General features: G+C 64.8%; 121 protein-coding genes and 4 pseudogenes (2 of these 125 cut by a window edge). 75 read left to right on the forward strand and 50 right to left on the reverse strand.

What is annotated here, in order from left to right; genetic code table 11:
* Both KRR38_RS29115 and KRR38_RS29120 read right to left on the reverse strand, forming a co-directional pair.
* Positions 1–28 carry the start of a phosphotriesterase gene (locus KRR38_RS29115; protein WP_217406883.1) on the reverse strand. It extends 962 nt beyond the left edge of the window, so 28 of the gene's 990 nt are visible here — the first part of the coding sequence; the start codon lies at positions 26–28; its stop codon lies off the left edge, out of view.
* Positions 21–1034, reverse strand: coding sequence for an AraC family transcriptional regulator (locus KRR38_RS29120; protein WP_309141169.1), 1014 nt, complete (start codon positions 1032–1034; stop codon positions 21–23). Before KRR38_RS29120 ends, KRR38_RS29115 begins: the two co-directional genes overlap by 8 nt.
* A 131-nt stretch (positions 1035–1165) precedes the next feature.
* Here KRR38_RS29120 and KRR38_RS29125 point away from each other — a divergent pair, with 131 nt between their 5' ends.
* From KRR38_RS29125 to KRR38_RS29140, 4 genes are read left to right on the forward strand one after another with little or no spacing between them, the layout of a single operon-like run.
* On the forward strand, positions 1166–1705 hold the full coding sequence (locus KRR38_RS29125; RefSeq protein ID WP_254515026.1) for a nuclear transport factor 2 family protein: 540 nt from the start codon (positions 1166–1168) through the stop codon (positions 1703–1705).
* Positions 1705–2604, forward strand: a complete 900-nt coding sequence (locus KRR38_RS29130; protein ID WP_217406885.1) for an SDR family NAD(P)-dependent oxidoreductase — start codon at positions 1705–1707, stop codon at positions 2602–2604. Before KRR38_RS29125 ends, KRR38_RS29130 begins: the two co-directional genes overlap by 1 nt.
* Positions 2594–3127, forward strand: a complete 534-nt coding sequence (locus KRR38_RS29135; RefSeq protein ID WP_254515027.1) for a nuclear transport factor 2 family protein — start codon at positions 2594–2596, stop codon at positions 3125–3127. The genes KRR38_RS29130 and KRR38_RS29135 overlap by 11 nt, the downstream gene beginning before the upstream one ends.
* Positions 3124–4032 (forward strand): SDR family NAD(P)-dependent oxidoreductase, encoded by a 909-nt coding sequence (locus KRR38_RS29140; RefSeq protein WP_217406887.1) that lies wholly within the window; start codon positions 3124–3126, stop codon positions 4030–4032. Before KRR38_RS29135 ends, KRR38_RS29140 begins: the two co-directional genes overlap by 4 nt.
* 75 nt (positions 4033–4107) lie before the next feature.
* Here KRR38_RS29140 and KRR38_RS29145 read toward each other — a convergent pair whose 3' ends face one another.
* Both KRR38_RS29145 and KRR38_RS29150 read right to left on the reverse strand, forming a co-directional pair.
* A complete protein-coding gene (locus KRR38_RS29145) occupies positions 4108–4272 on the reverse strand; it encodes a Flp family type IVb pilin (protein WP_217406888.1) in 165 nt (54 codons plus the stop codon).
* Positions 4273–4408: 136 nt separating this feature from the next.
* Positions 4409–5353 carry an LLM class F420-dependent oxidoreductase gene (locus KRR38_RS29150; RefSeq protein ID WP_217406889.1) on the reverse strand — a complete coding sequence of 315 codons (945 nt, stop codon included), beginning with the start codon at positions 5351–5353 and terminating at the stop codon, positions 4409–4411.
* Positions 5354–5437: 84 nt separating this feature from the next.
* Between KRR38_RS29150 and KRR38_RS29155 the strand changes: the two genes are divergently transcribed.
* The 6 genes from KRR38_RS29155 (at position 5438) to KRR38_RS29180 (ending at position 10809) form a co-directional block, all read left to right on the forward strand.
* Complete coding sequence (locus KRR38_RS29155) at positions 5438–6115, forward strand: TetR/AcrR family transcriptional regulator (RefSeq protein WP_217406890.1); 678 nt, start codon at positions 5438–5440, stop codon at positions 6113–6115.
* A gap of 82 nt (positions 6116–6197) precedes the next feature.
* Positions 6198–6959 (forward strand): SDR family NAD(P)-dependent oxidoreductase, encoded by a 762-nt coding sequence (locus tag KRR38_RS29160; protein WP_217406891.1) that lies wholly within the window; start codon positions 6198–6200, stop codon positions 6957–6959.
* Positions 6960–6985: 26 nt separating this feature from the next.
* Complete coding sequence (locus tag KRR38_RS29165) at positions 6986–7804, forward strand: SDR family NAD(P)-dependent oxidoreductase (RefSeq protein WP_217406892.1); 819 nt, start codon at positions 6986–6988, stop codon at positions 7802–7804.
* A gap of 4 nt (positions 7805–7808) precedes the next feature.
* Positions 7809–9095 carry a hypothetical protein gene (locus KRR38_RS29170; protein WP_217406893.1) on the forward strand — a complete coding sequence of 429 codons (1287 nt, stop codon included), beginning with the start codon at positions 7809–7811 and terminating at the stop codon, positions 9093–9095.
* A 15-nt stretch (positions 9096–9110) separates the two neighbouring features.
* Positions 9111–10289 carry a sulfotransferase gene (locus KRR38_RS29175; protein WP_217406894.1) on the forward strand — a complete coding sequence of 393 codons (1179 nt, stop codon included), beginning with the start codon at positions 9111–9113 and terminating at the stop codon, positions 10287–10289.
* Positions 10290–10299: 10 nt separating this feature from the next.
* Positions 10300–10809 carry a VOC family protein gene (locus tag KRR38_RS29180; protein WP_217406895.1) on the forward strand — a complete coding sequence of 170 codons (510 nt, stop codon included), beginning with the start codon at positions 10300–10302 and terminating at the stop codon, positions 10807–10809.
* Positions 10810–10895: 86 nt separating this feature from the next.
* Here the strand turns inward: KRR38_RS29180 and KRR38_RS29185 are convergent, their stop codons facing one another.
* Entirely contained in the window at positions 10896–11387 is a 492-nt protein-coding gene (locus tag KRR38_RS29185; protein WP_217406896.1) for a VOC family protein, read from the reverse strand.
* A gap of 226 nt (positions 11388–11613) precedes the next feature.
* Between KRR38_RS29185 and KRR38_RS29190 the strand changes: the two genes are divergently transcribed.
* The 3 genes from KRR38_RS29190 to KRR38_RS29200 all read left to right on the forward strand — a co-directional run bounded on the left by KRR38_RS29190 (position 11614) and on the right by KRR38_RS29200 (position 15327).
* The gene (locus KRR38_RS29190; RefSeq protein WP_217406897.1) at positions 11614–14199 is read left to right on the forward strand and encodes a bifunctional diguanylate cyclase/phosphodiesterase; all 2586 of its coding nucleotides are present in this window, start codon (positions 11614–11616) and stop codon (positions 14197–14199) included.
* 76 nt (positions 14200–14275) lie between these two features.
* A complete protein-coding gene (locus KRR38_RS29195) occupies positions 14276–14545 on the forward strand; it encodes a GlsB/YeaQ/YmgE family stress response membrane protein (protein ID WP_217406898.1) in 270 nt (89 codons plus the stop codon).
* A 131-nt stretch (positions 14546–14676) separates the two neighbouring features.
* Complete coding sequence (locus tag KRR38_RS29200; RefSeq protein ID WP_217406899.1) at positions 14677–15327, forward strand: superoxide dismutase; 651 nt, start codon at positions 14677–14679, stop codon at positions 15325–15327.
* A 31-nt stretch (positions 15328–15358) separates the two neighbouring features.
* On the opposite strand, the gene KRR38_RS29205 is transcribed toward KRR38_RS29200, so the two are convergent.
* Together KRR38_RS29205 and KRR38_RS29210 are read right to left on the reverse strand one after the other, a co-directional pair.
* Complete coding sequence (locus KRR38_RS29205; protein WP_217406900.1) at positions 15359–15898, reverse strand: sigma-70 family RNA polymerase sigma factor; 540 nt, start codon at positions 15896–15898, stop codon at positions 15359–15361.
* Positions 15891–16094, reverse strand: a complete 204-nt coding sequence (locus KRR38_RS29210; RefSeq protein ID WP_254515029.1) for a NepR family anti-sigma factor — start codon at positions 16092–16094, stop codon at positions 15891–15893. The genes KRR38_RS29205 and KRR38_RS29210 overlap by 8 nt, the downstream gene beginning before the upstream one ends.
* Before the next feature lie 179 nt (positions 16095–16273).
* On the opposite strand from KRR38_RS29210, the gene KRR38_RS29215 reads away from it, so the two are divergent.
* Positions 16274–17935: a CHASE domain-containing protein gene (locus KRR38_RS29215; protein ID WP_217406901.1), complete on the forward strand. Its 1662-nt coding sequence runs from the start codon at positions 16274–16276 to the stop codon at positions 17933–17935.
* Between the two features lie 49 nt (positions 17936–17984).
* On the opposite strand, the gene KRR38_RS29220 is transcribed toward KRR38_RS29215, so the two are convergent.
* Positions 17985–18791 (reverse strand): response regulator, encoded by an 807-nt coding sequence (locus KRR38_RS29220; RefSeq protein WP_217406902.1) that lies wholly within the window; start codon positions 18789–18791, stop codon positions 17985–17987.
* Positions 18792–19323: 532 nt separating this feature from the next.
* Positions 19324–19626 carry a hypothetical protein gene (locus KRR38_RS29225; RefSeq protein ID WP_217406903.1) on the reverse strand — a complete coding sequence of 101 codons (303 nt, stop codon included), beginning with the start codon at positions 19624–19626 and terminating at the stop codon, positions 19324–19326.
* Positions 19627–19799: 173 nt separating this feature from the next.
* On the opposite strand from KRR38_RS29225, the pseudogene KRR38_RS29230 reads away from it, so the two are divergent.
* The 3 genes and pseudogenes from KRR38_RS29230 (at position 19800) to KRR38_RS29240 (ending at position 21223) form a co-directional block, all read left to right on the forward strand.
* Positions 19800–20439: pseudogene (locus KRR38_RS29230) on the forward strand (sigma-70 family RNA polymerase sigma factor).
* Between the two features lie 42 nt (positions 20440–20481).
* Positions 20482–20880 carry a response regulator gene (locus KRR38_RS29235; protein ID WP_217406904.1) on the forward strand — a complete coding sequence of 133 codons (399 nt, stop codon included), beginning with the start codon at positions 20482–20484 and terminating at the stop codon, positions 20878–20880.
* A 34-nt stretch (positions 20881–20914) separates the two neighbouring features.
* Positions 20915–21223, forward strand: coding sequence for a hypothetical protein (locus KRR38_RS29240; protein WP_217406905.1), 309 nt, complete (start codon positions 20915–20917; stop codon positions 21221–21223).
* Here the strand turns inward: KRR38_RS29240 and KRR38_RS37145 are convergent.
* Positions 21220–21345 carry a hypothetical protein gene (locus KRR38_RS37145; protein ID WP_256449534.1) on the reverse strand — a complete coding sequence of 42 codons (126 nt, stop codon included), beginning with the start codon at positions 21343–21345 and terminating at the stop codon, positions 21220–21222. The two genes, KRR38_RS29240 and KRR38_RS37145, sit on opposite strands and share 4 nt — an antisense overlap.
* A 74-nt stretch (positions 21346–21419) precedes the next feature.
* Entirely contained in the window at positions 21420–21605 is a 186-nt protein-coding gene (locus KRR38_RS29245; protein WP_217406906.1) for a hypothetical protein, read from the reverse strand.
* 283 nt (positions 21606–21888) lie between these two features.
* Here KRR38_RS29245 and KRR38_RS29250 point away from each other — a divergent pair, with 283 nt between their 5' ends.
* On the forward strand, positions 21889–24195 hold the full coding sequence (locus tag KRR38_RS29250; RefSeq protein ID WP_217406907.1) for a glycosyltransferase family 4 protein: 2307 nt from the start codon (positions 21889–21891) through the stop codon (positions 24193–24195).
* The gene (locus tag KRR38_RS29255) at positions 24170–25513 is read left to right on the forward strand and encodes a glycoside hydrolase family 130 protein (RefSeq protein WP_217406908.1); all 1344 of its coding nucleotides are present in this window, start codon (positions 24170–24172) and stop codon (positions 25511–25513) included. The genes KRR38_RS29250 and KRR38_RS29255 overlap by 26 nt, the downstream gene beginning before the upstream one ends.
* Before the next feature lie 6 nt (positions 25514–25519).
* On the opposite strand, the gene KRR38_RS29260 is transcribed toward KRR38_RS29255, so the two are convergent.
* The 6 genes from KRR38_RS29260 to KRR38_RS29285 form a co-directional block, all read right to left on the reverse strand.
* Positions 25520–26248 (reverse strand): SDR family oxidoreductase, encoded by a 729-nt coding sequence (locus tag KRR38_RS29260; protein WP_217406909.1) that lies wholly within the window; start codon positions 26246–26248, stop codon positions 25520–25522.
* A 78-nt stretch (positions 26249–26326) separates the two neighbouring features.
* Complete coding sequence (locus tag KRR38_RS29265; RefSeq protein ID WP_217406910.1) at positions 26327–27847, reverse strand: sensor histidine kinase; 1521 nt, start codon at positions 27845–27847, stop codon at positions 26327–26329.
* 37 nt (positions 27848–27884) lie between these two features.
* Positions 27885–28361 (reverse strand): pyridoxamine 5'-phosphate oxidase family protein, encoded by a 477-nt coding sequence (locus tag KRR38_RS29270; protein ID WP_217406911.1) that lies wholly within the window; start codon positions 28359–28361, stop codon positions 27885–27887.
* Between the two features lie 95 nt (positions 28362–28456).
* The gene (locus KRR38_RS29275) at positions 28457–29860 is read right to left on the reverse strand and encodes a UdgX family uracil-DNA binding protein (RefSeq protein WP_217406912.1); all 1404 of its coding nucleotides are present in this window, start codon (positions 29858–29860) and stop codon (positions 28457–28459) included.
* Positions 29844–30326, reverse strand: coding sequence for a hemerythrin domain-containing protein (locus KRR38_RS29280; protein WP_217406913.1), 483 nt, complete (start codon positions 30324–30326; stop codon positions 29844–29846). The genes KRR38_RS29275 and KRR38_RS29280 overlap by 17 nt, the downstream gene beginning before the upstream one ends.
* Positions 30327–30359: 33 nt before the next feature.
* Positions 30360–31589, reverse strand: a complete 1230-nt coding sequence (locus tag KRR38_RS29285) for a putative DNA modification/repair radical SAM protein (protein ID WP_375293444.1) — start codon at positions 31587–31589, stop codon at positions 30360–30362.
* Between the two features lie 185 nt (positions 31590–31774).
* On the opposite strand from KRR38_RS29285, the gene KRR38_RS29290 reads away from it, so the two are divergent.
* A complete protein-coding gene (locus KRR38_RS29290) occupies positions 31775–32767 on the forward strand; it encodes a DNA topoisomerase IB (protein ID WP_217406915.1) in 993 nt (330 codons plus the stop codon).
* Here KRR38_RS29290 and KRR38_RS29295 read toward each other — a convergent pair.
* Complete coding sequence (locus tag KRR38_RS29295) at positions 32764–33123, reverse strand: response regulator (RefSeq protein ID WP_217406916.1); 360 nt, start codon at positions 33121–33123, stop codon at positions 32764–32766. The genes KRR38_RS29290 and KRR38_RS29295 overlap by 4 nt on opposite strands.
* Before the next feature lie 374 nt (positions 33124–33497).
* Between KRR38_RS29295 and KRR38_RS29300 the strand changes: the two genes are divergently transcribed.
* Positions 33498–34211: a Crp/Fnr family transcriptional regulator gene (locus KRR38_RS29300; protein ID WP_217406917.1), complete on the forward strand. Its 714-nt coding sequence runs from the start codon at positions 33498–33500 to the stop codon at positions 34209–34211.
* Here KRR38_RS29300 and KRR38_RS29305 read toward each other — a convergent pair.
* From KRR38_RS29305 to KRR38_RS29320, 4 genes are read right to left on the reverse strand one after another with little or no spacing between them, the layout of a single operon-like run.
* Complete coding sequence (locus tag KRR38_RS29305; protein ID WP_217406918.1) at positions 34208–35356, reverse strand: alpha-hydroxy acid oxidase; 1149 nt, start codon at positions 35354–35356, stop codon at positions 34208–34210. The two genes, KRR38_RS29300 and KRR38_RS29305, sit on opposite strands and share 4 nt — an antisense overlap.
* Positions 35357–35382: 26 nt before the next feature.
* Complete coding sequence (locus KRR38_RS29310) at positions 35383–36105, reverse strand: 4-carboxy-4-hydroxy-2-oxoadipate aldolase/oxaloacetate decarboxylase (RefSeq protein ID WP_309141170.1); 723 nt, start codon at positions 36103–36105, stop codon at positions 35383–35385.
* Positions 36102–37055, reverse strand: a complete 954-nt coding sequence (locus KRR38_RS29315; RefSeq protein ID WP_217406919.1) for a hydroxyacid dehydrogenase — start codon at positions 37053–37055, stop codon at positions 36102–36104. The genes KRR38_RS29310 and KRR38_RS29315 overlap by 4 nt, the downstream gene beginning before the upstream one ends.
* On the reverse strand, positions 37052–38362 hold the full coding sequence (locus tag KRR38_RS29320) for an NtaA/DmoA family FMN-dependent monooxygenase (protein ID WP_217406920.1): 1311 nt from the start codon (positions 38360–38362) through the stop codon (positions 37052–37054). The genes KRR38_RS29315 and KRR38_RS29320 overlap by 4 nt, the downstream gene beginning before the upstream one ends.
* Before the next feature lie 183 nt (positions 38363–38545).
* Here KRR38_RS29320 and KRR38_RS29325 point away from each other — a divergent pair, with 183 nt between their 5' ends.
* Complete coding sequence (locus KRR38_RS29325; RefSeq protein ID WP_217406921.1) at positions 38546–39454, forward strand: SMP-30/gluconolactonase/LRE family protein; 909 nt, start codon at positions 38546–38548, stop codon at positions 39452–39454.
* Between the two features lie 121 nt (positions 39455–39575).
* A complete protein-coding gene (locus tag KRR38_RS29330; RefSeq protein WP_217406922.1) occupies positions 39576–41432 on the forward strand; it encodes an NAD(P)/FAD-dependent oxidoreductase in 1857 nt (618 codons plus the stop codon).
* A gap of 153 nt (positions 41433–41585) precedes the next feature.
* Here KRR38_RS29330 and KRR38_RS29335 read toward each other — a convergent pair whose 3' ends face one another.
* On the reverse strand, positions 41586–42128 hold the full coding sequence (locus KRR38_RS29335) for a TetR/AcrR family transcriptional regulator (protein ID WP_217406923.1): 543 nt from the start codon (positions 42126–42128) through the stop codon (positions 41586–41588).
* Between the two features lie 337 nt (positions 42129–42465).
* Between KRR38_RS29335 and KRR38_RS29340 the strand changes: the two genes are divergently transcribed.
* The 3 genes from KRR38_RS29340 to KRR38_RS29350 all read left to right on the forward strand — a co-directional run bounded on the left by KRR38_RS29340 (position 42466) and on the right by KRR38_RS29350 (position 45357).
* The gene (locus KRR38_RS29340; RefSeq protein ID WP_309141171.1) at positions 42466–43914 is read left to right on the forward strand and encodes an aromatic ring-hydroxylating dioxygenase subunit alpha; all 1449 of its coding nucleotides are present in this window, start codon (positions 42466–42468) and stop codon (positions 43912–43914) included.
* Positions 43911–44504 carry a DNA-3-methyladenine glycosylase I gene (locus tag KRR38_RS29345; RefSeq protein ID WP_217406924.1) on the forward strand — a complete coding sequence of 198 codons (594 nt, stop codon included), beginning with the start codon at positions 43911–43913 and terminating at the stop codon, positions 44502–44504. The genes KRR38_RS29340 and KRR38_RS29345 overlap by 4 nt, the downstream gene beginning before the upstream one ends.
* Before the next feature lie 61 nt (positions 44505–44565).
* On the forward strand, positions 44566–45357 hold the full coding sequence (locus KRR38_RS29350) for a TSUP family transporter (RefSeq protein ID WP_217406925.1): 792 nt from the start codon (positions 44566–44568) through the stop codon (positions 45355–45357).
* Here KRR38_RS29350 and KRR38_RS29355 read toward each other — a convergent pair.
* Positions 45354–46103 (reverse strand): SDR family oxidoreductase, encoded by a 750-nt coding sequence (locus KRR38_RS29355; protein ID WP_217406926.1) that lies wholly within the window; start codon positions 46101–46103, stop codon positions 45354–45356. The two genes, KRR38_RS29350 and KRR38_RS29355, sit on opposite strands and share 4 nt — an antisense overlap.
* Before the next feature lie 218 nt (positions 46104–46321).
* Here KRR38_RS29355 and KRR38_RS29360 point away from each other — a divergent pair, with 218 nt between their 5' ends.
* From KRR38_RS29360 to KRR38_RS29385, 6 genes and pseudogenes are all read left to right on the forward strand, one after another.
* Complete coding sequence (locus tag KRR38_RS29360) at positions 46322–48715, forward strand: TonB-dependent receptor (RefSeq protein ID WP_217406927.1); 2394 nt, start codon at positions 46322–46324, stop codon at positions 48713–48715.
* Between the two features lie 90 nt (positions 48716–48805).
* On the forward strand, positions 48806–49744 hold the full coding sequence (locus tag KRR38_RS29365) for an IS1595 family transposase (protein WP_217406928.1): 939 nt from the start codon (positions 48806–48808) through the stop codon (positions 49742–49744).
* 319 nt (positions 49745–50063) lie between these two features.
* The gene (locus KRR38_RS37935) at positions 50064–50363 is read left to right on the forward strand and encodes a type II toxin-antitoxin system RelE/ParE family toxin (protein ID WP_375293476.1); all 300 of its coding nucleotides are present in this window, start codon (positions 50064–50066) and stop codon (positions 50361–50363) included.
* 73 nt (positions 50364–50436) lie between these two features.
* Positions 50437–50589 (forward strand): annotated as a pseudogene (locus KRR38_RS37940) (helix-turn-helix domain-containing protein); the annotation flags it as partial.
* Between the two features lie 178 nt (positions 50590–50767).
* Positions 50768–51427 (forward strand): hypothetical protein, encoded by a 660-nt coding sequence (locus KRR38_RS29380; protein ID WP_254515030.1) that lies wholly within the window; start codon positions 50768–50770, stop codon positions 51425–51427.
* Positions 51424–51564: a hypothetical protein gene (locus KRR38_RS29385; RefSeq protein WP_217406932.1), complete on the forward strand. Its 141-nt coding sequence runs from the start codon at positions 51424–51426 to the stop codon at positions 51562–51564. Before KRR38_RS29380 ends, KRR38_RS29385 begins: the two co-directional genes overlap by 4 nt.
* Positions 51565–51853: 289 nt before the next feature.
* On the opposite strand, the gene KRR38_RS29390 is transcribed toward KRR38_RS29385, so the two are convergent.
* The 3 genes from KRR38_RS29390 to KRR38_RS29400 are packed head-to-tail and all read right to left on the reverse strand — an operon-like array spanning position 51854 to position 53654.
* Positions 51854–52741 carry a TauD/TfdA family dioxygenase gene (locus KRR38_RS29390; RefSeq protein WP_217406933.1) on the reverse strand — a complete coding sequence of 296 codons (888 nt, stop codon included), beginning with the start codon at positions 52739–52741 and terminating at the stop codon, positions 51854–51856.
* Positions 52741–53205 carry a nuclear transport factor 2 family protein gene (locus tag KRR38_RS29395; RefSeq protein WP_217406934.1) on the reverse strand — a complete coding sequence of 155 codons (465 nt, stop codon included), beginning with the start codon at positions 53203–53205 and terminating at the stop codon, positions 52741–52743. Before KRR38_RS29395 ends, KRR38_RS29390 begins: the two co-directional genes overlap by 1 nt.
* Positions 53205–53654 carry a nuclear transport factor 2 family protein gene (locus tag KRR38_RS29400; RefSeq protein ID WP_217406935.1) on the reverse strand — a complete coding sequence of 150 codons (450 nt, stop codon included), beginning with the start codon at positions 53652–53654 and terminating at the stop codon, positions 53205–53207. Before KRR38_RS29400 ends, KRR38_RS29395 begins: the two co-directional genes overlap by 1 nt.
* An 85-nt stretch (positions 53655–53739) precedes the next feature.
* Between KRR38_RS29400 and KRR38_RS29405 the strand changes: the two genes are divergently transcribed.
* Positions 53740–54639, forward strand: coding sequence for a TIGR03620 family F420-dependent LLM class oxidoreductase (locus KRR38_RS29405; protein ID WP_217406936.1), 900 nt, complete (start codon positions 53740–53742; stop codon positions 54637–54639).
* 57 nt (positions 54640–54696) lie between these two features.
* Here KRR38_RS29405 and KRR38_RS29410 read toward each other — a convergent pair whose 3' ends face one another.
* From KRR38_RS29410 to sthA, 6 genes are all read right to left on the reverse strand, one after another.
* Entirely contained in the window at positions 54697–55023 is a 327-nt protein-coding gene (locus KRR38_RS29410) for a hypothetical protein (RefSeq protein WP_217406937.1), read from the reverse strand.
* A gap of 119 nt (positions 55024–55142) precedes the next feature.
* On the reverse strand, positions 55143–56270 hold the full coding sequence (locus tag KRR38_RS29415) for a lipase family protein (protein ID WP_217406938.1): 1128 nt from the start codon (positions 56268–56270) through the stop codon (positions 55143–55145).
* A gap of 25 nt (positions 56271–56295) precedes the next feature.
* Positions 56296–58812 carry a DNA ligase D gene (gene ligD / locus KRR38_RS29420; RefSeq protein ID WP_217406939.1) on the reverse strand — a complete coding sequence of 839 codons (2517 nt, stop codon included), beginning with the start codon at positions 58810–58812 and terminating at the stop codon, positions 56296–56298.
* 2 nt (positions 58813–58814) lie between these two features.
* On the reverse strand, positions 58815–59708 hold the full coding sequence (locus KRR38_RS29425; RefSeq protein ID WP_217406940.1) for a Ku protein: 894 nt from the start codon (positions 59706–59708) through the stop codon (positions 58815–58817).
* Between the two features lie 105 nt (positions 59709–59813).
* Positions 59814–60866 (reverse strand): hypothetical protein, encoded by a 1053-nt coding sequence (locus KRR38_RS29430; protein ID WP_217406941.1) that lies wholly within the window; start codon positions 60864–60866, stop codon positions 59814–59816.
* Positions 60867–61051: 185 nt separating this feature from the next.
* Positions 61052–62527, reverse strand: a complete 1476-nt coding sequence (gene sthA / locus KRR38_RS29435; protein WP_254515031.1) for a Si-specific NAD(P)(+) transhydrogenase — start codon at positions 62525–62527, stop codon at positions 61052–61054.
* A 153-nt stretch (positions 62528–62680) separates the two neighbouring features.
* Between sthA and KRR38_RS29440 the strand changes: the two genes are divergently transcribed.
* Positions 62681–63061 (forward strand): winged helix-turn-helix domain-containing protein, encoded by a 381-nt coding sequence (locus tag KRR38_RS29440; protein ID WP_217406942.1) that lies wholly within the window; start codon positions 62681–62683, stop codon positions 63059–63061.
* A 16-nt stretch (positions 63062–63077) separates the two neighbouring features.
* On the opposite strand, the gene KRR38_RS29445 is transcribed toward KRR38_RS29440, so the two are convergent.
* On the reverse strand, positions 63078–63266 hold the full coding sequence (locus KRR38_RS29445) for a hypothetical protein (RefSeq protein ID WP_217406943.1): 189 nt from the start codon (positions 63264–63266) through the stop codon (positions 63078–63080).
* A gap of 159 nt (positions 63267–63425) precedes the next feature.
* Between KRR38_RS29445 and KRR38_RS29450 the strand changes: the two genes are divergently transcribed.
* From KRR38_RS29450 to tuf, 5 genes are all read left to right on the forward strand, one after another.
* Positions 63426–63569 (forward strand): entericidin A/B family lipoprotein, encoded by a 144-nt coding sequence (locus KRR38_RS29450; protein ID WP_217406944.1) that lies wholly within the window; start codon positions 63426–63428, stop codon positions 63567–63569.
* A gap of 338 nt (positions 63570–63907) precedes the next feature.
* Positions 63908–64279 (forward strand): 30S ribosomal protein S12, encoded by a 372-nt coding sequence (gene rpsL / locus KRR38_RS29455; RefSeq protein ID WP_022675067.1) that lies wholly within the window; start codon positions 63908–63910, stop codon positions 64277–64279.
* Positions 64280–64344: 65 nt separating this feature from the next.
* The gene (rpsG, locus tag KRR38_RS29460) at positions 64345–64815 is read left to right on the forward strand and encodes a 30S ribosomal protein S7 (RefSeq protein WP_217406945.1); all 471 of its coding nucleotides are present in this window, start codon (positions 64345–64347) and stop codon (positions 64813–64815) included.
* A 115-nt stretch (positions 64816–64930) separates the two neighbouring features.
* Positions 64931–67024: an elongation factor G gene (gene fusA, locus KRR38_RS29465; protein WP_217406946.1), complete on the forward strand. Its 2094-nt coding sequence runs from the start codon at positions 64931–64933 to the stop codon at positions 67022–67024.
* 91 nt (positions 67025–67115) lie between these two features.
* A complete protein-coding gene (gene tuf / locus KRR38_RS29470; RefSeq protein ID WP_217406947.1) occupies positions 67116–68306 on the forward strand; it encodes an elongation factor Tu in 1191 nt (396 codons plus the stop codon).
* 204 nt (positions 68307–68510) lie between these two features.
* Here the strand turns inward: tuf and KRR38_RS29475 are convergent, their stop codons facing one another.
* Positions 68511–69185: a hypothetical protein gene (locus KRR38_RS29475; RefSeq protein WP_309141172.1), complete on the reverse strand. Its 675-nt coding sequence runs from the start codon at positions 69183–69185 to the stop codon at positions 68511–68513.
* 15 nt (positions 69186–69200) lie between these two features.
* On the reverse strand, positions 69201–69962 hold the full coding sequence (locus KRR38_RS29480) for an SDR family oxidoreductase (protein ID WP_217406948.1): 762 nt from the start codon (positions 69960–69962) through the stop codon (positions 69201–69203).
* A gap of 383 nt (positions 69963–70345) precedes the next feature.
* On the opposite strand from KRR38_RS29480, the gene rpsJ reads away from it, so the two are divergent.
* The 31 genes and pseudogenes from rpsJ (at position 70346) to KRR38_RS29635 (ending at position 89798) form a co-directional block, all read left to right on the forward strand.
* A complete protein-coding gene (rpsJ, locus tag KRR38_RS29485; RefSeq protein WP_091146544.1) occupies positions 70346–70657 on the forward strand; it encodes a 30S ribosomal protein S10 in 312 nt (103 codons plus the stop codon).
* A gap of 237 nt (positions 70658–70894) precedes the next feature.
* The gene (gene rplC / locus KRR38_RS29490; RefSeq protein ID WP_217406949.1) at positions 70895–71653 is read left to right on the forward strand and encodes a 50S ribosomal protein L3; all 759 of its coding nucleotides are present in this window, start codon (positions 70895–70897) and stop codon (positions 71651–71653) included.
* A 3-nt stretch (positions 71654–71656) separates the two neighbouring features.
* Entirely contained in the window at positions 71657–72283 is a 627-nt protein-coding gene (rplD, locus tag KRR38_RS29495) for a 50S ribosomal protein L4 (protein WP_217406950.1), read from the forward strand.
* Entirely contained in the window at positions 72276–72581 is a 306-nt protein-coding gene (locus tag KRR38_RS29500) for a 50S ribosomal protein L23 (RefSeq protein ID WP_217406951.1), read from the forward strand. The genes rplD and KRR38_RS29500 overlap by 8 nt, the downstream gene beginning before the upstream one ends.
* Positions 72582–72591: 10 nt before the next feature.
* The gene (gene rplB, locus KRR38_RS29505; protein WP_217406952.1) at positions 72592–73428 is read left to right on the forward strand and encodes a 50S ribosomal protein L2; all 837 of its coding nucleotides are present in this window, start codon (positions 72592–72594) and stop codon (positions 73426–73428) included.
* Between the two features lie 5 nt (positions 73429–73433).
* Complete coding sequence (gene rpsS / locus KRR38_RS29510; protein ID WP_217406953.1) at positions 73434–73712, forward strand: 30S ribosomal protein S19; 279 nt, start codon at positions 73434–73436, stop codon at positions 73710–73712.
* On the forward strand, positions 73712–74089 hold the full coding sequence (gene rplV, locus KRR38_RS29515; RefSeq protein ID WP_217406954.1) for a 50S ribosomal protein L22: 378 nt from the start codon (positions 73712–73714) through the stop codon (positions 74087–74089). The genes rpsS and rplV overlap by 1 nt, the downstream gene beginning before the upstream one ends.
* Positions 74090–74092: 3 nt before the next feature.
* Positions 74093–74803, forward strand: coding sequence for a 30S ribosomal protein S3 (gene rpsC / locus KRR38_RS29520; protein WP_217406955.1), 711 nt, complete (start codon positions 74093–74095; stop codon positions 74801–74803).
* A 3-nt stretch (positions 74804–74806) separates the two neighbouring features.
* Positions 74807–75241, forward strand: coding sequence for a 50S ribosomal protein L16 (rplP, locus tag KRR38_RS29525; RefSeq protein ID WP_217406956.1), 435 nt, complete (start codon positions 74807–74809; stop codon positions 75239–75241).
* Complete coding sequence (gene rpmC / locus KRR38_RS29530) at positions 75241–75459, forward strand: 50S ribosomal protein L29 (protein WP_375293445.1); 219 nt, start codon at positions 75241–75243, stop codon at positions 75457–75459. The genes rplP and rpmC overlap by 1 nt, the downstream gene beginning before the upstream one ends.
* Positions 75460–75469: 10 nt before the next feature.
* Positions 75470–75739, forward strand: coding sequence for a 30S ribosomal protein S17 (gene rpsQ, locus KRR38_RS29535; RefSeq protein WP_217406958.1), 270 nt, complete (start codon positions 75470–75472; stop codon positions 75737–75739).
* A 60-nt stretch (positions 75740–75799) separates the two neighbouring features.
* Positions 75800–76168: a 50S ribosomal protein L14 gene (gene rplN / locus KRR38_RS29540; RefSeq protein WP_217406959.1), complete on the forward strand. Its 369-nt coding sequence runs from the start codon at positions 75800–75802 to the stop codon at positions 76166–76168.
* A complete protein-coding gene (gene rplX, locus KRR38_RS29545; protein WP_217406960.1) occupies positions 76168–76488 on the forward strand; it encodes a 50S ribosomal protein L24 in 321 nt (106 codons plus the stop codon). The genes rplN and rplX overlap by 1 nt, the downstream gene beginning before the upstream one ends.
* A complete protein-coding gene (gene rplE, locus KRR38_RS29550; protein WP_217406961.1) occupies positions 76481–77062 on the forward strand; it encodes a 50S ribosomal protein L5 in 582 nt (193 codons plus the stop codon). Before rplX ends, rplE begins: the two co-directional genes overlap by 8 nt.
* Positions 77063–77092: 30 nt before the next feature.
* The gene (gene rpsN / locus KRR38_RS29555; protein ID WP_217406962.1) at positions 77093–77398 is read left to right on the forward strand and encodes a 30S ribosomal protein S14; all 306 of its coding nucleotides are present in this window, start codon (positions 77093–77095) and stop codon (positions 77396–77398) included.
* Positions 77399–77407: 9 nt separating this feature from the next.
* Positions 77408–77803 (forward strand): 30S ribosomal protein S8, encoded by a 396-nt coding sequence (rpsH, locus tag KRR38_RS29560; RefSeq protein WP_217406963.1) that lies wholly within the window; start codon positions 77408–77410, stop codon positions 77801–77803.
* On the forward strand, positions 77803–78336 hold the full coding sequence (gene rplF, locus KRR38_RS29565) for a 50S ribosomal protein L6 (protein ID WP_217406964.1): 534 nt from the start codon (positions 77803–77805) through the stop codon (positions 78334–78336). The genes rpsH and rplF overlap by 1 nt, the downstream gene beginning before the upstream one ends.
* A complete protein-coding gene (gene rplR, locus KRR38_RS29570; protein WP_217406965.1) occupies positions 78336–78686 on the forward strand; it encodes a 50S ribosomal protein L18 in 351 nt (116 codons plus the stop codon). The genes rplF and rplR overlap by 1 nt, the downstream gene beginning before the upstream one ends.
* A 2-nt stretch (positions 78687–78688) precedes the next feature.
* Positions 78689–79441 (forward strand): 30S ribosomal protein S5, encoded by a 753-nt coding sequence (gene rpsE, locus KRR38_RS29575; RefSeq protein ID WP_254515033.1) that lies wholly within the window; start codon positions 78689–78691, stop codon positions 79439–79441.
* Between the two features lie 5 nt (positions 79442–79446).
* Positions 79447–79623 carry a 50S ribosomal protein L30 gene (gene rpmD / locus KRR38_RS29580; protein WP_217406966.1) on the forward strand — a complete coding sequence of 59 codons (177 nt, stop codon included), beginning with the start codon at positions 79447–79449 and terminating at the stop codon, positions 79621–79623.
* Between the two features lie 230 nt (positions 79624–79853).
* Positions 79854–80084, forward strand: coding sequence for a hypothetical protein (locus KRR38_RS29585; protein ID WP_217406967.1), 231 nt, complete (start codon positions 79854–79856; stop codon positions 80082–80084).
* Positions 80085–80125: 41 nt separating this feature from the next.
* Positions 80126–81265, forward strand: coding sequence for an acyltransferase (locus KRR38_RS29590; protein ID WP_217406968.1), 1140 nt, complete (start codon positions 80126–80128; stop codon positions 81263–81265).
* 51 nt (positions 81266–81316) lie between these two features.
* Positions 81317–81850 (forward strand): 50S ribosomal protein L15, encoded by a 534-nt coding sequence (gene rplO, locus KRR38_RS29595; protein ID WP_217406969.1) that lies wholly within the window; start codon positions 81317–81319, stop codon positions 81848–81850.
* A gap of 165 nt (positions 81851–82015) precedes the next feature.
* Positions 82016–83365 (forward strand): preprotein translocase subunit SecY, encoded by a 1350-nt coding sequence (secY, locus tag KRR38_RS29600; protein WP_217406970.1) that lies wholly within the window; start codon positions 82016–82018, stop codon positions 83363–83365.
* 47 nt (positions 83366–83412) lie between these two features.
* The gene (locus KRR38_RS29605; RefSeq protein WP_217406971.1) at positions 83413–84057 is read left to right on the forward strand and encodes an adenylate kinase; all 645 of its coding nucleotides are present in this window, start codon (positions 83413–83415) and stop codon (positions 84055–84057) included.
* Between the two features lie 23 nt (positions 84058–84080).
* A complete protein-coding gene (locus KRR38_RS29610) occupies positions 84081–84701 on the forward strand; it encodes an SRPBCC family protein (protein ID WP_217406972.1) in 621 nt (206 codons plus the stop codon).
* 317 nt (positions 84702–85018) lie between these two features.
* Complete coding sequence (rpsM, locus tag KRR38_RS29615; RefSeq protein ID WP_217406973.1) at positions 85019–85387, forward strand: 30S ribosomal protein S13; 369 nt, start codon at positions 85019–85021, stop codon at positions 85385–85387.
* A 54-nt stretch (positions 85388–85441) separates the two neighbouring features.
* On the forward strand, positions 85442–85831 hold the full coding sequence (rpsK, locus tag KRR38_RS29620) for a 30S ribosomal protein S11 (protein ID WP_217406974.1): 390 nt from the start codon (positions 85442–85444) through the stop codon (positions 85829–85831).
* 121 nt (positions 85832–85952) lie between these two features.
* Positions 85953–87014, forward strand: coding sequence for a DNA-directed RNA polymerase subunit alpha (locus KRR38_RS29625; RefSeq protein WP_217406975.1), 1062 nt, complete (start codon positions 85953–85955; stop codon positions 87012–87014).
* A gap of 122 nt (positions 87015–87136) precedes the next feature.
* A complete protein-coding gene (rplQ, locus tag KRR38_RS29630; RefSeq protein ID WP_217406976.1) occupies positions 87137–87559 on the forward strand; it encodes a 50S ribosomal protein L17 in 423 nt (140 codons plus the stop codon).
* Positions 87560–87649: 90 nt separating this feature from the next.
* Positions 87650–89798, forward strand: a pseudogene (locus KRR38_RS29635) (prolyl oligopeptidase family protein).
* On the opposite strand, the gene KRR38_RS29640 reads toward KRR38_RS29635, so the two are convergent.
* Positions 89788–90540: a sterol desaturase family protein gene (locus tag KRR38_RS29640; protein ID WP_217406977.1), complete on the reverse strand. Its 753-nt coding sequence runs from the start codon at positions 90538–90540 to the stop codon at positions 89788–89790. The pseudogene KRR38_RS29635 and the gene KRR38_RS29640 sit on opposite strands and share 11 nt — an antisense overlap.
* A gap of 122 nt (positions 90541–90662) precedes the next feature.
* On the opposite strand from KRR38_RS29640, the gene KRR38_RS29645 reads away from it, so the two are divergent.
* A complete protein-coding gene (locus tag KRR38_RS29645; protein ID WP_217406978.1) occupies positions 90663–91196 on the forward strand; it encodes a hypothetical protein in 534 nt (177 codons plus the stop codon).
* Here KRR38_RS29645 and KRR38_RS29650 read toward each other — a convergent pair.
* The 9 genes and pseudogenes from KRR38_RS29650 to KRR38_RS29690 all read right to left on the reverse strand — a co-directional run bounded on the left by KRR38_RS29650 (position 91193) and on the right by KRR38_RS29690 (position 102495).
* Positions 91193–91828 (reverse strand): trimeric intracellular cation channel family protein, encoded by a 636-nt coding sequence (locus KRR38_RS29650; RefSeq protein WP_217406979.1) that lies wholly within the window; start codon positions 91826–91828, stop codon positions 91193–91195. The two genes, KRR38_RS29645 and KRR38_RS29650, sit on opposite strands and share 4 nt — an antisense overlap.
* 269 nt (positions 91829–92097) lie before the next feature.
* Positions 92098–93513, reverse strand: coding sequence for a dihydrolipoyl dehydrogenase (gene lpdA, locus KRR38_RS29655; protein ID WP_217406980.1), 1416 nt, complete (start codon positions 93511–93513; stop codon positions 92098–92100).
* A gap of 24 nt (positions 93514–93537) precedes the next feature.
* Positions 93538–93879: a hypothetical protein gene (locus tag KRR38_RS29660; protein ID WP_217406981.1), complete on the reverse strand. Its 342-nt coding sequence runs from the start codon at positions 93877–93879 to the stop codon at positions 93538–93540.
* Between the two features lie 10 nt (positions 93880–93889).
* The gene (locus tag KRR38_RS29665) at positions 93890–94192 is read right to left on the reverse strand and encodes a hypothetical protein (RefSeq protein ID WP_217406982.1); all 303 of its coding nucleotides are present in this window, start codon (positions 94190–94192) and stop codon (positions 93890–93892) included.
* A gap of 25 nt (positions 94193–94217) precedes the next feature.
* Positions 94218–95498, reverse strand: coding sequence for a 2-oxoglutarate dehydrogenase complex dihydrolipoyllysine-residue succinyltransferase (gene odhB, locus KRR38_RS29670; RefSeq protein WP_217406983.1), 1281 nt, complete (start codon positions 95496–95498; stop codon positions 94218–94220).
* Positions 95499–95545: 47 nt separating this feature from the next.
* Positions 95546–98369: pseudogene (locus tag KRR38_RS29675) on the reverse strand (2-oxoglutarate dehydrogenase E1 component).
* A gap of 104 nt (positions 98370–98473) precedes the next feature.
* Positions 98474–99364, reverse strand: a complete 891-nt coding sequence (sucD, locus tag KRR38_RS29680; protein ID WP_217406984.1) for a succinate--CoA ligase subunit alpha — start codon at positions 99362–99364, stop codon at positions 98474–98476.
* A gap of 75 nt (positions 99365–99439) precedes the next feature.
* A complete protein-coding gene (mdh, locus tag KRR38_RS29685; RefSeq protein ID WP_217406985.1) occupies positions 99440–100399 on the reverse strand; it encodes a malate dehydrogenase in 960 nt (319 codons plus the stop codon).
* A gap of 260 nt (positions 100400–100659) precedes the next feature.
* Positions 100660–102495 (reverse strand): bifunctional diguanylate cyclase/phosphodiesterase, encoded by a 1836-nt coding sequence (locus KRR38_RS29690; protein WP_254515034.1) that lies wholly within the window; start codon positions 102493–102495, stop codon positions 100660–100662.
* 278 nt (positions 102496–102773) lie between these two features.
* Here KRR38_RS29690 and KRR38_RS29695 point away from each other — a divergent pair, with 278 nt between their 5' ends.
* Positions 102774–103688, forward strand: a complete 915-nt coding sequence (locus KRR38_RS29695) for a metal-dependent hydrolase (protein WP_217406987.1) — start codon at positions 102774–102776, stop codon at positions 103686–103688.
* A 65-nt stretch (positions 103689–103753) separates the two neighbouring features.
* Here KRR38_RS29695 and KRR38_RS29700 read toward each other — a convergent pair whose 3' ends face one another.
* The 3 genes from KRR38_RS29700 to KRR38_RS29710 all read right to left on the reverse strand — a co-directional run bounded on the left by KRR38_RS29700 (position 103754) and on the right by KRR38_RS29710 (position 105728).
* Positions 103754–104065 carry a hypothetical protein gene (locus tag KRR38_RS29700; RefSeq protein ID WP_217406988.1) on the reverse strand — a complete coding sequence of 104 codons (312 nt, stop codon included), beginning with the start codon at positions 104063–104065 and terminating at the stop codon, positions 103754–103756.
* A gap of 140 nt (positions 104066–104205) precedes the next feature.
* Positions 104206–105354, reverse strand: a complete 1149-nt coding sequence (locus KRR38_RS29705; protein ID WP_254515036.1) for a cell wall hydrolase — start codon at positions 105352–105354, stop codon at positions 104206–104208.
* Between the two features lie 212 nt (positions 105355–105566).
* A complete protein-coding gene (locus tag KRR38_RS29710; protein ID WP_217406989.1) occupies positions 105567–105728 on the reverse strand; it encodes a hypothetical protein in 162 nt (53 codons plus the stop codon).
* A gap of 206 nt (positions 105729–105934) precedes the next feature.
* On the opposite strand from KRR38_RS29710, the gene KRR38_RS29715 reads away from it, so the two are divergent.
* From KRR38_RS29715 to KRR38_RS29725, 3 genes are all read left to right on the forward strand, one after another.
* Positions 105935–107317 carry a surface lipoprotein assembly modifier gene (locus tag KRR38_RS29715; RefSeq protein ID WP_217406990.1) on the forward strand — a complete coding sequence of 461 codons (1383 nt, stop codon included), beginning with the start codon at positions 105935–105937 and terminating at the stop codon, positions 107315–107317.
* Positions 107318–107369: 52 nt separating this feature from the next.
* Positions 107370–108296 (forward strand): transferrin-binding protein-like solute binding protein, encoded by a 927-nt coding sequence (locus tag KRR38_RS29720; RefSeq protein WP_217406991.1) that lies wholly within the window; start codon positions 107370–107372, stop codon positions 108294–108296.
* Positions 108297–108566: 270 nt separating this feature from the next.
* A complete protein-coding gene (locus tag KRR38_RS29725) occupies positions 108567–109349 on the forward strand; it encodes a transferrin-binding protein-like solute binding protein (protein ID WP_217406992.1) in 783 nt (260 codons plus the stop codon).
* Here KRR38_RS29725 and KRR38_RS36560 read toward each other — a convergent pair.
* Positions 109346–109394 carry the 3' portion of a hypothetical protein gene (locus KRR38_RS36560; RefSeq protein ID WP_309141173.1) on the reverse strand. The gene runs 251 nt beyond the window's last position, so 49 of the gene's 300 nt are visible here — the last part of the coding sequence; its start codon lies beyond the right edge, outside the window; its stop codon occupies positions 109346–109348. The two genes, KRR38_RS29725 and KRR38_RS36560, sit on opposite strands and share 4 nt — an antisense overlap.

Here is a 109394-nt window from a genome sequence, read left to right on the forward strand (position 1 = left end):
CCCCTCGCAGGGTCTGGACTTCAGACATGGTGAGAAGCTCCCTTGAGCCGTACCCGGCTGGGCGGCGCGGCGAACCAGCGGTTGCAGATGCGCGTCATCACCGATTGCTCGGCGAAGCCCAGCCGTTCGGAGATACGCGTGAAGTCGAGCCGGGTCTGCTGCAGGTAATAAAGCATCGCGTCGCGGCGCACCTCGTCCTTGATCTTCTGGAACGAGGTTCCTTCGCTGCGCAGCTTGCGGTGCAGCGTGCGTGGATGCAAATGGAGCTCGGCGGCGACATGGTCGTTGGTGCAGAGCTCCGAGCCGAGATGCTGGGTGATCACCCCGCGCACCTGGGCATGGAGCGGCGGCAGTTGCCGTGAGAAGGCGTTGTCGATGAAGGCGGCGACTTCGGCGAAGGCGGCTGCATCCGGATTGATCACCGGGCTCGCGAGATCGGCGGCGGAGAACAGCACGCCGTCCTCGTTCTGGCCGAAGCGCACCTCACAGCCGAAATAGCGGCGATAGGTCTTGAGCGGCGAGACCGGCTGATGGCGGAAATGGACGCGGCGCACGCGGGTATGGCCGCCTGTGATTTCCAGTGCCGCGAGATGGCCGATGAGGATGATCTGCTCGATCAGCTGCGCCTTTACCGGCACGCCGTCGAGCAGGATGTCGTGCGCCGAAAAGGCGCCGCCATCGGGCAGCCGCGTCAGACGGATGCGCGCGGCGAGGCTGTGGGCATAGGTGTGCTCGCTGACATAGGTCAGTGCCTCGCCGAAGGTGCGCGAATTCTTCATGGCGAGGCCGAGCGGGCCGAACATGCTGCCGCCGCCCTGCCTTTCGGCGAGCTGCAGGCCGAAGTCGGGGCATTGCAGCTCGGCGGCCGCCAGTTCCAGCAGGTGGATTGCCTGGCGATAGCTCGCTTCCTCGGTGCGGCGCGGCTCGATCCCGGCGCGCAGCAGCAGGTCGCGTGCGTCGCCGCCCAGCTCTTCCACCAGCTCGGGGAAGAACCGCAGCATCTGCGCATGGACGGTATCGAAAACCTCGGTCACGTTCGGACATCCTCGCTCGCCTGTCGAGCCGATTTGTCCGAAATGGTCAAGCGCTGGTTCTGCCGCAGGCTGTAGGGTCTGATGATACGCTGGCCCCCGGAGTCGGGGACGAAGCCGCTTGGGAGAGAATGATGGACACCGAAGCCGACGACCTTCGCGCGCTGCTCGACCGTGACCGCATCCGGCAATGCCTCGAACGCATGGCGCGCGGCGAGGACCGCCGCAACGGCGAGATGATCAAGGCCTCTTGCTGGCCCGATTCGGTGACTGACTACGGCGTCTTCAAGGGTGATTTCGACGCCTACTACGCCTGGGTCATCCCCGGCGCCGACGCGATCACCAATACCCAGCATGTGCTCGGCCAGAGCTACATCGAGCTCGACGGGACGCGCGCCCGCGTCGAGACGCACGTCGTATCCTACCACCGCGTCGACATGGGCGCCGAGGAACGCGATACCTGTATCGGCGGGCGCTATCTCGACGTCCTGGAAAAGCGCGGGTCCGAGTGGCGCATCGCCGAACGCACGATGCTCTACGACTGGTACCAGGACTGGGGCGTGTCGATCGACTGGTCGCAAGGCGTCATGGGACTGCCGCTGAGCCAGGAATGGTTCTCCGGCCGCGCCAATGGCGATTACAGCGCCACTTTCTTCGCGAAGGGAGCGAAGTAATGGGAGCACTGACCGGCAAGGTCGCGATCGTCACCGGCGCCAGCCGCGGCATCGGCAAGGGTATCGCTCTGGTGCTCGCCGAGCAGGGCGCGACGGTCTACGTCACCGGCCGCACGGTGACCCCGGGTGAGTTCTACCTGCCCGGCACGGTCGGCGAGACAGCGGCCGAATGCACCAAGCGCGGCGAGGCCGAGGGCGGCAAGGGTATTGCGGTCGCCTGCGACCACGGGAACGATGAGCAGGTCGCGGCGCTTTTCGCCCAGGTTCAGGCCGAGCAGGGCCGGCTCGACCTGCTGGTCAACAACGCGTTTCAGCTTTCGGACGACCTCATCGTGCCCAAGCCCTTCTGGGAAAAGCCGCTCTCCAACCTCGAGATGTGGCAGGTCGGCGTCCGGTCGAGCTTCGTCGCGGCCTGGCACGCGGCGCAGATCATGGTGCCGCAGGGTTCCGGGCTGATCGTGGCGATCTCAGGCTATGTCGGGGTGACCTACACCTTCGGCGTGGTCTTCGGCTCGGCCAAGTCGGCGGTCGACCGTATGGCGCGCGACATGGCGATCGAGCTGGAGCCGCACAACATCGCCTCGGTCTCGCTCTGGCAGGGACTGACCTTTACCGAGAAGGCGCATTACAACATCAATGCCAATCCCGATATGAAGGGGCAGACCGTGACCAACCCCGACGTCGGCAGTTCGGTCGAGCATCCGGGCCGTGTGATCGCGGCGATGGCGGCGGACGACAAGATCATGCGGCTCTCGGGCGGGACTTTCATCACCGCCGAAGCAGCGCAGCTTTACGGCGTCACCGACACCGATGGGCGTGTGATCCGCTCGCTCCGCGCCGAGCGCGGCTCGCCGATCTGGCAGCCGATCCGTGCGCATGGATATGGCAATGGACGCTAAGCTGGCCGCGCTGCTCGACAAGCAGGAGATCCTGGAGGCGCTATCGCGCTTCAGCCGCGGCATGGATCGGCTCGACCGCGAGCTCTACCTGTCGGCTTATCATGCCGATGCGGAGATGGCGGCGGGCCCCTTCGTCGGGCTGGCGTCCGAATGCGCCGACTGGTCCTTTCCGATGCACGAGGAAGGGCAGATTTTGACCCACCACGCGCTGCTGAACACGACGATCGACCTCGACGGCGACACCGCGCATACCGAGACCTACTATCTCTTCGTCGCCCGCAACAAGGACGAGAGCCTCGTTCAGGCAGGCGGGCGCTACATCAATCGGTTCGAGCGGCGCGCCGGCGAATGGAAGATCGCGCTTCAGACGAACGTGATCGAATGGGCCGGGCTGCTCCCCGCCATACCGATCCCGTTCTCCGACGTGCCCGACGTCTACGGCAACGGCGCGCCGGCGCGCGACAGGACCGACCCCTCCTACCGCCGCCCACTGACCAATTTGCGTGAAAGGAAGATTCCTTGACCGAAAAGCGCTTCGACGGCCGTGTCGCCGTCATCACCGGCGCGGGCAGGGGCCTGGGCCGGGCCTATGCGGAGTTGCTCGCCAGCAAGGGCGCCAAGGTCGTGGTCAACGACAACGGTGCGGCACTCGCCGGCACCGGGTCCGATGCCGGTCCCGCCCGCGAAGTCGTCCAGGCGATCAAGGCCGCGGGCGGCGAGGCCGTTGCCTGCACCGAAAGCGTCACCACGCGCGAAGGCGGCCAGGCGATCGTCGACGCGGCGATGGACAGCTTCGGCAGGATCGACGTGCTGATCCACAATGCCGGCAATTCGCTTTTCGCGCCGCTGGGCGAGATCAGCTACGAGGATTTCCGCAACAGCCTCGACATCCATCTGCTCGGCGGCTTTCACGTCGTGCAGCCCGCATTCCGGCACATGCTGAAGGCGAACTATGGCCGGATCGTGCTCACCGGCTCGATCGGGGGTCTCTACACGATGCCCAACACCGTGCAGTACGCGGTCTCGAAATCGGGCCTGATCGGGCTCAGCAACGCCGTGTCGATCGAGGGCGCCGAGCACAATATCCGCTCGAACATCATCCTCCCCGGCGCGGTCACGCGCATGGGCGAGGGGATCGACACGACGGGGTTCCCGCCGATGGGGCCGGAAATGGTCGCGCCGGTGGTCGGCTGGCTGGCGCATGAGGACTGTGATGTCTCGGGCGAGCTTTACATCTCGGTCGCGGGGCGCGTGGCCCGTGCTTACTTCGCCGAGAGCGAAGGCATTTATCTGCCAGACTGGACGATCGACGCTGTCGCCGAGAACATCGACGCGATCCGCAAGGGCGGTCCCCAGTGGATACTGCCGCAACAGACGGGCTTCGCCGATCATCTGGCGCGCAGCTTCGAGATGACGAAAAAGGGCTGACTTTCACCAGCCCTTATGTTCGCAGATATGAAGGCCAAGGCGCCTCGCCCCCGGTAGGGCGAGGCGCCGAAGTTTTTAGGCTGCCATCGACGACGACGTGGACGTGAACGTCGCGCCGAGCTGAGTGCCCAGGCCCTGCATCGCGCTGATGGCGGCGACGGCGATGAGCGCCGCGATCAGGCCATATTCGATAGCCGTCGCGCCGGCATTGTCGCGCACCAGTTTACGGAAAAAACGCATAATCAACTCCCCTGAAAGACCCGTGTTTCCCAGGGCAGGAAGCTAGGAGTTGTGTGTTGTTTTGAACTGTAGAAACTTGGTTAAGCCGCCGGTGCCTCGGAAGGGTGGCCCCCCCTCCGGCCGGACCGGTAAGCTGTTATAATTCCCCGATTGGCCCGACGAGCCTCTCGCCGAACTCGGCAAATATCGCATTAATTCCTCCGATATGGAGGGGAATCTCACCGCTGGAAGCTACATTGAATTCGGTAACGCCCGCGTCGCGATAGCGCTTGAGGTCGTCGAGTGCGGCATTGCCGTAGACGATCTTGACGATGCGCAGCGCATCAGGGTCGCGGCCCTCGGCGCGGGTCATGGCCTTGAGTTCGCCGATCACCCGTGGCGCGTCCTCGACCGGCAGGTTGTAGGGCAGCCAGCCGTTGCCGCTCCTGGCGACGCGTCGCATTGCCGGCTTGCTCTCGCCGCCGATCAGGATCGGAATGCCGCCGGGCCGCACCGGCTTGGGATAGCAATAGGCCGCGTTGAACGCGAAGAACTCGCCTTCGAACGAAGCGGCGTCCGCCTCCCAGAGCCGGCGCATGGCCGCGACCATCTCGTCGGTGCGCCGACCGCGGGTGCGGAAATCGACGCCCATCGCGTCGAAGTCTTCCTTGGCCCAGCCGGCGCCGATGCCGAGGATCACGCGGCCTTGGCTGAACTCGTCGAGCGTGGACAACTCTTTCGCCAGCAGCACTGGATTGCGCTGCGGCAGGACGAGGATGTTGGTGCCGATCTCCATTGTGGTCGTCGCCGCGGCAAGCCAGGTCATCGCCACGACCGGCTCGACGAAGGCGTCACGCGGATTGACCAGGGCGAACTCCTCGTCGTCGAACTGCAGCGGCGCGTCGGCGCTCTGCTCGGGCGCTTCCTGGCCCGAGCCGCCGGCATAGGGATAGGTCGACTCGGGATAGTCGGCGAAGAGCACGACGTGGTCCGGTATCCAGTAGTGCGCGAAACCCGCGGCTTCTGCCGCGCGGGCCGAATCTCGGAGATACTCGCCGCTGGCATAGGGGCCGATGCCGCCGCAGGTGATCCCGACCTTCATCGCGTCCTCTCCTCATGACGCTTGGCAATGGACCTTGGGTGCCCTAATCCTTGGGAATTATCAAGCAATCCGAGCGGGCTATACGTGACCGAGAAGGCAAAGCGAATTTCCGAAACTGCAAGCGGCGGTGAAACCGCGCTGATCCTGGCGGCCGAACGGCTTTTCGCCGAGCGCGGGATCGAGGCCGTGGCGCTGCGGCATGTCAACCAGGCGGCGAACCAGCGCAACATGTCGGCCGCGCACTATCACTTCGGTTCGCGCGAGGGGCTGGTCCATGCGGTGCTGATGTATCGCTGGCCCGACCTCGACCGCCGCCGCGGTGAAATGCTCGAGGGACGATCGGGTCGGCGGGACCTGCGCTTCTATCTGGAGGCCTTCGTCCAGCCGCTGATTGAGGAACTGCAGCCGCGCGACGAGGGTAACTTCTATATCCGCTTTATGCAGCAATATGAGCGCTTTAGGCAGGACTACTCGGTGGCTCGCGAACTTACACCGGTCAGCGTCGAGATCTACGATCGCATTGAGAGCCTGATCGCCTACGTGCCCGCCGAGGTCCGCCGGCTGCGCATCGGCTACCTGATCAACATGATCCATTCGGTCCTGGCCATTGCCGAGGAACGGCTCGGCAAGGGCGAGGTCGCGGCGAGCGAGATCGCGCTGATCGGCGCCAATCTGATCGACATGTGCGTCAGTGCTCTGACGGCGCCGCTGTCGCTCGATACCCAGGCGCTGCTTCCCGGGGAGCCAAGCGCGGTGCACTGAAGGTCAAGTCGCGGCGATCGGGGCTGCTTGACTCTGCTATTAATTCCATAAGATTATTTGATACGAGAGGAGAGAGTCGGTCATGGCTATGCTGGAGGGCAAGGTTGCCCTGATCACCGGGGCGGGCACGGGCATCGGCAAGGGCACGGCGCTGATGTTTGCCGCACAGGGCGCGCATGTCGTCATCGCCGCGCGCCGCGAGGGGCCGCTGCAGGAGACCTCCGCCCTGGCACCCGGGCGCATCTCCTATGTCCAGATGGACCTCAACAGCCACGACGACCGGGCGCGGGCGCTCCAGACCGTGATCGACCGCCACGGCAGGCTCGACGTGCTCGTCAGCAACGCCGGCGCGCAGCTCTGGAAGAGCTTCGAGGATACCAGCGACGAAGAGATCGAGGACATCTATCAGACCAACCTCGCCTCAACCGTGCGCTTCATAAAGCAGGCGGTGCCCTATCTCGAAGCGAGCAAGGGCAATATCGTCATCGTCTCATCGACCGCGGGGCGCTACACGCTGAGTCCTTCGCAGTGGCTGTCGGTCTACGGCGCCTCGAAGGCCGGGCTCAACCAGTTCACTCGGTCGGTGGCGCCCGAGCTCGGGCCCAAGGGCATTCGCATCAACGCCGTCGCGCCGGGCCTGACCCGCGGCGAATATGCCGACGGCAGCCGCTCGTTCGACGAGCCGGAAACCAAGGCCTGGGTCCAGTCGGTGACCCCACTCGGCCGCATGGGCGAGCCAGAGGACATCGCCAAGGTCATAACCTTCATGGCTAGCGACATGGCCTCCTGGGTCACGGGGCAAGTGCTCGACGCCAGCGGCGGCTGGCAGATTTCAGCAGGTTGAGCGGATCGGGTTTGAGGAGAGCCGAGATGAGCGAAGGCAAGGCAGTTCTGGTCACCGGCGCGGCCGGCGGCATCGGCCGCGCTACTTGTGAGCGGCTGGCGGCCAATGGCTGGCAGGTGCTCGCGGCCGACTATGATGCTGGCAAGCTGGCCTGGGCCGAAGGCAAGGCGAACATATCCGCAATCGCCGTGGATGTGTCGTCCGAAGCCGACAACGCCCGCATGGCCGCCGAAGCGCAGGCCCGGTTCGGCGGGCTCGACGCAGCCGCGCTAAATGCGGGCATCGGCGGCGGCGGGTCGATCGACGATCTGCCCTTTGCCGAGTTCCAGCGGATCCTCGGCGTCAATCTGGTCGGCCCCGTGCTCGGCGTACGCGCGGCTCTGCCGTTGCTGCGTAAGCGCGGCAACGGTGCCATCGCGATCACCTCTTCGACGATGGGCGTGGCCGGCGATTCCGAGAACTGGGCCTATTCGATGACCAAGCATGCGCTGATCGGGCTCGTCCGCAGCCTGGCGCGCGAGATCGGCTGGGAGGGCATCCGCATCAACGCGCTCTGCCCCGGGCCGACCAAGACGGCCATCGCCGGCATGGAAGGCATGGACGGCGTGGTCGAAGACAATCTGCCGCCGCACTACCATGTGCTCAAGCGGCAGGTCCCGCTGCAGCGCTGGGCCGATCCCGACGAAATGGCGAGCGTGATCGAGTTCCTGATCTCGCCGGCTGCTTCCTACGTCAACGGCCACGCGCTTGTTGCCGATGGCGGGGCCGTGACGGGCAGCGGCCTGATGGCGCCCAAGGCGAGCGCCGCACCGACCTATCCCGCAGATCTCAAGGAACAGGCATAACGCGATGAGCGACGACACCACTGCCATGTCCCAGGACAATTTCGTTCCTGTGGCCGAGACGGCCAAACGCGCGCCGGCCGACTTCTCCTCCGACGAGACTGCGCTGGCCTATGCCAATGGCGAGCTCGACAAGCTCGTAGAGTCGATGCGTTACTCATTGAAAAAGCAGATAGTCGGCTGGCCTGACGACGACCGCGAGCTCAACACTTACGAAGCCCTGCGCCATCTCCTGCGCAACATGAGCTTCGGCCATGCCGCCCATGTCGAGGGCGACTACGGCAACCCGACCTTGACCAAGATGGGCGGCACCAACCGGATCCAGTTCCAGCTCCAGTCGACCGACTGCAACTATCACTCGGCGATCCTGCACGGCGCCTATAGCTATCGCCTCAAGGGCTATCGCGGGACCTGCAGGGTGTTCCAGATGAGCACTTTCAACAGCCATTCGTGCGACTTCGTTGGCGGCTGGAAGATGATCGGCAACATGAACAACGTCGACACGCCGAAGCTTGCCGCGGGCAAGGAGATCGACGTCGTGCTGAGCCACAAGAAGCCAGCCGATCTCGGCGATGCGCTTTGGCTGGAGCTGCCCGAGGGCCGTTGCGAGCTGCATCTTCGCCAGTACTATGCCGACTGGTTCGGCGAGGAGCCGGCGAGCCTGACGCTGACCTGCGAGAACCAGATCTTCCCGCCGCCGCTGCTTGACCGGGAAAGCTCGGAAACGCGGTTCAAGCGGCTTGTCGACCTACTGCGCGTCCATGCCGATTTCTGCGAGGCGGGAGTCCGGCAGCACCTCAACTCGCCGGCCGATCGGATCGGTCGCATGATCGTGCCCGGCGCCTTCGCCGGCACCGACTATTTCTCGGGCTATTTCCGCTGCAAGTCCGACGAGGCGGTGATCATCGAGATCGACAAGCCCGACTGCGAATACTGGAATGTCGAGCTCGCCCAGCTGCAGTGGGAGCCGGGCGACTACTGGGCTCGGCTGGTCAACTACAACCTGGCGCAGGTCCACTACGAGGCCGACGGCAAAGTGCGCTTCATCGCCAGCTGGAGCGATCCCGGCCTGCCGAACTGGTTCGATTGCTCGGGCCGCAACCTCCACCTGATCGGCTTCCGCTTCTTCGAGGCCAGGTCCGAGCACGGCGAACCCCGCGTGAAGACGGTGCCGCTTGCCGAGCTATCCAATCACATCTCAAGCGACATGCCGCGGGTCACGCGCGGCCAGCGGCAGGCGCAGATGGAGCAGCGGCTCCTCTCGGTCTACCGACGCCGTTTCAACGACTTCTGATAGGGACCGCCGACAATGGATGAGCTGGCACGGGCCAAGCAGGCCTTTACCTTCGAGCCTCTGCTCGACGCGGCCTTTGCCGAGGCGGACACGGGCGCAAAAGCGTTTCGAGACGAGGGCTTCTTTCCCAACCTGCGCAAGGTTCTGGAGATTCCGCACAACATCGACATCTCGCTGCGCGGCGTGCAGATCATGCAGGCGAATTCGCTGCGCTTTTTGGTCAACCGGCTGCGCTGGGAAGCCGATGTCGCGAAGCATCCCGAGATCCTAGACGAGGACGTCGACGATCCGATCGTCGTCCTTGGCCTGCCGCGCAGCGGCACGACCAAGATGCAGCGCTTCCTGTCGGCCGATCCCAGCCTGCAGGCGACGCCGGCCTGGGCGATGTGGAATCCGGCACCCTTTCCCGGCGAGCAGCGCGGCGAGGCTCATTTGCGGCGCGACTGGGCCAACCGCATGATGAATGCAGTGACCAACACGGGCGAGACCTACCAGAAGATGCACGAATTCGCTGCCGACGAGGCCGAGGAATCGAGCTTCATCCCGATCATGAACTTCGACTCGATCGGCCAGTTCATCACCGCGCCCGACTACAAGTACCTCGAATGGTTCCGCTCGCGCAGCCGCGTGCCCTCGCAGGCCTATCTCAAGGAGATGCTCAAGTATCTCCAGTGGCAGCAGGGCGGCAAGAAAGGCCCCTGCCTACTCAAGAATCCCTGCAATACCGGGGAGTTCCTGGAAGTCCTTGAGGTCTTCCCCAAGGCCACTTTCGTGATGTCGCGGCGCGACATCTACAAGACCATGGGCTCGTCGATGCGGATGGGCACCGAGATATTGCAGAACACCTTCGATCCGCTCGACCCCAAGTTCGTCGGCCAGTACACGGTCGACAACTGGGCCTACGAGACCAAGCGTTACCTGCAGCAGCTCAAGGACAAGGGGCCTGAGGTGCGGCTGCTCGAATGCGACTACAAGACCAGCATCGCCGACGGCATCAGCGTCGCGCGTGATCTCTACGACCTGGCCGGCTTGCCCTGGACCAGAGAAGGCGAGGCGGCGATGCGCCAGTGGGACATCGACAACCCGCGGCACAAACTGGGTTCCTACGGCTACGACCTCGAGGATTACGGCTGGTCCGAGGAAAAGATCGCCGAAGCCTTCGGCCCGGTCGCCGAGGAATGGCGCGGCAAATAGGAGAGATACGATGATGTTCCTGCGCGGGCACATGCAGAATGCCTATGTCACCCACGATCTCGACAAGGCCATCGAGATCATCGGCAACCAGTACGGCATGGAGCCGTTCCAGCGGATCGATCCCGTGCTGACGATCAAGACGCCGAAGGGCAACCAGCCGATGTCGAACCGGGTGGCGTCCTACTGGGCGGGCGGCCTCAATATCGAGATAATCCAGCCGGTGTCGGGCTATGTCGACGACTACCTGAACATGCTGCCGGCCGACAAGACCGACTGCGTGCCGCGCTTTCACCACATCTCGCTGCGCCGCGACGACGAGGCCGAGATGCGCAAGGAGATCGCCGCACTTGGCCTGCCGCTCGCCTTCGAAGGCCCGCTGACCAGTGAGGCGGACATTCCGCCGCTGATCTTCGTCTATCTCGATGGCCGGGCCTCGCTGGGTCACTATGTCGAGTTTACCTGGAAGAGCCCCGAGGCCTGGCAGTTCGTCGGCTGGCCCGAGGGACGCCCGGTCTGGTGATCCCCCGCCCAGGCGGGGGTCTCAGGCCGTTTCAGTGCGAGTCCTTGTCCGCCTGAGGTCCCCGTGTTCGCGGGGACACTGTGCCCTCAGGCCTGGACCGGCTTGTCCTTCGGCCAGCCCTGCATGTCCCAGCCTTCGGGCGTGGCATAGATATATTCGTAGGCGTGCCCCAACGTCTCGCGGCCGTCGAGGTAGATGAAGACGAGCCCGGGCACCGAGCTTTCGAACAGGACCGGGAAGCCCAGTTCCGCGATCTCCTTGCGCATCGCCGCCTCGTCGTCGCGGCGCACCGCGATGTGGTGGAACTGCGGCGTGAAGTCAGACTTGTCGGCGGGCAGGGCGGGCAGATAGTGGTCGACGAAGCCCTTGACCGGCTCGATCAGTTCGATCTGCAGGCCGTCCTTCCAGCCGAGCGCTGCCTTCACGCTCGATTCCTTCGGCCCTTCGGGGGTTTGCAGCACCATGTCGGGTTCGAACACGATCCAGTCGGTCTTGCCGAAGCGGTCGTCGATCAGGTCCATCGCCTTGTAGAGATCGTGCGTCACATAGGCGTTCTGGAAATGGTTCTTCAGGAACATGCGCCGGTCCTCTGCCCGTTGATTGTCGTTGGGGTTTCGCCTGTGGTGCTGTGCTCTCTGGTGGCGGTCAAGCCATCCGGCCGCCCGGTCAATTGCGGTTACCTTACCGGGCCATATGTGGCGGGGCCGCGAGGCGGTTAGAGATATATCAACCATGCGCGGGCATCAGGGCACGGTCCCGACAGCTGCAAAGGCCGGGGGCAGGGCGCCTAGGAAAAGAGCAACGATGCATCGAGCCGAGTCCCTGATTGCCCGCCTGTGGGACTCGCGGCGCCGTCATGCAACGGATACGGCCATCTTCGCCTGCGCTTGCACTGCGATCGCGCTCGGCCTGCTGGGAGCGTCGGGCTGGCTTTTCGATAGCGACTGGCTACACGGATCCCTGATCGTCTTCACCACGATCAACCCGGCGACTTCGACTGCGCTCGTGATGGGCGGCACGTCGGTTGCCCTCGCCGGCGCCGGAAGGCCCCGTCTCGCTGCCTTGGCGGCCGTGGTGCTCATGGCCATCGCTCAGGCGAAACTGGTCGATCTGGCCTGTGGCTGTGTCCCAGTCGACAGGCTGCTTTTCACCGACCGGCTCGATACCATGCTCTACACGCCGAGCAGGATGGCGCCGAACACGGCCATCGCGATGCTGTTCAGCGGCATCGCGCTGGCCTTGATCCATGTCCCCAGCCGGCGGGCCAAGCTGCTGGCGCAGCTGTTCACCTCCTGGGTGATGCTGACGGCGATGTTCGTGCTCGTCGGCTATGCTTTCGACCTGCTCTATTTCAGCAAGATTGGCACCTATCTGCCGATGGCGAAGCCGACGGCACTCGGGCTCATCGCCATAGGAATCGGCAGCTTCCTGCTGACGCGCGAGATCGGTCTGGTGATGATCTGGCGTGACCGCGGACCGGCGGGAACGATGTTCCGCAAGACCTTGCCGCTTCTTGTGATGCTTCCGCTGGTCGCGGGCGTCCTGCGCATCTGGGGCCTGCAGAAGGGCCTCTACAGCGAGGAAGCCGGCATAGCGCTGCAGATCATCACCAACATCATCATCACCACGACGCTGCTGATGGTCGGCACGCTGGCGCTTTTCCGCAGCGATCTCGCCCGGCGCGAGCGGGAAATCGAACTGCGCAACAGCGAGCAGTTCAACCGGCTCGTCGCCTCGGCCAATCCTGACTGCATCTCGCTGCTCGACGAGGATCACACCACGCTCTTCGCCAATGAGGCGCTGCTGCAGGCGCACGGGCTGACCGATCTCGCCGACCTGCTGGGCAAGCCCTACGGCTATCGGCTCGATCCCGCGGCCAAGGTCGAACGCGATGCCGCGCTGCTCGCAGCGCGCGACGGCGGCGTCGGCCGGTTTACGCTGTGCTACCCCGACGGCGACGGCTGCGAGCGCTGGTTCGATACGATCATCTCGAAGCTTCCGCCCGATCACGACTGGCCGTTCCGCTACCTGGCCATTTCGCGCGATATTTCCGAGAAACGCGAGATCGAGGACCAGGTGCGGTGGAAGGCGTCGCACGACGATCTGACTCATTTGCCCAACCGCGCGCAGTTCCAGCTACATCTCGACGGCTATGTCCGGCAGGCCAGGCAGGAAGGCTTCGCCCTGCTGCTGCTCGACATCGACAATTTCAAGATGGTCAACGACACGCTGGGCCACGACGCCGGCGACCGACTGCTGATCACCGTCGCCGAGCGTCTCGCCAAGGCCGTGCGCCAGGGCGACATCGTCGCGCGCCTCGCCGGCGACGAATTCGCCGTGATCGCGCGCGACATTCGCACTGAGCCCGGCGCGGTCGCCGTGGCCGAGCGGATATTCGAAAGCCTGCGCGAGCCCTGGCTCTACAAGGGACGGCTGGGGGAATGCCGCGTCAGCATCGGCGCCTCGCTTGCCCCGCGGCATGGCGATACCGCCGAGGAACTGTTCAAGCACGCCGACATCGCGCTCTATGACGCCAAGTCGCGCGGCAAGGGCCAGATCGCGGTGTTCCGTCCGAGCATGAAATCCGCGGTCGAGAAGCGCAACCGTCAAATCTCGCTGGCACGCCATGCGCTCAGCCGCGATTTCGTCATCCCCTATTACCAGCCCAAGGTCGAGCTGTCCTCGGGGCGGGTGGCGGGCTTCGAGGCGCTGCTGCGCTGGCGTCACCCGACTCAGGGCGTGCAGATGCCGGCGACGATCCAGGCCGCCTTCGAGGATCTCGAACTCGCGGGAGAAATCACCGAGCGGATGCTCAGCCACGTCCTGCTCGACATGCGGCGCTGGCTCGATCGCGGCCTGTCGTTCGGCCACGTCGCGATCAACGTGACGGCAGCCGACCTCAAGCAGGACGATTTCGCCGACCGCTTGCTCGAAAGCCTTCGCCGCCACGGACTGCCGCACGATTGCCTGCAGGTCGAGATAACCGAGACTGTGTTCATGGGCCGCGGCGCCGAATATGTCGAACGCGCGCTGCGCCTGCTGCACGATTCCGGTATCCGCGTGGCGCTCGACGATTTCGGCACCGGCTATGCCTCGCTGTCGCACCTCAAGCAGTTCCCGGTCGACATCGTGAAGATCGACCGGTCGTTCCTGCACGATTTCGCGCTCGATCCGCAGAACCAGGCGATCATCAATACGGTGATCAGCCTTGGCCACAGCCTCGACATCGCCATCGTCGCTGAGGGTATTGAGACGCCCGAGCAGGAGAGCCACCTGCTCGCCCGCGGCTGCACTTATGGCCAGGGCTACCTCTACGGCAAGGCCGTGCCCGCGCTGCGCGTGCCGCGGCTGCTGGCCGCGCCGCTTGGCGAGTGGCGTAGCGCTGCCTAGTGGCTATCCCCCGGTATCGGGAACGAAACCCATAGCCTATCGTTATGCCGTACATCACAACAGGAGTGTGCGTGCCATGACCCTTATTCTCGTTCTCGTCGTCGGCGGCATCATCGGCTGGCTGGCCAGCATCGTGATGCGGACCGACGCCCAGCAGGGTGTCCTGCTCAACGTCGTCGTCGGTATCGTCGGCGCGCTGATCGCCGGTGTGCTGATCACCCCGCTGATCGGCGGTGCGCCGATCACCAGCGGCACTTTCGACTTCATGTCGCTGCTGGCATCGTTCCTCGGCGCGGTCGTCCTGCTGGCGATCATCAACCTCTTCCGCCGCGGCTCGGTTCGCTAAGCCTAAGCAATTGCAGCAAGAAGGATGGCGGGCCGCGTGCCCGTCATCTTTTTTGCACATCCGGTCGGTAGGTCGGCAACTCGATAGGGGAGTGGGGCTTTTCCAAGGCACGCAATACAGGAAACCCACCCATGACCATTTCGCTTACGCCGCTGCCCTATCCCGCCGACGCGCTCGAACCGCACATTTCAAGCCGCACGCTCGAGCTGCACCACGGGGCCCATCACAAGGCCTACGTCGACAAGACCAATGAGGCGATCAAGGGCACCTACCTGGCCGACGCCGATCTCAACGCCATCGTTCTGGCCGCCAGGGGTGAAGCCAAGCTGTTCAACAACGCCTCGCAGGTGTGGAACCACGGCTTCTACTGGAACAGCCTGACGCCTAGCGCGGGCAAGCCCAGCGACAAATTGCAGCAGGCGATCGACCGCGACTTCGGTTCGATTGACGCGCTGAAGACGCAGCTTGCCGAGAAGGCTACCGGCCATTTCGCCTCGGGCTGGGCCTGGCTCGTCGCCGACGATGGCAAGCTCAGCGTGGTCGACACGCACGATGCCGCCTCGCCGTTCAGCGAAGGCAAGGGCAATCCGCTGCTGACGATCGACGTGTGGGAGCACGCCTACTACCTCGACGTGCAGAACAAGCGTCCCGACTATGTGAAAGCGGTGCTCGACAAGCTGTTGAACTGGAGCTTCGCTTCGGAAAACTTCGAGCGCGGCAGCGCCTGGCACTATCCGGCGGCAGCGCAACAGTCGGCTTTCAATCTCGAATCCGCCAAGTAACCCTTTCGCGTGATCCTCCCGACTGGGAGGATCACGCCTTCTCGTGTTCGACGGTGATCGTGTCGCGGTCGGGATCGAGCAGCCGGGCGAGCTGGTCGCGCGCACGGGCGACACGGCTTTTCATCGTGCCGATCGCGCAGTCGCTGATGTTTGCGGCTTCCTCGTAAGTGAAACCGCCGGCGCCCACGAGCAGCAGCGCCTCACGCCGTTCGGGCGAGAGCTTGAGCAAAGCGGTTTCCATGTCTGACAAGTGCAAAGGTGCTTCCTGATCGGCTTCCATCGTCAGCAGCCGCTCTGCCGCATCGGGGTCGTAGTCGGCCTGGTGGCGGTTGCGGCGTAGTTCGCTCAGGAAATGGTTGCGCAGGATTGCGAAAGTCCAGGCACGCATATTGGTGCCGGGGGTGAAGCGATCGCGTGCGACCCAGGCCTTGATCGCGGTTTCCTGGACGAGATCGTCGGCGAAGTCGGGCCGGCCGCAGAGGCCACGAGCGAAGGCACGCAGATGCGGCAGGACCGCCAGCAGATCGCGCTTGAATCCGTCGTCGCCTTCGGCTGCGGTTGGTTCAGTCACGCTCGTTCTTCGCCCGGTCGAGCTTCTTGAGCAAATCGTCAAAGCTGTCGGGCAGGGGCTCGTGCACGACGGAGTTGTAGAGCTGCCTCAAGCCATCTGCCCAGCCGGGTTCCTTGGCGTCCCCAGCCTTTGACGGGCGGCGAGGGGCGCGCTTCCGGTCATCCATTCCCGGTGGCTGACTCAAAACGAACTCCATCTTGCAACGTCCTATTTCCTTCCAATCAGCGGGTGCGTCAAGCACGCTGCTGAGAACGACTATCAGGATTGGAACTTTCAACCGGACACATGGTTCCATTGCCGTGAAAAGCTTGCCAAGAGGGGGGAGGGCACGCGCGCTGACCTGGGACAGCCGGTTTCCCGATATGATCGAGGTCTATGGACAGAGCGCTGCTAGCCCGTGTTGAAAAGCAGGCGTGGTTTCACCGCTATCCCCGCGGTTGGCCACTGCTGCTGTTCGTGCTCGTCGCGCTCGGAACCGTGCTCAGTGTGATCGCGATTGAGCGCGCCGAGGCCGAGCGGCGGCAACTGGAGCTCGATCGCAACGTCACCGAACTGGCATCGGGCCTGCAGCGCCGCGCTTCGGAGAATATCGCCATCCTGCGGGCTGGTGCGGCGCTGTTCACCGCCAACGACCGGGTCACGCCGCAGGCCTTCGCCGGCATTGCGCAGGGCCTTTATACCGGCGGTGACTATCACGGCGCGATGGGCCTTGCCTGGGCGCGCTGGATGCCGGTGGGCGAGGTTGCGCAGTTCGAAACGGCAGTGCGTGGCGGGGTGGATCCGGACTACAAGGTACATCCACCTGCCGAGGACGGGCGCGAGATTGCGGTGCCCATTCTCTATGTCGCGCCGGAGAGCCCGGCCAACCGCGCTGCCATCGGCTTCGACATGTATTCGGAAGCTACGCGCCGCGAGGCCATGGAACTGGCCGCGGGATTGGGGCAGCCAGTGGCTTCGGGCAAGGTCCACCTGGTCCAGGACGCTGACCAGCCCGGGGCTTCCGGCTTCCTGATCTACATGCCGGTGTTCCAGGGCGAAGGCTCTGCGCGCCGCGTCCGCGGCTTCGTCTATAGTCCGTTCCGGGCGCGCGAATTCCTCGATTCCGCCGTCGAACTGGTGCGGGACCGGGGTGTCGAAATTTCCATCTACGACGGCATCCGCCGTCCCGACCGCCTGCTCGTCTCGCGCGCGGTTTCCGGCGAGAACGCGATGTCGATGGACCGCCGCATCGTCGTCGCCAACCGGCCGTGGATCGTCAGCGTCAGCTTCAAGCGAGCACGAACGCTGTCGGCCCTGTCGCGCGCGACCTTGGTGTTCGGTGCGGTGCTCGGTGTCCTGGTCCTGTTCATCGCCCGGCTCATCACCAAGCGTTCGGCCGAGGACCGCGTGGTTCTCGAATGGCTGAGCGACCAGTCGGCGATCCGTACCTCGCTGACCCGCGAGCTCAACCACCGGGTCAAGAATACTCTGGCCAACGTGCTGTCGATCGTCGCGCTAACCCGGCGGCGCTCGGTCGACATCGACGATTTCGCGGAAAGCCTGACCGGGCGCATCCGTGCACTATCGGCGACGCACGACCTGCTCTCGCAGAGCGACTGGACCGACGCACCGATCGCCGAGATCGTTCGCAGCGAACTGGCGCCCTACATGGGGACCGGCGACGCGCATGTGGAACTGACCGGCCCGGCGATAAACCTCGCACCCAACGATGCCATGTCGCTGGGCCTCGCTATCCACGAGCTCGCGACCAATGCCGCCAAGTACGGCGCGCTGAGCACGGCTGCCGGGCGCGTGTTCATCGAATGGCGGCTGGTATCGCCTGAGGTCGCCGAGCTGCATTGGCGCGAGGCCGGCGGCCCGCCAGTCCAGGCGCCGAGCAAGCGCGGTTTCGGCCGCGACCTGCTAGAGAAGATCGTCGCGCACGAGCTGCAATCGAAGGTCGACCTGCGCTTCGATCCCTCGGGCGTCGAATGCACGCTGCGCGTCCCTGTGCGCAAGCTGACGAGCTTCGCCCTGCGCAGCGGCAAACGGACCTAGCGCCCCTCCCAAGTAGGGGAAGGACGCCTGTTCTCTCAGTCTTTGATGATCAGTTAAGCGGCCTTCCGGTGCCGAAGAACAGCGCCTGGCTGATCGCGGTACGCACGGTCGATTCCTGGAACGGCTTGGTCACGAGGTAGGTCGGCTCGGGCCGCTCGCCGGTCAGCAGCTTCTCGGGATAGGCGGTTATGAAGATCACCGGCAGGTCGCCGAACTTGAGTAGGTCCTCGACCGCGTCGATGCCCGAACTGCCGTCGGCGAGCTGGATGTCGGCGAGGACGAGGCCGGCCGGGTTTTGGGCGAAGATCTCGAGTGCCTGGCTGCGCGTCGCCGCCGTGCCGATGACCCGGTGGCCGAGATCGCTGACCAGGCCTTCGAGCTGCATCGAGATCAGCGGCTCATCCTCGATGATCAGCACGTCGGTCGTGGTCTCGCTCTCGATTTCCTCGATCGCCTGGGCGACCATGGCATCGACATTGCCGGGCGAGGTGTCGAGGATCGTCGCCGCCTCCTCGTAGGAGAAATCCTCGAGCGTCGTCAGCAGTAGCGCCTGGCGGTGGGTCGGCGTGACATGCGCCAGCCGCGTCTGCGCCGCCTGTTCCTGCGATCCGCCGCCGATATCGCCGCCGGCATCGGCCGTGACTGGTTCGACGTGGCCGGTCGACCAGATGCGGTTGAACGCGGCATAGAGCGCGACCCGGCCTTTGCCGATCTGGTCGAGCAGTTCGCTGTCGGCCAACGCCGCTTCGAGCGTGGCGCGGACGTAAGTGTCGCCCGACGTTTGCGAGCCGGTCAGCGCGCGAGCATAGCGGCGCAGGTAGGGAAGCTGGACGGCAATCTGATCAGCCATCGACATGACGTACCTCGAGAAATCTATCAGGATTTGAATGGTGTAATCGAACGCAGCAACTTGTCGACCGCTCAGGGCGGAGCCTTGCGCCGATCGCACCGGATGCAGCGCGTTTCTATCACCTTGCGGGTTTCCGGGCGCCAAAAATATTTTTTCGGGTCGCGGGAACCAAGCGCAAGAGATGGTGTTTTTCCGATATCACCACTGGCCCTCCCGTACCCACCCCCGCAAACCGGTGGTGACCCGATCCCGAGACCTCCGCTCCCTTCACCGAGTGCGGAGGTCTCATGGTTTCTGGGGTCCGAGAATTCCGCCCGGTGGGGATGGCTGCGATCAGCATTTTCGAAGCCGGTGAAAACATCTCGCAGCATCCCGCCCTATCTTGCGTGCTCGCGGAGCGTCGACGACGCAACCGAACACGCCGCAGAACGCGCGGCGTGGCGATGGGTTCCAGGTTCCTATGCGCTTTTTTGCACGTAAAGCGGCGGCCGATCGCTGACCGGCCGCCGCAAGGTTTCGTTGCGAGCTCGGTGAGGGCTTACTGCCGTTCGGCGACGAGCTCCTCGAGCGCCTTGCTGACGCGGCGGTGCTCGCTGGCGAGGCGCGATTCCTGTTCCTGCGAAATCGGATCGGAAGCGCTCATTCCTTCGGATTCGGCTTCGAGCCTCTGATCCAGGTCCTTCTTCCACTGTCGCAGCAGCTCTTCACGCGTCGCGACATCGAGATCGATGTCCTCGCGCAGGTCTTCGGGGCTCGAATAGTGCCGGCGCGGATCGGGGGGCCTTGTCCGCTGCGGCGTCGTTGTTGACCGCATGCGCTGGCGCTGTGTCGGTGACATCACCCATTACGATCTCCTGTGTGTCGCGGCCAAGACGGCCGGGCAGAACAGGAACGCGGGCGCCGCGGAGCAGTTCCGGATTTGGAACGAAATCGGACCGGCGGGAACCATTGTGACACAACCGGCGTTTGTCGGTGGAGAATAAACAACCTGGAGGAGTTCGTATGGCGGCGGAGATGACTACGACGGCGGAGCCCAGCGAGCGCGAATTCAGCCCCTTGAGCGATAGGGAATTCAAGCACGCCCTGACCGAAGTCGCCCCTCATCTACGTGCCTTCGCCCGCGGCCTCTGCGGCTGCCGCGACCGCGCCGACGATCTCGCCCAGGAAGCCCTGATGCGGGCCTGGGCCGCGCGCGACCGCTATCGCGCCGGGACCAATTTCAAGGCCTGGACTTTCACCATCCTGCGCAACCACTTCTACAGCGAGGCCCGCCGCGCTCGATTCCCACGGCGACTACGACGAGGGCGTGGCCGAGCGCGTGCTGCGGGCGCCTGCCTCGCAGGAAAGCGCGGTCGAGCTTTCGGACGTATTGCGTGCGCTGTCGGTCGTGCCCGATACTTATCGCGAGGCGTTGATCCTCGTTGCCATCGGCAGCCTCTCCTATGAAGAGATCGCCGATATCTGCGGGATCGCGCTGGGAACCGTGAAGAGCCGAATCTGCCGCGCCCGGGCCATGCTCAGCCAGGTGCTCGCTTCGGGCCAGCTACCGGACTTCCGTCACAATTTCGTCCTTACCGGGAACGCCGTCGACGCCTTTTTCGCCGAACTGGCGCAGATCGCGAATACCCAGGCGGCGGACACGGCGGCTGCCTGAGAGAGCCGGGGCATGTTGCACACAGCGATGAATTGCGGACCGATGACAGGGGCCAACATCCTTATCGTCGAGGATGAATTCCTCGTCGCGCTGGAGCTTGAAGACATTCTTACCGATGCCGGGCACACTGTCGTCGGCATAGCTCCCGATCAGGCGGCGGTCCAAAAGCTCGATCGAACGCCGCAAGTCGCTCTGGTCGACCTCAATCTGCGTGACGGGCCCTCGGGCCCGTCCATCGCCCGCCAGCTTGCCGAGCGTTTCGGTACGATCATCGTCTATGTGACAGCGAACCCCGGCCAGATCGGCACGCCGGCATCGACTGCGCTCGGCGTCGTGCAGAAACCGTTCTCGCAGCACGCGATCCTGGCCGCGGTTTCGCTCGCGCTGAAGGGTGAGGCGGGAACCCTGCCGCCCGAGCTCGATCTCTATTACTCCGAATGAACCGCGCACCGATGGCGGGGCAGGCAACGCCGCGATGAACGAAACCGCACTGACCGCGCTTCAATATTACGGCGCCGTCGCCGCGGCGATTGCCGCCTTGCTGGTATCGCTAGATCTCGGTCGGAAGTGGACCGGCTATGCCATGGTCATCTTCGTCACGAGTTCGCTCGCACTGATCGCCTGGGGGTTTCTCCAGCCCGAGAGCGAGGGCATCGGCGTGCAGAACGTCGTGCTACTCGTCATCAATGCGGTGGGTGTCTGGCGTTATCTGCTGTCCCCGCACCGCAAGGAGATGAGCGGATCGGGCACGAACGACGCGAAGGAAAGAGCCCCGGCCGCCTAGCCGGAGCCCTTTGACGTGATGATGGCCGTGTCTACCGGCCGGTACTGTTCTGTCCCGATCACCGAGAATGCGATGAGCGCTGCCATGACCAGCGCCAGAAGCGCCGCGAGCATGGGACCCATGCCGACGCCGATTTCGGGAGGAGTATCGGGCTGAACTTCAGCCCTTTCTGCGTCCCGCGCCTGCCCCCGCGTGCTCAGGCGCTGCGGCCTTCGGCCGAGGCCTTGCGCGCCCGCTCGAGTTCCTCAGCCTCTTCGCCGTCGAGCGCTTCTGCTGCCTCTCGGGCCTTCTCCTTCACCGGGCCATCCTTGGCGAACTTGTGCTGTTCCTTCTGGAACTGCTCGGTTCCGTCGTAGCTGCCTTCGCCTTTTCTATCAGACATTTGCTATTCTCCGTTGAAAGGTCCACTCCGGTTTCTCGACCGGCTGGAGCGATTGCCGACTCAATGCCGCTCGCATGCGAAATGTTCCTGCTGCGCGACCGAATGCCCGGCGCAGCAGGCGGATCGCCGGACTTCAGCTTGCGAGTTCTTCGGTCCATCGGAAATTTGTTGCACTGCGAGAAACCTTAACCTTGGATTGCAGTTCACCCTTCGAGCGGTGCGCTGGCGAACGCGCATCACAAAGCGAGAAGGGCTGCCCGTGGAGAACCTGCTTCTGGGAAATGTGAAAAGTACTGCCGAGGCGGCCGAGGTCGTTTCGCTCGAGCCGAGAAGCTCGGGAGTGCCGCAGGCCTGGACTCGGCCGATGCGCGTGGCGCTGATCGGCAACTTCGCCCCGCGCAAGTGCGGCATCGCGACATTCACGACCGACATTTTCGAGCAACTCGGCCGCTTTCAGCCGGAGACGCGGCTCGACGTCTATGCGCTGCAGGACGCTGAGGACGAGGCCGCCGACGCACGCGCCTATGCGGAAATCCTGCGCAGCGAGCCCGATGCCTATGCCCTGGCCGCGCGGCGGATGAACGAGGATGGAGTCGACGCGGTCTGGCTGCAGCACGAATTCGGCATCTTCGGCGGCGATTGCGGCGAGCATGTGCTCGGCCTTGTTGAGCGCATCGCCGCGCCGCTGATCGTCACGCTTCACACGGTCCTGTCAGAGCCTTCGACGCTTCAGGATGCGATCACCCGCAGGCTGGTGGCGCGCGCCAGCCATATTATGGTCATGTGCCAGGCGGGGTGCGATCTTCTGGTCGAGCGCTATCGTGCCGACCGTGATCGGGTCAGCGTGATCGAGCACGGTGCGCCCGACTGGCCGCTGCGGCTGAGCGGCGCCGGAGAAGGCTCGCCCAAGTCGCGCCGGCTGATGACCTTCGGTCTGCTCGGCCCTGGCAAGGGCCTGGAAACGGCGATCGAGGCGCTTCCGGCGATCGTTCGGCGTCACCCCGATACCATCTACCGGATCGCCGGTGTGTCGCATCCCAACGAACTGCGCCGGCATGGCGAGGCCTATCGTCAGAGCCTGGAGGCGCTTGCCGAGCGGCTCGGCGTGGCCGGCCATATCGAGTGGATCAACCGTTTCCTCGATCCCGAGGAGCTGGGCGAGCTGCTGCAGGACTGCGACATCTACCTGACGCCCTATCTCAACCTTCAGCAGGCGACTTCCGGCACGCTGAGCTATGCCGTGGCGCTGGGCCGTGCCGTGGTCTCGACACCCTATATCCACGCACGCGAACTGCTGGCCGATACTGGCGGCGTGCTCGTCGAGCCGGGCGATTCCGCGGCCATCGCCAAGGCGGTGAACCGCCTGCTCGATCATCCGGCCGAGCTCGAAGCCCTGCAACTGCGCACCTATCGGCGCGGCCGGCGGACGATCTGGCGGCATTGGGCCGCCAATGCCAAGGCCGCACTCGAATCCGCGGTGGCACCGGAGCGCGCGCTGCCCGTCACGATCGAGCGGATCGCCCCGGGGCTCGCCGCTTTCGACGTGCTGTGCGACGGCACCGGCATGCTCCAGCACGGCAACTATGTCGTACCGGACCGCCGCCATGGCTATTGTCTCGACGATAACGTCCGCGCGCTGATGCTCGTAAGCCGCGTGCCCTGGCGCAGTCCGGGCGAGGAGTTGCGGCGCGCCAGCACTTTCGCATCCTTCCTGCAGTATGCCTGGAACCCAGAGGTCCGGCGCTTCCGCAATTTCATGAACTATGATCGCAGCTGGTGCGAGACGATCGGTTCGGAGGACAGCAATGGCCGCGCCATCTGGGCGCTGGGCGATACCGCTGCGCATTCGCGACTGCCCGGCCTGCGCGGCTGGGCGGCGCAGGGTTTCGACGTCCATGCCGAGATCGCGCTGGAATTCGTCTCGCCGCGCTCCGTCGCCTTTGCCGCACTCGGGGCGGCGGCTCTGCTCGAAGGCGATCCCTCACACCGCATGGCGCGCGCGATCATCGAACGCTGCGGCGACCTGCTCGACAAGCTGCTGGGTGGAATCCGCCGCCCCGATTGGACCTGGTTCGAGACCGTGATCGGCTATGATAATCCGCGGCTGTCGCAGGCCCTGATCGAATGCGGTCGCGCGCTCGGCCGCACCGACTGGATCGAAGCGGGGCTCGACAGCCTGCGCTGGGTCCTGGCCAACCAGTGCGGGGCCAAGGGCGTATTCCGCCCGGTCGGCTCGGAAAGCTTCGGCCGCGGCGGCGACATCCTGCCTTTCGACCAGCAGCCGCTCGAAGCCTGGGCGGCGATCGACGCCTGCGTTTCGGCCCGGCGTTGCGATCCGGATTCTTCCCTATGGCTCGAACATGGTCGCCGCGCCTATCGTTGGTTCCTGGGGGACAACGACCGCAACGTGCCGCTCGCCGACCTGCAGCTCGGTTCATGCCTCGATGGCGTGACCCCGCACGGCGCCAACCAGAACGTCGGCGCGGAATCGCTGCTGGCGTTCCAGCTTGCTTATTACGGCTACGAGCAGTTGCTCGGATGCGCCGGCCCCGACTGGAGGGAAGATGCCGCTCAGAGCCATCGAGGATGAACCGATAGCCACCGCACCCGACCACGCGGGCTCAAGCAGCCTGCTGACATTCCACGAGCGCAAGCTTCTGGCGGCTCCGTCGCGCGTGGTGATCCGGCCGTTCCACCTCGGTTGGCAGGCTTCGGGGCACAGCTCTTCGCGAGCGGGCAAGCTCGTTACCGACATCCTCGCGCTGCCGGACGAGGTGGTGCACGCCGAATACCGCGCGATCCTGTCCGACTTCTCGGAGCGGCACTGGCAGACCGAACGTGTCTTCGACGAAAGGGCGGACGAGGTCGCCCAGACCGTGCGCCTGCCGCGCGGCTTGTCGCAGGAACGCCGCCGACTGATCGGCGCCTATTTCTGCCACGAATATTCTTATGCCGCCGCGGCGCTGATGAACCCCAGCGTGGTCGAACATCCCGACCAGTCGGGGCTGACCGGCGGCGCCGTCCGTTTCGTCATGTCGCTGCGCGCGGTGGGCGAGGGCCACATCAGTTCGATCGCCTTCCGCGAGGGCATCGTCGAGCCCGACGGCAGCTTCGAGATATGGCCGCAGCCCAATGTCGCCACTGCCGTGTCACTGACCGACCAGTCGCAGGCGCACGAGGTCGGCGAGGTCCAGGTGAGCCGGCATCCCGAGTCCACACTTTCGGGTTCGGTGATCTTCCCGATCACCGAGCCGCAGCGCAACGGGCTCGAGGACCTGCGGCTGGTGCGCTTCGTCGACGACGACGGCGAGTTCCAGTGGATCGGCACCTATACCGCCTACAACGGCCGCGAGATCCGTTCAGAGCTGCTCTGCACGCGCGATTTCCGCAACTTCACGCTGGGGCCTATCGAGGGCCGGGCGGGGCGCAACAAGGGACTGGCTCTTTTCCCGACCAAGCTCGGCGGCAGCTACTACATGCTCGGGCGGCAGGACGGGAAGAACCTCTACCTGCTGTCGTCCGACCGGCTCGACCGCTGGGACGACGACGGCGTGCTGCTGCTCGAGCCGAAGTTCCCCTGGGAATTCATCCAGCTCGGCAATTGCGGCAGCCCGATCCTGACCGACGAGGGCTGGCTGGTGCTGACCCACGGCGTCGGCGCGATGCGTAAGTATTCGATCGGCGCGATCCTGCTCGACCGGCACATCCCGTCGAAGGTGCTGGCGCGCAGCGAAAAGCCGATCCTGTCGCCGAAGGATAGCGACCGCGAAGGCTATGTGCCCAACGTCGTCTACACCTGCGGTGCGATGCGCGTCGGGAAGGTGCTGTTCATGCCCTATGGCATCTCGGACAGCGCGATCGGCTTTGCCACGGTGCCGATCGCCGACCTCATCGCTTCGCTGGGGTAGCGGCTTTCAGTCCTTCAGGCTCGTCGGCCGAACGATGATCTCGCTGACGTCCACATGGGCTGGCTGGGCAATGGCATAGGCGATCGCGCGCGCGACGTCGTCGGCCGACAGCATGAGATCCCGCCGCGAAAGCAGGGCTTCGCGCATGATCGGATGATCGACGTTCTCCACGATTTCGGTCCGCGTCGCGCTCGGCGAGATCAGAGTGGCCCGGATCGCCGTTCCGCCCTCCGCGCGGAGACTGTCGGCGATGGCGCGCAACGCGAACTTCGTCGCGGAATAGGCGCCGCCCAGCGGCACGACGTGATGTCCGGCGGTCGATCCGATCAGGATCATGTGACCCGATTGCTGATCCAGCATGTGCGGAAGCGCCGAAGCGATGCCGTTCAGCACGCCGCGGACGTTGACGTCGAACATGCGGTCCCACTCGTCGCGGCGCAGCTCGGCCCAGGGGCCCAGCATCATCAACCCGGCATTGTGCACGAACACGTCGATCCGTCCGAAGCGTTCGATCGCGCGGCCGACGAAATCGTCCATGCTGTCGCGAGCCGTGACATCGAGCATGACCGCAAGGGCTTCGCCGCCGGCCGCCACGATCTCGTTCGCCAGGCCGGTCAGCCGGTCCGTCCGGCGGGCACCCAGGACGAGCCTGGCGCCGTCCTTCGCCAGCAATCGGGCGGCAGCCTCGCCGATCCCGCTGCTGGCTCCGGTGATGACAACGACTTTTCCCGACATGAACCCTCCCGTCTTCATCGGCGATGATGACCGGCTCAGGCAGACTGGGCAAGCGGGCTAGGGCAAGCGGGCGGGGGGCTAGCGCGCCATCATCTCCGCAGGGATGCGTGCGCGGACGCAGAGGCCCTGCTTGCGCCAGTCGTAATCGAGCGTCCCCCCGAGCTGGCGCGTAATGCTCATCTCGACGAGGCTGGCGCCGAAGCCAGGCTCGCTGGGCGGGAGGACGGGCGGGCCGCCGATTTCGGTCCAGGTGAGCGCGATGCAGTCGGGAGCACTCGCGTCGATCTCGATCTCGACATGGCCCTCGCCGACCGACAGCGCGCCGTATTTGGCGGCGTTGGTCGCCAGTTCGTGGAAGAAGAGGGCCAGCGGCGTGGCAGAGCGGTCGTCGATGCGCACTTCGTCACCGCGAACGATGATGCGGTCTCCGGGGTTCGCCTGATAGGCGCTCATCAGGCTGTCGAGCATGCCGCCGATGCTGCTGTGCGATTGATAGGGCCGTGAATGCTCGCTGTGGGGGCGGACGAAATCGTGCGCGCGGCCCAGCGCCAGGACCCGCTGCTGCAAGTCGCCGCCCAGCGTCTTGAGCTCGGGATGGCGGCGTAGCGAGAGCGCGATCAGGCCGCTGATCACTGCGAAGATGTTCTTGATCCGGTGGCTGAGCTCGCGGGTCAGCAATTCGCTCTGTTCGGACGCCGCCTTCTGCTCGTGGATGTCGGTGCAGGTGCCGATCCAGCGATAGACCTTGCCGCCCTGGTCGAGCATCGGCGTGCCGCGCGCCAGCATCCAGCGGTATTCGCCATCGGCGCCGCGCAGCCGGTATTCGGCCTCGTAAGCTCCGCTGCTGTCGACGGCCTCGACCCAGGCCTTGTCGACATCGGCGACGTCGTCCGGGTGGAGGAACTGCATCCAGCGCTCGCCGTAGCTTTCTTCCGGCGGACCTCCGGTGAATTCGCACCACAGGCGATTGACATAGTCGACGCGCCCGCTGGCCAGGGTCGACCAGACCATATGCGGGATGACGTCCGACAGGACGTGAAACCGCTGTTCGAGCTCGTGGATCGTATTGCGCGACTGCGCCTCTTGCGTCCGGTTATGGGTATCGGCGCGCCAGCGTTCGAGCAGCGCCATGGCGGAATCGGCCAGGGTCCTCAGAGCGTCCTGCTGCTCCGCGGTCGGTGGCGGGCGCGTCGTGGTGTCGATGATGCAGAGCGTGCCCAGCGGCGCGCCTTCCGACGAGCGCAGCGGCTGGCCGACGTAGAGGCGGATGCCCGGCGCACCGGTGACCAGCGGGTTGTCCTGAAAGCGCGCGTCGCCGCGCGCATCGGCAACGATCATGCAGTCCTGCAGATGCATGGCGTAGTCGCAAAACGCATATTCGCGCGGGGTTTCGGCAAGATCGGTGCCGCTGCGGCCGATGAAGCGCTGCCGATCGGTCTCGATGAGGCTGACGAGACCGATCGGTGCGTTGCAGATAGTGGCGGCGAGGCGAGCGAGCCGATCGAGGTGCGCGGTGACGTCCTCGCGCTCCACCGCATAGGAGGCGACGATCGCACGGCGCCGCGCTTCGGCACCTCTGGACGACCAGCCTTCGCTCACACGCGCTTCCCCCCTGTGAACTGTCAGCGCCTAAGGGTCAGACCAAGCCGACCGCATGTTTGCCCATTTCACTAGAGCGGATAGCACTCCCGGTCAGCATTTTGAAAGTACCGAAAAGGCCCGGTTCTACGGTCCATACTTCGGCATCGTCGATTTCGAAGCGCAGCATCATGAGATCGGGATCGTTGCGACCGTTGGGAAACCACGCTTCGACTTCCTTCGACCAGTGCTTGTCGATGCGCGCGGGATCGGTTTCTTCGACCAGCGTGCCCGCGAGGCAGGCAAAGACGTCATGCCCCTTGCTGGCAAACTGGCCCATGGCCCGGCCGCCGGTGGCGATGCGGTTGCTGCGCGATGCGAAGAACCAGATCGTATGCAAGGCTTCCTTGTCGAGCTGAGCGGTCATCGGCTCGGCGTGACCGGCACCGGAAGCGGATGCGTCGTCGAGCCGGATCATGATGAACGGGCTCTTTTCGAAAGCGTGCCAGAATTCCTCGCGAATTTCCTTCTTCATCGTTCGCTCCTGCCTTTTGGGGACGCCGTGGCGTGATGATTGATCAACGCTAAGAAGGCAGGCGCGTTCCGGAAAAACCGGCTGAATCGAAGCGCTTATTTCGCTTCGTCGGCGGCGCGTTTCAGGTCGGCGACGAGCGCCGCCTCGGCCTCTCGCGCGGCTTCGCGATCGGGCTGGCGCAGGATGTAGGACGGGTGGTAGCTGACCACGCCGATCCCGTGCGCCAGGGTCACGCCCTTGCCGCGCAGCGCGCCGACCGCGCCGGTGCGCCCGGTTACGCTGCGGACCGCGCTGGCGCCGAGCATCACCGTGGCGGCCGGTCGGAGCAGCCCGATCTCCTGGTCGAGCCACCAGCGGCAGGCGTCGATCTCGCCCGCATTGGGCGTCTGGTGGATACGCCGCTTGCCGCGCAGGACGAACTTGAAGTGCTTGACCGCATTGGTCAGGTAGATGCGGCCGCGGTCGAGGCCAGCCTCTTCCATAGCGCGAGCCAGCACCTGGCCGGCGGGGCCGACGAAGGGATGACCGGCGCGGTCCTCCTCGTCGCCGGGCTGCTCGCCGACCACCACTATGCGGGCATCGGGCGGACCTTCGCCGAAGACGCACTGCGTCGCGTCTTTCCACAGCGGGCAGCGGCGGCAGGCGTCGGCTTCCTTGCGAAGGCCGTCGAGTGTGATCCCCCGCTCGGTTGGCGCGACGACCTGCGCGGTCATGGTCGCCTCGCGAGCCTGCGCGCCGGCGATGAGCGGGGCAATGAGCTGGGCCTCCGGCATGTTCTTCCAGTAACGGCGCGGCATCTCCTTGAGCATCGCCGATACCTTGAGACGGGCGGGGTTGAAGATCGACGCATAGTAGGCCTTCCAAACTTCTTCGAGCACGTCGCCGTCAGGTGCCTGGCTGCGATCGGCCCCAGGGCCTTCGCGCAACGCCGCGCCGTCCCAGTGGAGTGAAATCTCCGGAGTCAGGATCGACCAGCGCATCGTGGAGAAACGGCGGACGAAGAAGCCGGCATTGGCGCGGACCACGTGATGCTCCGGCTCGAACCAGGCCACAAAGGTGCCGTCGAGTTCGCGGAACCGGACGAAAGCGCGCATCTTGTGCATGTCGCGCCGTACCGCCTTGGCCAGGCCTTCGATGCGGCGGACGAGCGGATCGGCGTGGTCTTCGATCAGCCCGGAATTCTCGCCGAGATGGACCAGCAGCCGGTAGAGCAGTGAGAAGCGACCGGGATCGCGGTGAAGGACCGCTGCCTGCGCCAGTTCGATGAAAGCGCGCGGCACACGCAGTTCGCCGCTCGGGGCAGAGGGCAGTTCCTGCTCCGTGCCGAACAGGTCGGCGCTATCTTCGCCGACCTGCCAGACCACCGCATCGGGTGATATTTTCGCACTGGCCAGGCGCCGTGCGGCATCGCGCCAGCCGTCGAAGTCGTCCTCCGCGGCAAGCCGGACCACGCGCGGCTGTTCGCGCGTGGTCGCCTGACTATTACTCGCGCGCGTCACCGGGCTGTTCGTGTGCAGCGCGTTCGAGTTCGCGCGGTTTGCGCTTTTCGAACACTGCGGCAAGCCGCTTCTCTGCCTCCTTCGACAGCCCCTTGGCGGCGGTGGGGAACATCTCTTCCTCCTCTTCGCCGATATGATGGAGGTAGCGGTGGCGCATTTCCTTGAATTTCACCAGCCAGCCGCTCGAGCTCATGTCCATCTCGACCAGTTTGCCGAGCATGTCGTCGACTTCCTTGTGCTCGCTGACCGAATGGCGCGCGTCCTCGCGCAGGTCGGGCATGCCGAGCATCGTCGCGTAAAGCGATTCCTCCTCGGCAGCGGCGTGCGCCTGCAATTCCTTGCGGAGGGTTTCGAACAGGGACTTGCGCTCATCGCTGGCCCCCTGCGTCTCGCCGAGCTGTTCGAAAAGCTTGCGCTGGCGATCGTGGTCCTGCTTAAGATCTGCGAAGATACGGGCTTCGGCCATGCGAATTCTCCTGAGCTTTGCCGAGTGAACGGCTCAGGCAGCGAAAAGTTCGAGCTGCTCGGCTGGCGGTGCGACGAGCGCGCGCAAGTCGTCGCGATCGACCAGCCGCGCGGGGCGCCAGTCGGCGGCGGAGATGAAGGGTCGAACCTTGGCGATCGACTGGGTCAGCCGGCCAACATCGTCGAGGCGAAGGCGCCGATGCCGGCGCGCCGAGAGGATCGCCGAGACGGCCTTGGTGCCGAGCCCGGGCACGCGCAGCAGGTGCTCCTTGTCGGCGCGGTTGACGTCGACCGGGAACGAACCGCGGAACTTGAGCGCCCAGGCGAGCTTGGGATCGATGTCGAGCGGCAGCATGCCTCCCTCCGTCGCCGCACCGACTTCGTCGGCCCGGAAGCCGTAGAACCGCATCAGCCAGTCGGACTGGTAGAGCCGATGCTCGCGCAGCAGCGGCGGTCGTTTCAGGGGGAGCACGGCGCTGGCGTCGGGGATAGGCGAGAAGGCCGAATAATAGACCCGCCGCATGGCATAGTCGCGGTAGAGTCCGGCGGCGCTGGCGATGATGTCGCTGTCGGTCGCGGCATCCGCGCCGACGATCATCTGGGTCGATTGCCCGGCCGGGGCATAACGCGGCGCCGACTTGAATCGCGTGCTCGCATCGTGCGCCTCGACGATCGACGACTGCATGCCCGCCATGGCCCTGGCGATACGCGTGGCCGACTTTTCGGGCGCCAGCCGCTCGAGCCCCGCGACGGTCGGCAATTCGATGTTGATCGAGACCCGGTCGGCATAGAGCCCCGCCGCCTCGACCAGTGTCGGATCGGCATCGGGGATCGTCTTGAGATGGATGTAGCCGAGAAACTTGTGCTCCTCGCGCAGCTTGCGCGCGACCTCGACCAACTGCTCCATCGTGTAGTCTGACGAGCGGATGATGCCCGACGAGAGGAACAGCCCCTCGATGTAATTGCGGCGGTAGAAGCCGAGCGTCAGCTCGACCACTTCGTCGACCGTGAACCGGGCGCGGCGCACGTTCGAGCTCTTGCGATTGATGCAGTAGTGGCAGTCGAACTGACAGACGTTGGTCAGCAGGATCTTGAGCAGCGAGATGCAGCGGCCGTCGGGCGCATAGGCGTGGCAGATGCCCATGCCCTCGGTCGAGCCGATCCCGCCGCCGCGCGAGTCGCGCTTGGCCGTGCCGGAGGAGGCGCAGGAGGCGTCGTACTTGGCCGCGTCGGCCAGGACTTCGAGCTTTTGTTTCAAAGACATCAGTGGCATTAGTTCTTGATATGTTCTATTCGAGGTTATGTCCACCCCAACCCGTCATCCCCGCGAAGGCGGGGACCTCAGGCGGTATGCGCGCAGCCTAGGGCTTTACCTGCTCCAGATCCCCGCCTTCGCGGGGACGACGAGAGGAGCCAAAACCAAAAGCCGTCTCAAGCGTTTCGTGCGCCATGCGGCTCCATTTTCTCGACGACGGCATGCCAGGGATCACACGCAGATTGCTGCGTGGGAAATGGGCCTATTTCTTGCCGGACGGCAGCCGTATTACCGACGCGGAGGAAGTGACGCGCCTCAACCGGATCGCGCTGCCGCCGGCCTACCGCGATGCCTGGTATGCGCCGCGCCCCGACGCCCATCTGCTGGCGATCGGCTACGATGCGCGGGGGCGCAAGCAATACCGCTATCACCCCGACTACCGGCAGGAGCGCGAGACCCGCAAGTTCGAGCTCTGCGCGCCGTTTGGCCGCGCTTTGCCCAGGCTGCGCGCGCGGGTGGCCGATGACCTCGCTTTGCGCAGCCTGACGCGCGAGCGGGCCATCGCTTCGGTCATCGCGCTGCTCGATACCGGCGCGATCCGCATCGGTAACGAGTTCTACGCGCGCGAGAACAAGAGCTTCGGGGCGACGACGCTGCGCAATCGCCATGCCAAGATCGAGGGCCGGCGGCTGCGGCTGCGCTTCCGCGGCAAGTCGGGCAAGCAGCAGGAAATCGACTGCAGCGATGCCGCGCTGGTCCGCTGCGTGCGGAAGATGCAGGACCTGCCCGGCCAGCGCCTGTTCCAGTATGTGGACCCTGACGGCGACGTGGTGCCGGTCGATTCGGCCGACGTGAACCTCTACCTGCGCGAGACGATGGGCGAGGAGTTCACCGCCCGCAATTTCCGCACTTGGGCCGCCTCGGCGCTGGCTTTCGGCCTGCTGGTGGAGAACCCGAACATTCCGCTCAAGACGATGCTCGAGGCGGTGTCCGAACGGCTCGGCAATACGCCGGCTATCGTGCGCAAGTCCTACATCCATCCCGCGGTCACCGCCGCAGCGAAGGGCGAGGCGCCGATCGCCGAACTGCCCGAAAGATTGCCGCGCCAGACGCCGTGGTTGAGCCGGGTCGAGCGCGGCCTGATCGATTTTCTGGAAACGCCTCGCGCGGTTGCCGCGCTGGGCTAGATCCCCAGCCCGGCGATGGCGGCGGCGATGTCGCTGCCGGTATAGGGCTTGCTGACTACGGGCACGCCGGTCAGTTCCTCGGTCATTTCGGGAAATTCATCGTAGCCGCTGGCGAAGATGAAAGGGGTGCCCTTGGCCTGGAGCGACGTCGCGATGTCCTCGCTGGTCTCGGTGCCCAGATCCATGTCGAGCAGTGCGAAAGTAATCGGGTTGTCCTCGATGATCTGCAGCGCGCTGCGTACCGAACTGCAGACGTGGCAGTCGGCATAGCCGAGGTCGCGGAGAATCTCCTCCGCCTCCATGGCAATGATCATGTTGTCTTCGACGACAAGCGCCGTCCGCGAATTCGCTGTCATTGTTCCGTACCCAATCCGGAGACCGTCTTATTCGCAATTGCAGCGGAAGTCAGCACGTCGTTTGACGAACACCCCTCGCCGGGCGGGCCGACACGTGCGGTCGATGGGACGAGCGCCTCCGCAGTCCCACGATCAGATCGAGCCCGCATTGCGGCACCCACTTTTTTCCAATGAAGTCCAGCAGTCGCGACCCATTGCGGCGATACGGAGCCTGCCGGCATGGCGCGCTCCGCCGTCGGCAGCGCGTCTTGTGTTCAGCTTAGCACATAACCTTCATTTGTCTGTCCACTTGTGACCATTCTCTGGAACTTTTCTATAGTTCCGTCGTTTGGCCTCAGTTCGGCGGTTTCGGCTTTGCGAGAAGAGGTTCGGGGATGCTTGAGGAAAGCAATCTATTGGGGGCGCTAAGGCAGAAGGAGCGGGCTCTGCTCAAGCCTTTCATGACCGAGTGCCATCTTGCCGCCGGGGAAACGATCTACGAGCCCGGACAGGTCGTCCGCTACGCCTATTTCCCTCGCAATTCCGCTCTAGCGGTGTTCCTCGTCATGATGGAAAATGGCGAGGTCGTGGAGACGACGATGGTCGGCCGCGAGGGCGCGCTCGGCGGCATCGTCAGCCAGGGCAGCGTTCCCTGCTATGCGCGGTCCTGCGTGATGCACGAGGGCGACTTCTACCGCATTTCCTCGGTCGACCTCGAGCAGGTCAAGGAACAGTCTCCGCAGATCCGCCACCTCTTCGCGCGCTATGCCGATTGCATGATGGCGCAGGTGTTCCAGTCGGTCGCCTGCAACGCCAGCCACACGATCGAGCAGCGCGCCGCCAAGTGGCTCTGCGCCGCGCTCGACCGCACGGGCAAGGACGAGATCGCGATGACACAGGAGCAGCTTGCCTCAATGATGGGCATCGGCCGTTCCTACGCCAGCCGCGTCGTCCAGCGCTTCAAGGGCGATGGCATCATCCAGACGCGCCGCGGTGGGCTCAAGGTGCTCAATCCCGAAGGCCTGCGCTCGCGCGCCTGTGGATGCAACGAACTGGTGAAGCAGCATTTCGAAACGGTGCTGAAGGGCGTCTATCCGAACGGGGATTAAAGCCCCGGCACGGTCCCCGCGCGCAGATAGCTGCGGTCGAGTTCGACGAGCGAGCGCACCCCGATCATCGCCATCGAGGTGCTGATCTCTTCCTTGAGGATATCGATCGCTCGCGCCGCGCCCGGCTGGCCGCCGGCGCCGGCACCGTAGAGCGTCGCGCGGCCGATCATCACCGCGTGGGCGCCGATCGCCATGGCCTTGAGCACGTCGCTGCCGCGGCGAATGCCGCTGTCGAAGATCACCGTCATCTTGTCCGCCACCGCATCGACGATCTCGGCCAGGACTTCGATCGAGGCCGGCGCCGCGTCGAAAGTGCGGCCGCCGTGGTTCGAGACGACGACGCCGTCGACTCCGTTATCGGCCGCGGCGATCACGTCCTCGCGGTTGAGCATGCCCTTGAGCAGCAGCTTGCCGGGGAAGCGGCGCTTCAGTTCCCTGACGTCGTCCCAGGTCACCGAAGGCGAATTGGTCACGCGGCCGGTCTTGGCCACTTCCGCGGGGTAGTTGGCGAAAGTCGGCAGCCCGCCGTTGAGCAGGTAGCGGCCGAGCACCGTGGTCATCCAGCCGGGCCGCTGCATGATCGACCAGGCGAGCAGCGGATTGGCCTTGATTGGATTGGCCATGCCGTTGCGCTTGTTGAACTCGCGGTTGGGCCAGATCGGCACGTCGACCGTGACGATCAGCGCCTCGGCGCCGAGCGCGGCGGCGCGATCGACCACCTGCCACGACAGGTCGCGGCGCTCCCACAGGTACATCTGCTGCCAGAAGCCGGTGCCGCCCGAGGTGATCCGCGCGATCGTATCGACGCTGGTCGTCGAACTGGTGGCGAGGCTGAACGGCAGGCCGGCTGCCGCCGCAGCGCCGGCGATGGCGCTTTCGCCGCGGAAGCAGGCGAGGTCGGCGATGCCCGTGGGGGCGATGATCAGGGGCGAGGGGCGCTTCTTGCCGAACAGCTCGATCGACATGTCGCGGGTGGTGACGTCGCGCAAGGTGCGCAGGTCGAACTTGATCCGGCGCAGCGCTTCGTTGTTCTCGCGGATGAGGATGTCGTCCTCGCTGCCGCGCTCGATGAATTCCCAGATCGCCTTGGGAATCCTGCGCTTGGCCTGATCGCGCAGGTCCCAGATATTGTACGCCGGCTTCACCCTGTCATTCCCCCGATCGATCGCGACTAGCCCTGGTCGTCTTGCCAGGTGCCTTCGATCTGCTCGATGCCGAGCGTCTCGATCGTATTGCGGATGCCGAGGATGTCGAGCGGCAGTTCGCCTGCGGCGATGCGCGCGCGGATCTTGACCTCGTTGGCGGCACGAGCTTCGGCTCCGGCGATCGTCTGCGCCAGCAGCGCCTGCGGGATCACCACGACACCGTCGGCATCGGCGGCGATGATATCACCCGGCTCGACCAGCACGCCGTCGGCGACGATCGGCACGTTGACCGCGGCGGGGCCGCGCTTCTCGGGCTGTTCGACCGAGACGTGGGTCGACCAGACGGGAAAGCCGAGCGCGCGTATCGCATCGGTATCGCGGCAGGAGCCGTGGACGACCGCGCCGGCGACCCCCTTCTTGACCGCGAAGCCGCAGGCGACGTCGCCCCAGAGCGCACCCTGGTGGCCGCCGCCGTTGGTGAAGACGAGCACGTCACCGGCCTGCGCGGTGTCGAGCGCGCAATGGATCGCCAGGTTGTCGCCGGGGAAGTTCCAGGCGGTGATCGCCGGCCCGCAGAGCTTCTGGCCGGGCGCGATCGGGTTCATGTTCGGGCTCATCAGGCTCATCCGCCCGGCGACGAGGCCGAGCGCGCCGTGGAGATCGGCCACGCCGAATTCGGCAGCCCGCGCGAGCAGCGCCGGGTCGGGCCGGGGGATATTGCGGTAGATGACGGACTTTACGGGCTTCACGACAAGGCCTCCGGGTTGAGCAGCGTCGCGGGGCGCTCGCCGCTCAGGATGGTTTCGACGACTTGGGCACAGTGCAGCGCCATATGCTTCATGCTCGCCTCGGTCACCCCCGCGACATGCGGGCCGAGCACGACATTGCCCAGCGCGAACAGCGGGTGATCGGCCGGCGGCGGTTCGGCTTCGAACACGTCGATGCCCGCGCCGCCGATCGTGCCCGCCTTCAGTGCTTCGGCCAGTGCCCTCTCATCGATGATGCCGCCGCGGCTGGTGTTCACGATCACCGCGCCGGGTTTCATCTGCGCCAGTTCGGCCGCGCCGATCAGGTTCCGCGTGCCGTCGGTCAGCGGTACGTGGATCGAGATCACGTCGGCCCAGGCGAGTAGTTCGGGCAGGTCCATTGGCCTTGCACCGGCGATCTCGACCTCGGCCGTGGGGAGCATCGGGTCATAGGCGCCGATCTCGGCGCCGAAGCCGGCCCCACAGATCTTGGCGGTGAAACGCGCGATCCGGCCGAAGCCGATCAGGCCGACGCGGGCCTCGGTCAGATCGCCGAGCCGCGTCTTCCAGCGCTCGTCCCAGCGGTTTTCGCGCACCACGGCGTCCATCTCGCGCACGCGGCGCAGCACGGCGAGCATCAGCGTTACCGCGCCTTCGGCCACGGCGGTCGAATTGTTGCCGCCGGGCGTGTTGCAGACCAGCACGCCGCGGCTCGTCGCGAAGGGGATCGGGATGTTGTCGACCCCGGCGCCGTGCTTCACGATTGCCTTGAGCTTCGGCATCCGCGCGATCAGCGCCTCCGGCAGTTCGGTCGTGCGGATGACGATGAAGGTCGTATCCTCGATCCGCGGATCGGACGTGCCTTGCTCGGGTGTTATGACGTCATGCACCGCCGCGATCTTCTCGGCGCCGGCCGGGTGGATCGGGTCGAGAATGTAGACGGTCTCGGTCATGCCAGCTCCACGTTCTCGCGCAGCGTCGTGCCGAGATATTCGGTCGGATAGACGCCGCGCTTCTGCAGGATCGGCACGACTTCGTTGACGAAGTCGTCGACCGAGACGGGCATGATGTTGGGCGTGACGTTGAAGCCGTGGCAGCCGGTCTCGCGCCAGATCGTCTCCATCTGGTCGGCGACCTGCTCGGGCGAGCCGACGATCTGCGGCATGCCCACGGCGAGGCCCCAGCGGATGGCGACGTCGCGCAAGGTCAGCGGCTTCTCGCCGACGATGTTCGAGAACGCCTTCATCAGGCCCTGCGAACCCTGCGTCTGCATCTCGGCGAGCGGCTGGTCTAGCTCCATGCCGGCGAAATCGACCCCCATCGTGCCCGAAAGCCGGCTGATCGCCGCTTCGAGCGGGATGCGCTCGACGATGTCGTTGAGCTTCTTCTTCGCCTCTTCCTCGGTGCCGGCGATGATCGGCTGGATGCCGAAAGTCACGCCCGGTGCCGGGCTGCGATCGTACTGCGCGGCGGAGGCGGCGAAATCGGTCATGAACTTCTTCATGCCCGCGACATTGGGCTGGATCGCGAAGACGACGTCGGCGTGCTTCATCGCGAACTGCTGGCCGCGGCCCGAGCTACCGGCCTGGAACAGCACCGGCCGGCCTTGCGGCGAGGGCAGGGCAGGGGCGACGGTGTTGCAGCGGAAGTATTTGCCCTCGTGCGCGACTTTGCCGACCTTGCTCGGATCGGCGAAAATGCCGCTGGCCTTGTCGGCGATCACCGCGCCTTCGCCGACGCTGTTCCACAGCGCGTAGCAGATCTCCATGTACTCTTCGGCGCGGTCATAGCGCTCGTCGTGCGGCAGCTCGGTCAGGCCGTAGGCGCGGTGCTCGCCGCGCAGGTGGCCGGTGACGATGTTCCAGCCGACGCGCCCGCCGCTCATGTAGTCGAGCGTCGAAAGCTGGCGGACCACCGAATAGGGATGATGCGGTCCGGTCGAGACCGTGGCGGCGAGCCCGAGGCGTGTCGTCGCGCCGGCAATCGCGCCGAGTAAGGTCACGGGGTCCATCGTCGGCCAGCAGACGCCGTAGCGGATCGCGTCGTCCATCCGGTCCATGTAGCGGTCGAACACGCCCGGCGTGTCGGCGAAGAAGATCGCGTCGAACAGCCCGCGCTCGAGCGTCTTGGCCATGTCGATCCACAGGCCGAGGTTGCCCAGCGCCTTCAGCCGGTTGTCCTCGGGCGCCGCCCAGGACAGCACGGTATGGTTGATCGGGGAATTGATCTGGAAACTGACCAGATGAATGTACTTGCCCATGGCCTGTCCTCTGCGCCGCTCGCCCAAACGTATCCGATCTTGGTCGGACTGTCCGGGTTACGTGAAAGCTCTTTCGTCGTCGGTCAACTCATAATAGGGGCCGGAATCGACAAGGCCGGCCCGGATGTCGCATAGCGTGCAGCGCGGCCCGATGCACCCCTTTTGTTTCGAGGAGAGCGTAAAATGTATCCGATCCCACCGAGTGTCGAAGCGGAAGTCTTCGCCGTCATCCCCGAATCGATCGGCTACGGCGACCGCAAATCGGACTGGGCATCGGTGCAGGTGCACGGCAATCCGACGCCGACTTTCCTCGAAGGACCGTGCTTCGATGCGCAGGGCACGCTCTGGGTGACGGATATTCCCTGGGGCCGGGTGCTGAAGATCACCGCCGCCGGCGATGTCTCGGTGGGCGCCGAATACGACGGCTATCCCAACGGCCTCAAATTCCTGGCCGACGGCACCGCGCTGATCGCCGACCTCAAGAACGGCATCATGAAGTTCGATCCGGCCAACGGCACGGTCGAGCCGCATATCACCCGCCGCCTGCTGGAGCCGTTCCGCGGCTGCAACGACCTGTGCATCGCGAAAAACGGCGACGTCTATTTCACCGACCAGGCGCAATCGAGCCTCGCCGATGCCTACGGCAAGGTCTATTGCCTGCGCGCCGACACCGGCCGCCTCGAAGTCGTGCTCGCCAATATCCCGAGCCCCAACGGCCTCGTGCTGAACAAGGCCGAAAATGCGCTCTACCTCGCGGTCACGCGCGCCAATCAGATCTGGAAGATCAACTTCAACGCCGACGGCAGCACCGGCAAGGTCGGCATCTTCATCCAGCTTTCGGGCGGACACGGCCCCGACGGCATCACCATCGACGAGGATGACGGCCTCGCGGTCTGCCACGTCGGCATGGGCTCGGTCTGGGTGTTCGACGCTTATGGTGAGCCGACCTTGCGGATCAGGTCGCCCAAGGGCCGCATGACCACGAACCTCGCTTATGGTGGGCCGGACAACCGGACGATCTATTTCACCGAGTCCGCGACCGGCACCGTGCTCAAGGCTGAGGTGCCGGTACCAGGGCGCAAGCTGCTCTAACTGACGGAAGCTAGGCGCGTGCCGGGCATTTCCCGATGCGCTCTCGCTTGGATACATTTATAATAGACAACATTGTTGATTATAAGATAGATCGCTCTCTGCGAATCACTGGGAGTGAGTCATGACCTGTCAACCGACCAACGTTCCTGCTGCCGACACCCTCGACATCGCCGCGCTGCGCGAAAAGTATGCGGCCGAGCGGGACAAGCGTCTCAACACGCGCGGGCAGGAGCAGTACGTTCCCGCTTCCGGCGGCGTCTCGGGCGAGATGAACGAGGTCTATGCGATAGATCCGCACAACCCCGTCGCACCGCGCGATCCGATTTCGGAGGACCTCGACGTTCTGATCCTCGGCGGCGGCTTTGGCGGGCTGCTCGCGGCCTATCACCTGACCCGGGCGGGGGTGACCGACTTCCGCAACATCGACCACGCCGGCGATTTCGGCGGGGTCTGGTACTGGAACCGCTACCCGGGCATCCAGTGCGACAACGACGCCTACTGCTACCTGCCGCTGCTCGAGGAAACGGGTTTCCTGCCCTCGAAGAAGTTCGCCGACGGCGCCGAGATCTACGGCTATTGCAAGCGCATCGCCGAGACTTTCGGTTTCGCCGACAAAGGCGTGTTCCACACGCTGATCACCTCGCTGCAATGGGACGATCGGATCGGCCGCTGGCGCGTCGGCACCAACCGCGGCGACGAGTTCCGCCCGCGCTTCGTGATCATGGCCTGCGGCGTGCTCAACATGCCCAAGCTGCCGGGGATCCCGGGCATCGACGGGTTCAAGGGCAAGATGTTCCACACGGCGCGCTGGGACTACGGCTACACCGGCGGCAGCCACACCGTGCCCGAGCTCGAAAAGCTGCGCGACAAGCGCGTCGCCATCCTCGGCACGGGCGCGACCGCGATCCAGGCGGTGCCTTACCTCGCGAAATACGCGAAGGAGCTCTACGTCATCCAGCGCACGCCCTCGAACGTCGACGAGCGGCCCAATCCGCCGACCGATCCGGTCTGGGCGCAGTCGCTCGAGCCCGGGTGGCAGCACGAGCGGCAAGACAATTTCCACCGCGCCGCGATGGAGTTCTTCCAGCCCGGTGAGCAGGACCTGATCTGCGACATCTGGACCGAGATCGCGCGCAACCTCGCCACGGAACTGGAAGCCGAAGGCTGGCCCGAATTGCCTCCCGAGGAATTCATGGCCCGCCGCGACGCGATGGACTTCCAGGTGATGGAGCGCATGCGTCAGCGCGTGGAATCGATCGTCGAGGACAAGAAGACGGCCGAAGCGCTCAAGCCCTGGTTCCGCTTCCTCTGCAAGCGGCCGCTGTCGAACAACGAATATTACCCGGCGTTCAACCAGCCCAACGTCCACCTCGTTGACGTCTCGGCGACGCAGGGGCTGGAAGCGATGACCGCGAAGGGCTTCGTCCACGAGGGCCGCGAGATCGAGGTCGATTGCATGATCTTCGCCTCGGGCTTCGAGGTGACCTCTGATCTCGAACGCCGCTGGGGCATCTCGGTGGTCGAGGGCCGGGAAGGGCGCTCGCTCTACGACCACTGGCGCGAGGGGCCGGTCACGCTCCACGGCACGATGACCCACGGTTTCCCCAACCAGTTCTTCGTCGGCTATATCCAGGGCGGCATCAATGCCTCGGTCACCGAGCAGTTCGGCCGCCAGGGCCAGCACATCGCCCACATCATCGGCGAGGCGCTCAAGCGCGGCGCCGCAGTGGTCGAAACCAGCCAGGACGCGCAGAACGCCTATGTTGCACGCTTCGAGGAGATCGAGCCCGATAGCTCGGCCTTCGCCCGCGAATGCACGCCGTCCTATTTCAACAACGAGGGAGAGGAGAAGCCCAAGTGGGCGCTGTTCCGCCCCTGGGGCCATGGCTGGCACGACTTCCAGGCGATGTTGGGCGCCTGGCGCGAAGCGGGCGATCTGGCGGGGCTGATGGTGAAGGGTCCGGCGTTGGTGGAGTAGCGATCGAAACAAAAAGCCGTCGCCCCTGCGGAGGCAGGTGCCCATCTGGCCTGGCGTTCAAACGAGAAGCGTGCGGTCGGGCGAGAGTTCGGTTGGGCCCCTGCCTGCGCAGGGGCGACGGTGATTTTGATCGAACGCTAAGTCGACCGACCGTCAATCCACCGCCAGCAGCCGATGCACCGCGAGCCGGAAGGCCGCAAGCAGACGCTCCGGATCGGCATCGGGATCGGCGGTGATGCGCGTCGTCATGCCGTGCGACAGCATCACGATGGCCTCCAGGCGATCGTCGATCTCGTCCGCCGGGATCGGCCCCGAAAGCGGCAGCAGGCTGCGCCGCATGATCTCGCGAAAATGCCGGTCGATCCGCTGGACGACCTGCGCGACTTGAGGATTGCGTCCGGCCTCCGAGGTGATTTCGGTTGTCAGCGGCGCGCGCAGCGGATCGATCCACCAGGCGAACTGCGCGATCCAGGCGTCGATGAGCGATCCGGTGGTCCGCGCATCTTCCTCGGCCGCTACCAGCAGCGCCTCGAAGCCCGAAAAGCGCCGCTCGCACAGGGCGATGATCACGGCGTCCTTGTTCTCGAAATACTGGTAGATGTGTCCGACGCTCATCTCCGCCGCTGCGGCGATCCGCGCCATGCTCGCGCCGTGGAAGCCCTCGGCACGGAAGCACTGCTCGGCCGCGTCGAGCACCTGGTCGCGGCGAAGCTCGGTCCTCTGCTGGCGTCGGGCGAGGGCTTCGGCAGTGTGCGCCATTCTCTTCGGGCATTCCTCTGAAGGGGCCGATGATCGGCCCGCCTGTTTATCCGAACGGCACCCTGCGCCAAGCAGAAAGCCGACCATAGCAAAAAAAGAATGATCATTCATTCTTTTTAGCCTACACGGAGTCGCGATCGTATATCATCGTTCGCGCTGGGGCCGCTGGCCGGTTCCATCCGCCGCCGATCTACGATACTGAAACAGGCAATTGGCGTTACGGCACGCGAGGCTCCGAAGTCCCGCGGCTAGGCTGGGAAGTGGAGAGAAAACCGTGAACGAGCTGTCTAAGATCACCTCGGACAATATTGGCGCCGATACCATGGATGCCGAGCTGATGGTCACCTATCCGACCGAGGCTTTCCTCTCGAAGGAATATCTCGAAGCGGAGAAGAAGCTGCTCTGGCCCAAGATCTGGCAGATGGTCGAGCGCGAGGCGGATCTCCCGAACCCCGGTGACTGGATGACCTATAACGTCGCCGAGGAATCGGTCATTATCCTGCGCAAGGGCGACGGCTCGCTGAAGGCCTTCCACAACGTCTGTCCGCACCGCGGCCGCCAACTGATCGACGTGCCCGACATGCTGCCGAACCCCCACAGCACGAAGAAGGGCTACGTCCACGACGTCCGCGGCAACCAGCGCAAGAACTTCATCTGCGGCTTCCACGGCTGGACCTACGATCTCGACGGCGCCAACACCTACATCCTCGACAAGCAGGACTGGGGCGAGGGCGGCCTGACCAAGGAAATGACCTGCCTGTCCGAGGTCAAGGTCGATACCTGGGGCGGCTACATCTACATCAACATGGATCCCGAGAGCATGTCGCTCAAGGAATGGATGGGCCGTGCGGGCGAGATCCTCGATCATTTCGATATCGCCGGGCTGAGCTACAAGTGGCGCCAGTGGGCGATCTATCCGTGCAACTGGAAGACCGCGATCGAGGCCTTCCTCGAACCCTACCACGTTGCCGGCACGCACACGCAGCTGCTCGCCTATGGCGACTACTACGCGCTGTCGAGGCAGTATGGCCTGCACTCGGTATCGAGCTATGACACGCGCGACGCCAAGTTCCAGATGAGCGAGAGCGCCGGCACCACCCGCGCCGGCAAGGGCGACGATCCGCGAGTCTCGACCTACGAACTGATCCGCGAGAACTATGAGACGGTGAACTTCTCGGCCTCGACCGAAACCTTGGTCAATGCCGCCAGCCGGCTCAAGGACGAGCTGCCCGAGACCGCGACCGCGCAGGAATGCATCGCCCACTGGATCAAGTCGGCCAAGGCCGACGACGCCGCGCGCGGGGTGATCTGGCCCGAGGTCCCGCCCGAGATCAAGCAGGAGGGCGGCCTCGCCTGGGGGCTCTGGCCGAACCAGAACATTCTCCACGGCGAGACTTTCGCGCTCTGCTACCGCGTGCGTCCTTATGGCGACGATCCCAACCAGTGCATCTTCGAGAGCTATGCGCTCGAACGCTTTCCCGAAGGCGAGGCGCCTGTGACCGAATGGGTCTATGCCGAAGCCACCGGCGAGAACTGGGGCTCGGTCCTGGCGCAGGACTTCTCGAACATGGAATTCGTCCAGAAGGGCATGAAGTCGAGCGGCTTCCGCGGCCCGCTGCCCAATCCGCACCAGGAGCAGAAGGTGATCAATCTCCACCGCAACCTGGCCGACTGGATGGAAGGCCGCGGCGCGGTCACGCCGGTCCACAAGAACAAGGCGTGAGCGATACGGTCGACGGCCCGGACGGGCGGCCTCGCTGCCGCTGGGCCGTCTCCACGCCCGAATACCTCGCCTACCACGACAGCGAATGGGGCTTCCCCGTCGCCGACGACCGCCGCCTGTTCGAGAAGCTGTGCCTCGAAGGCTTCCAGTCGGGCCTGTCGTGGCGGACTATCCTGGCCAAGCGCGAGAATTTTCGCAGTGCTTTTGCGGACTTCGACTACGACAAGGTCGCGAAGTTCGGCGAGGCTGATGTAGCGCGGCTGCTCCAGGATGCGGGCATCGTCCGGCACCGCGGCAAGATCGAGGCCGTGATCAACAATGCCCGGCGGATGCAGGAACTGGTCGAGAAGGAAGGCTCGCTCGCGGCCTACGTCTGGCGCTTCGAGCCGTCCTCGTCCGAGCATGGTGCCGCGACATCGCCGGCCTCGGTCGCGATGTCGAAGGACCTCAAGAAGCGCGGCTGGGCTTTCGTCGGGCCGACCACGGTCCACGCCTTCATGCAGGCGATGGGCCTGATCAACGACCATGCCTCGGGCTGCGTGATCCACGATCGGGCCGCGGCGGTGCGGGGCGCCTTCACCGCGCCCTGAATCCACAACAATTGCAGCCGTTGCATGCGGCAGTGCAGCAAAGGGCTGCTAGGTCGGTTCGATGCACCTCGGGCCCGACATCATCGCGCTGCTCATGGCCGCCGCCTTCATGGCGGGGACGATCGACGCGATTGCGGGCGGCGGCGGCTTGATTTCGATACCGGCGCTGCTCGCGGCGGGGCTGCCACCCGTCGCAGCAATCGCCACGAACAAGTTGCAAAGCACTTTCGGCACCGGCGGGGCCGTGCTGGCCTATGCCCTCAAGGGGCATATAGACTTCAGGCGCTTCGCTTGGCCGGCCCTGGCTTCCTTTGCGGGATCGGCTATGGGCGCCTTCATCCTGACCCTGGTCGATCCGCACTTCCTCTCGGGCCTCCTGCCCGTCCTGCTGCTCGCCATGGTGATCTACTTCGTCACCGCGCCGAAGATGACCGACGAGGACAGGCATAGCCGTGGCGGTCCCGTGCTGCTGCTCGCCGTGGCGATGATCATCGGCTGCTACGACGGCTTCTTTGGACCCGGCACCGGCTCGTTCTTCACCACCGCGCTCGTCGCGCTTTTCGGGCTCGGCCTCATCCGCGCGGTCGCCCACACCAAGCTGCTCAACTTCGCCAGCAATGTCGCCGGGCTCGCCGTGCTCGTCGCGGGTGGGCATGTGCTCTGGGTCGTGGGTCTGGCGATGGCGCTGGCGAACTTCGCCGGCGGACAGCTCGGCGCCCATGTCGCGATCCGGTTCGGCGCCAACGTCGCCCGGCCGCTGCTGATCGTCGTCAGCCTGGCGCTGACGGCGAAGCTGCTCTGGGATCCGGCCAATCCGCTGACGGCAGCGGTGCTCCGCGCGCTGGGGGCCTAGCCCTTCCGCGCTTCCAGCATCAGCTCGGTCACGTCGACGTCGCCGGGCAGGTCGATCAGCCAGGGCAGCAATTCCGCCACCGAGGCGAACTGGCTGACTGCGCCCTCGCGATTGCCCACGCCGCGCTTGGCGCGTTCCTCTTGGAAGCGGCGCGCGGTCTCGGGCGAGATCGTCCAGTTCATGCCCTCTTCCATCATCCCGGCGGCGCGGATCATCGTGACGCGGATGCCGCGTTCGGCCACTTCCTCGCGCAGCGTCTTGGTGAAGCGTTCGAGCCCGGCCTTGCTGGTCTGGTAGAGCGCCAGCATCACCGCTGGCGCCACGACCGTGCGCGTCGAGATGTTGACGATGTGACCGCCCTTTTCCATCTGCGCCATGGCGGCCTGGCTGCAGCGGATCGTGCCGGCGAGATTGGTGTCGAGCGTCTCCGCGATCTTCGCCTCGGTGGCGTCCTCGATCATCAGCGGCTCGTAGACCGCGGCGTTGTTGATCATCACGTCGATCCGCGGCTCGCGCGCCGCGATCGCGGCGAAGGCCGCCTCGACGCTGGCCGCATCGCCGACGTCGCAGGACGCCGCCCAGGCGCCTCCACTCTTTTCATTGGTGCCTATTTCCTGCGCGACCGCCTCGACCTTCGCCAGCGTGCGGCCGAGCAGCACCAGCCGATGCCCGTCCTGCGCCAGTCGGCGCGCCATCGCGCGGCCGAGGCCGGTGCCCGCGCCGGTGATCACAATCGTCTTGCTCATATCCTCTCCCGTGGATTCGCTGTGGCAAGATAGCATCCACTATCGGAAAAGGAATTCGATTGCGGGGACAGGCAAAGCAAGACTCTGGCGCAGGCGCGGCGATATCGTTAAACAGAGGAAATAGACCAAAGGCGTACCAAAAAAAACAGGGCCTGCGGGCGGGCGGATAATTCGAACACGGCGACCGGCAAGACCGGCGCATGGTAGGGGAGGAAGCAATGAGGAACTCGACAAAGGCCGGACTCTATCTGGCATCTGCGATCGTGGCTGTGCTGTCGGCACCAGCCTTCGCGCAGGACACGGCAACCGTGGACAACAAGGGCGTCAACGAGATCATCGTCACCGCGCAGCGCAAGGGCGAAAGCCTGCTCGACGTGCCGCTGTCGATCCAGGCGACCACCGGCGACCAGCTGGCTTCGGCCGGCATCAAGCAGATGAGCGATCTGCAGCTCACCACGCCGGGCTTCGCCACGTCCAACGCCTCGGGCTACAACCAGATGTTCATCCGCGGCATCGGCAACTCGATCTTCGTCGGTGCCGACCCGAGCGTCGCTACGTTCATCGACGAAGTGCCGCGCGTGTTCGGCTCGATGGTCAACAATTTCGTCGACGTCGAACGCGTCGAAGTGATCAAGGGCGCGCCAGGCGCGCTCTACGGCCGCAATGCGACCGGCGGCGCGGTGAACATCATCACGCGCCAGCCCGATACCGACGCGGTCCACGCCACGTTCCGCGCCAGCTATGGCGAGAAGAACACCTTCCAGGCCTCGGGCTATGTGAACCTGCCGCTTTCGGATCAGTTGGCCATCTCGCTGACCGGCGACCGGCGCAGCCACGACGGCTACATCAAGAACATCACGCCCAATGCCGGGCCGATCTACACGGCCGCGATGTTCCCGCCCAATCCGGCGCTCGGCGGCGCCTCGGGAATCGTCGGTTTCGGTGCAGGCGGCGCCCCCATCCTCGGCACCGGGGCGCAAATGGCAGCCCTGGTGAATTCGGGCCTCTCGGCGAAGGACAGCTACAGCACCGAAGATTTCTGGGCCGTGGGCGGCAAGATTCTGTTCCGTCCGAGCGACAGCTTCAAGATCACCATCGCCGGCGACTACAGCAAGAAGGACGACGACAACGGCAACGGCCTCTACAACCTGACGCCGCAATACGCGGTCGCAGTGGCATCGGCCTTGTTCAACGCGAATGCCGGCGCCAATACCACGCCGGCCGGCCTGGCGCCGATCGGCAATCCCCTGGCTACGGCGAAGTTCACCACGGCGCAGCGCGGTGAGGGCTACGTCAAGCTCAAGGACTACGGCGTCTCGGGGACCGCAGTGCTCAACCTCGGCAGTGTCGATATCACGTCGATCACCGCCTACCGCGAGAACCACAGTCGCTTCCTGACCGAGCTCGGCTTCCTGCCGTTCAACTTCCTCGCGGCGAAGGTCGATATCGACAAGTCGACCTTCTACCAGGAACTGCGCGCGGCCTCGACCGGTGACGGCCCGCTGCACTGGATCGTCGGCGGCTCCTACCTGCAGGCGAAGTTCGACGGCGGCCTGGCGACGACGATCTTCAAGGGCATCCCCTATCTCGCCAACCTGCCGTCGGGCAGCGGCAAGTACACGGTGACCAACTGGTCGGCCTATCTCCAGGCCGATTACGACATCACCGAGAAGCTGAACCTGATGCTCTCGGGCCGCTATATCAACGAGAAGAACGACGCGATCTCGTTCAACCCGATCGCCAATACGCAGGATCCGTTCCTGCTGAAGGAGCATCCGTTCCTGCCGGCCGCAACGCTCAAGTACAGCTTCGACGGCGGCGGCAACGTCTATGCCCGCTGGGCCCGCGGCTTCAAGTCGGGCGGCATCGTGCCGGTCGTGCCGACGAGCTTCTTCCCCGATCCGATAAACCAGGGCGGCGCTTTCCGCGGCGAGCATGTCGATACTTACGAGGTCGGCGCGCACGCTTCGCTGATGGACCGCAAGGTTCAGGTCAGTGCGGCGGTATTCTACAACGACTACAAGGACGTCCAGGTGGCGGCGCACGTTTCGCCGACCTTCCCGCTGGCGGCGCTGGTCTCGATCTCGGTGGTCAATGCCGGCAGCGCCCGGACCTATGGCGCCGAGGCGAGCGTGACCGCGCGCGTGGCCGAGCCGCTGACACTCAACGCCTCGGTCGGCTACCTCAATGCCAAGTACAAGACCTTCCGCATCGCGCCGGGCAATCCGGTGATCGCGCCGTTCGATCTCAGCAACACGCGGATGATCAACTCGCCCGAATGGCAGCTGTCGTTCGGCGCCGATCTCGACCAGCCGATCAACGACAGCTTCAAGGTCGTCGGCAACGTGCTGGCGTCCTATACCGACGCGATCATCTGGCAGCAGTCGGGCCTACCCGGCGTGCTGCCCGACTCGGTCGGGCCGAGCTACTGGCTGGTCAACGCCCGCTTCGGCGTCCGTACTGCGGATGACAGGTACGAGTTGGCGGTCTATGCCAAGAACCTGTTCAACTCGGCCTATACGACCTTCGGCAACTCGAGCTCGACCTATGGCAACATCCTCGCCTGGGGCGATCCGCGGATCGTCGGCGTCGAGGGTACGGTGAAGTTCTGAAGCAGCCTCCCCCTCCTCTGAAGAGGCGATTATATACCTTGCAAACACGCCCTGATTGAGGCATAAGCTGTCTCAACAGGAGTTGTTTCGATGTCTGCCCTTTCCCGCCCTGAGTTCCACAGTGAAGAAGCGGCCTTCGCCCACCTCGAAAAGATCGTGTGGGCCGAAGGTCGCGTTTGCCCTCACTGCGGCGGACTGGATCGGATCACGAAAGTGAAGGCGAACCCGGCGAAGCGCATCCGCGAGGGTCTGTGGCGCTGCGGCGACTGCAAAAAGCAGTTCACCGTCAAGATCGGCACCGTGTTCGAGCACATGCGCTTGCCGCTGCATAAGGCCCTGCAAGCGGTCTATCTGATGTCGTGCAGCAAGAAGGGCGTCTCGGCTCACCAACTGCACCGCACCCTTGAAATCACTTACAAGTCGGCTTGGTTCCTGGCCCACCGCATCCGTGAAGCCATGCGCGACGGTGCGCTTGCCCCGTTCGGCGGCAACGGCGGTTTCGTTGAAGTGGACGAGACCTTCATCGGCCGCGAGCCTGGCATGGAAAAGGGTAAGGGCGGCTTCAAGCACAAGATGAAGGTGCTCTCACTGCTCGACCGTGACACTGGTCGCCGCATTTCGTTCGTTGTTGATGGCATCACCATCGCGGATGTCACCCCGATCCTGCGCGCCAACATCGCCGCCGAAGCCAACCTACTGACCGACGACGCCGGCCAGTACCGCTTCATGCATCGCCACTTCGCAACCCACAACACGACGCCGCACATGAAGGGCGTCTATGTCGATCCGAACAACCCGACGATCCACACGAACACAATTGAAGGCAGCTTCTCTATCTTCAAGCGCGGTATGCGCGGTGTGTACCAGCACTGCGCGAAGCATCACCTCCACCGCTACCTTGCCGAGTTCGACTTCCGCTATTCCAACCGGGAGGCAACTGGCTGCAACGACCGTGACCGCTCCGAACGCGCGCTGGCGGGTATCGTTGGCAAGCGCCTCACTTACGCAAGGCCTGACCTCGGCGCCTAAGGTCGCAGCGGCCAAGCCGCCCAAGCAACAACGGTGGCGCGGGAAGCCCCACAGAATGCCCCGGACTAGACCGGCCCGCCAAAAGCGGTAAATAGAGTGTGGAGCCGGGGGGAATTGAACCCCAGGGGAGACGCTGCAAATCGTTCCTGGTCACCTGACCTCCGGCCCCACAAAAGCCCGTCAGGGGGATTGCGACTCGCGCATATAACGCACAAGTTATATCGCTGCAAGCGCAGGGCCTTGCCGTTATAACACAGAGGTGATATTGGGCTGGACGCTGCTCCAATGCGATGGGAAAGTCGATGCTTTCTTACGCGAAGTGGGGCTGGCGGCCGAGACGCGTCTGTTGCGCGATCTCCGGAATTTGGCGAGCAAAGGGAATGCACTGCGTTATCCGAAGACGGACAGCCTCGGTGATGGGCTCTTTGAGTTGAGGACCGATCTTGGGTCCAACATCTACCGGAACATCTTCATCTTCCGAGGGGGCGCAATTATCATCCTGGAGTCGTTCCAGAAGAAGACTCAAAAGACGCCTCAGAGACACCTAGATAACGCCAGAGCTAGACGAGATCAGATAGATCCAGGAGGACTCCGCCCTGAACCATATCAGCCCCATTGATTTGTCGATCTCCGACAGGCTGGGCGATCAAGAATTTCGTCGTGAATGGTTTCGCGCCGAGCTTGAGGAGGCTGTGCCTTCGGCCTTTCTGGCGCTTAGAGAGCGTCGCCAAATGACGCAGACGGAGTTGGCCAAACTGATGGGCACCAAGCAGCCGGCTATTTCTCGGTTCGAGAAATCCACCGAGCCTGTTTGGGAGTTCGACTTCCTTCTTCGCCTAGCCGAAGCGCTAGACGCACGTCTTCGCGTAGTGGTCGAGGCATCTGAAGACATCATCGAAGAATATAAAGACCACCCCAAAGAGACTGCCGCGGCTGCTGCGGTGAGTACTGCGCATTCGAGCGCGGCCTACGCATTAGTACAGTCTCAACCCGCATTTAGCGGACCTTCGTTGAGGTATCCCAATGGAATTAATCAATATCGAGCAGGCCAAGATAACAGCGCTGGGGAACTATCGTTTTACCCACGGCAATCCGTTTTTTCTGGACCTCCTGAGCGCTTTGGCAACTCGATACCAGTTTCAATACCTACCCGATCGATCCCCTGACCCTCTTGGAGAGGCCGGGGCAGTCCATTTCCGAGTTGGTCGCTGGATGGATATCCAAGTCGATCAACTCAGCGTGTACAATGACGGGTACATTGTCTCCGCAAAGTGTAATTCTCGAATTTTGGACGCTTTAATTGATGATATTCATGATTTTATAGAGTCCGATTTTGGGATTTTGCTTGCGCAACAGCCACCGCCAGTTCGACTTTATGAAAGTCAAGTTGTCATACAGATGGATGGCGACATTGAAAAGGCGTTGAATTTGTTTAATGAACTTTTCAAGGATATGTCGGATTACTCCCGCACTTATTTGGGTGTTCCTGGAGAATATCACTTTGCCGGCTTCCACGTTTCAACCGATATAGTTGCTCATGTGGCGAAGAAGCCGCCGGTTTTTATGCTGGCGCGCCGCGACGGTGTTGATTTTTCGGCGAACTACTGGTGGGGGAATGCCGGGTTGCGGACGGACGATCACATTGCGGTCTTAGAGAGGCTTGAAAAGAGACTTTTGGCATGACCGACCCCAAGCCATCCCAGCTCGACAAGTTCAAGGAACTCGCTCGCGAGCTAGAGGCGGACGAGGACGAAACCCGCTGGGATGAGAAGCTAGGCAAGCTGGTGAAGGTCAAGCCGAAGCCGGAGAAACCGGAGTGACGGACCCCACGCCCGAAATCTGGTTTGATCGGGTCCTCTGGAGTTACATGCCCTGCCACTGGAAGGGGATCGCAGTGATCTTCGGCCTAGTTGCTACAGTCTTTGCGTCATTCGGTATCCTGACGCTGTTGGCGAGATTGCTAAACGCACCTTGGATACAAGAAGGCTCGATAGCAGCATTCTTCATCATTTGGCTTTGGGGCATGAGAATCGCACGCCGCCACAGCCGCTAAGGCGCGTGTTTGCAATCTATACAATCGCCTCTGAAGAGGAGGGGGCCTATTTCAATTCAAGCCGCCACTTTCGCCCGCGCCTCCCAGTCGGCGATCGACAGCATCGGCTGGCCCGCCAGGGTGATCCGTTCGAGATAGCGGTCCGTCTGCTGGTCGGGCACGCCGTAGTGCTGGACCAGCCGGTTGTCCCAGATCGCCAGCGCGCCGTCCTGCCATTGCCAGCGCGTCTGGTACTCGGGCTTGTGGAATTCGGCGGCGAGCTCGCGGATCAGCGCCTGGCCTTCGGCATCTTCCATCCCGACGATTTCGAGCGACCAGGTCGTGTTGACGTAGAGTGCGCGGGCGCCGGTCACCGGATGGACGATCGCGACCGGTTGATGGACGGGCGGAAAGCGGTCGCGCAGTTCGTTCCATTTGTCGGCGCTGCCGAACGAGGCATTGTTCTTCGGCATCCGCGCCGCAAGGCTCGACATGAATTTCAGTTTCTCGATCCGCCCGCGCATCTCCTCGGACAGTCCGGCATAGGCGGCCGTGGCGCTTGCAAAGCAGGTGTCGCCGCCGAAAGTGCAGGCATCGATCGCACGCAGCACCGAGACCGCCGGCGGCGCCGCGTAGTAGCAGCCGTCGCTGTGCCAGGTGGAGGCCGTCCCCTCGCGCGAACCCGCCTTGGCGCGGACCGGCGTGATCTGCGGTCGCTCGGGATCGGGCCCGTCGACGATCGGCGTGCCGAACAGCTCGGCCAGTGCGAGGTGATCGTCGAAGGTCATTGCCTGCTGGCCAGTGAAGAAGATCACGCCATGTGCGAACAGGGCGTGGCGGATCGATTCCGCCTGGACCTCGCCGATCGGCCGAGCGAGGTCGATCCCGCCGAGCACGGCGCCGCAGGCGGGCTGGGTGCGCGTGACGGTGATGCCGCCGGGCAGCTCGTATTGCCGCGCGTCCATCAGAACACCCGCTCGTAGATCGTGCGCAGCCGCGTCAGCCGCGTCGAGAGGATGCGCCAGCCGATGTCCAGCTTGACGTAGCGTTCGCGGTAGTGGCCGAAGCCGAGGATGCGCGCGGCATCCTTGTAATCGGGGTGATCCCGGTCGCGGTAGATGCGGTCCTCCATCGCCCAGATTCCGGTCGCCGTGGTGGGCGACGTGATCTCGATGATCGGCGTGTGCCCGTGATGGACCGAGACCTGCTTCATCGACCGCTCGATGACCCATTCGATCATCGCCTCGCGCGGGGCGATGTCCTGCCCCATCTCGGGCACTTCGAGCCGGCCGTCGGGCGCCCAGACCTGATCGCGCCAGAACGCCCAGTCCTTGTGGTCATAGCCGTAGAAATACCGCGCCTTGAGCTGCTTGATCGCCTCGATCGCGGTCAGATATTCGAGCGGCGACATGCCTTCGGGGGGAGCCATCAGAACACCTTCCGCATTTCGACGCGCAGCCGGGTGAGGCGGCTCGCCAGGATGCGCCAGCCGACGGGCAGCTTCACATAGGTCTCGCGATAATGGCCGAACCCGTGGAGATAGGTGCTGCCGTCGTAGAGCGGGTTTTCGGGCGTGCGGTAGAGCCGGTCCTCCATCGCCCAGATCACCTTGGCCTCGGTGTCCGAAGTGAACTCGATGATCGGCGTGTGCCCGTGGTGCACCGATGCCTGGTCCGCCGCCGCCTCGGAGGCATATTTCAGCACTTCCTCGAAGGGCGTGAACGGTTCCTCACGGAATTCGGGCACTTCGAGCCGACCTTCGGGCGCCCAGACCTCGCGCCGCCACATGTCCCAGTCCTTGTGATCGAAGGCATAGAAGTACTTCGCCTTGACCTGCTTGATCTCCTCGATCGCCAGCAGTCGTTCGATTTCGGTCATGCCTTGTCTCTCCCAAGACGGTATTGGCCTATGTCGTCATTGGGAATTGAATCGCACGAAAGGTCAAGGGTATGAGGATCGGCGCATGAGGATCGACAAGCTCGCAGTCTGGATCAACACGATGGGCTATCCTTCGGCCGATCTCGTCGCTTTCGCCCGTCGGCTCGAGGGTTGGGGTTATGGCACCCTGTGGATCAACGACGGCATGGGCAGCGATCCGATGGTCCTGGCCGCGAAGATCCTGTCGGACACCGAGCGGCTGCAGGTCGCGCTAGGCGTCGCCAACATCTATTCGCGCGACCCGACGATGATGATCGGCGCGCAGTACGGCCTCAACGAGCAGTGGAACGGGCGCTTCCTGCTGGGCCTGGGGGCGAGCCACGCCTTCATCGTCGAAGGGATGCGCGGGCACAGCTACCAGAAGCCGGTGGCGACGATGCGCGCCTATCTCGATGCGATGGCGGGGCTCGACTATGCCGGCCCGCCACCGGCCGAAAAGCCGCTGACGGTGATCGCCGCGCTCGGTCCCAAGATGCTCGAACTCGCGCGCGACAAGGTCGACGGCGCGCATCCGTACAGTACCACGCCCCAGCACACTGCGATGGCACGCGACATCCTGGGGCCCGGCAAGCTGCTGCTGGTCGAGCAAAGGGTCATGCTCGAAAGTGATGCAGGGAAGGCCCGGGCGGTCGGCCGCGGGCTGGTCTCGGGCCTGGCAACCATGCCCAACTATCGCAACAGCCTGCTGCGCATGGGGCTCATCGACGAGGACTATGCGGGCGGCGAGGTGTCCGACGCGGCGGCCGATGCGATGGTCGCCTGGGGCGATGCCCTAGCGATCCGGCGGCGCCTGCAAGAGCACTGGGACGCCGGGGCCGATCAGGTCGCGATTGAGGTTATCCCGAAGGACGGAGCGCTGCTGACGGCTGAAGACGAGAAGATTCTCGAACAGCTCGCGCCCAACGCCGAACAACAGCTCGCCTGAAACGAAAACTGGCAGCCCGCGGGGCACCGGCTGCCAGCATCTCTTGTCAGTTCGGGCTTACTTCGAAGCGGAGATCGCCGCTTCGAGCTGGGCCTTGGTCATGCTGATCGTCGGGCCCTTTGGGCCGGCGGCGAACGAGCTCAACGGGACGGTCGCCTTGGCCGAGCCGGTCGTGATGACGGCATTCGCGCCGCTGATGCTCTCGACCGTAGCCACGACTTCGCCGGCCGTGTCGTAGATCGTGTCGCCTGCCTTGGCGGTCGCAGCCTGGGCGGCTGGGGCTTCGGCGGCGGGGGCCGGCGCGGCGGCGGCATCCTGAGCCATGGCGGGAGCCGTCATGCCGAGGGCGGAAACGGTAACGATTGCGGCAAAAATCTTCTTCACGCTGTAACTCCCAATTGTTGATGGCGTATTTGCAACGCTCAACTTGGCGGCGGGCGCCCGCATGAGGAGTCGAAATGCGATGGACGGCGGGACTCCGGCGATGGGCCGACTCAAGCCGTTCAAATCCCCCGGCAATCGTCCGAGTCGCGCTGGCCGGCGAAGCGTGCATCGATCCAGTCGAGCGTAGTCTTGGCGCTATCGCGCGCGCTGTTCTCGTGCGCGGTGCCGGTCATGCGCAGATATCGCAGCGGGCGGCCCAGCCGGCAGTAGCGGCGGGCAAAGTCGCGTGTCACCGCCGGCGCGACGATCTTGTCGGCATCGCTCTGGGCTATCATCAGCGGGCCGGGGACCGCTCGCGGATCGACGCTGTTGTCGCGGGCGATGACCGACCAGGGCCGGATCGCGCCGACGTCCTTGCTGCGCAGCGCATTGCGCACGGCCACCACGCCGAGGATCGTGCCCAGCCGCGGCTTGCCGTTGAGCTCGATGCAATTGTTCTGGGCGAGGCGCGTGACCACGCCCTGGATCGACGGTGTGAACAGCGTCGAGAGCGGCGCATCCAGCCGCTGCGACCAGCTGTAGACCGCGAAAGTCGTCAGCATCGCGCGGGCGTTGAGATCGCTGCCCGAGCGCAGGTTGGCAGCCAGATCGGTCGGCGGCGCCGCGGCGGCGGTGGCGGTCAACGACAGGTCGGGCGCATAGCGCCGGGCCTCGGCCGCGGTCCACAGCGCGGCATGGCCGCCCTGCGATTCGCCCCAGACGGCGAAAGCGTGGCCCGACCCCGCCGCAGGTATGCCGCGCGCCGCGCGCACGGCGTCGAGCACCGAATGGGCGGTCTCGCGGCCGAGCAGGAGGGCGTGCTGCCCCGGCGAGCCGAGGCCCGGATAGTCGGCCGCGACCACGACATAGCCGCGCGCCACCATCTCGCCCAGCGCGGGACTCAGTGTCAGGATCGCCGGATTCAGCGACGGAGCGCAGCGCTGGGCGATGCCCCAGGCGCCGTGGGTCCAGGCGATCACCGGCCTGATCCGCGATGCCGTCGGGCCGGTCGGGGCGGCGACGATGCCGGTCGCGGTTATCGCCCGGCCGTTCTCGTCGGTGGTGCCGTAGGTGATCTTCCAGGCCTGCATTCCTGCTGGCGCGTTGAGCATAGGCTGCGCCGAAACCAGCGAGCCGGCCTGCTGGGCCTGAGCCGGCGATGCGGCGAGAGCAACAAGCGCGACAAGCGCCCTCAGGCGTCCAGGCATACCGTCTTCCCTCCTAAGCGCGCCGCTACACTTCCGGCAGAACCTGCGCGGCGAAGCCCCAGCCTTTGAGCTCCTTGCTCGCCGCGCGCTCGATCAGTTTCTGGGCATCGGCGATCGACCATTCGTGGGCGCTGCCGATGTCCTTCAATTCGTCCCAGGTGATCGGCACGGCCACCGGCGCATTTTCGCGGGCGCGCGCCGAATAGGGCATCACCGCGGTGCTGCCGCGCTGGTTGCGCAAGTAGTCGATGAATATCCTGCCCACGCGCTTGGCCTTGGACATCGTCGCGACAAAGCGGTCGGGCTCGGCCATCGACAGCGCTTCGGCGAAGCGCTTGGCGAAGTCCTTGTGCTCGTCCCATGAATGGCCGGGCGTCAGCGGCACGATCACATGCACGCCCTTGCCGCCGGTCAGCATGGCGAAAGTAGTCAGGCCGAGATCGCTCAGCTTGTCGCGCAGGTCGAAGGCGGCCTGCTTGACCTCGGCAAAGCCCAGGCCCTCGTCGGGATCGAGATCGAAGATCATCCGGTCGGGCAATTCGACGTCGCTGGCGTGCGAATCCCAGCCGTGGAATTCGATCGTGCCCATCTGCACGCAGGACAGGATGCCCGCGGCGCTGTCGACGTAGAGATAGTCCTCGGTGCCCCCGTCCTTCTCGCGGATCGGCACGTGGTGGACATCCTCGCCGAACGAACCGCTGTCGTGCTTCTGGAAGAAGCACTTCTTGGCGCGGCCCTGCGGGCAGCGGACCAGGCTGATCGGCCGGTTCGCCATATGGGCGAGCATCAGCGGCGCGATCGCGGTGTAGTAGTCGGCGAGCTGGCCCTTGGTCTGGCCGCTCTCGGGGAAGATCACGCGCTCGCGGCTGGTGATATTGACGCCGGTGTCCGGGGCAGGGGCAGGTTGGGCTTTCTCGGGTTTCACATCGCTGGCCTTCTTGTCGCCGCGCAGTCCGAGGAAGCTACCATGACGGACACGGCCGTCAGCAGTCATTTCGGCGAAGGCAATCTCGGCGATGAGCTTGGGTTCGATCCAGGTGCCGCCGCGCGCTTCGGGGCGGGGCACTTCGGCGGCCGGCTTGTCGCACGTCAGCGGCTTCATCTTCCGCGCAAGCTCGTCGAGCGTCGCGGTGTCGAACCCGGTGCCGACCTTGCCTTTGTAAACGAGCTCTTTGCCCTCGTACTGCGCGAGGAACAGTGAGGAGAACGGCCGCGCCTTGGCGCTCGACTTGGCCCAGCCGATCACGATGAATTCCTGCCGCCGCGTGCATTTGACCTTGACCCAGGTCTTGGTCCGCGCGCCGCGGTAGGGCGCATCGATGCGCTTCGAGATGATCCCTTCCATCCCCGCCTGGCACATCGCCTCGTATAGCTTCTCGCCCGCGCCGATGAGGTGATCGGCGACGCGGACCGGCGGCTCGGCATCGACCAGCAGCGCTTCGAGCCGCTCCTTGCGCTCGATCTGGGGCAGGGCCTTCAGGTCCTCGCCGTTCAGCGAGAGCAGGTCGAAGGCGTGGAAGTCCATATGCGACTTCTGCGCGCCGTGACCGCGTTTCAGTTCGTTCTGCAGGGCGGAGAAGCTGGGATTGCCGTCGGCGCCGGGGGCGGTGATCTCGCCGTCGATCAGCGCGGGCGGCAGGTCCATTGCGGCGATCGCCTCGACCAGCGGGCCGAACTTGTCGGTCCAGTTGAGCCCGTTGCGCGTGAATACGCGCACGTCCGCGCCGGCAACCGAGATCAGCGCGCGGTAGCCGTCGAACTTGATCTCGTGGAACCAGTCGTTGCCCGCGGGCACGGCATCGACCAGCGTCGCAAGCTGCGGCGCGGTGAAAGCGGGAGGCTTGCCGCCGGTCTTGCGCGCAGGCCTGGCGGCCCGTTTGTTGTGGCTTGCCGCCTTGGCCATCTCGGCGGCGAAGGCATCGCCTTTCTTGCCTTTCAGCGAATGGGCCCCCTGCTTGTCTGCCGCGATCTCGGCCATCGAGCGCCCGGTCAGCACGCTGGATAGCGCGCGCTCGACCAGTTCGCCCGAGCCGGCGGCGTACTTGTCCTCGATCTTGCGCAGCAGCCAGTTCTCGCGCTTCTCGCCGGGGCGGGGCTTCAGGCGGATCAGGATCCATTCGCCCTTCATCCGTTCGCCGTGGAGGATGAAATGGAGGTGGCCTTCTTCGATGTCCTTGGCGCTCTTGCCGGGGATCGGCTCCCAGGTGCCTTTGTCCCAGAGCATGACCGTACCGCCGCCGTATTCGCCCTTGGGGATCACCCCCTCGAATTCGGCGTAGGACATCGGGTGGTCCTCGGTGCGGACGGCGAGCCGCTTGTCATTGGGATCGAGGCTTGGCCCTCTGGTCACCGCCCAGCTCTTGAGCACGCCATCGGCTTCGAGCCGGAAATCCCAGTGCAACCGGGTTGCCTCGTGCTTCTGGACGATAAAGCGGTTGCCCCTGGCGCTCGATTGGCGCGTGCCTTTCGGCTCGGCAGTCTTCTTGAAGTCGCGCTTGGCATTGTAGCTCGCCAGCGGATCGGATTTCTGCCGCGTCGCCACGGTCAGGCGCGTTTGCGCCGCGCCGCGGGCTTGGCTGCGGCAGCTGGACGGCTCTTGGGTGTCGCTTTGGCTGTCGGTTTTTCCGCCTTGTCGGGCGCCGTCTTCTTGCCCTCGACCGAGGCCTTGAGCGCGGCCATTAGATCAATGACGTTGGACTTGCCCGAAGCCGGCCCCGGTTCCTCGACATCCTCGAGCACGCGCTTGCCCTTGGCTTTCGCTTTCTTTTCAATCAGCCGGTGCAGCCCGTCGATATAACGGTTGTGATATTCGCCGGCATCGAACTTGCCCGCCTTCTTCTCGATCAGGGTGGTGGCGAGATCGAGCAGGTCGGCATCGGGCTTCGTGTCGCCGATATCGCGGAAATAGTTCGCCGCCTTGTTCACCTCGTCGGCATAGCGCAGCGTCTCGAGCACCAGCCCGCGGCCGCAGGGCTTGAGGCTGACGAGAAACTCCTGGCCCCTGATCGCGAGCTGCCCAAGGCCTACTTTCCGTGATTTCCGAAGGGCTTCACGCAGCACGACGTAGGCCTCCTCGGCAAGATCGTCGGCGGGGACGACGTAATAGGGCTGGTCGAAATAGAGTACGTCGATCGCATCGGCATCGACGAACTGGACGAGATCGAGCGTCCGCTTGGACTCGAGCTTGACCGCCTCGATCTCCGCGTCCTCGAGCAGCACGAAATGGCCCTTGGAGAGCTCGTAGCCCTTGATGATTTCGTCGCGGTCGACCGGGCCGATGCCCGGCACGACCTTCTCGTACTTGATCGGCTTGCCCGAAGGCTCGTGAATCTGGCGGAAGGAGATCGAGGCGCCCGACTTGGTCGCCTTGTAGATCTCCACCGGGATCGAGACGAGCGCCAGTCGGATCTGGCCTTTCCAGTAAGCACGAGCGGCCATGGTCTACCTCCGCGGATTAAGTACACCCGCGGCGATTTGGTTCCAACATCGATGGCCCGATGCAGAGGCGGGCGGCGGCCCTCGTCCTTTGCCGTCAGGGCTCGTTCAGCGCTTCCCGGCCGCCGAAAGCGCGATCCGGATATCCGAAGTGACGTTCTGGGGGGACGCGACGGTCAGAGTCGCCGCCATGGCGATTTCCTCCGCCTGGGGGCCTGCCAGAACGCCGACGACGTCGCCGGAGCCCGTTGAAGCCGTGCCGTTGAGCGTGGACAACGTCGGCGTTCCCGACTGGTTGAAATTGATCGTGATGATATTCACGGTCGCATTCGTCTGCGGATTCTTGAGTGTGAGGTCGAGTTTCGTCGAGAACGCCTTGCTGGTGAAGTCGACCGTGGTGGTAAGCGTTCCGATCACGTCATATTGCGCGCTGTTGTCTCGGGCGATGCCTTTCACCACGCCGGTATAGGTCGCGACGCCCGCGCGGTTGAGGCCCGCGGCACCCGTCGGCAGGGCATAGCCGAAAGGCAGATAGGTGATAAGCGGGCCGCCCAGAGACGCGTTCTGGATCGTGAACAGGCCGAAGCTGGCATAGTTCAGATTGAGCGTCGGGTTGGCGGAACCCGGATTGAACAGGCGCAGCATGTAGACGTCGGACCCCGAAGTGGTGAGGCACTGGTCGCGGCGGAACAGGGTCTCCTCGGGTGTGGTCGCAGTGGTGACGATGTTGTCCGGGCCGAAGCTGATGCTCGAATCCAGCGAACTGTTGAACTCGATGAAGGTGTAGCGCTTGGTCGCCTGAGAATAGTGGAGCCGATCGGTCAGCGAGGGCGGCGAGAGCGCTCCGCCGTCTGCGCTGATCCGCGCGAGCGGAACCGAAAACGTATCGCTGTAGACCGCGTCGGGGCGGCAGACGGTGCGAAAGAATGTTCCAGGAACGGGCTGGCCTTGAGGCACGCCGGCACCGGAATCGCCCACGGCAGCGGCCGGCGTCGGCAGCGTCGTAAGCGGTGTGGGTGTGGGTGTGGGTGTGGGTGTGGGGGTCGGAGACGGGCTCGGCGTCGCCGTAGGGGTCGGCGACGGCGTAGAGCTTCCGCCATCCCCACACCCAGTCAGCGCCGAAACAGCCAGCAAAGGTGCTACGACGCGGTAAAAACGCATTTCATTCATAGCCTTCACGCTAGAGAGCTTGATAGACAGCGGCAAGCCTCGCGGAACTCGTCGCAGATCTTAGTTGCTCCATTGTGAAGGTACTTTCCTACGCCAATAGCGAGCGCAAGCGCCTGCGCCCCGGCGCGGGCGCTGTCAGCCAAGCGCCCCGGCCTCCCCTATGACGTGGGCCGCCCTCAATCGCGCGGCATGCGGTTCCAGGCGTCGAGTGCGGCGATCTTGTAGGCCTCCGCCAGCGTCGGGTAATTGAAGGTGTTCTCGATGAAGTAGTCGACCGTGCCCTTAAGGTTGAGCACCGCCTGGCCGATGTGGATCAGCTCGGTAGCGCCTTCGCCGAGGATGTGGACGCCCAGCAGCCGACGCGTCTTGTGGCTGAAGATCATCTTCATCATGCCCTGATCGAGGCCCATGATATGCCCGCGTGAGGTCTCGCGCATGCGGGCGATGCCGCATTCGTAGGCGATGCCCTTGTCGCGCACTTCCTGCTCGCTCATGCCCACGGTCGAGATTTCCGGCACGGCATAGACACCGTAGGGGAAATAGGCCGGAGCCGGCGGCAGCGGCAGCTCGAAGGCATGGCAGGCAGCAATACGGCCCTGTTCCATCGAGGTTGAAGCAAGGCTGGGAAAACCGATCACGTCGCCCGCCGCATAGATGTGCGGAACTTCGGTCTGGAACGTGTCGGCGTTCACTTTCAGCCGCCCGCGCCCATCGGTCGTAAGGCCGCAGGCGTCGAGTCCGAGTTGGTCGGTCGCGCCCATGCGGCCGGCGCAATAGAGCAACATCTCGTTGCGCACGATGCGGCCGTCCTCGGTCGTGCAGACGACGCGGTTGCCCTCGCGAACGACCGATTTGACCGGCGAGCCGAGCCGGAACGAGACGCCGCGGTCACGTAGCTGGTGGACGAATTCGTCGATGATCTCGCGGTCGATGAAATCGAGGAAAGTGCTCCGCGGTTCGATGATCGTCACCGCCACGTCGAGCGCGCTGAAAATCGTCGCATATTCAATGCCGATCACGCCCGCGCCGACGACGGTGAGACTGCGCGGCAGGCGCGGGATCTCGACCACCTCGTCGCTGTCGAGGATGCAATCGTCGTCGAAGTCGATGCCCTCGGGGCGGAAAGGAACCGTGCCCACGGCAATCAGGATGCGCTCGCCTTCGACCGCCAACTGGCTGCCGTCGGGCGAGGTGACGATCAGGCGGTGCGCGTCCTCGAAGCGGGCGAAGCCCTCCATCGTGTGGACGCCGTTGCGCAGGAACTGGTGTTCGAGCACGTCGACCTCATGCTCGAGCGTCTTGTGCAGGCGGATGCCCAGATCCTCGCTGCCAATCTCCTTCTTGACCCGGTACGACCGGCCATAGAAGCCGCGCTCGCGCCAGCCCGAGAGGTTGAGCGCGGTCTCGCGCAGGGTTTTCGAAGGGATCGTGCCCGTATGCACCGAAACGCCGCCGACCCGCTTGCGGCCTTCGACGACGAGTACCGACTTGCCGAGCTTCGCTGCCTGGATCGCGGCGCGGCGGCCCGAGGGACCGCTGCCGATGACGATGAAATCGTACTGCCCCGCCATGCGCTTGCCCCGCGTGAGTTCGACCGGAAAGTCGCCGCAGTGTACAGAAGCCGTCGCCTTGCGGTAGTCAAAATGCTGCATTGCACAATCTTTCGCGCTTGGGATGCCCCCTGATCCGAACGTAGATAACGGCATTTTAAGCAAATTTTTCAGGCCGGATGGGCTGAAGGCGATCGTTTGTCGCCGCAAAGTTGGGGGCTCGCCGCGATGGCGGACTGGCGCTAGGATGCCGGAATGGCGGACGAAGCGATCCTCAAGCTAAAGGTGCAGCTCTATTCTGGCGAGGAGATCGCGATGGGACCGGGCAAGGCCGATCTGCTCGAGGCGATCCGTGCGCACGGATCGATTTCGGCCGCGGGCCGGGCCATGGGCATGTCCTACCGCCGCGCCTGGCTACTGGTCGATGCGATGAACCGCTGCTGGCAGCGCCCGCTGGTCGAAACCTCGCCCGGCAGCGCGCATGGCGGCGGCGCGCGAGTCAGCGCTTTCGGCGAGACCGTGCTGACGCACTACCGCGCGCTCCAGGCTCGGATCGATGCAGCGGCCGACTGCGCCGATTTCGCCGCGCTGCAGGCAGGCATCCTGCCTGAGCCGCGCTCCAGTCAGAAGGCCTAGTTCTCAGCGTTATGACCTAGGCCGGCAAGGCGAGCCGCGACCAGTCATACTTCCGTCCGGGTTCGCGATCGATGTCACGCACGGCTTCGGCGGTGAGTTGGTCCGCCAATGCGCGATGCAGCCGTTCGTCCTCGGCGCTTTCCGAACCCAAGGCGAGCAGTACTTCCTTGCGGGCAAGTATCAGGCGCAGTGTCGGATCCATCATGGCTGGCTCTCCTCTTCCGCCATGTAGGGGATTACCCTATCACGTCCTGAGGGCCGGGCCAAACCTTCTCGTCGCCGCCGAGCGCCCGGTCGCCGCATTGCGTGACGCTTGATATGCGCCTCCGCGATGCTAGGGATGGGCAGGATTGTTGCGCGGGGAATGAGAAGAATGACGCCATATCGCAAACTGCTCTGTGCGGCCGTGCTCGGCGGTCTGCTGGCCTCGCTTGCGGCATGCAATACGGTCAAGGGTGTCGGTCGCGACATCGAGTCGGTCGGCGAAGCGGGTTCGCGCGCGCTCTGATCCGGCGCTTTGATCGCGCGGCGCGCCATCGCGCGCTTGACCGCTTTTACAAACCGCACTAAGGGCGCCGGCTTCCGGACGGGATTTATCTCGCTTGCCGGATATAGAGCTGAACATTGGCGGTGCGGGTGAGGGCCAGTTCCTCGCGCCCATCGTCAAAGTAACCCGGCATTCTTCGACCGGGTGGAGTGTTTTCGGCTCACGCTGTGCGAACTGCCTGCTGCCCGGCTTGCCCGGGGCGCGGCGCACATGCGTGATCCCGTACATCTCCATCGGTTCTCGAATGCCATACCGGGGCGGCAATTCCGCTGTCCCCAAACACAGGTGAAGAGTACTTCATGCCGACTATCAACCAGCTGATCCGCAAGGGTCGCGTACCGCAGAAGGCCAAGTCGAAGGTTCCTGCGATGGAGCAGAACCCCCAGAAGCGCGGCGTCTGCACGCGCGTCTACACGACGACGCCGAAGAAGCCGAACTCGGCGCTTCGCAAGGTGGCCAAGATCCGCCTGACCAACAGCCGCGAGGTCATCTCGTACATCCCGGGCGAAGGCCACAACCTGCAGGAGCACTCGGTCGTGCTGATCCGCGGCGGCCGTGTTCGCGACCTTCCCGGCGTGCGTTACCACGTGCTGCGCGGCGTGCTCGACACCCAGGGTGTCAAGGACCGCAAGCAGAGCCGTTCGAAGTACGGCGCCAAGCGTCCGAAGTAAGCCTCAGGCTGGTTTTTCCCGGCCGCGCCTTTGTCGCAGCGGCCTGAGAATAAGGAATTCATCCGATGTCACGTCGTCGTCGTCCCGAGAAGCGGGAAATCCTGCCTGATCCCAAGTTCGGGGATGAGGTTCTGTCGAAGTTCATGAACAACCTGATGCTCGACGGTAAGAAGTCCGTCGCCGAAAGCATCGTCTATGGCGCCATGGAAACCATGGAAACGCGCGCCAAGGCCGATCCGCTCGGGCTGTTCCACAATGCGCTCGAGAACGTGAAGCCGCAGATCGAAGTGCGTTCGCGCCGCGTCGGTGGTGCCACCTACCAGGTGCCGGTCGAGGTTCGCCCCGAGCGCGCCCAGGCTCTCGCCATCCGCTGGCTGATCACGGCCGCCCGCAACCGTTCGGAAACGACGATGTCGGCGCGCCTCTCGGCCGAGCTGCTCGACGCCGCCAACAACCGCGGCAACGCGGTCAAGAAGCGCGAAGACACCCACCGCATGGCCGACGCCAACCGTGCGTTCAGCCATTATCGCTGGTAATGGGACGCCGGTAGGTTCGCGCCGCTTAGGGCCGGACGTCTTTCGGTTGTCATAAAGCACACTATATGAGCGGGAGCCTCAAGCCGGCTCCCCTCATCACATCAAGGAAACCACCATGGCACGCGGCCATCCGCTCGAGAAGTACCGCAATATCGGTATCATGGCGCACATCGACGCCGGCAAGACGACGACGACCGAGCGTATCCTTTACTACACCGGCAAGTCCTACAAGATCGGCGAAGTCCACGACGGCGCCGCGACCATGGACTGGATGGAGCAGGAGCAGGAGCGCGGCATCACGATCACGTCGGCCGCGACGACCTGCTTCTGGAAGGCCGACAGCGGCCAGGGCGACGAATATCGCATCAACATCATCGACACCCCCGGGCACGTCGACTTCACGATTGAAGTCGAGCGTTCGCTGCGCGTGCTCGACGGCGCGGTTGCCTGCTTCGACGGCGTTGCCGGCGTCGAACCGCAGTCCGAGACCGTGTGGCGCCAGGCCGACAAGTACGGCGTGCCGCGTATGTGCTTCATCAACAAGCTCGACCGCACCGGCGCGAACTTCAAGTACTGCGTCCAGTCGATCATCGACCGCCTCGGTTCGAAGCCGGCGGTGCTTTATCTCCCGATCGGCATCGAAGCCGACCTCAAGGGCCTGGTCGATCTCGTGCACAACCGTGCGATCATCTGGAAGGACGAAGCGCTGGGCGCCGAGTTCTTCTATGAAGAGATCCCCGCCGACATGGTCGACGAGGCCGCCGAATATCGCGAGAAGCTGATCGAGCTTGCCGTCGAGCAGGACGACGACGCGATGGAAGCCTATCTCGAAGGCAACGAGCCCGACGTCGCGACGCTCAAGGCGCTGATCCGCAAGGGTACGCTGGGCCACGCCTTCGTGCCGGTCGTCTGCGGCTCGGCGTTCAAGAACAAGGGCGTCCAGCCCCTGCTCGACGCCGTCGTCGACTACCTGCCTTCGCCGCTCGACATCGAAGACGTCCAGGGCGTCAAGATGGACAGCGACGAGCCGGACAGCCGTCCCGCCACCGACGACGCGCCGTTCAGCGCGCTCGCGTTCAAGGTCATGAACGATCCCTTCGTGGGCTCGCTCACCTTCATCCGCATCTATTCGGGCACGCTCTCCAAGGGCACCTACCTGAACTCGGTGAAGGACAAGAAGGAGAAGGTCGGCCGCATTCTCGAAATGCACGCCAACGACCGCAAGGACATCGACGAGGCCTTCGCGGGCGACATCGTCGCGCTGGCCGGCATGAAGGAAACCACCACGGGCGACACGCTCTGCGCCGAACGGTCGCCGATCGTGCTCGAGCGCATGGAATTTCCCGAGCCGGTCATCGAACTGTCGGTGGAGCCGAAGACCAAGGCCGACCAGGAGAAGATGGGCGTCGCGCTCAATCGTCTCTCGGCGGAAGATCCCTCGTTCCGCGTGTCGACCGATCACGAATCGGGCCAGACGATCATCAAGGGGATGGGCGAGCTTCACCTCGACATCATCGTCGATCGTATGCGCCGCGAGTTCAAGGTCGAGGCCAACGTCGGTGCGCCGCAGGTGGCCTACCGCGAATACCTCGCGAAGCCGGTCGACGTCGATTACACCCACAAGAAGCAGTCGGGCGGTACCGGTCAGTTCGGCCGCGTGAAGGTCAAGGTCACGCCGGGCGAGCGCGGTTCGGGCATCACCTTCAAGGACGAGATCAAGGGCGGTAACATTCCGAAGGAATATATCCCCGCGATCGAAAAGGGCTTCCGCGAGACGGCGGCCTCGGGCTCGCTGGTCGGCTTCCCGATCATCGACTTCGATATCGTGCTTTATGACGGTGCCTACCACGACGTCGACTCTTCGGCGCTGGCATTCGAAATCGCCGGTCGTGCAGCGATGCGCGAAGTGGCGCAGAAGGCCGGCATCAAGCTGCTCGAACCGATCATGAAGGTGGAAGTGGTGACGCCGGAGGAATATCTCGGCGACGTCATCGGCGACATCAACAGCCGCCGTGGCCAGATCCAGGGCACTGACACGCGGGGCAATGCCCAGGCGGTCGAGGCCATGGTGCCGCTGGCGAATATGTTCGGCTACGTGAACCAGCTCCGCTCGTTCACCCAGGGCCGAGCGAATTACTCGATGTTCTTCTCCCACTATGACGAAGTCCCGGCGAACGTCGCGGCCGAGGTCAAGGAGAAGCTTGCCTAAGCGGCAAGATGATACTAGGGGCGGCGCCTGATTCAGCGGGCGCCGCACCTTCCCGCAGATTCTCATTCAAGCGAAACAGAAGGTTTGAACAATGGCGAAGGCAAAATTTGAGCGGACCAAGCCGCACTGCAACATCGGCACCATCGGTCACGTCGACCACGGCAAGACCACGCTGACGGCCGCGATCACCAAGGTGCTGGCCGAGACCGGCGGCGCGACGTTCACCGATTACGCCAACATCGACAAGGCTCCCGAAGAGCGCGAGCGCGGCATCACGATCTCGACCGCCCACGTCGAGTACGAGACCGCCAACCGCCACTACGCGCACGTCGACTGCCCGGGCCACGCCGACTACGTGAAGAACATGATCACCGGTGCCGCCCAGATGGACGGCGCGATCCTGGTCGTGAACGCCGCTGACGGCCCGATGCCGCAGACCCGCGAGCACATCCTGCTCGCCCGCCAGGTCGGCGTGCCGCAGCTCGTCGTCTACATGAACAAGGTCGACCAGGTCGACGACGCCGAAATCCTCGAGCTCGTCGAGCTCGAAATCCGCGAGCTGCTGAGCTCGTACGGCTTCGACGGCGACGCGATCCCCATCATCCCGGGTTCGGCTCTGGCCGCTCTCGAAGGCCGCGACGACAACATCGGCAAGGAATCGATCTACGCGCTGATGAAGGCCGTCGACGAGTTCATCCCGCAGCCGCCGCGCCCGACCGACAAGCCGTTCCTGATGCCGGTGGAAGACGTGTTCTCGATCTCGGGTCGTGGTACGGTCGTGACCGGCCGCGTCGAGACCGGCATCGTCAAGGTTGGCGAGGAAGTCGAGATCGTCGGCCTCAAGGACACCCGCAAGACCGTCGTCACCGGCGTCGAAATGTTCCGCAAGCTGCTCGACCAGGGCGAAGCCGGCGACAACATCGGCGCGCTGGTTCGCGGCGTTGCCCGTGAAGACGTCGAGCGTGGCCAGGTCCTCTGCAAGCCCGGTTCGGTCAAGCCGCACACCGAGTTCTCGGCCGAGGTCTATGTCCTGTCGAAGGACGAAGGCGGCCGTCACACGCCTTTCTTCGCGAACTATCGTCCGCAGTTCTACTTCCGCACCACGGACGTCACCGGCGAGGTCATCCTCCCCGAGGGCACCGAGATGGTCATGCCCGGCGACAACATCGGTCTGTCGGTCAAGCTGATCGCCCCGATCGCCATGGACGAAGGCCTGCGCTTCGCCATCCGCGAAGGCGGCCGCACCGTCGGTTCGGGCGTCGTCGCCAAGATCACGAAGTAAGCTTCGCGATCCTCGGACAACCGAGTTGAAAAGGCCCGGTCTTCCGCAAGGAAGGCCGGGCTTTTTGCGTTCGGACAGTGCGTGGCCTTCGGCAAGCTCAGGCTGATCAGGCGCTAGGATTGATCGCTGTCGGCGAGTTCGCTTCAGCGTGGGAATGACTGCTTTGTCAGCGGGCATGACCGCCAAATAGCGCCGTAAGCTGCACTACCTGGAAGGAAGCAGCTTGGCCCAGCGTGCATCCAGGGTTGCCTGTGCCCCACCGCTTTTGGCGTGGGAAACGAGCGAGACACCGCGGAGCGCGACGGTATGGCCGCCTAGCAACCGCCCCGCGATCGTGTAGCCGACATCGTAGATCGCAATGTCTTCGTGCGTCCTCCCGTCAGCGAGAAACTGCGTGGTGATCGCCACCGGCAAGCGTTCGTCACCGCGGCTGTCGTCAGGCATGCCGGCGTTGTCGCGCGCCTTCTTTAGCGCATCGGCAAACCAGCCGGCTTCCACCCTCGGCTCGCCCGTGGTTTGTACCGGCGCCAATCCCAGGGCTTTCGGAAACGAAATGGACTGGGCTTGCACAGACTGGTCGGCGGAAACCGGTTTCAGGGCCAGCATGCGCTCGCTCGAACGCGTCGCGGTCAAAACCAGGGTCTGAGCACGGGCTGATGCTCGTTGCGCCTCGGCTCTATTGGTAGCCTCGGTGTCGGCGCGTTCGCTCCAGCTATTCCAGAGCGTCAAGGCCGAGATCACGACGGCGACGACAGCCAACGCTTCGCCGAGTGTGATCCATCGCCGGCGAATCGCCGCTGCTTCGGCCGAACGGGCCTCGGCTTGCGCCGCCGCTTCGGTTTTGATCGTGGGATCGGCGTGATCGCAGTCTTCACTCACCTGACAGTTCTTTCCCTAACCCGTCGCGAGCGCTCCGCCATCGACGGCTAGGCAAATGCCGGTGACGTAGCTCGCTGCAGGCGATGCCAGGAACACCGCCGGCCCGGCGATTTCCGCAGGATCTCCCGCTCGGCCCAATGGCATTCTCGTCCTGAACATCTCCTGCATGGCGGGCGTCTTGAGGTTCTCGTTCGTTTCGGTGAGGAAACCGCCCGGCATGATCGCATTGCAGGTGATCCCCTCGGGGCCGAACTCCGCAGCGAGGCTCCTGGTCATGGCGTTCATTCCGCCTTTGACGATGATGTAGGCGGCATCGCCGGCCCGGCCGCGCATAGCCGCTACGGAACTGATGTTGATGATGCGTCCATATCCACCCTTGGCCATGTGCGAGACGGCAAGCTTTGCCAGGGCGAAGGCGGAGACCAGGTCGACATCGAGCATGTGCCGCAATTCTGCGCTGCCTATCTTTTCCAACGGCTCGCGCATGCGCACCCCGACATTGTTGACGAGAATGTCCAGCCGGCCCGTTTCCATGGCAATCCGCTCGATCGCGGCGGCGGCCAGGCTATCGTCGGTGACGTCGAAGCACAGGGGAGTGGCGCTCGCGCCGGCGGCTTCGAGGCGCTCGACGGCCCGCAGCAGCCGGTCCTCGTTGGTACCGTTGATATAGACCTTAGCCCCGGAAGCGGCCATGCCGCGGGCAATCTCGAACCCCAGCCCGCGCGCCGAACCGGTGATCAAGGCAACGCGACCCTCGAGGCTGAATTCCCGCAACATCCGAATTGTCCTCAAATCGCTGACTCACCCTGGCGTCATCTACACCATTCGGAGAAATCCACAGCCGAACGAACGACGGCGCCGAAACATCGAGATCTCCCGCAGCAACGAATGCCATGTCGGCCGGAGAGGAGGCTCAATCTCCTGCGCGATCGACCAGCATCGACGAACTATTCTACGTGCGGGCATTGCCTCTAGGGACATTTTCTTACGTAACGAAACTGCCTGCCCCATTGATGTGCTTCCGTAACGCATCTTCCGGTCGCACCCCCAACCAAATCCCGAAAAACAGGCCTTGCGCGAATCCCGCCCCCGATGTAGGGGCGCGCTTCGAATTTGTTTGGGGCGTCGGCCCCTTGGCTCTTTCTCATCGGTAGTTGGACATGGAAGCTCAGAATATCCGTATTCGCCTCAAGGCGTTTGACCACCGCGTGCTCGACCAGGCGACTGGCGAAATCGCGGACACGGCCCGCCGCACCGGCGCGCTGATCCGGGGCCCCATTCCTCTGCCGACGAAGATCGAGAAGTTCTGCGTCAACCGCGGCCCGCACATCGACAAGAAGTCGCGTGAGCAGTTCGAGGTGCGCACCTACAAGCGGCTGCTCGACATCGTGCAGCCCAACGCCGCCACGGTCGACGCGCTGATGAAGCTCGATCTGGCTGCCGGCGTGAACGTCGAGATCAAGCTGGCCTAACCGCCAGTGGGCCAGAAATGGCCCGACCTTCCGGCTTCGGCCGGTTCCGCGGGAACCTTTCCCGCGCGGACATAGGGATACCTCCGGTTTCTTAACCGGGCATGCGTCCCCCGTCTGCCATCCGCAGTCCCGAGTGGGGCAGGGGATGGCGCTCAGCCCGACGGGGGCTCGTATCACAATTGGGCTGAACACGCCTGAGGGGATGGTCCTCTCAGGCCTCTGTATGGAGTAAGGATCATGCGCACTGGCGTGATCGCCAAGAAGGTGGGGATGACCCGCCTGTTCCAGGAGGACGGTCGGCATGTGCCGGTTACCGTCTTGGCGCTGGAAGTGAATCAGGTGGTTTCGGTTCGTACCGAAGAGCGCGACGGCTATGTTGCCGTGCAGCTCGGTGCGGGCGAAGCCAAGCAGAAGAATGTCGCCAAGCCGCAGCGTGAGCACTTCGCCAAGGCGCAGGTGCCGCTCAAGCAGCGCGTTCAGGAATTCCGCGTCGCCGACGACGCCGTTCTCGAAGTCGGTTCGACGATCGCCGCCTCGCACTTCGTGCCGGGCCAGCTGGTCGACGTCGCCGGCCACACGCAGGGCAAGGGCTTTGCCGGTGCGATGAAGCGCTGGGGCTTCGGCGGTATGCGCGCCACCCACGGCGTCTCGATCAGCCACCGTGCCCACGGTTCGACGGGTAACCGCCAGGATCCGGGCCGCGTCTTCAAGAACAAGAAGATGGCCGGCCACATGGGCGACCGCGAGCGGACCCAGCAGAACCTGGAAGTCGTGCGCGTCGATGACGAGCGCGGCCTGATCTTCGTCAAGGGCTCGGTCCCCGGCGCCAAGAACGCCTGGCTGACCGTGGTCGACTCGGTGAAAGTCGCCCGCCACGCCGAGGCTCCTTATCCCGCTGGTCTGATCCAGGCCGCCAACAGCAACGACTCGGCTCCCGCCGACACGCCGGCCGAAGAGACCGTCGCTGTCGAAGCGGCCGAAGGTCAGGAGGGCTAAGTCGTGAAGGTCAAGCTTTCCAACATCGACGGCACCGCCGGCAAGGGCGACATCGAGCTGTCGGATGACGTGTTCGGCCTAGAGCCGCGCGCCGACATCCTGCACCGCGTCGTCACCTGGCAGCTCGAGAACCGCCGCGGCATCGCCCGCGCGACCCGCGAGCGCTCTGAGGTTGCCCGTACCGGCAAGAAGTTCGGTCGCCAGAAGGGTGGCGGTACTGCCCGTCACGGCGATCGTGCGGCCCCCGTGTTCATCGGCGGTGGTAAGGCTCACGGCGCCCGTCGCCGCGAGTTCGACATCTCGCTGAACAAGAAGATCCGCGCGCTCGGTCTCAAGATGGCGCTTTCGGCCAAGGCCCAGAGCGGCCTGGTCATCGTTGACAGCCTTGAGCTCAAGGATGCCAAGACGAAGGCGCTGTCGGCGCAGCTCGCCAAGGCAGCTTTCGGCAAGAAGGTGCTGGTGATCGATGGTGACGCAGTGGACGCCGGCTTCGCCCGCGCCGCCGGCAACCTGATCGGCATCAACGTGCTGCCGGCCGTGGGCGCCAACGTCTACGACATCCTGAAGCATGATACCCTGGTGCTGACGCGCGCCGCGGTCGAGAAACTGGAGGCGCGTTTCAATGGCTAAGGACGCAATCGACACGCGTCACTACGACGTGATCGTGGCTCCCCACATCACCGAGAAGTCGACGCTGCTCAGCGAACATAACGCCGTGGTCTTCAAGGTCGCCGAAAAGGCGACCAAGCCGGAGATCAAGGCTGCGGTCGAAGCGCTCTTCGATGTCAAGGTGACCAGCGTGAATACGCTCACCCAGAAGGGCAAGACCAAGCGGTGGAAGGGCAAGCCCTATCGCCGTTCCGACGTCAAGAAGGCCGTCGTGACCCTGGCTCCTGGCCAGTCGATCGACGTGACCAGCGGGATCTGAGGCGCGAACCATGGCACTCAAGAACTACAATCCGACCAGCCCCGCACGCCGCGGCCTGATCCTCGTCGACAAGTCGTCGCTGTGGAAGGGCAAGCCCGTCAAGGCGCTGACCGAAGGCAAGAACAAGACCGGTGGCCGTAACAACAAGGGCCATGTCACCTCGCGTGGCATCGCCGGCGGCCACAAGCAGAAGTACCGCTTCATCGACTTCAAGCGTCGCAAGTGGGACCAGCCGGCCACCGTCGAGCGTCTGGAATATGACCCCAACCGCACGGCCTTCATCGCGCTCGTCAAGTACGAGGACGGTGAGCAGACCTACATCATCGCGCCGCAGCGTCTTGCCGTCGGCGACACGATCGTCGCCGGTGAGAAGACCGACGTGAAGCCGGGCAACGCGATGCTGCTCAGCCAGATGCCGGTCGGCACGATCATCCACAACGTGGAGATGAAGCCGGGCAAGGGCGGCCAGATCGCACGTTCCGCAGGCACTTACGTGCAGCTCGTCGGCCGCGACCGCGGCATGGTCATCGTTCGCCTGAACTCGGGCGAGCAACGTTACCTGCGTGGCGATTGCATGGGCACGGTTGGTGCGGTGTCGAACCCCGACAACCAGAACCAGAACTTCGGCAAGGCCGGGCGCACGCGCTGGCAGGGTCGTCGTCCGCTGACCCGCGGCGTCGCCAAGAACCCGGTCGATCACCCGCACGGCGGTGGTGAAGGCCGCACCTCGGGTGGCCGTCATCCGGTCACGCCCTGGGGCAAGCCGACCAAGGGTGCGCGCACCCGCAACAACAAGCAGACGGATAAGCTTATCATCCGTTCGCGTCACGCGAAGAAGAAGAGGTAACCGCCATGGCACGTTCCGTCTGGAAAGGCCCCTTCGTCGAACTGCACCTGCTCAAGAAGGCGGAAGCCGCGCAGGATGCTGGCGGCCGCGCCGGTCCGATCAAGACCTGGTCGCGTCGCTCGACGATTCTGCCGCAGTTCGTTGGCCTGACGTTCACCGTCTACAACGGCCACAAGTTCATCCCGGTCTCGGTCAACGAGGACATGGTCGGCCACAAGCTCGGTGAATTTGCGCCCACGCGCACCTTCCCCGGTCATGCTGCCGACAAGAAGGGCAAGCGCTAATGGGCAAGGAAAAAGCTCCCCGTCGCGTCGGCGACAAGGAAGCGCTGTCGGTCGGCACGCAGATCCGCGGTTCGGCTCAGAAGCTGAATCTCGTCGCTGCGCTGATCCGCGGCCGCAAGGCAGAAGACGCTCTGAACATCCTCACCTTCTCGAAGAAGGCGATGGCTCAGGACGCCCACAAGGTTCTCGCGTCGGCCATCGCCAATGCCGAGAACAACCACAACCTGGACGTCGACGCCCTCGTGGTCGCCGAAGCCAGCGTGGGCAAGTCGATCACCATGAAGCGTTTCCACACGCGCGGCCGTGGCAAGTCCACGCGCATCCTCAAGCCGTTCAGCCGGCTGCGCATCGTGGTCCGCGAAGTCGAGGAGGCCTGAGCCATGGGTCATAAGAGCAACCCGATCGGCCTGCGCCTGCAGATCAACCGGACCTGGGACAGCCGCTGGTACGCCGAAGGCAAGAGCTATGCGTCGATGCTTGAGGAAGACCTCAAGATGCGCAAGTTCATCATGGAATCGCTGCCGCAGGCCGCGATCTCCAAGGTTGTCATCGAGCGTCCGGCCAAGCTGTGCCGCGTGTCGATCTATGCCGCCCGCCCGGGCGTCATCATCGGCAAGAAGGGCGCCGACATCGAGAAGCTGCGCTCGCAGCTGGCCAAGCTGACCAGCAGCGAAGTGAAGCTGAACATCGTCGAGATCCGCAAGCCGGAAATCGACGCCAAGCTCGTCGCCCAGGGCATCGCCGACCAGCTGGTTCGCCGCGTGGCTTTCCGCCGTGCGATGAAGCGCGCCGTGCAGTCGGCGCTGCGTCTCGGCGCGGAGGGCATCAAGATCACTTGCGGCGGCCGTCTCGGCGGCGCCGAGATCGCCCGTGTCGAATGGTACCGCGAAGGCCGCGTGCCGCTCCACACGCTGCGCGCGCACATCGATTACGCTGAGGCCGAGGCGCTGACCGCCTACGGCATCATCGGCATCAAGTGCTGGATCTTCAAGGGCGAGATTCTCGGCCACGATCCGATGGCGCAGGACCGGCTCATGATGGAGGCCCAGACCTCCGGCGTGCGTCCGGCACGCGAAGACCGCAGGAACTAAGTCATGCTGCAACCTAAGAAAACCAAGTTCCGCAAGGCCTTCAAGGGCCGGATCAAGGGCGATGCCAAGGGCGGCACCGATCTGAACTTCGGTTCCTATGGCCTCAAGGCCATGGAGCCCGAGCGGATCACCGCCCGCCAGATCGAAGCGGCCCGCCGCGCGATCACGCGTCACATCAAGCGCCAGGGCCGTCTCTGGATTCGCGTCTTCCCCGACGTGCCGGTGACGAAGAAGCCCGCCGAAGTCCGCCAGGGCAAGGGCAAGGGTGCGATCGAGTACTGGGCTGCCCGCGTCAAGCCGGGCCGCATCCTGTTCGAGCTCGACGGCGTTCCCGGTCCGCTCGCCGCTGTTGCGTTCCAGCGCGCCGCGATGAAGCTGCCGATCAAGACCAAGGTCGTCGCCCGTCTTGGCGACACCTCGCACCTGGGAGCCGAATGATGGCCGCCAAGAACTCCAACAAGGTCGAAGACCTGCGCGTGAAGAGCGACGATCAGCTGCAGGGTGACCTCGCCGAGCTGAAGCGTGAGGCGTTCAACCTGCGCTTCCAGGCCGCGACGAACCAGCTCGAACGTCCGGCACGCATCAAGGAAGTGCGCCGCGACATCGCCCGTATCAAGACGCTGCAGACTGAGCGCACTCAGTCGCCCAAGGCGTAAGGAGACTACGATGCCCAAGCGTATTCTGATCGGGACCGTGGTTTCCGACAAGACCGACAAGACCGTCGTGGTCCGCGTCGAGCGCAAGGTGAAGCACCCGATGTACGGGAAGATCATCCGCCGCTCGAAGAAGTACCACGCCCACGACGAGGACAACACGTACAAGGCCGGCGAGACCGTGCGGATCGAAGAGACCCGCCCGATGTCGAAGCTGAAGACGTGGAAGGTCATCGATCGCGTCACGGCCGGCAAGACTGCCGCCGTCGAAGCGGACGTCTGAGCTAGATTTTTGGAACTGCCGGACTGGTTCCGGCAAGCCGACTGAGAAGGAACCGGATCGATGATCCAGATGCAATCCAATCTCGACGTCGCGGACAACAGCGGCGCCAAGCGCGTCCAGTGCATCAAGGTGCTGGGCGGGTCGAAGCGTCGTTTTGCCGGCGTCGGCGACATCATCGTGGTGTCGATCAAGGAAGCGCAGCCCCGTGCTCGCGTGAAGAAGGGCGACGTTCACCGCGCCGTGATCGTGCGTACCCGCAAGGACGTGCGCCGCGCCGATGGCTCGGTGATCCGCTTCGACAGCAACGCTGCCGTGCTGATCAACAAGAACGAAGAGCCGATCGGCACTCGTATCTTCGGGCCGGTGGTGCGCGAACTGCGCGGCCGCGGCTTCATGAAGATCATTTCGCTCGCGCCGGAGGTGCTGTGATGGCTGCCGCCAAGATCAAGAAGGGTGACTCCGTCGTCATCCGTTCGGGCAAGGACAAGGGCCGTACCGGCACCGTCCTGCAGGTGCTCCCCAAGGACGAGAAGGTGCTGGTTGCCGGCATCAACGTCGCCACGCGCCACCGCAAGCCGACCCAGGACAACCCGCAGGGTGGCATCGACCGCCGCGAGGCTCCGATGCACATCTCGAAGGTGAGCCTGGCCGACCCCAAGGACGGCAAGGCGACCCGCGTCCGTTTCGAAACCAAGGACGGAAAGAAGGTCCGCGTGGCCGTCAAGTCCGGGGAGACGATCGATGGCTGACAATTACGTTCCGCGCATGCGGAAGAAGTACGACGATCAGATCGTCGCCGCGATGACCGAGAAGTTCGGTTACAAGAACGCGATGGAAGTGCCGAAGATCGAGAAGATCACGCTCAACATGGGCGTCGGCGAAGGCACGCAGGACCGCAAGAAGGTCACCACGGCCGTCGAGGAAATGCAGCTGATCGCGGGCCAGAAGCCCGTCGTCACCAAGGCGAAGAAGTCGATCGCGCAGTTCAAGCTGCGCGAGGGCATGGCGATCGGTTGCAAGGTCACCCTGCGCCGTGAACGCATGTACGAATTCCTCGACCGCCTGATCACCGTGGCCATGCCCCGCATCCGCGACTTTCGCGGCCTGAACCCGAAGAGCTTCGACGGGCGTGGCAACTACGCGATGGGTCTCAAGGAGCAGATCATCTTCACCGAGATCAGCTACGACCAGATCGAAAAGGTGCGCGGCATGGATATCATCGTGACCACCACCGCAAAGACCGACGACGAAGCGCGCGAGCTGCTCCGCCTGTTCGGTTTCCCGTTCCCGCTGGATGCTGCTGAACAGCAGCAGGCCGCGTAAGTGAAGCTTTGAAGAAGAGAGCTTAAGTCCATGGCGAAACTGAGTTCGATCAACAAGAATGAGCGTCGCAAGAAGCTCGTTAAGAAGTATGCCGCGAAGTATGCGGCTCTCAAGGCCCAGGCCGACGATGAATCGCTCGACGATACCGAGCGTCTCATTGCGCGTCTGAAGCTGGCTGAGATCCCGCGTAACGCTAACCCGACCCGGGTGCGCAACCGCTGCGCCACCACCGGCCGCCCGCGCGGCTATTATCGCAAGTTCGGCCTGTGCAGGATCGAGCTGCGGGATAAGGGCAACAAGGGCCTTATCCCCGGTCTGACCAAGTCGAGCTGGTAAGGAAAAGCGATGGCACTGACCGATCCCCTGGGTGATATGCTCACCCGCATCCGCAATGGCCAGCGGGCGAAGAAGGACACGATCCTCTCGCCGGCTTCGAAGCTGCGCGCCCGCGTGCTCGAAGTGCTGCAGCGGGAAGGCTATATCCGCGGCTACAGCGAGGACGCCACCGGCCTCCACCCGCAGCTGCGCATCGAGCTGAAGTATTTCGAAGGCGAGCCGGCGATCAAGCACGTCGCTCGCGTCTCCAAGCCGGGCCGCCGCGTCTACTCGGGTTCCAAGGAACTTCCGGTGATCCGTAACGGCCTTGGCATCACCATCGTCTCGACGCCCAAGGGCGTGCTCTCGGATGCCGAAGCACGCGCCCAGAACGTCGGCGGCGAAGTGCTTGCGGAGGTGTTCTGATGAGCCGCATCGGTAAAGTACCGGTTCCGGTGCCCGCGGGCGTGACCGCGGACATCGCCGATGGCAAGCTGACCGTAAAGGGCCCCAAGGGCACCCTGACGCTCAACCTGCGCGACGAGATCAGCTATGCGGTCGAAGACGGCCGTATCCTGGTCAAGCCGGCGAACGACACCAAGGCCGCTCGCGCGTTCTGGGGCATGCAGCGTACGCTGGTCAGCAACCTCGTCACCGGCGTGACCGAGGGCTACACCAAGACGCTGCTGATCACCGGCGTCGGCTACCGCGCCAATGCCCAGGGCAAGAACCTGAAGCTGCAGCTCGGCTACAGCCACGACGTCGATTTCGCGATCCCGGAAGGCATCGAGATCAAGACCCCGGATAACACCACGGTCGAGATCAGCGGTATCGACAAGCAGCAGGTCGGCCAGGTTGCCGCCGAGATTCGTCGCTGGCGCAAGCCCGAACCCTACAAGGGCAAGGGTATCAAGTACCGCGGCGAGTACATCTTCCGCAAGGAAGGGAAGAAGAAGTAATGGCCAAGCTCTCTCTGTTCGATCGCCGCAAGCGGCGTGTTCGCACCGCGCTGAAGGCTCGTGCCGGTGGGCGTCCGCGCCTGTCGGTCCACCGTTCGGGTCGCCACATGTATGCCCAGATCATCGACGACAGCGAAGGCCGCACCGTGGCCTACGCATCGACGCTGACCAAGGGCAGCAAGGGCCCCGGCGCCACGACCGAGGCGGCTGCCAAGGTTGGCAAGGAGCTCGCCGAGCTCGCCAAGAAGGCTGGCGTGACCTCCGTCGTGTTCGATCGCGGCGGCTTCCTGTTCCATGGCCGCGTCAAGGCGCTGGCCGACGCCGCGCGTGAAGGCGGGCTGGAGTTCTGATGATGGCTGACGAAAACAACAACGGCACCGAAGTGATCGACACGCCGGTCTCGGCCGATGCGCCGGCCGGTGGTGACACCCGCGAGGGCCGTGGCCCTGGTGGCGGTCGCGGCCGTGGCCGTGGCGGCAACGACCGTGGCGGCGGCAACGATCGTGGCGGCCGTGGCGGCCGCCGGGACGACCGCAACAATCGTGGCCGTGGTGGCGAGGATGAGGGCGGCGAGGAGCTCATTGAAAAGCTCGTCCACATCAACCGCGTCTCCAAGACGGTGAAGGGCGGCAAGCGCTTCGGTTTCGCGGCGCTGGTCGTCGTGGGCGACGGCAAGGGCCGCGTCGGCTTCGGTCATGGCAAGGCCCGCGAAGTGCCCGAGGCCATCACCAAGGCGACCGCTTCGGCCAAGAAGAAGATGGTCCGCGTTCCGCTCAAGGAAGGCCGCACGCTGCACCATGACGGCAAGGGCCACTTCGGCGCCGGCAAGGTCAACGTCCGTTCGGCTCCGGCCGGTACCGGCATCATCGCGGGCGGCCCGATGCGCGCCGTCTTCGAGAGCCTGGGCGTTGCCGACGTGGTGACCAAGTCGGTCGGCACCTCGAACCCCTACAACATGATCCGCGCCACCTTCGACGCTCTGGTCAACCAGACCTCGCCGAAGTCGGTCGCCCAGCGTCGCGGCAAGAAGGTCGCCGACCTGCTGGGTCGCGGCGGTGCCACTGCGGTGGAGGCTGAGGCCGCCGCCGACGCGATTGCGGAGTAAGCGAGATGGCAAAGATCAAGCTCAAGCAGATCGGCTCGCCGATCCGCCGTCCCGAAGCGCAGAAGAAGATCCTCATCGGCCTCGGCCTCGGCAAGATGCACCGCGTCGTCGAGCTCGAGGACACCGCCGAGGTTCGCGGTGCGATCGCCAAGCTGCCGCACATGGTGGCCGTGATCGACTGATCGCTCTGGCGACGACCCAACACGGAAAGCCCCGGCGAAGCCGGGGCTTTTTGCGTTGGGGCCGTCGCAACGGCCTGTCGCATTTTTACAAATTTTTGGTTGGCTGTGGTCACTAGTGATTAGTCGGCGCGATGGGATTGGCGTACCGTCAGCCGTCGCCAGCCTAACCCTCGGCGTGCTGACGATTGAGATCGCCTTGTAGCGCTCCCGCCCGATGCAGGAGACCCGCAATGCCCCTCTTCAGGATCTTCCCGACCGACCAGACGTTCTCGTCCGCCGAGATCATCGCGGACGATCCCGCGGCGGTCTTCCAGATCGTCGGCGGGCTTGCCTGCCGCGAAGCCGATGTGATCGCGGACGGCGCCTACGCCTTTTCGCTGCGTCTCGGCGACAACGGCCTCTGGACGATCTTTCAGCGCGATCGCGAGGAAGAAGAGGAATTGATCCCGGCCTTCGGCTAGCCGTTCATTAACCATATCCGCGGTATCGCCCTGCAATGGGCATGCTGCGGGTCTTGCTGGCGATGGCGGTGCTGCTGGGACATACCGGCGGCTTCGGCGGCTACATGCTCACTGGCGGGCCAGTGGCGGTCCAGGCCTTCTACATCATCTCGGGCTTCTACATGGGGCTTGTGCTCAACGAGCGCTACGATCGGCCTGCCTTGAACTGTACGTTCTACCTGAACCGGGCGATCCGCATCTATGCGATCTACCTGTTCTTTCTCGCGCTCTACCTGGCGGTGATGGCGGCGGTGCAGATCCAGACCGGCAGTTCGCCGCTCGCGCCCTATCTGACCGATACCGTGTCGCTGCCCGAGAAGCTGTTCATGGGCCTGCTCAACCTCACCGTTGCCGGGCAGGACCTGACGCTGCACCTGGGGGTGCAGGGCGGGCACCTGGCCTGGACTAGCCATCCCTTCAAACTCGACGGCAATGACGTCTTCCATTTCATGCTGATCCCGATGGCTTGGTCGCTGGCGCTCGAGATCTATTTCTACGCGCTCGCGCCCTTCATCGCACGGCGGCCGGCGAGGCAGATCGCGCTGCTGATGTCCGCGTCGATCGTGGCGCGGATCGTGGCGGCGCTGATGGGCTACAGCGGCGATCCTTACTCTTATCGCTTCTTCCCCTTCGAACTGGCGTTCTTCCTGGCCGGCGTGCTGGCCTACAAGGCCTGGGCGGCACGGCCCGAGCTGTGGCAGCGCCCTGCGGCGCGGCTGCTGGCGCTGGCGGTGCCCGTCGTGCTCGCCGCCTATCCCTGGCTGCGTGGCGACTGGCCGGACGCGGCCTTCTTCTCGCCCGCGCGGATCGGCACGCTGCTGCTGGTCGCCGTCGCCCTGCCGGCGATCCATGGCTGGAGCCGCCATTCGCGGCTCGACCGGACCGTGGGCGAGTTGTCCTACCCGGTCTATCTCTCGCACTTCCTCGTGACCGCGATCATTCCTGCGGCCGGCGTCTTCGCGGGCCGGTCAGGGTTGCGGACCCTGGCGGTGATCGCGGTTACCCTGGCGCTGTCCTGGGTCGTCGTGCGCTTCCTCGACGACGGTATCGAGGCCTGGCGCCGCCGCATCGCGCGGCGGGCGGGCGCGACGGGCGAGGGCGACGAGTCAAAAGGGGGTGACAGCACGCCACGCTTCGCCTAAGGGGCCGCCTTTCCAACCAAGCGCGACTAAAGCGAAAGCGAGTGCACGACCATGACTTTCAAACTCAACGAACTCCGTGACAACGATGGCGCCCGCAAGGGCCGCATGCGCGTCGGCCGTGGTATCGGCTCGGGCAAGGGCAAGACCGCCGGCCGCGGCCAGAAAGGCGCCAAGGCGCGTTCGGGCGTCAGCGTCAACGGTTTCGAGGGCGGCCAGATGCCGCTCCACATGCGTATCCCGAAGCGCGGCTTCAACAACATCTTCGCCAAGGACTATGCCGAGGTGAACCTGGGCCTCGTCCAGAAGGCGATCGACGCGGGCAAGCTCGACGCCAAGGCGGAGATCGACCACGCCGCGCTCAAGGCCGCTGGCCTGGCCCGCGGCGGCAAGGACGGCGTCCGCCTCCTCGCCAAGGGTGAGTTCACCGCGAAGGCCAGCTTCCTGGTCGCCGGCGTGTCGAAGGGCGCGCGCGAGGCGGTCGAGAAGGCTGGCGGTTCGGTGACCGTGCCCGAGGCCGGGCCGAGCGAGCACGAGAAGAAGACCGCTCGCCGCGAGGCGAACAAGGCCGCCAAGGCCGCCAAGTAAGCATCGGGGCCCTCGCGGAAGCGGGGGCCTCAAGCTTTTCGGTAAGAGCCTCTGCGGCCGCGCGGACAAAGTTGGACGTCAGGGGTTCGACATCCGCCCTTCGGCATTATATGGGCAGAGGCTAGCCGGTAGCACACCGGCAATCATGCAAGGCTCACCACCCCGATGGCATCACGCGCCGACAATATTGCGAGCAATCTGAATCTCGCCAACTTTTCCAAGGCGACCGAGCTCAAGAAGCGGATCTGGTTCACGGTCGGTGCGCTGATCGTGTTCCGTTTCCTGACCTTCGTGCCGCTGCCGGGGATCAACCCCGTGGCGCTGAAGCAGTTCCTCGATCGCAGCGCGGGCGGCATCCTCGACTTCTTCAACATGTTCTCGGGCGGCGCGCTGTCGAACTACAGCCTGATCAGCCTGGGCGTGATGCCCTACATCACCGCCTCGATCGTCGTGCAGCTGGCCTCGTCGCTGCACCCGTCGCTGGCAGCGCTCAAGAAGGAAGGCGATTCGGGGCGCAAGAAGCTCAATCAGTATTCGCGCTACGGTGCCGTGCTGCTGGCCGTGGTCCAGGGCTTCGCCATCCTCAAGAACGCCGAGGTCCAGGGCTTCGCAGTCAATCCCGGCCCGCTGTTCTATGTCGCGGGCATCATCTCGCTGGTCGGCGGCACCATGTTCCTGCTGTGGATCGGTGAGCAGATAACCTCGCGTGGGATCGGCAACGGCACGTCGCTGATCATCATGGCGGGCATCGTCGCGCAGATGCCGAAGTCGCTCGTCAACCTGTTCGAGGGCGGCCGCACCGGTTCGGTCAACGGCTTCGTCGTCGTCGCGATGGTGGGGTTGCTGATCGGCATGGTTCTGCTGATCTGCTTCATGGAACGCGCCCAGCGCCGTCTGCTGATCCAGTATCCCAAGCGCGCGACCCAGCGCGGCATGATGCAGGCCGATCGCAGCCACCTGCCGCTGAAGCTCAACACCGCCGGCGTCATCCCGCCGATCTTCGCCAGTTCGCTGCTGCTGCTGCCGCTGACGATCACCCAGTTCGCCGGCAGCGGGCTCTCGCCCGAGAGCAAGGTGGGCCAGTTCGTCGTGGCGCTGAACCAGTACCTGGGCCACGGCAAGCCGGTCTACATGCTGCTCTATGCCGCGGGCATCATCTTCTTCAGCTTCTTCTACACCGCCGTGGTGTTCAACCCGGAGGAAACCGCGGAGAACCTCAAGAAGAACGGCGGGTTCATCCCCGGCATCCGTCCGGGCAAAAACACCGAGAATTATCTCGACTACGTGCTGACCCGCATCACGGTGATCGGCGCCGCCTACCTGACGATCGTCTGCGTCCTGCCGGAATGGGTCATCGCCGAGACGGGCATGCATTTCCTCGTCGCCGGCGGCACCAGCCTGCTGATCGTCGTCAACGTGACTGTGGATACGATTACCCAGATCCAGTCCCATCTGCTCGCGCATCAGTATGGTGACCTCATCAAGAAAGCCAAACTGAAGGGCCGTCTGCGCTAAGCTCGAGAGGACTTAGGACGCGCCAAGCAAGATAAGGGGCGATAAGAGTGAATATCATCCTGCTGGGCCCGCCGGGAGCGGGCAAGGGCACCCAGGCACAGCGGCTCGTGGAAAGCCGCGGCATGGTCCAGCTGTCGACGGGCGACATGCTGCGCGAGACCCGCAAGGCCGATACCCCGCTTGGCCGCCAGGTCGCCGAGGTCATGGATTCGGGTGCGCTCGTTTCGGACGAGATCGTCTCGGCGATGATCGATGAGAAGCTTGCCAGCCTGCCGGCCGAAACCGGCGTGATCTTCGACGGTTATCCGCGCACCGCCGCGCAGGCCCATTCGCTCGACGACATCCTGGCCGGCCGTGGCCGCAAGCTTGACAGCGTGATCGAGCTCGAAGTGAACGAGGACGCGCTCGTCGAGCGCATCACCGGCCGCTACACCTGTGCCACCTGCGGAAAAGGCTATCACGACAAGTTCGAGAAGCCCAAGGTCAAGGGCACCTGCGACAAGTGTGGTGGCCACGAGTTCAAGCGCCGGCCTGACGACAACGAGGAAACCGTACGCACGCGCATGGCCGAGTATCGCGCCAAGACTGCGCCGATCCTGCCGATCTATGACGCGCGCGGCATCGTCGCACGCGTCGATGGCATGGCCGACATGGACGCGGTGACCCAGTCGATCGAAAAGATTCTCGGCTAGCTCGAACGACGGGGGGAGGGCAGATGCGGAGCTTCGCAATCGCCGCCCTCGCGCTGTGCCTCGCCGCGCCTGCGGGCGGCGAAGTCATCGCCCGCAGCGACAACGGCTTCGTCGTGCGCCATGTCGCCGAAGTCACCGCCAGCCCCGCGGACGCCTGGAAGCAGCTCGTCGTCCCTGCCGACTGGTGGAACGGCGTCCACACTTTCTCGGGCGACGCCAAGAACCTCAGCCTCGATGCGCGCGCCGGCGGCTGCTTCTGCGAAGTGCTGCCGGGAGAGGGGGAGAAGGGTTGGCTCCACCCGCGCGGCGGCGTCGAGCACATGCGTGTGGTCTTCGTCGACCAAGACAAGGCGCTGCGCATGACCGGTGCGCTCGGCCCGCTGCAGTCGGAGGCATTGCAGGGCACGCTCACCGTCACGCTCAAGCCGATCGATGGCGGTACGCGGTTGACCTGGGAATACGTCGTCGGCGGCTTCATGCGCTACAAGCCCGAGCAGATCGTTCCTGCGGTCGACAAGGTGATCGGTGAGCAACTGACGCGCCTAGCCGAGAAGCTGGGCCCCAAGGCATCCGCCGAGACACCGGCCCCAAAGCCGCCCGGCGAGGAGCCCAAGCCGCAGCCGGGCATGGAAAGCGGCCGCTAAGTCCGCCATCGAGCGCAACGCTTCTCGCTTTGACCTCGCCCGAGCGATCCTGTATGGGAATGCCATCAAGCTGGGCTGCGTCGAAGCCGTTCGACGGGCATTGGCTTTTCGTCATCGCGGCGTTGACACTGCCTGCGAATCATTTTAAGCGCGCCCTTCATTCGACAGAAACGGTTGAGTCCGGCCGGCGATTGCTTCGATGCGCGCCAACCGGGCTTTTTGCCTTTGTGTTCCTGTCGGTGAGCAACGCGATGAGATGGGGATGCGCCAGTCCGGTTTCGGACCTGATGTCAGCCCTGTGGAGCATGGAGATTTAAGTGGCTCGTATTGCCGGGGTGAACATCCCCACCAACAAGCGCGTGATCATCGCGCTGACCTATATTCACGGTATCGGTCCCGCCAAGGCGAAAGCGATCGTCGACAAGCTGGGTATCGATCACAGCCGCCGGGTTCAGGACCTGTCCGACCAGGAAGTGCTGCACATCCGCGAGACGATCGACGCCGATCACACGGTGGAAGGCGATCTTCGCCGCGAGACCGCGATGAACATCAAGCGTCTGATGGACCTGGCCTGCTATCGCGGCCTGCGTCACCGCAAGGGCCTTCCGGTCCGCGGCCAGCGCACGCACACCAACGCCCGCACCCGCAAGGGCAAGGCCAAGCCCATCGCCGGCAAGAAGAAGTAAGCTTCGGCTCCAAACCGAACGCTTTCCCTTACCGAGACACGACAGGATACGATCATGGCACGCGAACCCCAGCGCATTAAAAAGCGGGAGCGCAAGAACATCAGCAGCGGCATCGCTCACGTGAATGCCAGCTTCAACAACACGATGGTCACCATCACCGACGCCCAGGGCAATGCGATCAGCTGGTCCTCGGCCGGCATGATGGGCTTCAAGGGCAGCCGCAAGTCGACGCCGTACGCAGCGCAGGTCGCTGCCGACGACGCCGGCAAGAAGGCCGCCGAGCACGGCGTCCGCACCCTCGAGGTCGAGGTCAAGGGCCCCGGCTCGGGCCGCGAGAGCGCGTTGCGTGCCCTCCAGGCCGTTGGTTTCACGATCACCTCGATCCGCGACGTTACGCCGATCCCGCACAACGGGGTTCGGCCTTCCAAGCGCCGCCGCGTCTGATCGAGCTTTACGGCGGGAGGTTCGCTTCCGCCGCATTTCGGATCGGCCGCGGACCCATTCGGGAACGCGGCCGCTGCCGGTTCAAAATGCCCCAGGGCCCAAAATTCATTAGGGGACACCTATGACTGTCAACATCAAGAACTGGCAGGAACTGAAGAAGCCCAACAACCTCGAGGTGAAGGCGGGCAACGACCCCAAACGCCGCGCCACCTTCGTTGCTGAGCCGCTCGAACGCGGTTTCGGCCTGACGCTGGGCAACGCCCTGCGCCGCGTGCTGCTCTCCTCGCTGCAGGGTGCGGCGATCACCTCGATCAAGATCGAGAACGTCCTTCACGAGTTCTCGTCGCTCGCCGGCGTGCGCGAGGACGTGACCGACATCGTCCTCAACGTGAAGCAGATCGCGCTCAAGATGCAGGGCGAAGGCCCGAAGCGTCTCCAGCTCTCGGCGACCGGTCCGGCCGAAGTCACCGCGGGTGACATCGCCGTCTCGGGTGACATGGAGGTGATGAACAAGAACCTCGTGATCTGCCACCTCGACGAGGGTGCGACGCTCAACATGGAGCTCACCGCCGACACCGGTAAGGGCTATGTCCCCGCCGTGGGCAACCGCCCGGTCGACGCGCCGATCGGCCTGATCCCGATCGACTCGCTCTATTCGCCGGTCCGCCAGGTCTCCTACAAGGTCGACAACGCGCGTATCGGCCAGGAGCTGGACTTCGACAAGCTGAGCCTGACCGTCGAGACCGACGGTACGGTGACCCCCGAGGACGCCGTGGCCTATGCCGCGCGCATCCTGCAGGATCAGCTCGCGCTGTTCGTCCACTTCGAGGACGTCACGCCGATGGGTGCCTCGCCGATGATCGGCATGGCGGCTTCGGCTCCGGCGGAAGAGGGCGACACCAACCAGCTCAACCGTTACCTGCTCAAGAAGGTCGACGAGCTCGAGCTGTCGGTGCGTTCGGCCAACTGCCTGAAGAACGACAACATCATCTACATCGGCGACCTGGTCCAGAAGACCGAGGCCGAGATGCTCCGCACGCCGAACTTCGGCCGCAAGTCGCTCAACGAGATCAAGGAAGTGCTCTCGTCGATGGGCCTGCGCCTCGGCATGGACATCCCGGGCTGGCCGCCTGAGAACATCGAAGAAATGGCCAAGAAGCTCGAGCAGGAACTGCTCGGCTGATGGCTCAAGGTCTCACCCCGGCGACGGTCGGGGTGGGAACTGCAAAGGTGTTTGGCGGCCACCTCAAGCGCTGCCTGGTCTGGGCTACCTGATACGGGCCCTTAACGAACGGAGTAGAGAATATGCGTCACAAGGTTGGCCATCGTAAGCTGCAGCGCACCTCGTCGCACCGCAAGGCGCTTCTGCGCAACATGTCGGCGGCGCTCATCAAGCACGAACAGATCACCACCACCGTCTCGAAGGCCCGCGAACTCGCGCCCTACGTCGAGAAGCTGATCACGCTCGGCAAGCGCGGCGGCCTGTCGAACCGCCGTCTGGCTCACGCCCGTCTGCTCGACGATGCGCAGCTCACGAAGCTGTTCGACGTTCTCGCCCCGCGCTACGCTTCGCGCGCCGGCGGCTACACCCGCATCATCAAGGCCGGCTACCGCGCTTCGGACGCCGCGCCGATCGCCGTGATCGAGCTGGTCGACCGTGACGTGTCGGCCAAGGGCCAGGATTCTGGTCCGGTCTACAGCGAGGAAGAGGATTTCGCCGAGGCGTGATCCTTCCCTGCGGCTTCGGCCTCGGACATGACATTGCAAAGGCGGTCGCGAGTGCTAGGCTCGCGGCCGCTTTTGCATTTGGAGAAGAGGATGCCCCGGTTCCCGCTCGCGCCGCTCGCTGCGGCGTGGCTGACCCTAGCCGCAGGTGCATCCGCCCAGGACATGACATCCATCCAGTACCCGGAAACCCGCCGCGGCGACGTCGTCGAAACCCTGTTCGGTGAGAAGATCGCCGATCCCTACCGCTGGCTCGAGAACGACGTCCGCACCGATCCCGAAGTTGCCGACTGGGTAACGCGCGAGAATAAGGTCACCCGCGCCTATCTCGACGGCCTGCCGCAGCACGCCTGGTTCGAGACGCGCATCCGAGCGCTGATGGACTATGAGCGTTTCGGTCTGCCGATGAAGGCCGGGGGGCAACTATTTCTACACGCGCAACTCGGGGCTGCTGAACCAGGCGCAGCTCTATGTCCGCAAGGGGCTGCGCGGCAAGCCGCGGTTGCTGCTCGATCCCAATGGCTGGGCCAAAGACGCCGCCACCGCGCTCGACGCCTGGAAGCCCTCGGACGGCGGCAGGTACCTGCTCTATTCGGTCCAGGACGGCGGCAGCGACTGGCGCATCCTGCATGTGCTCGACGTCGCCTCGGGCCAGGTCCTGCCCGACGAGATCCGCTGGGCCAAGTTCACCGATCTCGCCTGGGTGGGCGAGGAAGGCTTCCTCTATTCGCGCTTTCCCGCGCCGAAGGAAGGCGAGGCCTTCCAGGCGCGCAACTACAACCAGACGGTCTATTTCCACCGCCTCGGCACCCCGCAGGCCGAGGACCAGCTCGTCTATGCGACGCCCGATCATCCCGAGCGCGGCCACAGCGCCGCGGTGACGCAGGACGGCCGCATCGCCGTCATCACCAGCTCGCTGGGCACCGATGCCCGCTATGAGCTGCACACGATCGATCTGGCTCGCCGTTCGCGCGATGGCTGGAAAGCCAAGCCGCTGGTCGAGGGCTTCGAGCACGACTGGAAGCTGGTCGACGGCATGGGCACGGTCCTCTGGTTCGTCACCAACAGCGAGGCGCCGCGCTACCGACTGATGGCGATCGACATCGGCGCGAAGCAGCCAGAATGGCGCGAGCTCGTCCACCAGTCGGCCGAGACGCTGCAGCAGGGCACGATCATCGGCAACCAGCTCGTCCTGCAATATCTCAAGGACGCGTCGAGCCGGGCGCTGATCTTCGACCTCAAGGGCAAGTCGGTGCGCGGCATTTCGCTCAACGGCATAGGCACCGCCGCGGGCTTTGGCGGCAAGCCCGGCGATCCCGAGACCTTCTATGCCTTCACCAGCTTCAACCGGCCGCAGACGATCTACCGGATGAACCTGGCGAGCGGCGAATCCACGCCCTTCGCCGAGCCGAAGCTGGACTTCGATCCGCGCGATTTCGACGTCGATCAGCGTTTCTACACTTCGAAGGACGGCACCCGCGTGCCGATGTTCATCGTCCGCAAGAAGAGCATCGCCGCGGCGGGCAAGCCGGTGCCGACGCTGCTCTACGGCTACGGCGGCTTCGATGTCGCGCTGACGCCGGCCTTCTCCTCGATCCGCATGGCCTGGCTCGAGGCGGGCGGCGCCTTCGCGCTCGCCAACCTGCGCGGCGGCGGCGAGTATGGCCGCGACTGGCACGATGCCGGCCGGCTCGACAACAAGCAGAACGTGTTCGACGATTTCATCGCCGCGGGCGAGTACCTGATCGCCCAGGGTATCACGCCGAAGGACGCGCTAGCGATCCAGGGCGGCTCGAACGGCGGCCTGCTCGTGGGGGCGGTGGTCAATCAGCGGCCCGATCTCTTCGCTGCGGCCAATGCCCAGGTCGGGGTCATGGACATGCTGCGCTTCGACCGCTTCACCGCGGGGCGCTACTGGGTCGACGACTACGGCTATCCCGACCGCGAGAAGGATTTTCGAATTCTGCGTTCCTATTCGCCCTACCACAACATCAAGCCGGGTACGTCCTATCCCGCCATGCTGGTGACCACGGCCGACACCGACGACCGCGTCGTTCCCGGGCACAGCTTCAAGTATACGGCGGCGCTGCAGGCGGCCCATCTGGGCACGCGGCCGCAGCTGATCCGCATCGAGACCCGCGCCGGCCACGGTTCGGGCAAGCCGACCGACAAGGCGATCGAGGAGGGTGCCGACATCCTGGCCTTCCTCGCGGAATGGACCGGGCTGAAGGTTAGGCCGTGATCGCTTCGGCCTGGGCGGGCGTCTCGCCGGTCTGGCTGTAGTAGAGCGGCCAGGCGATCAGCTCGGCCATGTTCTGCGGCGCGCGGGCGAGGCCGGTCGGCGGGAAGCCGTCGGGCCGGTAATAGCTGCCGCAGATCACGTCGAAAATCGGGAAGATCGCGGCGAAGTTGCTGTCGTAGTGTTCGGGCAGGCTCGAATGGTGGCGGCGGTGATAGGCCGGCGTGTTGATCAGCCACGACCAGCGGCCGATGTCGATCCGCAGCCGCGAATGGGTGACGAAGCTCCACAGCGAGGCCAGCCCCGTGGCGCCGGCGATCTCCGGCGTGGGTGCGATGATCAGAGCGGTCGCGGCCCAGATCGTGACCTTTTTGATCAGCGGATCGGCCCAGTAATGGCGCTGCGTCGTCAGCGCCGACATGTCGGGGTCCGAGTGGTGCAGCGAATGCATCGCCCAGAGCAGCGGGATGCGATGCTGCGCGCGGTGGAACAGGTATTCGCCCAGGTCGCTGACGATCAGGAAGGCGGGAAAGCCGATCCAGAAGGGCAGGGCGGCACCGTCGATCAGCGACGGGCTGGCGGGCAGCTCAAAAGGCCAGTGGACGGCGATTCCGGTGAAGAGCAGCAGCGCCCAGGCCTGCAGGTTGATCCACCAGTCGCTGCGCGCGCGCTGCGCGACGCGCTCGATTGCGGTCAAGGCCAGCACCGTGCCGATCAGCGGCGAGAAGGGAAGCGCCAATACCATCGTCCCGTCTTACCGGGCGCGTAGTTAACACCGGGTATTTGCCTTCGCCTTCAATCGGTTCAGACTTGCGAAAGCGACTCTGTGCGAGTCGTGATACCTTGGGCATCAAGGGGTTGCTGGCCATGATCATTCTTCGCTCGCGTGCCGCCGCTGCGCTCGCCGCAGCCGCGGCGCTTTCGCTCACCGCCACGCCGGCCATGGCGCGCGGATGGCATCGTCACGGCGACGGGATCGACGGTGGCGATGTCGTAGCCGGACTGCTGATCTTCGGCGGCATTGCGGCGATTGCGGCTGCCGCGAGCAGCAAGTCGAACAAGGATCGCCAGGCGCGCGCGGACGACGGTTATCGTGACGACGGCTACCGGGATGACGGTTACCGCGACGACCGGGACTATCGCGATGACGGACAGCACTATGTGCCGCCGGCGAGCCGGTACAGCCCCGGTACCAGCAACTGGCGCTCCGGCGTCAGCGTCGACGGTGCGGTCGATGCCTGCGTCGGCGAGGTCGAGCGCGGGACGCGTTCGATCGACAGCATCGAGGCGGTCAACCGCGACGGCGATGGCTGGCGCGTTTCGGGCCGCGTCCGCGGCGGCAACGACTTCGCCTGTTCGGTCGCCGGCGATGGCCGCGTGCGGAGCGTCAGCGGGCTCTAATCGGCCTTCCTGCCGCCATAGACCGGTAGCGCCAGATCCCAGTGCATCGCCGCGCCGCGCAGGGCGAAGCCGGCCAGCGCGGCAAAGGCCCATACCAGTGCGGCCGGTAGGTGTAGCAGTGTGCCGACCACAGCCAACGTTGCAGTCAGCGCGGCCGCTGTCACGTAGAGTTCGCGCCGCATCAGGATCGACGGCTCGCCGGCGAGCACGTCGCGGATGATCCCGCCGACGCAGGCCGTGATCACACCCATCAGTGCTGCCGCCACGGGCGGCACGCCATAGCCGAGCGCCTTGACCGTCCCCAGCACCGAATAGGCGGCGAGGCCCGCGGCGTCGGCCCATTCGAGCAGGCGGCCCTGCCACCAGACATGCGGCGTGAACCAGGCGAGCAGCGGCACGGCGAGGCAGACGGGTGCCACCAGCGGATCATGGATCCAGAACACCCGCGCACCGATCAGCAGGTCGCGCACCGAGCCGCCGCCGACGCCGGTCACCAGTGCGAAGAAGCACATGGTAACGAAGTCCTGCCGCAGCCGCGCCGCGAGCAGCGCGCCGGTCAGTGCGAAGACGGCGATGCCGGACAGATCGAGCACCCGGACGAGCTCGGCGAGGGCGGGGACGGTCGGCGGCATCGTGCCGCCTATAGCATCATCCGCATGGAAGCGCAGGTCCGCTCCTACGGGCGCTGCGCAGGCTCGTTCGCGATGAGCGTCACGCAGCCGAGCGTGGCGGCGAACAGGCCGAAGCCGACGAGGACGAGCGCTTCGAAGTGGGAAGCGATAAAGTCGAACATGGTCTTCTCCAGAACGGGACGGCTCTTCCTGCCGCCCGCCTGGTTGCGAGGCTTTGATCGGGATCAAAATCGAACGCGGGCGCCGAAAAACGCCCGCGCATCCGGTGCCTACATATGGATCGGCTTGCCGCGTACCGCCATCGCCGCTTCCTTGACCGCTTCGGAGTGCGTCGGGTGGGCGTGGCAGGTATAGGCGATGTCCTCGCTGGTCGCGCCGAATTCCATCGCCTGCGCGGCCTGGGCGATCATAGTGCCGGCGACCGAGGCGATCATCCAGACGCCGAGCACGCGGTCGGTCTGGGCGTCGGCGATGACCTTGACGAAGCCATCGGTCTCGCGGTTGGTCTTGGCGCGGCTGTTGGCGAGCATCGGGAACTTGCCGACCTTCACCTCGCGCCCCTTGGCGGCCATGGCTTCCTTCGCCTGCTCTTCGGTCAGGCCGACGCCGGCGATCTCGGGCATCGTATAGACTACGGAGGGGATCACGTCGTGGTTCACGACGCCGATCTGCCCGGCGATGTTCTCGGCCACCGCGATGCCCTCGTCCTCAGCCTTGTGCGCGAGCATCGGGCCCGGGATGACGTCGCCAATCGCCCAGACGCCTGGGACCTTGGTCGCGAAGTCATGGCCGGTTTCGATCTGGCCGCGCTTGTTGAGCTCAAGCCCGATCTGATCGAGCCCGAGGCCTTCGGTGTTCGGCCGCCGCCCGATCGAAACGAGTACGCAGTCGGCTTCCAGCATTTCGGCTGCACCGCCCGCGGCGGGTTCGAGCGTCAGCGTGACCTTCTTGCCCTTGACCACGGCCTTGGTGACCTTGGTCGAGAGCTTGAACTCCATGCCCTGCTTCTTGAACAGCTTGCCGGCTTCCTTGCGGACCTCGCCGTCCATGCCGGGCAGCAGCTGGTCCAGGAATTCAACCACGGTGACCTTGGCGCCGAGCCGGCGCCAGACCGAACCCAGCTCGAGCCCGATCACGCCGCCGCCGATCACCACCATGTGCTCGGGCACGCGATCGAGCGCCAGCGCGCCCGTGCTGTCGACGATCAGGCCCTTGGCATTGTCGACTTCGACGCCGGGCAGCGGCGTCACCGACGAACCCGTGGCGATGACCACGTTCTTGGCGGTCACCGTCTTGCCAGCGACGGCGACGGTATGGGCATCGCGGAAGGCGGCGTGGCCCTGCAGCCAGTCGACCTTGTTCTTCTTGAACAGGAAGGCGACGCCGCCGGTCAGGTCCTTGACCGCATTGGCCTTCTCGCCCTGCAGCGCAGGCAGGTCGAGCTCGACGCCGCTGGTCTTGACGCCGAACTTGGCGAGCGTGCCGTGCGCGGCTTCCTCGAACAGTTCGGAGCCGTGGAGCAGCGCCTTCGAGGGAATGCAGCCGACGTTGAGGCAGGTACCGCCCAGCGTCTCGCGGCTTTCGGCACAGGCGGTCCTGAGCCCGAGCTGCGCTGCGCGGATCGCCGCGACATAGCCGCCCGGGCCAGCACCGATGACGAGGACGTCGTAGTCGTATTCAGCCATGATATCTCCGTCGGCCGCCGCCGCTTACTCTTGCATGGAAAACTGCTGCCCGGTGCGCGCTTCCCACTTCTTGCGATAGTCGTAGGGCGACGTTCCGGGCACCAGATAGGTGTAGAAGAACTTGATTGCATCGGTGCTCTGCGGGAAGCGGCCGATGTCGAACCAGCCGCCGCGCTCGGTATAGGTCACCAGCCACTCGCCATCCTGCCGGAACAGGCAGAGGCAGTTGTCGATCGGCTGGACGATCTCGCTGCGATCATAAGTCGCGGACCAGCGATGGCGGTCGACGCGCGACGCTTCGAGCGCGAAAGCCAGCAGGCTCAGCGTCTTGCGGTCTTCGCGCTCGATGATGTGGGGCGGCGTCATGGCTTGTCGATCAGCTGCTCGGGCTGGCAGCAGGCGGCTGCACCGTCTTCAGGCACTCGGCCATGATCGGGTTGGCCTGGCTCTCCGACATCGTCAGCTTGTCGCGCGCCGAATACTTCTTGTTGATCTCGGCGATCGTGCAGCCGCAGACCTTGCCGGCAATGTCGTTCGGCACGCCCGTCCGCGTCGCCGAGGCGACGCAGGACGAGACGAAGTTCTGGTCGAACTTCTCGCTGAACGCCTGTTCGCTCTTCTTCCCGCAAGCCGCCAGCGGCAGCGAGAGACACAGCAGAGCGAGCAGGGTTCCGCGCATCGGTACGTTCCTTTGGGCCGGTTCCTCAGAGGTCGATCAGCAGCCGCGTCGGGTCCTCGATCGCTTCCTTGATCGTCTTGAGCGCAGTCACCGCCTCGCGGCCGTCGATCAGGCGGTGGTCGTAGGAGAGCGCCAGGTACATCATCGGGCGGATGACGATCTCGCCGTTCCGCACCACGGCGCGGTCCTCGATCCGGTGCAGGCCGAGCACGGCCGACTGCGGCGGGTTGATGATCGGGGTGGACATGAGCCCGCCGAAGATGCCGCCGTTGGAGATGGTGAAAGTGCCGCCCTTCATGTCGTCCATCGTCAAGGAGCCGTCCTTGGCGCGCTTGCCGAGGTCGGCGATCGACTTCTCGATGTCGGCGAAGGACAGGCTGTCGACGTTGCGGACCACCGGCACGACGAGTCCGTTGGGCGCCGAGACCGCGACCGAGAGGTCGACATAGTCGAAATAGACGATCTCCTGAGCGCCTTCTGGGCCGTCGATCTGGGCATTGACCGCGGGGATGTCCTTGAGCGCCAGGCAGGCCGCCTTGGCGAAGAACGACATGAAGCCCAGCTTCACCCCGTGCTTCTTGACGAACAGGTCCTTGTAGCGGTCGCGCGCGGCGATCACTTCGGTCATGTCGACGTCGTTGAACGTGGTCAGCAGCGCTGCGGTATCCTGCGCGCTCTTGAGCCGCTTGGCGATCGTCTGGCGCAGCCGCGTCATCTTGACGCGTTCCTCGCGGCGCTCGCCCCCAAAGGCTGAACCGCTCGCGGGGGCGGGCGAAGGTGCTGGCGTCGGCGCGGGGGCAGGGGCCGAGACCGCCGGGGCGGGCGCGGCCTGCTTGGCCTGCGCGGCGTGGACGATGTCTTCCTTGGTCAGGCGGCCGTCCTTGCCCGTGCCGCGCACGGTCGAGGGGTCGATGCCATATTCGAGTACCGCGCGGCGCACCGAGGGGGAGAGCACCGCGGCGTCGCCTTCGGCCGCGGCGGGCGCTTCCTTCGGCGGCAGCGTGTCGGAGGCGGGCGGAATGGCCTTTTCCTCGCGCGGGGCGACCGGCGCGGCGCCGGCGACTGCGGTCGCATCCTCGATCGTCGCGATCAGCGCGCCGACCGCGACCGTGTCGCCTTCCTTGGCGATGTGCTGGCCCATGACGCCCGCGACCGGGGCCATGACGTCGATCGCGACCTTGTCGGTCTCGAGGCTGGCGATCGGCTCGTCGAGCTTCACCGGCTCACCGGGCTGCTTGAGCCAGGTGCCGATCGTGGCCTCGGACACCGATTCACCTAGAACGGGGACTTTGACTTCGCTTGACATCGTGGACCTTTCCTAGACCGCCCGACTTGAGCTGATACGGCCTGCGATCACTTCTTGCCGGAACGGCGGCGGATTTCGGAGCGGACCGACAGGCCCAGCGCATCGGCGACGAGCGCGCCCTGCTCGGCCTCGTGTCGCTTGGCGAGCCCGGTCGCGGGCGAGGCGCTGGCCGAGCGGCCGGCATAGCGGATCGCGCGGACCTTGCTCTTGGCTTCCTTGAGCGAGTCCTCGATCAGGTGCTCGACGAAGAACCAGGCCCCCCTGGTTCTTCGGCTCTTCCTGGCACCAGACCACCTCTTCAAGATTGGTCAGCTTGGCCAGGCGCAGCGCCAGCGGCTCGCCGGGGAACGGATAGAGCTGTTCGAGCCGGACCACGGTGACGTCCTTGAGCTCGGCCGCGTCGCGCGCTTCCATCAGGTCGTAGCCGACCTTGCCCGAGCAGAGCACGAGCTTCTTCACGGCCTCGTCGGCCGGCGGGGTGCGGTCCGACATGATGCGGCGGAAGTGGCTTGGGCCGACGAAATCCTCGAGCTCCGACTTCGCCAGCGGATGCCGCAGCAGCGACTTCGGCGTCATGATGATCAGCGGCTTGCGGAACGAGCGGTGCATCTGCCGGCGCAGCACGTGGAAGTAGTTCGACGGCGTCGTGATGTTGCAGACCTGGATGTTGTCCTGCGCGCAGAGCTGCAGGAAGCGTTCCAGGCGCGCCGACGAGTGCTCGGGGCCCTGGCCCTCGTAACCGTGCGGCAGCAGCAGGACGAGGCCGTTGGCGCGCAGCCACTTGGCTTCGGCCGCGGCGATGTACTGGTCGATGATGATCTGTGCGCCGTTGGCGAAGTCGCCGAACTGCGCTTCCCAGCAGACCAGCGTCTTGGGATCGGTCATCGCATAGCCGTACTCGAAGCCGAGCACGCCATATTCCGAAAGCGGGCTGTCGAGCACTTCGAAGCGGCCGTGCGGCACGGTCGCCAGCGGAATGTACTTGTTCTCGGTGTTCTGATCGACCCAGACCGCGTGGCGCTGGCTGAACGTGCCGCGGCCCGAGTCCTGGCCCGACAGGCGGACGCCGTAGCCTTCGGAGATCAGGCTGCCGAAAGCCAGCGCCTCGCCGGTCGCCCAGTCGAAGCCTTCGCCGGTCTTGAACGCCTGGCGCTTGCCGTCGAGCACGCGGTTCAGCGTCTTGTGGATCTCGAGCCCTTCGGGAACCGTGGTCAGCGTGCGGCCGAGGCTGTCGAGCAGCTTGGTCTCGATGCCGGTGGGCACGTTGCGGCGCGCGTTCTCGGGGTCGTTCGGCTTGTTGAAGCCGCTCCAGCGCCCGGCGAACCAGTCGGCCTCGTTGGGCTTGTAGCTCTTGGCCGCCTCGAACTCGGTTTCGAGCGTGGCGACGAAGTTCTCGGAGTATTCGCCGAGGTAGCCCGCGTCGATCACGCCTTCCTCGACCAGCCGCTTGGCATAGATCTCCGACACCGGCGGATGCTGGCGGATCTTGGCGTACATCAGCGGCTGGGTGAAGCTGGGCTCGTCGCCTTCGTTGTGACCGAAGCGGCGATAGCACCACATGTCGATCACCACGTCCTTGTCGAACTTCTGGCGGAAGTCGATGGCGAGCTTGCAAGCGAAGGTCACCGCCTCGGGATCGTCGCCGTTGACGTGGAAGATCGGCGCCTGGACGCCCTTGGCGACGTCCGACGGGTAGGGGCTGTTGCGCGCGAACTGCGGACTGGTGGTGAAGCCGATCTGGTTGTTGATGATGAAGTGCAGACAGCCGCCGGTGGCATAGCCGCGGATGCCCTGGAAGCCGAGGCATTCCCAGACGATGCCCTGGCCGGCGAAGGCGGCGTCGCCGTGCAGCAGCACGGGCAGAACCTGGTCCTTCTCGCCGAGGTCGTCGCGCATGGTCAGCGTGGCGCGGACCTTGCCGAGCACGACGGGATCGACCGTCTCGAGGTGCGAGGGGTTGGGCACAAGACTCATGTGCACCTTGATCCCGTCGAACTCGCGGTCGGTCGAGGTGCCGAGGTGGTACTTGACGTCGCCCGAGCCGCCGACGTCCTCGGGGTTGGCCGAGCCGCCCGAGAATTCGTGGAAGATCACGCGGTAGGGTTTGGCCATGACATTGGCGAGGACGTTGAGGCGGCCGCGGTGCGACATGCCGACGACGATCTCGCGCACGCCCATCTGGCCGCCGCGCTTGATCACGGCTTCGAGCGCCGGGATCATCGATTCACCGCCGTCGAGGCCGAAGCGCTTGGTGCCGACGTACTTGCGGCCGAGGAACTTCTCGTACTGCTCGCCGCGGACGACGGCCTGGAGGATCGCCTTCTTGCCGAGAATGGTGAAGTCGATCGACTTGTCGGCGCCTTCCATGCGGTCCTGGAGGAAGCGGCGTTCCTCCACGTCCGAGATGTGCATGTATTCGAGGCCGACCTTGCCGCAGTAGTTGGCGCGCAGGATCGCGACGAGCTCGCGGATAGTCGACCATTGCAGGCCGAGGAAGCCGCCGACGAAGATCTTGCGATCGAGCGCGGCGCCCGAGAAACCGTGATATTCGGGCGAGAGATCGGCCGGGATTTCCTCGCTGGCCAGGCCCAGCGGATCGAGATCGGCCGCCAGGTGGCCGCGCACGCGGTAGGTGCGGATCAGCAGCATCGCGCGCAGCGAGTCCGACGCCGCGGCTTCGAGCGCACCTTCGTCAAGCGGCGCGCCGGCCTTCTCGGTGGCGGCCTTGACGGCGGCCTTCATCACGGTCGGGTCGAGCGCCTGGGTCAGGTCGTCCTCGTCCGCTCCGCCGACCAGCGGCCAGCCGGCACGCTGCCAGCTCGGACCCGGCTGGGGATCGTCGGGAAGGAAGTCGAAGTTTTCGTTACCCATAGCGCGCAACCTCATGTGCCCCCGCGCGGCGCGGGAGCCTCAGGTATTTGCAGGGGAGCGCGAGTGCCGCGCTCCCACGGATGTACCTCCAGAAACGGGAGGTGTTATGCGAGTTCCTTGAGCAGGCCCGAAAGCGTCGTGCCGAGCTCCGAAGGCGAGGGGCTCACGCGGATGCCCGCGGCTTCCATCGCCGCGATTTTGTCCTCGGCGCCGCCCTGGCCGCCCGAGACGATCGCGCCGGCGTGGCCCATGCGGCGGCCCGGAGGCGCCGTGCGGCCGGCGATGAAGCCGACCATCGGCTTGCGGCGGCCCTTCTTGGCCTCGTCGCGCAGGAACTGCGCGGCTTCTTCCTCGGCCGAACCGCCGATCTCGCCGATCATGATGATCGACTTGGTCGCGTCGTCCGCGAGGAACAGCTCGAGCACGTCGATGAAGTTGGTGCCGTTGACCGGGTCGCCGCCGATGCCGACCGCGGTGGTCTGGCCGAGGCCTTCGTTGGTCGTCTGGAACACGGCTTCATAGGTCAGCGTGCCCGAACGCGAGACGACGCCGACCGAGCCCTTCGAGAAGATCGAGCCGGGCATGATGCCGATCTTGCATTCGCCGGGGGTCAGGACGCCGGGGCAGTTCGGGCCGATCAGGCGCGACTTCGAGCCCGACAGCGCGCGCTTGACGCGGACCATGTCGAGCACCGGAATGCCCTCGGTGATCGCGACGATCAGCTCGATCTGCGCGTCGATCGCCTCGAGGATCGCGTCGGCGGCACCCGCCGGCGGAACGTAGATGCAGCTCGCCGTGGCGCCCGTTGCGGCCTTCGCTTCGGCGACGGTGTCGAACTGCGGCAGGTTCAGGTGGCTCTGGCCGCCCTTGCCGGGGGTCACGCCCGCGACCATCTGCGTGCCGTATGCCAGCGCCGCTTCGGTGTGGAAGCTGCCGGTCGAGCCGGTCATGCCCTGGGTGATGACCTTGGTGTTCTTGTCGACGAGAATGGACATTCAGTGCTCCTGGGGAGGAAGTTTGGGTCCTTGGGCCGAATTCTATCGGCCCCTGAAAATCAACCGAGGCTTAAATCAACCGAGGCTCGGGTCGATGCCCTTGCAGGCAACCAGCAGTTCCTTGACCGCGTCGATCGACACCTGGAGGCCGGCCTTGGCCGTGGCATCCAGCTCGATCTCGATCACTTCCTCGACGCCGCCGGCGCCGATGATCACGGGGACGCCGACATAGAGGTCGTCGATGCCGTACTTGCCCTGGACGCGCGCGGCGCAGGGCAGGACGCGCTTCTGGTCGCCCAGATAGCTCTCGGCCATGCTGATCGCCGAGGCGGCAGGCGCGTAGAACGCCGAGGTGCCCATCAGGCCGACGATCTCGCCGCCGCCGTTGGCGGTGCGCTTGATGATCGCGTCGATCTTGTCCTGGGTCGTGCGGCCCATCTTGATCAGGTCGGGAACCGGGATGCCCTTGACGGTCGAATAGGCTGCGACGGGGACCATCGTGTCGCCGTGGCCGCCGAGCACGAAGCTGGAAACGTCACGCACCGAGACGCCGAATTCCTGGGCGAGGAAGGTCGAGAAGCGCGCCGAGTCGAGCACGCCGGCCATGCCGACGACCTTGTTGTGCGGCAGGCCCGAGAATTCGCGCAGCGCCCAGACCATCGCATCGAGCGGATTGGTGATGCAGATGACGAAAGCGTCGGGGGCGTTGGCCTTGATGCCTTCGCCGACGGCCTTCATGACCTTGAGGTTGATGCCCAGCAGGTCGTCGCGGCTCATGCCCGGCTTGCGGGGCACGCCGGCGGTGACGATGATGACGTCCGCGCCCGCGATGTCCTTGTAGTCGTTGGTGCCCTTGACGTCGACGTCGTAGCCTTCGACCGGGCCGCACTGCAGCAGGTCGAGCGCCTTGCCCTGGGGAACGCCCTCGACGATGTCGAACAGGACGACATCGCCCAGTTCCTTCTGCGCGGCCAGGTGGGCCAGCGTGCCGCCGATGTTGCCAGCGCCGATGAGGGCGATCTTCTTGCGAGCCATGGGTAGACAGTCCTTCAGTGGGCGCATCGTGCGCGTCGGCGGAAGGCAGCCTGCTCGTGTCCCGCGGGGCAGGCGCCGGGTTTTCGTGAGGTGCCCTAGGCGCGTGAAACGCGCATTGCAACCGCGAAAAGAACCGGGAAACACGGATTTATCAGGGTTTTTGCGATAACAGTTCGCAATAGCAAGAGAGCCTTCAAAAGAGGCCCCGAAGCGATCCACGCTGGGTCATTTCATGGCCGCGGCCATGGCAGATTTGTGACTTAGCCGCGCCGCCGAGTCTTGCCGCTGGCGCTCTCGCGTTCCTTGGCGAGCAGCATGGCGGCGAGGTAGTCGGGCACCGGGCGGCTGAAGTAATAGCCCTGGCCGAGCGTACAGCCGGCTTCGGAAACGGCGCGGACCTGCTCGATCGTCTCCAGACCCTCGGCGACGATCTCCATGCCCAGCGTCGCGCCCATGCCCGAGACCGCGCGGATAATCGCGTCGCTCTTCTTACCCTGGTTGATGCCCGAGACGAAGCTGCGGTCGACCTTGATCTTCGAGAACGGATACTTGTTCAGATAGCCCAGCGAGGAGTAGCCCGTGCCGAAATCGTCGAGCGCGAAGCGCACGCCGGCGTCGGCCAGCTCGTTTATGAAGTTCTCGGTGTTCTGGCTGTGGTCGAGCAGGACGGTCTCGGTGATCTCGAGCTCGAGCCGCGCGGGGGATAGCTTGGCGTCGCGCAGCGCCGAGAGGATGCCCAGCGCGGCGCCCGGCGCCTTGATCTGCAGCGGCGAGAGGTTGACCGCGATCGTGATGTCCTCGGGCCACTGCGCCGCGGCCTTGGCCGCCTGGGCAGTGATCCAGTTGCCCAGCGTGATGATCGCGCCGGTTTCCTCGGCAACGGGGATGAATTCGTCGGGGCGCAGTTCGCCCTTCTCGGGATGGAACCAGCGCACCAGCGCCTCGAAGGCGCGGATGCGGCCGGTCTCGAGATCGACCAGCGGCTGGAAGAAGATCGACAGCTCGTCGCGCTGGAGCGCGAGACGCAGCTCGGTCTCGATCTCGCGGCGGCGGACGAGGTTGCGCGTCATCGACGGGTCGAAGAAGGTGACCTGCTTGCGGCCGTTGACCTTCGAGCGATAGAGCGCGAGGTCCGCGCCCTGCATCAGCGTGTCGAAGTCCTCGCCGTCGTCGGGGAGCAGGGCGATGCCCATCGAGCTGGCGATTTCGAGCCGATCGTCGTCGATGCGGATCGGCCGGCTGATCTCGTCCATCATGCGGCTGGCGAGTTGCTCGACCTCGCGGCGGCCGGTCATCTCGCAGGCGACGATGAATTCGTCGCCGCCGAAGCGGGCGACGGTGGCTTCGCTGGGGGCGCAGGCCTTCAGGCGGCTGGCGATTTCGGCGAGGAGCTTGTCGCCGGTCTGGTGGCCCAGGGAGTCGTTGACCTCCTTGAAGCGGTCGAGGTCCATCCAGAACAGCGCGAATTTCTTGTCCGGATCGATCTTTGGAAGTTGTTCGGCGAGATGGTGGTTCAGGCCGGCGCGGTTGAGCAGGCCGGTGACCACGTCCGAGCGGGCAAGCACCTGCATCTTTTCGGCGAGGCGGGAGCTGGTCTCCGCGGCAGCGATCGAATTGCGCAACACCCTGAAAACATTGACCGCGATGGAAATCATCGCCAGCGCAAAGAGTGCCAGCGACGCCGCCAGGAACCTGGGGGCGATGCCTGGCTTGCTTATCAGCACGATGCAGGCGGGCGTGATGGAAAGCATGAGCTGGCCGATGGCGATCGGCAGCCTGCCTGCATTGCGCGCGCTGATGCCCGCGCCGTAGCCAATGGCGGCGGTAAAGGTCATCAGCTGGATTATGGTCGGCGCATCCAGGGCGATGCAGGCGGCGGCGAGCGTGCCGAGCGCCGTTGCATAACTGAAGGCGCCGGTCTCGAATACCCGTTCGAGCAGCTTGGTGTTGCCCTGCTTTCGATAGGGCAACGAATAGGCGACAATCACGCGCGATATGGCGACGGCAGCAACGATGGCCGCAATCACGGTAATGGTGGGATTTTTGGAGTCGTGAGCGGCAACGGCGCTGGTCGTCACGCCAACCATCGCGCCCATCGCAAGGCTCGAAGGATTTTGATACAGGCTCTCGACCAGAATCCGGCGGACCCTGTCGTCTATAGCATCGGTGCCGAGCCGCACCCGCTTCTTATTGAAGTAGCCTTTAATCGCGCGCTCCAGACTTGCACCACGATCCATAGCCAGTGGGGGTGATCGAATGGTTAATGGCCGGTGGAAAAACAGGTTAGCGTTACGCCTTGCTGATCGCCAGAATTAAGCCTGGTTGTCCGCAGAAACAGCTTGCCCTGGATTCGTATGGTTAATATTTCCTCAATATGGGCACTCAGGCGCAAGAGCAGCTAAAAGGTCGGGCGGTTCCGCCGCTAATTGGCGGCGAGGCCCGATCATCGCCCGAAGAACACGGGCTGATCGTTCGCGATGACCGATTTTGCCGAACCGACCGGCCCTCGCGCTGGTGGATGAAGGGCGATCCGGTCGCGACGGCCTGGTTCAATTCCGTATCCGCCAGCCTGCCCCGCGGCGAGGCGTTCTTCATCGACACGATGAAGAATTTCCGTGACGAAATGCCGCCGGGCCTCGCAACCGAAGTTCGCGATTTCATCCGTCAGGAAATCAACCACACCCGCGAACACGTCGCCTTCAACCGCATCGTTGCCGACCATGGATACGATGTCGAATCCATTGAGCGCGGGATCGCCGACATGCTCTCGCTCGCCGAGGGCCGGCCGCGCGAAGTCAATCTTGCAGTGTCGATCGCTCTCGAACACTTCGCCGCCTCGATCAGTCACGAGTTGCTGGCCGATCCCTCCTATCTTGCTGGCGCCGAGCATGAGCCGGCCGAGCTGTGGCGCTGGCATGCCGCGGAGGAAATCGAGCACAAGGGCTTGGTTTTCGACGTCTGGCTCCACGTCACGCGCGACTGGAGTGCGTGGAAGCGCTGGAAGACGATGGCGCTGGTCGCTCTGCTCATCACCCGCAAGTATTTCCGCAATCGCGTGCGTGACGCGCTGGGACTGATGGCCCAGGACGGGTTGACCGGCTGGCGGGCACGGACGCGGCTCTACTGGTACCTGTGGGGCAACCCCGGAATGATCCGGCGGCTGTTGCCGCATTGGGGCCGCATCCTTCTGCCCGGTTTCAAACCTTGGGATCTGGACAATAGCGGCCTGATCCGGCTCTATCGCCAGCGGGACGAGACGGCTGCGCCCGCGCTGGTTCAGGCGGAATAGAGCGGGCGGTTCAGCGGTTTCGGCTTTCCGGTTCTTGCGCTAGCTGACCGCCGTCGAGGCGCTATTCAGCCGTGGTTCGCCGCGTCCTGGCGGGCGGCGACGGCATCGGCCATGCGCCGGTCGAGCATCCGGCAAATGCCCAGCCACCAGCGGTACTGGCTGTTGTCGCCGGCGAAGAAAGCGGTCTCGGCCATGTCGCGAGCGGCATTGGCGGCGCCGAGGCCATGCGCGGCGAAATGGCGCAGCGCCGCGCGCAGCATCCGGTCGTCGCCGAGGCCGCCGGCGTTGTCGTTCACCGCCTCGCGGGGAAAAGCGCCGCCGAGCACGTTGCGCAGATGGCTGTCTCCAGGGTCGGCGGCAGCGTAACGGATCATCATTGCGGCAAGCACTCCGGCAAATTCTTGCCGCCTTACCTAGAGGCCCACACCTAAGCCTTGGTTCTGGCCTATGGTTGCCGCACTGTTCACCATATTGTCAGTTAGCGCCAATCGGTTGGCGCCAATTGTTGGATGGGCTGTCAGTTGCCCGGCTCGGCGATCCAGCGGCCGCTCTGTTCGTACTCGGGAAGCACGCCGGTGGAAGCGGGTAGGCCGTCGCCGCGATAGAGCGCATCGCCGCCGCGGCGCTGGAGTTCGGCCGAATAGACCGGCGCCGCATAGACAGGCGCCGCTGCCTTGGCCGCGACCAGGCCTGCGGGGGCATTGGTCTGGGCCAGCTTGAGCCCGGCATCGTAGGCGCGCTGGATGGCGACCGGATCGGGCGCGGCCGCTTCGACGGCGTCCAACACCGCGCCGCGCTGGTGCGGCTGGGCCAGCGGCTCGCCGCCGGCATAGGCGAAACGGAAGGTCCCGGGCGCCCCGGCTGCGCCGCCGAAGCGGTAGAAGCGGTGCGCGCCGATCGTCCCGAGGTAGGTCAGCGTCGGCGCCCAGTAGGGATGGACCGCGACCGTGTGGTAATGCGTGGCGAGGCCGACCGGCGCATAGACGTAGCCCGACAGGGCATCGCGCGCGACATCCTCGGCGCGCTGCCAGAACATGCGGACAGGCACGCGTGCCAGCGATCCGTCGCAGGTGAAGCTGAACTGGCAGCCGGTGTTCTTCTCCGACCCCTGATAGACCACGCCGCAGACCGTCTTGGGATAGGCCGGATGCGCGACGCGGTTGAGCACGACCTGCGCCACGGCGCGCTGGCCGGCGTCGGGCTCGCTCGCCGCTTCGTAATAGATCGCCGCGGTCAGGCATTGCAGTGCGCGGCTGCGGTCGACCCCGCTGTTGTCGACGCGCAGCGCCCGCGCGGCGGGACCGACCGGATCGAGCAGGGTCGGAGCGGCCTCGGCATCCGAATGGACGCCCTGGTCCAGCCGTGCGGGCGCCGGATCGTTCGACAGGTAATAGAACGCCGCGCCGGGAAAGCTGTCGCCCGGCCGCTCGAAAGGCATCGGGGTTACCGCCTGCTCGGCGCGGCCGGCGGGGTCGATCTCGAAACTCCAATCGGCTGGAGCCGCAAAGGCCGGCAGCGCGACGGCTGCCGCCAGGACGACCGCGCGCCGCCCATAGTGCCGAGGCGCCTTGACCGCGCGCAGGCTGCGCACGCGCGACCGCCGGATCCGCGCGGAGAAATCGCGCGGGGGCAGATCGTTCAGAGTCATGGCATCGGTCGGGTTCATCGGCCTCGCTGGTCGCTACGCGCGGGAACCCGCGTATCGTCTCGGGCGCCGCTCCGCAGCCGGGGATTTCCCGGCGTACCGAAGCGGCACAGTGCCAGCTCATAGCCTTAAGGGTTTAACCAATCGCCCTCGGAGACCCTGCGGCAAGGTGCGCAGGACGCGCAAAGGCCTCTCCGCGGGGGCGAAGAGGCTGTGTTCAATGGAAGTGCGGTTCAGAGTTCGGGGAACAGCCGGGTCTTGTGCGGCTCGGTCGATTCCGTGCCCATCTTGCGCCGCAGGTTGCGGTGCAGATCGAACAGCAGCGAGCCCGTGGCGAACCTTTCGTCGCGGCCAAAGAAGCGGCGGCGATAGCGGGCGAGGGTGCCTAGGGACATGATCCTTCCTCTCGGCGGTGGTCGAATTGCGACCCCTTTCCAGCGCGGCGGGGGGTGGGGGAGGAGCGCCGGAAAGGGATCGTCGATCCTGTAACGCGGACAGGGCGGGAGAGTTCCTGCAGGCTATGATGATCGGGTCCGGTTGCCGCTGCTGGTAATGTCGGTGGTGGATGCTTTGGCGGCTTTCCAAGTCCGCGGCGATTGCTATGAGCCGCAGCGGAAACAGAGGTTCGGGGAAGGGGCAGGTCATTCTTCGCTATTCGACGGCGGTCGCCGCCCTGCTGCTCGCGCCCGGCGCGCAGGCGGCGGACGCACCGCCTGCCTCCCGACCGGCTCCATCGCAGTCGGTCACGCTGTCGCCGGCCCAGCTGTTCGAGCTGGCGGACCGCGCGCGCGACGCCGGCGATTTCGCCGTGGCCGAGACCGCCTATCGCGCGCTCGCGGAAAATCCCGACATCGAGCTGCGCAGCGAAGCGCGTTTCCGGCTTGGCCTGATGCTGGCCGACCGCATGGGCAAATACCGCGACGCGGCGGTGATCTTCCGCCAGATCCTCGACGAGAAGCCCAAAGCCGCGCGTGTCCGGCTCGAGCTGGCGCGGATGCAGGTGCTGATGGGCAATGCCGGCGCGGCCGAGCGCGAGTTCCGCGCGGTCGAGGCGACGACCACGCTGCCGCCCGATGTCGAGCGCATGGTCCGCTTCTACGCCAATGCGATGGGTGCCCGGAAGCCCTTCGGCGGCTCGATCGAGGTTGCGCTCGCGCCCGACAGCAACGTCAACCGCGCGACGCGTTCGGACACGCTGGGCACGGTGATCGGCGACTTCACGCTCGACGACAATGCCAAGGCGCGCTCGGGCGTGGGGCTCGACCTGCGCGGCCAGGCCTATGTCCGCCTGCCCGCGAGCAATGCCATGGACCTGCTGGCCCGCGTCGGCGGCAGCGGCAGCTTCTACCGCGCGCACGAATTCGACGACTATGCCCTGTCCCTCCAGGCCGGTCCCGAATTCACCGTCGGCCGCGACACCATCGCGCTGTCGGCCGGGCCAGCCTGGCGCTGGTACGGCACCGATCCCTACACGCTGGCGCTGGGCGGCAGTGCCAGCTGGCAGCATCCCTACGGCAAGCGTGCGGAGATCCGCGTCGAGGGCGGCTACACCTACGTCGACAACCGCCGCAACGACCTCCAGGATGCAGACAACTTCTCGCTCTCGGCCCAGCTCGACCGCGCCTTCACCGCGCGCGCCGGCGGCGGTCTGCAGCTTTATGCCAACCGCGAGGCGGCGCGCGACCCCGGCTATTCGACGACCAGCGGCGGCGTCAGCCTCTACGCCTTCCGCGAGCTGGGGCGGACGACGGCCGTGGTCTCGGCCGGCTACAGCCACCTCGAAGCCGACGATCGCCTGTTCCTCTATCCGAAGCGACGCATCGAAGACCGCTTTACCGCCAGCCTCGCCGGTACCTTCCGTTCGCTCCGCATCCGTAGTTTCGCGCCCTTTGCAAGGCTGCGCTGGGAACGTAACAAATCGACCATAGAGATATACGATTACAACCGGATAAGCGGTGAATTCGGTCTGACATCGGCGTTTTGACGGGGGTGCCATGGGTATCAGGCGTTCGTGGGCGGAACGGGCGCCTGCTCTGATGATCGGTCTCATGCTGACGGGGTGCGGGAGTGGCGAAAGCGGTAGCGTGGTGAGCACGCCAACGCCGACCCCTGCCAGCTACACCAAGCTCTCCGACATGTCGGGCGACAGAACTCTCCAGACGGCGGGGGTGCAGTATTCGCAGACGGTTGCGACAGGCGTGACCAACAGTACGTCGCAGCCGCTCGGCAGCGGATTTAGTCTAGCCTATACCGCATCGTCCGATTCCTATAAGCTCACCGCTTCCGACGGCACATCGGTCACGTTTTTGCCATTGGATCGTCAGCCTACATCGCCGTCGATGCCGAATGTCCAGCATTGGGCCCAGCGAACCCTGGCCTGCCTGGACAATTTTTTCCTTACCGCCCCCACGGTAGGAGGTGTGGCGCTCAGCTATACGGTCATCGCGAACTGGCAGCATAGTCCTGACCTAGCGGTGGCTGATGTCCGGCTTGCGGTGGGCGGTGTGCCGACGCTTGCCAGCGACATGCCGCGCACGGGAAGCGCGACCTATGTGGCGGCACTCGACGGCTTTGCCCAAGGCGGAAGCTATTTGCTTGGCGACGGAAGCACGGCGGCCTTCTCGGCCGACTTTGCACACAACTCGGTGTCGACCGCGATGACGCTGGCCGGGACTCCAGTGCTTCCAGGTGGATCGATCACGCCATTTGGCACCTTCAACGGAACGGGCACGATCAGCAGCACCAGTCCGGGATTCACGGGAACGCTGAACGGCAATGGCGCGACCGGCTTGTTCTCGGGCGCTTTCTTCGGGCCGAAGGCGGGGGGAGATGGCTTATGCCTGGTACCTCAACGGCGCCAATTTCAATGGCGCGGGAACCGTGGTCGGGCGCAAGCAGTAAGGCGCACCCAAGGCTCGTCGAAGTGTAATAAAACCACAACAGAACTGTCGGACCCGAACTGATCGCAGGCGCATTTCCGAATCGCGTCCGCATTCTGACAGGGGCTTGGGATGAACGTGCACGGATGGCGGGCGGTGCAGGCTTCTGCGCTGGCCATGGGCCTTGCCTTGGCCGGCTGCGGTGCTGGGAGCAGTGGAGGCGGCGTGGCGAGTACGCCCACTCCGACGCCGAGCGGAACGCCGACACCCAGCCCGTCGCCAACGCCGAGTTCTTCGCCCACCCCAAGCCCCAGCCCGACTCCGACACCAGCGGCCTACACGAAGGTCGTCGAAATGACCGGAGACCGCACCTTGCAGAGCGCGGGCGTACGCTTCGTTTCTACGGGGGCCACCATGGGTGTTGCCGCCGCATTCGGCGGGTCGCAAACTCTCGGCACAGGCGTGACATTTGCCTACAAGGCATCGACCGATTCCTACGAACTGACCGCGCCCGACAAGTCCACGGTCACGTTCATTCCGGCCGATCGCCTGCCGGAGGAATCCAACGTCCAGGAATGGGACAAGCGGAATGGCGCGGTTCGTGACAGCTTGGTCCTAACCACACCGACGATCAACGGCGTTGCCATGAGCTATACGCTGATCGGCTGGTGGGGCCATTTCGACGGTAGTCAGACCGTCAATCGTATTGCCGTTCTCGGCGCGCCGACGCTCACCGGTGACATGCCGCGCACTGGGACGGCAACCTATTCCGCGATAGTCGGCGGCAGTGGCTCCCGTGCGAGCGTGATCTACGCCCTCGATCCCAGCAGCGCTACGTTTTCAGCCGATTTCGCTAGCAACGCGGTGACAACGGTTTTGACGATGGCAGGAACGCCGATCGCCGGCGGAAGCACGGTCACGTCGTTTGGAACCTACGGCGGAACCGGAACGATCAGTGGGGTGGGCTTCTCAGGAAGTTTCACCGGCACCGGGGTGAATGCGTCCGGGTTTTCCGGCGCGTTCTTCGGGCCGCAAGCCCTGGAAATGGCCTACGGCTGGTACATTCACGCCACGGATTTCAACGGAGGGGGGTATAGTAGCTGGTGTGAAGCAGTAGGGACCAGCCGCAGACCCTAGCGATTGGGCCGGCACGGCTTCCCCTCGTACTGGAAGCGGTTCAGC

The sequence above is a fragment of the Novosphingobium sp. G106 genome, assembly GCF_019075875.1.
Classification (GTDB): Bacteria; Pseudomonadota; Alphaproteobacteria; order Sphingomonadales; family Sphingomonadaceae; genus Novosphingobium.

What these genes read in the sequence shown, in the direction of transcription:
- KRR38_RS29125 (WP_254515026.1), top strand. Translation starts at nt 1,166, where the DNA reads ATGGACACCGAAGCCGACGACCTTCGCGCGCTGCTCGACCGTGACCGC.
- KRR38_RS29130 (WP_217406885.1), top strand. Translation starts at nt 1,705, where the DNA reads ATGGGAGCACTGACCGGCAAGGTCGCGATCGTCACCGGCGCCAGCCGC.
- KRR38_RS29135 (WP_254515027.1), top strand. Translation starts at nt 2,594, where the DNA reads ATGGACGCTAAGCTGGCCGCGCTGCTCGACAAGCAGGAGATCCTGGAG.
- KRR38_RS29145 (WP_217406888.1), bottom strand. Translation starts at nt 4,272, where the DNA reads ATGCGTTTTTTCCGTAAACTGGTGCGCGACAATGCCGGCGCGACGGCT.
- KRR38_RS29150 (WP_217406889.1), bottom strand. Translation starts at nt 5,353, where the DNA reads ATGAAGGTCGGGATCACCTGCGGCGGCATCGGCCCCTATGCCAGCGGC.
- KRR38_RS29160 (WP_217406891.1), top strand. Translation starts at nt 6,198, where the DNA reads ATGGCTATGCTGGAGGGCAAGGTTGCCCTGATCACCGGGGCGGGCACG.
- KRR38_RS29165 (WP_217406892.1), top strand. Translation starts at nt 6,986, where the DNA reads ATGAGCGAAGGCAAGGCAGTTCTGGTCACCGGCGCGGCCGGCGGCATC.
- KRR38_RS29170 (WP_217406893.1), top strand. Translation starts at nt 7,809, where the DNA reads ATGAGCGACGACACCACTGCCATGTCCCAGGACAATTTCGTTCCTGTG.
- KRR38_RS29175 (WP_217406894.1), top strand. Translation starts at nt 9,111, where the DNA reads ATGGATGAGCTGGCACGGGCCAAGCAGGCCTTTACCTTCGAGCCTCTG.
- KRR38_RS29180 (WP_217406895.1), top strand. Translation starts at nt 10,300, where the DNA reads ATGATGTTCCTGCGCGGGCACATGCAGAATGCCTATGTCACCCACGAT.
- KRR38_RS29185 (WP_217406896.1), bottom strand. Translation starts at nt 11,387, where the DNA reads ATGTTCCTGAAGAACCATTTCCAGAACGCCTATGTGACGCACGATCTC.
- KRR38_RS29190 (WP_217406897.1), top strand. Translation starts at nt 11,614, where the DNA reads ATGCATCGAGCCGAGTCCCTGATTGCCCGCCTGTGGGACTCGCGGCGC.
- KRR38_RS29195 (WP_217406898.1), top strand. Translation starts at nt 14,276, where the DNA reads ATGACCCTTATTCTCGTTCTCGTCGTCGGCGGCATCATCGGCTGGCTG.
- KRR38_RS29200 (WP_217406899.1), top strand. Translation starts at nt 14,677, where the DNA reads ATGACCATTTCGCTTACGCCGCTGCCCTATCCCGCCGACGCGCTCGAA.
- KRR38_RS29210 (WP_254515029.1), bottom strand. Translation starts at nt 16,094, where the DNA reads ATGGAGTTCGTTTTGAGTCAGCCACCGGGAATGGATGACCGGAAGCGC.
- KRR38_RS29215 (WP_217406901.1), top strand. Translation starts at nt 16,274, where the DNA reads ATGGACAGAGCGCTGCTAGCCCGTGTTGAAAAGCAGGCGTGGTTTCAC.
- KRR38_RS29220 (WP_217406902.1), bottom strand. Translation starts at nt 18,791, where the DNA reads ATGTCGATGGCTGATCAGATTGCCGTCCAGCTTCCCTACCTGCGCCGC.
- KRR38_RS29235 (WP_217406904.1), top strand. Translation starts at nt 20,482, where the DNA reads ATGACAGGGGCCAACATCCTTATCGTCGAGGATGAATTCCTCGTCGCG.
- KRR38_RS29240 (WP_217406905.1), top strand. Translation starts at nt 20,915, where the DNA reads ATGAACGAAACCGCACTGACCGCGCTTCAATATTACGGCGCCGTCGCC.
- KRR38_RS37145 (WP_256449534.1), bottom strand. Translation starts at nt 21,345, where the DNA reads ATGGGTCCCATGCTCGCGGCGCTTCTGGCGCTGGTCATGGCAGCGCTC.
- KRR38_RS29245 (WP_217406906.1), bottom strand. Translation starts at nt 21,605, where the DNA reads ATGTCTGATAGAAAAGGCGAAGGCAGCTACGACGGAACCGAGCAGTTC.
- KRR38_RS29255 (WP_217406908.1), top strand. Translation starts at nt 24,170, where the DNA reads ATGCCGCTCAGAGCCATCGAGGATGAACCGATAGCCACCGCACCCGAC.
- KRR38_RS29260 (WP_217406909.1), bottom strand. Translation starts at nt 26,248, where the DNA reads ATGTCGGGAAAAGTCGTTGTCATCACCGGAGCCAGCAGCGGGATCGGC.
- KRR38_RS29270 (WP_217406911.1), bottom strand. Translation starts at nt 28,361, where the DNA reads ATGAAGAAGGAAATTCGCGAGGAATTCTGGCACGCTTTCGAAAAGAGC.
- KRR38_RS29280 (WP_217406913.1), bottom strand. Translation starts at nt 30,326, where the DNA reads ATGGCCGAAGCCCGTATCTTCGCAGATCTTAAGCAGGACCACGATCGC.
- KRR38_RS29285 (WP_375293444.1), bottom strand. Translation starts at nt 31,589, where the DNA reads ATGTCTTTGAAACAAAAGCTCGAAGTCCTGGCCGACGCGGCCAAGTAC.
- KRR38_RS29290 (WP_217406915.1), top strand. Translation starts at nt 31,775, where the DNA reads ATGCGGCTCCATTTTCTCGACGACGGCATGCCAGGGATCACACGCAGA.
- KRR38_RS29295 (WP_217406916.1), bottom strand. Translation starts at nt 33,123, where the DNA reads ATGACAGCGAATTCGCGGACGGCGCTTGTCGTCGAAGACAACATGATC.
- KRR38_RS29300 (WP_217406917.1), top strand. Translation starts at nt 33,498, where the DNA reads ATGCTTGAGGAAAGCAATCTATTGGGGGCGCTAAGGCAGAAGGAGCGG.
- KRR38_RS29315 (WP_217406919.1), bottom strand. Translation starts at nt 37,055, where the DNA reads ATGACCGAGACCGTCTACATTCTCGACCCGATCCACCCGGCCGGCGCC.
- KRR38_RS29320 (WP_217406920.1), bottom strand. Translation starts at nt 38,362, where the DNA reads ATGGGCAAGTACATTCATCTGGTCAGTTTCCAGATCAATTCCCCGATC.
- KRR38_RS29325 (WP_217406921.1), top strand. Translation starts at nt 38,546, where the DNA reads ATGTATCCGATCCCACCGAGTGTCGAAGCGGAAGTCTTCGCCGTCATC.
- KRR38_RS29330 (WP_217406922.1), top strand. Translation starts at nt 39,576, where the DNA reads ATGACCTGTCAACCGACCAACGTTCCTGCTGCCGACACCCTCGACATC.
- KRR38_RS29350 (WP_217406925.1), top strand. Translation starts at nt 44,566, where the DNA reads ATGCACCTCGGGCCCGACATCATCGCGCTGCTCATGGCCGCCGCCTTC.
- KRR38_RS29355 (WP_217406926.1), bottom strand. Translation starts at nt 46,103, where the DNA reads ATGAGCAAGACGATTGTGATCACCGGCGCGGGCACCGGCCTCGGCCGC.
- KRR38_RS29360 (WP_217406927.1), top strand. Translation starts at nt 46,322, where the DNA reads ATGAGGAACTCGACAAAGGCCGGACTCTATCTGGCATCTGCGATCGTG.
- KRR38_RS29365 (WP_217406928.1), top strand. Translation starts at nt 48,806, where the DNA reads ATGTCTGCCCTTTCCCGCCCTGAGTTCCACAGTGAAGAAGCGGCCTTC.
- KRR38_RS29380 (WP_254515030.1), top strand. Translation starts at nt 50,768, where the DNA reads ATGGAATTAATCAATATCGAGCAGGCCAAGATAACAGCGCTGGGGAAC.
- KRR38_RS29385 (WP_217406932.1), top strand. Translation starts at nt 51,424, where the DNA reads ATGACCGACCCCAAGCCATCCCAGCTCGACAAGTTCAAGGAACTCGCT.
- KRR38_RS29390 (WP_217406933.1), bottom strand. Translation starts at nt 52,741, where the DNA reads ATGGACGCGCGGCAATACGAGCTGCCCGGCGGCATCACCGTCACGCGC.
- KRR38_RS29395 (WP_217406934.1), bottom strand. Translation starts at nt 53,205, where the DNA reads ATGGCTCCCCCCGAAGGCATGTCGCCGCTCGAATATCTGACCGCGATC.
- KRR38_RS29400 (WP_217406935.1), bottom strand. Translation starts at nt 53,654, where the DNA reads ATGACCGAAATCGAACGACTGCTGGCGATCGAGGAGATCAAGCAGGTC.
- KRR38_RS29405 (WP_217406936.1), top strand. Translation starts at nt 53,740, where the DNA reads ATGAGGATCGACAAGCTCGCAGTCTGGATCAACACGATGGGCTATCCT.
- KRR38_RS29415 (WP_217406938.1), bottom strand. Translation starts at nt 56,270, where the DNA reads ATGCCTGGACGCCTGAGGGCGCTTGTCGCGCTTGTTGCTCTCGCCGCA.
- KRR38_RS29425 (WP_217406940.1), bottom strand. Translation starts at nt 59,708, where the DNA reads ATGGCCGCTCGTGCTTACTGGAAAGGCCAGATCCGACTGGCGCTCGTC.
- KRR38_RS29430 (WP_217406941.1), bottom strand. Translation starts at nt 60,866, where the DNA reads ATGCGTTTTTACCGCGTCGTAGCACCTTTGCTGGCTGTTTCGGCGCTG.
- sthA (WP_254515031.1), bottom strand. Translation starts at nt 62,527, where the DNA reads ATGCAGCATTTTGACTACCGCAAGGCGACGGCTTCTGTACACTGCGGC.
- KRR38_RS29440 (WP_217406942.1), top strand. Translation starts at nt 62,681, where the DNA reads ATGGCGGACGAAGCGATCCTCAAGCTAAAGGTGCAGCTCTATTCTGGC.
- KRR38_RS29445 (WP_217406943.1), bottom strand. Translation starts at nt 63,266, where the DNA reads ATGATGGATCCGACACTGCGCCTGATACTTGCCCGCAAGGAAGTACTG.
- KRR38_RS29450 (WP_217406944.1), top strand. Translation starts at nt 63,426, where the DNA reads ATGAGAAGAATGACGCCATATCGCAAACTGCTCTGTGCGGCCGTGCTC.
- rpsL (WP_022675067.1), top strand. Translation starts at nt 63,908, where the DNA reads ATGCCGACTATCAACCAGCTGATCCGCAAGGGTCGCGTACCGCAGAAG.
- rpsG (WP_217406945.1), top strand. Translation starts at nt 64,345, where the DNA reads ATGTCACGTCGTCGTCGTCCCGAGAAGCGGGAAATCCTGCCTGATCCC.
- fusA (WP_217406946.1), top strand. Translation starts at nt 64,931, where the DNA reads ATGGCACGCGGCCATCCGCTCGAGAAGTACCGCAATATCGGTATCATG.
- tuf (WP_217406947.1), top strand. Translation starts at nt 67,116, where the DNA reads ATGGCGAAGGCAAAATTTGAGCGGACCAAGCCGCACTGCAACATCGGC.
- KRR38_RS29480 (WP_217406948.1), bottom strand. Translation starts at nt 69,962, where the DNA reads ATGTTGCGGGAATTCAGCCTCGAGGGTCGCGTTGCCTTGATCACCGGT.
- rpsJ (WP_091146544.1), top strand. Translation starts at nt 70,346, where the DNA reads ATGGAAGCTCAGAATATCCGTATTCGCCTCAAGGCGTTTGACCACCGC.
- rplC (WP_217406949.1), top strand. Translation starts at nt 70,895, where the DNA reads ATGCGCACTGGCGTGATCGCCAAGAAGGTGGGGATGACCCGCCTGTTC.
- KRR38_RS29500 (WP_217406951.1), top strand. Translation starts at nt 72,276, where the DNA reads ATGGCTAAGGACGCAATCGACACGCGTCACTACGACGTGATCGTGGCT.
- rplB (WP_217406952.1), top strand. Translation starts at nt 72,592, where the DNA reads ATGGCACTCAAGAACTACAATCCGACCAGCCCCGCACGCCGCGGCCTG.
- rpsS (WP_217406953.1), top strand. Translation starts at nt 73,434, where the DNA reads ATGGCACGTTCCGTCTGGAAAGGCCCCTTCGTCGAACTGCACCTGCTC.
- rplV (WP_217406954.1), top strand. Translation starts at nt 73,712, where the DNA reads ATGGGCAAGGAAAAAGCTCCCCGTCGCGTCGGCGACAAGGAAGCGCTG.
- rpsC (WP_217406955.1), top strand. Translation starts at nt 74,093, where the DNA reads ATGGGTCATAAGAGCAACCCGATCGGCCTGCGCCTGCAGATCAACCGG.
- rplP (WP_217406956.1), top strand. Translation starts at nt 74,807, where the DNA reads ATGCTGCAACCTAAGAAAACCAAGTTCCGCAAGGCCTTCAAGGGCCGG.
- rpmC (WP_375293445.1), top strand. Translation starts at nt 75,241, where the DNA reads ATGGCCGCCAAGAACTCCAACAAGGTCGAAGACCTGCGCGTGAAGAGC.
- rpsQ (WP_217406958.1), top strand. Translation starts at nt 75,470, where the DNA reads ATGCCCAAGCGTATTCTGATCGGGACCGTGGTTTCCGACAAGACCGAC.
- rplN (WP_217406959.1), top strand. Translation starts at nt 75,800, where the DNA reads ATGATCCAGATGCAATCCAATCTCGACGTCGCGGACAACAGCGGCGCC.
- rplX (WP_217406960.1), top strand. Translation starts at nt 76,168, where the DNA reads ATGGCTGCCGCCAAGATCAAGAAGGGTGACTCCGTCGTCATCCGTTCG.
- rplE (WP_217406961.1), top strand. Translation starts at nt 76,481, where the DNA reads ATGGCTGACAATTACGTTCCGCGCATGCGGAAGAAGTACGACGATCAG.
- rpsN (WP_217406962.1), top strand. Translation starts at nt 77,093, where the DNA reads ATGGCGAAACTGAGTTCGATCAACAAGAATGAGCGTCGCAAGAAGCTC.
- rpsH (WP_217406963.1), top strand. Translation starts at nt 77,408, where the DNA reads ATGGCACTGACCGATCCCCTGGGTGATATGCTCACCCGCATCCGCAAT.
- rplF (WP_217406964.1), top strand. Translation starts at nt 77,803, where the DNA reads ATGAGCCGCATCGGTAAAGTACCGGTTCCGGTGCCCGCGGGCGTGACC.
- rplR (WP_217406965.1), top strand. Translation starts at nt 78,336, where the DNA reads ATGGCCAAGCTCTCTCTGTTCGATCGCCGCAAGCGGCGTGTTCGCACC.
- rpsE (WP_254515033.1), top strand. Translation starts at nt 78,689, where the DNA reads ATGGCTGACGAAAACAACAACGGCACCGAAGTGATCGACACGCCGGTC.
- rpmD (WP_217406966.1), top strand. Translation starts at nt 79,447, where the DNA reads ATGGCAAAGATCAAGCTCAAGCAGATCGGCTCGCCGATCCGCCGTCCC.
- KRR38_RS29585 (WP_217406967.1), top strand. Translation starts at nt 79,854, where the DNA reads ATGCCCCTCTTCAGGATCTTCCCGACCGACCAGACGTTCTCGTCCGCC.
- KRR38_RS29590 (WP_217406968.1), top strand. Translation starts at nt 80,126, where the DNA reads ATGCTGCGGGTCTTGCTGGCGATGGCGGTGCTGCTGGGACATACCGGC.
- rplO (WP_217406969.1), top strand. Translation starts at nt 81,317, where the DNA reads ATGACTTTCAAACTCAACGAACTCCGTGACAACGATGGCGCCCGCAAG.
- secY (WP_217406970.1), top strand. Translation starts at nt 82,016, where the DNA reads ATGGCATCACGCGCCGACAATATTGCGAGCAATCTGAATCTCGCCAAC.
- KRR38_RS29610 (WP_217406972.1), top strand. Translation starts at nt 84,081, where the DNA reads ATGCGGAGCTTCGCAATCGCCGCCCTCGCGCTGTGCCTCGCCGCGCCT.
- rpsK (WP_217406974.1), top strand. Translation starts at nt 85,442, where the DNA reads ATGGCACGCGAACCCCAGCGCATTAAAAAGCGGGAGCGCAAGAACATC.
- KRR38_RS29625 (WP_217406975.1), top strand. Translation starts at nt 85,953, where the DNA reads ATGACTGTCAACATCAAGAACTGGCAGGAACTGAAGAAGCCCAACAAC.
- rplQ (WP_217406976.1), top strand. Translation starts at nt 87,137, where the DNA reads ATGCGTCACAAGGTTGGCCATCGTAAGCTGCAGCGCACCTCGTCGCAC.
- KRR38_RS29640 (WP_217406977.1), bottom strand. Translation starts at nt 90,540, where the DNA reads ATGGTATTGGCGCTTCCCTTCTCGCCGCTGATCGGCACGGTGCTGGCC.
- KRR38_RS29645 (WP_217406978.1), top strand. Translation starts at nt 90,663, where the DNA reads ATGATCATTCTTCGCTCGCGTGCCGCCGCTGCGCTCGCCGCAGCCGCG.
- KRR38_RS29650 (WP_217406979.1), bottom strand. Translation starts at nt 91,828, where the DNA reads ATGCCGCCGACCGTCCCCGCCCTCGCCGAGCTCGTCCGGGTGCTCGAT.
- lpdA (WP_217406980.1), bottom strand. Translation starts at nt 93,513, where the DNA reads ATGGCTGAATACGACTACGACGTCCTCGTCATCGGTGCTGGCCCGGGC.
- KRR38_RS29660 (WP_217406981.1), bottom strand. Translation starts at nt 93,879, where the DNA reads ATGACGCCGCCCCACATCATCGAGCGCGAAGACCGCAAGACGCTGAGC.
- KRR38_RS29665 (WP_217406982.1), bottom strand. Translation starts at nt 94,192, where the DNA reads ATGCGCGGAACCCTGCTCGCTCTGCTGTGTCTCTCGCTGCCGCTGGCG.
- odhB (WP_217406983.1), bottom strand. Translation starts at nt 95,498, where the DNA reads ATGTCAAGCGAAGTCAAAGTCCCCGTTCTAGGTGAATCGGTGTCCGAG.
- sucD (WP_217406984.1), bottom strand. Translation starts at nt 99,364, where the DNA reads ATGTCCATTCTCGTCGACAAGAACACCAAGGTCATCACCCAGGGCATG.
- mdh (WP_217406985.1), bottom strand. Translation starts at nt 100,399, where the DNA reads ATGGCTCGCAAGAAGATCGCCCTCATCGGCGCTGGCAACATCGGCGGC.
- KRR38_RS29690 (WP_254515034.1), bottom strand. Translation starts at nt 102,495, where the DNA reads ATGGGCGCGATGGTTGGCGTGACGACCAGCGCCGTTGCCGCTCACGAC.
- KRR38_RS29695 (WP_217406987.1), top strand. Translation starts at nt 102,774, where the DNA reads ATGGGCACTCAGGCGCAAGAGCAGCTAAAAGGTCGGGCGGTTCCGCCG.
- KRR38_RS29700 (WP_217406988.1), bottom strand. Translation starts at nt 104,065, where the DNA reads ATGATGATCCGTTACGCTGCCGCCGACCCTGGAGACAGCCATCTGCGC.
- KRR38_RS29705 (WP_254515036.1), bottom strand. Translation starts at nt 105,354, where the DNA reads ATGAACCCGACCGATGCCATGACTCTGAACGATCTGCCCCCGCGCGAT.
- KRR38_RS29710 (WP_217406989.1), bottom strand. Translation starts at nt 105,728, where the DNA reads ATGTCCCTAGGCACCCTCGCCCGCTATCGCCGCCGCTTCTTTGGCCGC.
- KRR38_RS29715 (WP_217406990.1), top strand. Translation starts at nt 105,935, where the DNA reads ATGAGCCGCAGCGGAAACAGAGGTTCGGGGAAGGGGCAGGTCATTCTT.
- KRR38_RS29720 (WP_217406991.1), top strand. Translation starts at nt 107,370, where the DNA reads ATGATCGGTCTCATGCTGACGGGGTGCGGGAGTGGCGAAAGCGGTAGC.
- KRR38_RS29725 (WP_217406992.1), top strand. Translation starts at nt 108,567, where the DNA reads ATGACCGGAGACCGCACCTTGCAGAGCGCGGGCGTACGCTTCGTTTCT.